Source organism: Mycoplasmopsis synoviae ATCC 25204 (assembly GCF_000969765.1).
GTDB classification, from domain to species: Bacteria; Bacillota_I; Bacilli_A; order Mycoplasmatales; family Metamycoplasmataceae; genus Mycoplasmopsis; species Mycoplasmopsis synoviae.
This window is the reverse complement of record NZ_CP011096.1, coordinates 346029-461371: the sequence shown is the minus strand read 5'-3', so window position 1 is coordinate 461371 and position 115343 is coordinate 346029. Positions and strand designations below refer to the sequence as shown.

96 protein-coding genes, 2 tRNA genes and 1 pseudogene (1 of these 99 only partly in view) are annotated in these 115343 nt (G+C 27.3%); 45 read left to right on the top strand and 54 right to left on the bottom strand.

Translation table 4 applies throughout. The features are described from left to right. From ruvX to VY93_RS02030, 4 genes are all read right to left on the bottom strand, one after another. A protein-coding gene (gene ruvX, locus VY93_RS02045) for a Holliday junction resolvase RuvX (protein ID WP_020003222.1) crosses the window boundary here: on the bottom strand, positions 1-22 show its beginning. The gene continues 392 nt to the left of window position 1, outside the view; the window shows 22 of its 414 coding nt (coding positions 1-22); the start codon lies at positions 20-22; the stop codon falls past the left edge of the window. Next, entirely contained in the window at positions 10-2646 is a 2637-nt protein-coding gene (gene alaS / locus VY93_RS02040; protein ID WP_020003221.1) for an alanine--tRNA ligase, read from the bottom strand. The genes ruvX and alaS overlap by 13 nt, the downstream gene beginning before the upstream one ends. A gap of 8 nt (positions 2647-2654) precedes the next feature. Then, positions 2655-3773 (bottom strand): tRNA 2-thiouridine(34) synthase MnmA, encoded by a 1119-nt coding sequence (mnmA, locus tag VY93_RS02035; protein ID WP_020003220.1) that lies wholly within the window; start codon positions 3771-3773, stop codon positions 2655-2657. An 80-nt stretch (positions 3774-3853) separates the two neighbouring features. Beyond that, a complete protein-coding gene (locus VY93_RS02030) occupies positions 3854-5662 on the bottom strand; it encodes an MIP family Ig-specific serine endopeptidase (protein ID WP_020003219.1) in 1809 nt (602 codons plus the stop codon). A gap of 261 nt (positions 5663-5923) precedes the next feature. Here VY93_RS02030 and VY93_RS02025 point away from each other — a divergent pair, with 261 nt between their 5' ends. Next, complete coding sequence (locus VY93_RS02025) at positions 5924-6646, top strand: YebC/PmpR family DNA-binding transcriptional regulator (RefSeq protein ID WP_020003218.1); 723 nt, start codon at positions 5924-5926, stop codon at positions 6644-6646. Positions 6647-6655: 9 nt separating this feature from the next. Beyond that, positions 6656-7681 carry a ZIP family metal transporter gene (locus tag VY93_RS02020; protein WP_020003217.1) on the top strand — a complete coding sequence of 342 codons (1026 nt, stop codon included), beginning with the start codon at positions 6656-6658 and terminating at the stop codon, positions 7679-7681. A gap of 48 nt (positions 7682-7729) precedes the next feature. On the opposite strand, the gene VY93_RS02015 is transcribed toward VY93_RS02020, so the two are convergent. Then, positions 7730-7820, bottom strand: a tRNA-Ser gene (locus VY93_RS02015). 43 nt (positions 7821-7863) lie between these two features. Then, the gene (locus VY93_RS02010) at positions 7864-12120 is read right to left on the bottom strand and encodes an SGNH/GDSL hydrolase family protein (protein WP_020003216.1); all 4257 of its coding nucleotides are present in this window, start codon (positions 12118-12120) and stop codon (positions 7864-7866) included. 44 nt (positions 12121-12164) lie between these two features. On the opposite strand from VY93_RS02010, the gene VY93_RS02005 reads away from it, so the two are divergent. The 7 genes from VY93_RS02005 (at position 12165) to VY93_RS01980 (ending at position 15548) form a co-directional block, all read left to right on the top strand. Further along, positions 12165-12986: a GNAT family N-acetyltransferase gene (locus VY93_RS02005; protein WP_020003215.1), complete on the top strand. Its 822-nt coding sequence runs from the start codon at positions 12165-12167 to the stop codon at positions 12984-12986. Positions 12987-12995: 9 nt separating this feature from the next. Next, positions 12996-13223: a hypothetical protein gene (locus VY93_RS02000; protein WP_020003214.1), complete on the top strand. Its 228-nt coding sequence runs from the start codon at positions 12996-12998 to the stop codon at positions 13221-13223. Between the two features lie 120 nt (positions 13224-13343). Beyond that, a complete protein-coding gene (locus VY93_RS04205) occupies positions 13344-13514 on the top strand; it encodes a hypothetical protein (RefSeq protein ID WP_020003213.1) in 171 nt (56 codons plus the stop codon). 14 nt (positions 13515-13528) lie between these two features. Then, complete coding sequence (locus VY93_RS01995) at positions 13529-14020, top strand: redoxin family protein (RefSeq protein WP_011283511.1); 492 nt, start codon at positions 13529-13531, stop codon at positions 14018-14020. 4 nt (positions 14021-14024) lie between these two features. After that, positions 14025-14495: a hypothetical protein gene (locus VY93_RS01990; RefSeq protein WP_011283510.1), complete on the top strand. Its 471-nt coding sequence runs from the start codon at positions 14025-14027 to the stop codon at positions 14493-14495. Next, complete coding sequence (locus VY93_RS01985; RefSeq protein WP_020003212.1) at positions 14495-15094, top strand: DUF4231 domain-containing protein; 600 nt, start codon at positions 14495-14497, stop codon at positions 15092-15094. Before VY93_RS01990 ends, VY93_RS01985 begins: the two co-directional genes overlap by 1 nt. Next, the gene (locus VY93_RS01980; RefSeq protein ID WP_020003211.1) at positions 15078-15548 is read left to right on the top strand and encodes a hypothetical protein; all 471 of its coding nucleotides are present in this window, start codon (positions 15078-15080) and stop codon (positions 15546-15548) included. Before VY93_RS01985 ends, VY93_RS01980 begins: the two co-directional genes overlap by 17 nt. Here the strand turns inward: VY93_RS01980 and rsmA are convergent. The 9 genes from rsmA to VY93_RS01940 are packed head-to-tail and all read right to left on the bottom strand — an operon-like array spanning position 15532 to position 22081. Then, positions 15532-16311 carry a 16S rRNA (adenine(1518)-N(6)/adenine(1519)-N(6))-dimethyltransferase RsmA gene (rsmA, locus tag VY93_RS01975; RefSeq protein ID WP_011283507.1) on the bottom strand — a complete coding sequence of 260 codons (780 nt, stop codon included), beginning with the start codon at positions 16309-16311 and terminating at the stop codon, positions 15532-15534. The genes VY93_RS01980 and rsmA overlap by 17 nt on opposite strands. Beyond that, complete coding sequence (locus VY93_RS01970; RefSeq protein ID WP_020003210.1) at positions 16311-17117, bottom strand: TatD family hydrolase; 807 nt, start codon at positions 17115-17117, stop codon at positions 16311-16313. Before VY93_RS01970 ends, rsmA begins: the two co-directional genes overlap by 1 nt. Beyond that, positions 17117-18508 carry a tRNA uridine-5-carboxymethylaminomethyl(34) synthesis GTPase MnmE gene (mnmE, locus tag VY93_RS01965; protein WP_020003209.1) on the bottom strand — a complete coding sequence of 464 codons (1392 nt, stop codon included), beginning with the start codon at positions 18506-18508 and terminating at the stop codon, positions 17117-17119. Before mnmE ends, VY93_RS01970 begins: the two co-directional genes overlap by 1 nt. 31 nt (positions 18509-18539) lie before the next feature. Then, positions 18540-19148 carry a transcription termination/antitermination protein NusG gene (gene nusG / locus VY93_RS01960; RefSeq protein WP_011283504.1) on the bottom strand — a complete coding sequence of 203 codons (609 nt, stop codon included), beginning with the start codon at positions 19146-19148 and terminating at the stop codon, positions 18540-18542. A 1-nt stretch (position 19149) separates the two neighbouring features. Next, positions 19150-19371 (bottom strand): preprotein translocase subunit SecE, encoded by a 222-nt coding sequence (secE, locus tag VY93_RS01955; RefSeq protein WP_020003208.1) that lies wholly within the window; start codon positions 19369-19371, stop codon positions 19150-19152. A gap of 3 nt (positions 19372-19374) precedes the next feature. Next, positions 19375-19527 carry a 50S ribosomal protein L33 gene (gene rpmG / locus VY93_RS04005; protein WP_020003207.1) on the bottom strand — a complete coding sequence of 51 codons (153 nt, stop codon included), beginning with the start codon at positions 19525-19527 and terminating at the stop codon, positions 19375-19377. 31 nt (positions 19528-19558) lie between these two features. Further along, a complete protein-coding gene (locus tag VY93_RS01950; protein WP_011283502.1) occupies positions 19559-20146 on the bottom strand; it encodes a hypothetical protein in 588 nt (195 codons plus the stop codon). Then, positions 20139-20840 carry a 23S rRNA (guanosine(2251)-2'-O)-methyltransferase RlmB gene (gene rlmB / locus VY93_RS01945; RefSeq protein ID WP_011283501.1) on the bottom strand — a complete coding sequence of 234 codons (702 nt, stop codon included), beginning with the start codon at positions 20838-20840 and terminating at the stop codon, positions 20139-20141. Before rlmB ends, VY93_RS01950 begins: the two co-directional genes overlap by 8 nt. A gap of 20 nt (positions 20841-20860) precedes the next feature. After that, positions 20861-22081, bottom strand: a complete 1221-nt coding sequence (locus VY93_RS01940; RefSeq protein WP_026365205.1) for a class I tRNA ligase family protein — start codon at positions 22079-22081, stop codon at positions 20861-20863. Between the two features lie 97 nt (positions 22082-22178). On the opposite strand from VY93_RS01940, the gene argS reads away from it, so the two are divergent. From argS to ftsZ, 18 genes are all read left to right on the top strand, one after another. Beyond that, the gene (argS, locus tag VY93_RS01935) at positions 22179-23834 is read left to right on the top strand and encodes an arginine--tRNA ligase (protein ID WP_020003205.1); all 1656 of its coding nucleotides are present in this window, start codon (positions 22179-22181) and stop codon (positions 23832-23834) included. A gap of 44 nt (positions 23835-23878) precedes the next feature. Beyond that, positions 23879-24130 (top strand): DNA-directed RNA polymerase subunit delta, encoded by a 252-nt coding sequence (gene rpoE / locus VY93_RS01930; RefSeq protein WP_258454389.1) that lies wholly within the window; start codon positions 23879-23881, stop codon positions 24128-24130. 7 nt (positions 24131-24137) lie between these two features. Then, the gene (fba, locus tag VY93_RS01925; RefSeq protein WP_020003203.1) at positions 24138-25004 is read left to right on the top strand and encodes a class II fructose-1,6-bisphosphate aldolase; all 867 of its coding nucleotides are present in this window, start codon (positions 24138-24140) and stop codon (positions 25002-25004) included. Between the two features lie 78 nt (positions 25005-25082). Beyond that, complete coding sequence (locus tag VY93_RS01920; RefSeq protein WP_020003202.1) at positions 25083-26105, top strand: heat-inducible transcriptional repressor HrcA; 1023 nt, start codon at positions 25083-25085, stop codon at positions 26103-26105. Continuing rightward, complete coding sequence (gene grpE, locus VY93_RS01915; RefSeq protein ID WP_020003201.1) at positions 26086-26976, top strand: nucleotide exchange factor GrpE; 891 nt, start codon at positions 26086-26088, stop codon at positions 26974-26976. The genes VY93_RS01920 and grpE overlap by 20 nt, the downstream gene beginning before the upstream one ends. A 101-nt stretch (positions 26977-27077) precedes the next feature. Next, positions 27078-28868 carry a molecular chaperone DnaK gene (gene dnaK / locus VY93_RS01910; protein WP_020003200.1) on the top strand — a complete coding sequence of 597 codons (1791 nt, stop codon included), beginning with the start codon at positions 27078-27080 and terminating at the stop codon, positions 28866-28868. Positions 28869-29045: 177 nt separating this feature from the next. Then, positions 29046-30881, top strand: coding sequence for an oligoendopeptidase F (gene pepF, locus VY93_RS01905; protein WP_020003199.1), 1836 nt, complete (start codon positions 29046-29048; stop codon positions 30879-30881). A gap of 34 nt (positions 30882-30915) precedes the next feature. Further along, positions 30916-33192, top strand: a complete 2277-nt coding sequence (locus tag VY93_RS01900) for an OppA family ABC transporter substrate-binding lipoprotein (RefSeq protein WP_020003198.1) — start codon at positions 30916-30918, stop codon at positions 33190-33192. Further along, the gene (locus VY93_RS01895; RefSeq protein ID WP_020003197.1) at positions 33132-33890 is read left to right on the top strand and encodes a hypothetical protein; all 759 of its coding nucleotides are present in this window, start codon (positions 33132-33134) and stop codon (positions 33888-33890) included. Before VY93_RS01900 ends, VY93_RS01895 begins: the two co-directional genes overlap by 61 nt. Positions 33891-33898: 8 nt before the next feature. Then, positions 33899-35023: an ABC transporter permease gene (locus tag VY93_RS01890; RefSeq protein ID WP_020003196.1), complete on the top strand. Its 1125-nt coding sequence runs from the start codon at positions 33899-33901 to the stop codon at positions 35021-35023. A gap of 11 nt (positions 35024-35034) precedes the next feature. Further along, a complete protein-coding gene (locus tag VY93_RS01885; RefSeq protein WP_011283490.1) occupies positions 35035-36378 on the top strand; it encodes an ABC transporter permease in 1344 nt (447 codons plus the stop codon). A 2-nt stretch (positions 36379-36380) separates the two neighbouring features. Continuing rightward, positions 36381-37454 carry an ABC transporter ATP-binding protein gene (locus tag VY93_RS01880; protein WP_026365203.1) on the top strand — a complete coding sequence of 358 codons (1074 nt, stop codon included), beginning with the start codon at positions 36381-36383 and terminating at the stop codon, positions 37452-37454. Beyond that, complete coding sequence (locus tag VY93_RS01875; RefSeq protein WP_020003195.1) at positions 37429-39819, top strand: ATP-binding cassette domain-containing protein; 2391 nt, start codon at positions 37429-37431, stop codon at positions 39817-39819. Before VY93_RS01880 ends, VY93_RS01875 begins: the two co-directional genes overlap by 26 nt. Then, positions 39803-40261, top strand: coding sequence for a DUF3899 domain-containing protein (locus VY93_RS01870; protein WP_020003194.1), 459 nt, complete (start codon positions 39803-39805; stop codon positions 40259-40261). Before VY93_RS01875 ends, VY93_RS01870 begins: the two co-directional genes overlap by 17 nt. 126 nt (positions 40262-40387) lie before the next feature. Then, positions 40388-40831 (top strand): division/cell wall cluster transcriptional repressor MraZ, encoded by a 444-nt coding sequence (locus VY93_RS01865; protein WP_026365202.1) that lies wholly within the window; start codon positions 40388-40390, stop codon positions 40829-40831. Next, complete coding sequence (rsmH, locus tag VY93_RS01860) at positions 40821-41726, top strand: 16S rRNA (cytosine(1402)-N(4))-methyltransferase RsmH (RefSeq protein WP_020003192.1); 906 nt, start codon at positions 40821-40823, stop codon at positions 41724-41726. The genes VY93_RS01865 and rsmH overlap by 11 nt, the downstream gene beginning before the upstream one ends. 2 nt (positions 41727-41728) lie before the next feature. Further along, a complete protein-coding gene (locus VY93_RS01855) occupies positions 41729-42898 on the top strand; it encodes a hypothetical protein (RefSeq protein WP_020003191.1) in 1170 nt (389 codons plus the stop codon). Positions 42899-42974: 76 nt separating this feature from the next. Further along, positions 42975-44696, top strand: coding sequence for a cell division protein FtsZ (ftsZ, locus tag VY93_RS01850; protein ID WP_020003190.1), 1722 nt, complete (start codon positions 42975-42977; stop codon positions 44694-44696). 107 nt (positions 44697-44803) lie between these two features. Here the strand turns inward: ftsZ and VY93_RS01845 are convergent, their stop codons facing one another. From VY93_RS01845 to VY93_RS01790, 12 genes are all read right to left on the bottom strand, one after another. Continuing rightward, entirely contained in the window at positions 44804-45550 is a 747-nt protein-coding gene (locus VY93_RS01845) for a phosphotransferase (RefSeq protein ID WP_020003189.1), read from the bottom strand. Further along, positions 45540-46421 (bottom strand): class-II aminoacyl-tRNA synthetase family protein, encoded by an 882-nt coding sequence (locus VY93_RS01840; RefSeq protein WP_020003188.1) that lies wholly within the window; start codon positions 46419-46421, stop codon positions 45540-45542. Before VY93_RS01840 ends, VY93_RS01845 begins: the two co-directional genes overlap by 11 nt. A gap of 90 nt (positions 46422-46511) precedes the next feature. Further along, positions 46512-47474, bottom strand: a complete 963-nt coding sequence (locus VY93_RS01835; RefSeq protein ID WP_026365201.1) for a DHH family phosphoesterase — start codon at positions 47472-47474, stop codon at positions 46512-46514. Beyond that, positions 47464-48432: a DHH family phosphoesterase gene (locus VY93_RS01830; protein ID WP_020003186.1), complete on the bottom strand. Its 969-nt coding sequence runs from the start codon at positions 48430-48432 to the stop codon at positions 47464-47466. Before VY93_RS01830 ends, VY93_RS01835 begins: the two co-directional genes overlap by 11 nt. Further along, entirely contained in the window at positions 48432-49181 is a 750-nt protein-coding gene (locus VY93_RS01825; protein ID WP_020003185.1) for a hypothetical protein, read from the bottom strand. Before VY93_RS01825 ends, VY93_RS01830 begins: the two co-directional genes overlap by 1 nt. 83 nt (positions 49182-49264) lie before the next feature. Continuing rightward, positions 49265-51577 carry a P68 family surface lipoprotein gene (locus VY93_RS01820; RefSeq protein ID WP_020003184.1) on the bottom strand — a complete coding sequence of 771 codons (2313 nt, stop codon included), beginning with the start codon at positions 51575-51577 and terminating at the stop codon, positions 49265-49267. Positions 51578-51596: 19 nt separating this feature from the next. Continuing rightward, on the bottom strand, positions 51597-53147 hold the full coding sequence (locus tag VY93_RS01815; protein WP_020003183.1) for a coiled-coil domain-containing protein: 1551 nt from the start codon (positions 53145-53147) through the stop codon (positions 51597-51599). Beyond that, positions 53147-53422 (bottom strand): hypothetical protein, encoded by a 276-nt coding sequence (locus VY93_RS01810; RefSeq protein ID WP_020003182.1) that lies wholly within the window; start codon positions 53420-53422, stop codon positions 53147-53149. Before VY93_RS01810 ends, VY93_RS01815 begins: the two co-directional genes overlap by 1 nt. Positions 53423-53424: 2 nt before the next feature. After that, positions 53425-54447 (bottom strand): carbohydrate ABC transporter permease, encoded by a 1023-nt coding sequence (locus VY93_RS01805; RefSeq protein ID WP_020003181.1) that lies wholly within the window; start codon positions 54445-54447, stop codon positions 53425-53427. Then, a complete protein-coding gene (locus tag VY93_RS01800; RefSeq protein WP_020003180.1) occupies positions 54389-55441 on the bottom strand; it encodes a carbohydrate ABC transporter permease in 1053 nt (350 codons plus the stop codon). The genes VY93_RS01805 and VY93_RS01800 overlap by 59 nt, the downstream gene beginning before the upstream one ends. Next, a complete protein-coding gene (locus VY93_RS01795) occupies positions 55425-57500 on the bottom strand; it encodes an ATP-binding cassette domain-containing protein (protein ID WP_020003179.1) in 2076 nt (691 codons plus the stop codon). Before VY93_RS01795 ends, VY93_RS01800 begins: the two co-directional genes overlap by 17 nt. Before the next feature lie 42 nt (positions 57501-57542). Continuing rightward, positions 57543-59906 carry a P68 family surface lipoprotein gene (locus VY93_RS01790; RefSeq protein WP_020003178.1) on the bottom strand — a complete coding sequence of 788 codons (2364 nt, stop codon included), beginning with the start codon at positions 59904-59906 and terminating at the stop codon, positions 57543-57545. A 419-nt stretch (positions 59907-60325) separates the two neighbouring features. On the opposite strand from VY93_RS01790, the gene VY93_RS01785 reads away from it, so the two are divergent. Then, a complete protein-coding gene (locus VY93_RS01785) occupies positions 60326-64927 on the top strand; it encodes an SGNH/GDSL hydrolase family protein (RefSeq protein WP_020003177.1) in 4602 nt (1533 codons plus the stop codon). An 816-nt stretch (positions 64928-65743) separates the two neighbouring features. Here VY93_RS01785 and VY93_RS03865 read toward each other — a convergent pair. From VY93_RS03865 to VY93_RS01770, 3 genes are all read right to left on the bottom strand, one after another. Further along, positions 65744-66076 (bottom strand): hypothetical protein, encoded by a 333-nt coding sequence (locus VY93_RS03865; protein ID WP_027332489.1) that lies wholly within the window; start codon positions 66074-66076, stop codon positions 65744-65746. A gap of 346 nt (positions 66077-66422) precedes the next feature. After that, a tRNA-Gly gene (locus VY93_RS01775) sits at positions 66423-66496 on the bottom strand. 212 nt (positions 66497-66708) lie between these two features. Beyond that, positions 66709-67560, bottom strand: a complete 852-nt coding sequence (locus tag VY93_RS01770) for a DegV family protein (protein WP_020002934.1) — start codon at positions 67558-67560, stop codon at positions 66709-66711. An 83-nt stretch (positions 67561-67643) separates the two neighbouring features. On the opposite strand from VY93_RS01770, the gene VY93_RS01765 reads away from it, so the two are divergent. The 9 genes from VY93_RS01765 to gyrA all read left to right on the top strand — a co-directional run bounded on the left by VY93_RS01765 (position 67644) and on the right by gyrA (position 77348). Continuing rightward, positions 67644-69086 carry a hypothetical protein gene (locus tag VY93_RS01765; RefSeq protein WP_020002935.1) on the top strand — a complete coding sequence of 481 codons (1443 nt, stop codon included), beginning with the start codon at positions 67644-67646 and terminating at the stop codon, positions 69084-69086. A gap of 8 nt (positions 69087-69094) precedes the next feature. Next, the gene (locus VY93_RS01760; RefSeq protein ID WP_020002936.1) at positions 69095-69565 is read left to right on the top strand and encodes a transcription antitermination factor NusB; all 471 of its coding nucleotides are present in this window, start codon (positions 69095-69097) and stop codon (positions 69563-69565) included. Then, positions 69537-70037 carry a hypothetical protein gene (locus tag VY93_RS01755; RefSeq protein WP_020002937.1) on the top strand — a complete coding sequence of 167 codons (501 nt, stop codon included), beginning with the start codon at positions 69537-69539 and terminating at the stop codon, positions 70035-70037. The genes VY93_RS01760 and VY93_RS01755 overlap by 29 nt, the downstream gene beginning before the upstream one ends. Positions 70038-70040: 3 nt before the next feature. Then, positions 70041-71204, top strand: coding sequence for an aminotransferase class V-fold PLP-dependent enzyme (locus VY93_RS01750; RefSeq protein WP_020002938.1), 1164 nt, complete (start codon positions 70041-70043; stop codon positions 71202-71204). Next, positions 71191-71619 (top strand): iron-sulfur cluster assembly scaffold protein, encoded by a 429-nt coding sequence (locus VY93_RS01745; protein ID WP_020002939.1) that lies wholly within the window; start codon positions 71191-71193, stop codon positions 71617-71619. Before VY93_RS01750 ends, VY93_RS01745 begins: the two co-directional genes overlap by 14 nt. After that, positions 71606-72847 (top strand): Y-family DNA polymerase, encoded by a 1242-nt coding sequence (locus tag VY93_RS01740; protein ID WP_020002940.1) that lies wholly within the window; start codon positions 71606-71608, stop codon positions 72845-72847. Before VY93_RS01745 ends, VY93_RS01740 begins: the two co-directional genes overlap by 14 nt. A 1-nt stretch (position 72848) precedes the next feature. After that, the gene (locus VY93_RS01735; protein WP_020002941.1) at positions 72849-73934 is read left to right on the top strand and encodes a nicotinate-nucleotide adenylyltransferase; all 1086 of its coding nucleotides are present in this window, start codon (positions 72849-72851) and stop codon (positions 73932-73934) included. After that, positions 73934-74641, top strand: a complete 708-nt coding sequence (locus VY93_RS01730; protein WP_020002942.1) for a pseudouridine synthase — start codon at positions 73934-73936, stop codon at positions 74639-74641. The genes VY93_RS01735 and VY93_RS01730 overlap by 1 nt, the downstream gene beginning before the upstream one ends. Positions 74642-74750: 109 nt before the next feature. Further along, complete coding sequence (gyrA, locus tag VY93_RS01725) at positions 74751-77348, top strand: DNA gyrase subunit A (RefSeq protein ID WP_020002943.1); 2598 nt, start codon at positions 74751-74753, stop codon at positions 77346-77348. A gap of 52 nt (positions 77349-77400) precedes the next feature. Here gyrA and VY93_RS01720 read toward each other — a convergent pair whose 3' ends face one another. The 8 genes from VY93_RS01720 to upp all read right to left on the bottom strand — a co-directional run bounded on the left by VY93_RS01720 (position 77401) and on the right by upp (position 88515). Next, on the bottom strand, positions 77401-79584 hold the full coding sequence (locus VY93_RS01720) for a hypothetical protein (RefSeq protein ID WP_020002944.1): 2184 nt from the start codon (positions 79582-79584) through the stop codon (positions 77401-77403). A gap of 141 nt (positions 79585-79725) precedes the next feature. Continuing rightward, positions 79726-80583: a hypothetical protein gene (locus VY93_RS01715; RefSeq protein WP_020002945.1), complete on the bottom strand. Its 858-nt coding sequence runs from the start codon at positions 80581-80583 to the stop codon at positions 79726-79728. A 308-nt stretch (positions 80584-80891) separates the two neighbouring features. Continuing rightward, entirely contained in the window at positions 80892-81404 is a 513-nt protein-coding gene (locus VY93_RS01710; RefSeq protein ID WP_020002946.1) for a hypothetical protein, read from the bottom strand. A gap of 451 nt (positions 81405-81855) precedes the next feature. Continuing rightward, positions 81856-82068 carry a hypothetical protein gene (locus VY93_RS01705; protein WP_020002947.1) on the bottom strand — a complete coding sequence of 71 codons (213 nt, stop codon included), beginning with the start codon at positions 82066-82068 and terminating at the stop codon, positions 81856-81858. 37 nt (positions 82069-82105) lie between these two features. Next, positions 82106-84085: an endopeptidase La gene (lon, locus tag VY93_RS01700; RefSeq protein WP_456298985.1), complete on the bottom strand. Its 1980-nt coding sequence runs from the start codon at positions 84083-84085 to the stop codon at positions 82106-82108. A gap of 733 nt (positions 84086-84818) precedes the next feature. Next, positions 84819-87116, bottom strand: coding sequence for a class I tRNA ligase family protein (locus VY93_RS01695; protein WP_020002949.1), 2298 nt, complete (start codon positions 87114-87116; stop codon positions 84819-84821). A gap of 8 nt (positions 87117-87124) precedes the next feature. Beyond that, positions 87125-87895, bottom strand: a complete 771-nt coding sequence (locus VY93_RS01690) for an MPN527 family putative ECF transporter permease subunit (RefSeq protein WP_020002950.1) — start codon at positions 87893-87895, stop codon at positions 87125-87127. Next, positions 87895-88515 (bottom strand): uracil phosphoribosyltransferase, encoded by a 621-nt coding sequence (upp, locus tag VY93_RS01685; RefSeq protein ID WP_020002951.1) that lies wholly within the window; start codon positions 88513-88515, stop codon positions 87895-87897. Before upp ends, VY93_RS01690 begins: the two co-directional genes overlap by 1 nt. Before the next feature lie 158 nt (positions 88516-88673). On the opposite strand from upp, the gene pheS reads away from it, so the two are divergent. The 4 genes from pheS to glyA are packed head-to-tail and all read left to right on the top strand — an operon-like array spanning position 88674 to position 93725. Further along, a complete protein-coding gene (gene pheS / locus VY93_RS01680; RefSeq protein WP_020002952.1) occupies positions 88674-89615 on the top strand; it encodes a phenylalanine--tRNA ligase subunit alpha in 942 nt (313 codons plus the stop codon). A 3-nt stretch (positions 89616-89618) separates the two neighbouring features. Then, positions 89619-90293, top strand: a complete 675-nt coding sequence (locus tag VY93_RS01675) for a uracil-DNA glycosylase (RefSeq protein ID WP_020002953.1) — start codon at positions 89619-89621, stop codon at positions 90291-90293. Then, complete coding sequence (locus tag VY93_RS01670; protein WP_020002954.1) at positions 90277-92457, top strand: phenylalanine--tRNA ligase subunit beta; 2181 nt, start codon at positions 90277-90279, stop codon at positions 92455-92457. Before VY93_RS01675 ends, VY93_RS01670 begins: the two co-directional genes overlap by 17 nt. A gap of 2 nt (positions 92458-92459) precedes the next feature. Beyond that, on the top strand, positions 92460-93725 hold the full coding sequence (gene glyA / locus VY93_RS01665; protein ID WP_020002955.1) for a serine hydroxymethyltransferase: 1266 nt from the start codon (positions 92460-92462) through the stop codon (positions 93723-93725). Positions 93726-93752: 27 nt separating this feature from the next. Here glyA and VY93_RS01660 read toward each other — a convergent pair whose 3' ends face one another. The 6 genes from VY93_RS01660 to VY93_RS01635 form a co-directional block, all read right to left on the bottom strand. Further along, positions 93753-94049, bottom strand: coding sequence for an antibiotic biosynthesis monooxygenase family protein (locus VY93_RS01660; RefSeq protein ID WP_020002956.1), 297 nt, complete (start codon positions 94047-94049; stop codon positions 93753-93755). A 1-nt stretch (position 94050) separates the two neighbouring features. Beyond that, the gene (metG, locus tag VY93_RS01655) at positions 94051-95607 is read right to left on the bottom strand and encodes a methionine--tRNA ligase (RefSeq protein WP_020002957.1); all 1557 of its coding nucleotides are present in this window, start codon (positions 95605-95607) and stop codon (positions 94051-94053) included. 1 nt (position 95608) lies between these two features. Beyond that, positions 95609-96400, bottom strand: coding sequence for a tRNA1(Val) (adenine(37)-N6)-methyltransferase (locus VY93_RS01650; RefSeq protein WP_020002958.1), 792 nt, complete (start codon positions 96398-96400; stop codon positions 95609-95611). Beyond that, positions 96375-98582, bottom strand: coding sequence for a ribonuclease R (gene rnr, locus VY93_RS01645; protein WP_020002959.1), 2208 nt, complete (start codon positions 98580-98582; stop codon positions 96375-96377). The genes VY93_RS01650 and rnr overlap by 26 nt, the downstream gene beginning before the upstream one ends. An 87-nt stretch (positions 98583-98669) precedes the next feature. Beyond that, the gene (locus VY93_RS01640) at positions 98670-99089 is read right to left on the bottom strand and encodes a Dps family protein (protein ID WP_020002960.1); all 420 of its coding nucleotides are present in this window, start codon (positions 99087-99089) and stop codon (positions 98670-98672) included. Positions 99090-99112: 23 nt separating this feature from the next. Next, positions 99113-100195, bottom strand: coding sequence for a M42 family metallopeptidase (locus VY93_RS01635; protein ID WP_020002961.1), 1083 nt, complete (start codon positions 100193-100195; stop codon positions 99113-99115). 126 nt (positions 100196-100321) lie between these two features. Between VY93_RS01635 and VY93_RS01630 the strand changes: the two genes are divergently transcribed. The 3 genes from VY93_RS01630 to pfkA are packed head-to-tail and all read left to right on the top strand — an operon-like array spanning position 100322 to position 104621. Then, a complete protein-coding gene (locus VY93_RS01630) occupies positions 100322-102820 on the top strand; it encodes a valine--tRNA ligase (protein WP_020002962.1) in 2499 nt (832 codons plus the stop codon). Then, the gene (locus VY93_RS01625) at positions 102808-103644 is read left to right on the top strand and encodes a bifunctional 5,10-methylenetetrahydrofolate dehydrogenase/5,10-methenyltetrahydrofolate cyclohydrolase (RefSeq protein ID WP_020002963.1); all 837 of its coding nucleotides are present in this window, start codon (positions 102808-102810) and stop codon (positions 103642-103644) included. Before VY93_RS01630 ends, VY93_RS01625 begins: the two co-directional genes overlap by 13 nt. Next, the gene (gene pfkA / locus VY93_RS01620; RefSeq protein ID WP_020002964.1) at positions 103644-104621 is read left to right on the top strand and encodes a 6-phosphofructokinase; all 978 of its coding nucleotides are present in this window, start codon (positions 103644-103646) and stop codon (positions 104619-104621) included. Before VY93_RS01625 ends, pfkA begins: the two co-directional genes overlap by 1 nt. A gap of 166 nt (positions 104622-104787) precedes the next feature. Here the strand turns inward: pfkA and VY93_RS04000 are convergent. The 6 genes and pseudogenes from VY93_RS04000 to VY93_RS04375 form a co-directional block, all read right to left on the bottom strand. Further along, a pseudogene (locus VY93_RS04000) lies at positions 104788-106477 on the bottom strand (IS1634 family transposase). A 345-nt stretch (positions 106478-106822) separates the two neighbouring features. Then, positions 106823-108754, bottom strand: a complete 1932-nt coding sequence (locus VY93_RS01600) for a methyltransferase domain-containing protein (protein ID WP_020002760.1) — start codon at positions 108752-108754, stop codon at positions 106823-106825. Next, on the bottom strand, positions 108738-109073 hold the full coding sequence (locus VY93_RS04390) for a hypothetical protein (protein WP_026365138.1): 336 nt from the start codon (positions 109071-109073) through the stop codon (positions 108738-108740). Before VY93_RS04390 ends, VY93_RS01600 begins: the two co-directional genes overlap by 17 nt. A 941-nt stretch (positions 109074-110014) precedes the next feature. Then, the gene (locus tag VY93_RS04385; protein WP_026365136.1) at positions 110015-110362 is read right to left on the bottom strand and encodes a hypothetical protein; all 348 of its coding nucleotides are present in this window, start codon (positions 110360-110362) and stop codon (positions 110015-110017) included. A gap of 3 nt (positions 110363-110365) precedes the next feature. Continuing rightward, positions 110366-110611, bottom strand: a complete 246-nt coding sequence (locus VY93_RS04380) for an amino acid--tRNA ligase-related protein (RefSeq protein WP_408633534.1) — start codon at positions 110609-110611, stop codon at positions 110366-110368. Positions 110612-110874: 263 nt separating this feature from the next. Then, positions 110875-111405 carry an amino acid--tRNA ligase-related protein gene (locus VY93_RS04375; protein ID WP_223211484.1) on the bottom strand — a complete coding sequence of 177 codons (531 nt, stop codon included), beginning with the start codon at positions 111403-111405 and terminating at the stop codon, positions 110875-110877. A 434-nt stretch (positions 111406-111839) separates the two neighbouring features. On the opposite strand from VY93_RS04375, the gene VY93_RS03860 reads away from it, so the two are divergent. Beyond that, positions 111840-112172, top strand: a complete 333-nt coding sequence (locus VY93_RS03860) for a hypothetical protein (RefSeq protein ID WP_027332489.1) — start codon at positions 111840-111842, stop codon at positions 112170-112172. 837 nt (positions 112173-113009) lie between these two features. On the opposite strand, the gene VY93_RS04330 is transcribed toward VY93_RS03860, so the two are convergent. The 4 genes from VY93_RS04330 to VY93_RS01565 all read right to left on the bottom strand — a co-directional run bounded on the left by VY93_RS04330 (position 113010) and on the right by VY93_RS01565 (position 114695). Beyond that, positions 113010-113318, bottom strand: coding sequence for an SGNH/GDSL hydrolase family protein (locus VY93_RS04330; protein WP_223211488.1), 309 nt, complete (start codon positions 113316-113318; stop codon positions 113010-113012). A 54-nt stretch (positions 113319-113372) separates the two neighbouring features. Next, the gene (locus VY93_RS04200) at positions 113373-113522 is read right to left on the bottom strand and encodes a hypothetical protein (protein ID WP_020002768.1); all 150 of its coding nucleotides are present in this window, start codon (positions 113520-113522) and stop codon (positions 113373-113375) included. Positions 113523-114060: 538 nt separating this feature from the next. Further along, positions 114061-114390 (bottom strand): hypothetical protein, encoded by a 330-nt coding sequence (locus VY93_RS01570; protein WP_020002770.1) that lies wholly within the window; start codon positions 114388-114390, stop codon positions 114061-114063. Positions 114391-114416: 26 nt separating this feature from the next. Beyond that, a complete protein-coding gene (locus VY93_RS01565) occupies positions 114417-114695 on the bottom strand; it encodes a hypothetical protein (RefSeq protein WP_144406205.1) in 279 nt (92 codons plus the stop codon). Positions 114696-115343: the final 648 nt, after the last annotated feature.

The window sequence follows — 115343 nt, the reverse complement described above, 5'->3', positions numbered from 1 at the left end:
AGTCAATTCCTAATTTTCTCATTTATATTTTTCTTTTAAAAATGTTTTTAATTTTGAATAATCTTTAATTGAACCCATTGCAAGAATTGCATTTCCACCACCTCTAAGTTCAAAATGATTTGCAAGTTCTTTTAACACGTTAATTGAATTATATTTTTTTGAAGCAAATGAAATTGCGCTTTGAGTTTCGCCTTTAGAAATTAAAATAACTAAAGCATTTGGAAATTTTTCTCTAATAACTCCTGATAGGTTTTTAATTTCTTCTTTTGAAATTTCATCATTTAAATATAAATAATTACCATTTATATTTTCAAGCTTAATTTCATTTAAATCAATACTTATTTTTTTAGAGTTTTCTTTGATTTTATTTTTAATAGCTTCACTAGCTAAATTAGTTAAGTTTTTAATTTCTTGGATTTGGTTGCTTAATTCTAAAGATTCATCTAATGAAACCTTAAAATCAAATTGCATGTCTTTTAGTTTTTTAACTAAAACAAGAAGCTCCTGCATTAATTCTTGCTTTTGATTTTCTAAATATTTTTCAATTGTTTCTTTTGAAGATATAGCTCTAATTCTATATACTCCTGCGGCTTTTTTTTCTACTGAAGTAATTTTAAAATCTTCTAAAAGTTTTGTGTTTTCAAGGTGAGTCCCACCACATAAATCAGCAGTAATTCCATTGAAATTAACTATTCTAAGTTTAGAAGAATCCATGTATTCGGCTTCTTCTAAAGTCATAATAGCGTTTATTTCTTTTGCCTGATCAATATCCATTATTAAATATTGACGATCTACTTTTTTTTGAATATAACTTTTTACTAAATTTTCTACTTTTAAAATTTCTTCGTTAGTAGGTTTGGCATCAAAAGGTGCGTCAAAGGTTAATCTATCTTCGTTATTATCTGAACCTAGTTGTTTTATTTGATTTCCAAATACGTTTCTAAGCGCACAAAACATCAAGTGAGTTCCTGAGTGATTTCTTTCAAGACCTCTTCTAATTTTTAAATCAACTTGGCAAGTTACTGGATAATTTTTAGAAAGTTTTCCAACTACCTTATGAACATGGTTTCCAAATTTATCTTTAAATACATTTAATATTTCAAGCTTTACTCCATTTTGTTCTATGTAACCTCTGTCGTGTTTTTGTCCACCACTGGTTGCATAAAATGGAGTTTTATCAAGAATTAAATATGAAGTTCCATCGTTTTCACTTAGCTCATTTTCTTCATTTAGTAAATGAAGAATTTTGCTCACTGAATTAGTGTGTTCATAACCGATAAATTCATCTTCTTTAGCTTTAATTAAAGCTAGTGAATTTATGACTTTATCCATTCCAGCTTCTTTTTGATTTCTAGAAGCTTCAATGTGTTTTTCTTTAGCTAAATTAAATTCTTCTTTGTTGATTTTAATATCTTTTTGAAGCAGAATTTCTTCTGTTAATTCAAAAGGAAATCCATAAGTTTCATGAAGCTTGTAAGCTAGATCACCTGGAAATAAATCTTTAGAAGAATTTTCTGAGATAAATTTTTCTAAAATTTCTTTTCCTTTTGAAATAGTTTGACTAAATAAAACTTCTTCTTCTTTAATTACTTTAGCTACCTTTTTTGAATCGTATTCGAAAGGTAGTGATGCTTTAATTACATCAACTAATTTATATAAAAAAGGACTTTTAGTAATTTTAAGTTGAATGGCTTTATAATAGCTTCTTCTAATTAATCTTCTAAGAATATATCCTCTTGATAAATTAGATGGTTTTTCTCCGTCAGCAATAGCATTAACTACTGTACGCATATGATCAGCTATTATTTTAAAATATGAATTAATTTCTTCTTGAGCTATATCTTTTATAAAGTAGTTTTCTATTTTATATCTATAGCTTGTATATTTTTCAATTTCATGAATTATTGGAAGGAATAAATCGGTATCGAAATTAGTAGGAGCGTCTTGTAAAATCGAAACAATTCTTTCTAGTCCTGCACCGGTGTCGATATTTTTTTGATTAAGCTCGGTATAGTTACCTTCGCCATCTGAATTATAGGTAGAAAAAACAATGTTTCAAATTTCAATATAACGATCATTTTCGATATCGTTTTTTAAAAGCTCAATTCCTCTTTGATCGTATTTTTCACCACGATCGTAAAAGATTTCAGTGTTAGGTCCAGATGGTCCTTTTCCTACTTCTCAAAAGTTAGTTTTTCTATCACCTGGAATTAACTGCTCTTCTTTAAAACCTTGTGAAATTCATAAATTTTTTGTTTCTAAATCATCATGAAAATATGTAAAGTAGAGTCTAGATCTGTCAAGCTTTAATACATCTAAAACAAACTCGGTGGCAAATTCAATGGCTTCTTTTTTAAAGTAATCTCCAATAGAAAAATTTCCAAGCATTTCAAAAAATGTATGGTGCCTTGCGGTTATTCCTACATTTTCAATATCGTTGGTTCTAATTGATTTTTGAGAGTTAGCCATTCTCTTTGATGGCGGATTTTTTTTACCAGAAAAATAATCCTTTAGCGTTGCTACTCCTGAATTAATTCAAAGAAGTGAATTATCATTAACAGGAATTAGCGATTTTGGGGGAACAATAAAATGATTTTTTGATTCAAAAAAATCAAGTCATGCTTTTCTAATTTCTTTTGAATTCATATTTGCCTTTATAGATAAGTTAGTTTTTGGTCGTTTAAATATATTTCTTCAATAACGGCGCCACCGATGCATTTTTCGCCATCATAAAATACAACTTGCTGTCCGGGTGTTATAGCTTGAGCTTTATCGTAGTAAACTTTTACAAAATTATTTTCTAGAAATTCAACTTTTACTTTTGAATCTTCTTGACGATATCTAAATTTAGCGCTTAAATTTTTTTTATTAAAGTTATTTGTATTTAAATTTAAATTAGAAGCTAACAGTGAATTTGATTCTAGAAATTCTGGCCGCGAAGATGGTGCTACGTAGATGATATTTTCAGCAACATTTTTACCGCAAACATAATAAGATTCTTTATTGCCGCCAAGATTTAATCCTTTACGTTGTCCGATTGTATAATAAAAACATCCAGAGTGTTCGCCTACTATTTTTTGATTTGTAATATCTAAAACATTACCTTTTTTTGCTGGTATATAGTTTTGAAGAAATTCAGCAAATTTGCGCTCTCCAATAAAACAAATTCCAGTTGAATCTTTTTTAGCAGCAGTTATTAAATTTTGCTCTCTAGCTATTTTTCTTATTTCATCTTTGGTTAGATTTTCTAGTGGAAATAAAACTTTTTTAAGTTGCTCTTTAGAAAGCTGACTTAAAAAATAACTTTGATCTTTGTTTTTATCGCTGGCTCTATAAAGCTCGCCATTTTTCATTTTGGCGTAGTGTCCTGTGGCTATATAGTCAGTTTTTAATTCGTTAAAGGCATGCTTGGCAAAGAGATCAAATTTAATGTATTTGTTACATAAAATATCAGGATTTGGAGTTCTACCTTTTTTATATTCACTTATAAAATTTTCAAAAACATAATCCCAGTATTCTTTGACAAAGTCTACTCTATATAGCGGTATATCAAGTTGTCTTGCGATTTCTTGCGCGTCCTTGTAGTCTAGCTCTTGCGGACAGATATCGTTATTTATTTCTCTATTGCCTAAATAATCATTATTAATTAAGCTATCTCAATTACGCATAAATAAGCCAATAACGTTGTAGTTTTTTTTAAGTAAATAAGCTGCAACGGAAGAGTCAACTCCTCCGCTAAGGCCTACAACTACCGTTTTTTTGTTATTTTGCATAAATGTCCTTATATTATATATTTATTATTATGATTAAAAATTAAAAAACCATCTAAAAAATAGAGGTTTTTTAATTTTTCTTATCCTTTAAATTTTTCGGAATTAATATCGTGATTACTTGGTCCATCAAAGACTCCAACACCATTAGGGAAAAGCTTGGTTTTATAATTTGGGCCATAAACTTCAATTAATTTTTCTCTAAATGAATCTATTTGATGAGGGAATTTGGCTTTATCGGTTCCATCGACTAAATTGTAGGCATAAATGGTATGACTTTGTCCATCAAAGGTTGTATAGGTTATATCTTTTTGTTGCGCAAATGGAATCATTAATGCGTTATTTAGCGTTAGTGTGCTTCCGTCTTTTCTGGTTATTTTTTCGGTATCGTTAACAAAGCTTCCGTATAATACTCCAGCCGGAATTCCTTGTTCGTTTAATACTAACGATCCTGAAATTCCACCATGAATTTTTATCTTTTGGAAAGTCTCATAAGCTGTTCCATAAAAGGCATAAGTAGGTTCGTTATTAAAGCTAATTTTTTGATCAGTATTTTTGGTGTTATTTAAAGTGTAAATAATTTTAAAATCAGGATTGTAGTCGTTTTTATTAAATCCTAAATTGGTTAAATTATCGTAGTCAATATTAAATGTTGGAACAAATCCATCGTTAGGAATTAATGGATATCCACCAAAAAATCAATACTCTGGACGGAATGCATAAATGTAATTGGTAAAGGTATTATTTACATTTTTTTGGAATTCTAAAATCTCGTTAACTGTTTGAGGATATCTAACTTCATTGGTTATAGTTTTTGACAGATCGCTATAGTAAGTTGATTGGATTGTAGTGTAATCTAGCGAAGTATAACCTTCATGAGCTTTGGTATTTAAATACCCGCCATCAATACCTAAGTTTTTATCAACTGCGGCTTTAACTTCACCGGCAGCTGATTCAATTTTTTTAACTCATAAATCTAGTGAAGGATCTACGGTGTTTATAAAAAAGGTTGAATTTGAATAGAAATCTGAAATTTTAAATTTTCATTCGATTACTGAAAAATCAGCGTAGTATCCTCCACCATCGTTATAACTTGAACTAACTTCTTGGTCCATGAAATTCTTAGCTAGAAAGATATTTCTAGGCATGTTTCTGCCGGTATATCTTTTGGTTATATAGCTAGTATCTGGATTTCTTCAATCTTGGGCAAATCTTAAATCAACGCTTCTAACTCTTTCAAGATTTGGACTATTTTGCACATAAAATTCATAGTCATTAGCAGTTCTTAAATTGGTAGCTACGTGAAAATTAGTAGCTAAATATAAGGTAATTTCTTTAGGGTTATTTTTATCGTAGTGATAATCTAAAACTCAAGCAGTTCCTGCTATGGTTTGAGTTGAATAATTAAAATTAATTGAAAATGTTCTTTTGAAAATGCTTTCTAGATATTCCTCGTTGCTTGAAAACTTAGTGTTTTCTGGCGCTTTGGTAAAGTTAAATCTAGATAGCTGAGGGTTGTTATTATATATGCTTTGCAGCTGAACATTTGATAGCTTTTGATCTCAGTTTTTAATATCTGTATTTATATTGAAATTATTTTCAGCGCTCGGCGCCTCTGGCGCGTCTGGCTCTTGTGGTTTTTCTGAAATAGGATCCTTAGAAGGATTTTCTGGCTTAAAAGTAACAGGCGGAGTAACTACAGGCTTTTTACTTTGGTCATCTTGATCTTCAGGATCACCATTTTTATTTAAATATAATTTATCGTCCTTTTTTTCGTCTTTTTTCTGCCTTGATGAAAGAGTGTCAAAAATATTACATGATGAAGCTAAAATTGATACAGATAAAAAAGCTGTAACCATTAGAATTTTTTTTAATTTTGATCTTACTTTCATAATGCTTATATTTTAGCACTTTATATTTTGAAATTTTAAAATTAAAAACTAAATAATTTTAGCCAAAACGTGCTAAAATTAGGCTAATTAAAATATAACTTTATAGTAATAAGTGCTAAAATTTATTTGCATTTTTTATTTTCTTAGCATAAATAAAATAGTTAATTTTAGTATTTTAAAAACAAAATTTTTTAATTTTTAGAATACGTAAATGGTATAATAAAAAAATTAAAAATTAGCAATTAATAATAAAAGGAAAAAATGGCAGGACATTCACATTCGGCAAATATTGCACATAGAAAAAATGCACAGGATGCAGCAAGAGGAAAAATTTTCCAAAAATTATCAAAAGAAATTTTTGTAGCTGCTCAAAAAGGTTTTGATCCTGAAATGAATCCAGCATTAAAGCTTGCAATTTCAAAGGCTAAAGCTAAAAATATGCCAAAGGATAATATCGAAAGAGCTATTTCAAAGGCAAAAGGTGATAAAAATTCAAATAACTTTACTGAAACTATTTTTAATGCAACTTTAAGTGGAGGAGTGAGCTTTATAGTAACTACTCTTAGTGATAATTTAAATCGTACTCGTTCTAATATGACAGCTTTATTTAATAAGCAAAACGCAAGTCTTGGAAAAACCGGACAAATTCCATTTGTCTTTGACCACAAAGGAATTATAGAGTTTAGCAAAGGCGAATTATCTGAAGACGATTTAATGATGGTAGCTTTAGAAAATGGAGCTCAAGAAGTAGAAACCACAGATGAAACTTTTGTGCTTATATCAAATCCAGAAGATTTCTCTCAACTTAAAAAAGCTTTAGAAGATAGTTTTAAAATTGAAGAATTTCTACAATGCGAGATTTTATATCTACCTAATACTTATGCTGAAGTTTCAGAAGAAAAACAACAAAAACTTCTTGAATTCATAGACAAGTTAAAAGATGACGATGACGTTCAAGATGTATATCATAACCTTGATATATAAGAAAGAATAATGAATACTATTAATTTAAGATCAATATTTCCAGAAAATACTGATGTAAATATTGTGAAATTTGCTGGCGTGCTTATTTTTGCGGCAATTCTACTTGTAGTTCCGCTAATAATTGCGCTGGTTTTCCCTTTAATAAAGAAAAAACTAAATAGCGATAAAAAAATATATCTATACGCTTTTTCATCTGGTTTTTTTATAATGCTAGCTACCATTGGTTTTATCAAGGAAGGCTTGGAAAACGCAATCGATGGTGCTGATAGATATATTGAAATCAATAGAATAAATAACCACAACGTTTCATTTGGGATTGTGATTCCTATAATGACTGGCGGTATTATTTTAGGAATTGCAATTTCATATCTTGTTAAATATGTTTTTATTTCAAGATTTAACAAAGTTTTGTCAAAAGATAAAAAGACAAGCATTTTAGTTCATGATCATGGACATGGTGATCATAAACATAAAGACAAGCATCCTGATTTTATTTTTAATCAAAGCGATAATATCGAAGTGGCTTCTAAGGTAATTAATAGCGAAAAAACTTCACAAAAAGTAAAAATAGTAGCGCTAGTGCTGCTACTTACTCATAGAGTTTTTGTAGGGCTATTATTTGGTTGAAGTATTAACCAACTTATAGAAGGAAGTACTAGTAATTTAACTTGAGCTTTTATAATTTCATTTTGACTGCACCTTATTCCTGAAGAACTTGTTTTTTATTATCGATTAAGAGAAGCAGGATATTCAAGATGAAAATCATTTACTTTTTCAGTTCTAGGACTTTCAATTTTAATTCCATTTATGATCATTGGAGTTTATGGAGCTAATTTTATAGAAAGTCTTTGATGACTCAGATCGCTATTATACACAGCAATCGGTGGAATATTTTTATTTAATTCTTTAGTTGAATTTTTTCCTGAGTTTTATCATGTTCATTTTATAAAACAAAAAAAATGACACTATACACTTCTATTTTTATTCGCAGGAATAATTCTAGGTGTGTTTATATTGTCATTTCACATGCACTAAATAGCTAAGGCTATTTTTTATTTTAATTTAAAAAAAGAAATAAAAAAATGGCGGAACAGAGAGGATTTGAACCTCCGCGGGTGTTGCCACCCCTACAGTCTTAGCAGGACCGCCTCTTCAGCCTCTTGAGTACTGTTCCACAATTTTTGCTTTGTTATTATACCAAAAGAGGCGGTAAAAAATTAGTATTTTTTTATTAATTTATCTAAATGTTTAAATGCTTCTTTTTTATTTAAGCTTCCTTCAAAAAGCAAGTTTCAAAGTTGTTTTTCATTTTTATTTGTTTTTAAAAAGTTTTTATTTTCATCGAAGGCTTTATATAAAAGACTGAAAAGATTTTTGTTTTTAAAATATTTTTTCTTAATTAAATCTATATTAGTATCTCCGATTAAAAAATCTAAAGAAAATATTCCATTTTCATATCCTAAAAGTAGCTCTTGCTTTTTATTGAAATTAGCAAAAGTATAATTATTTTTTGGACTAGAAATTAACTTTGAAAAAGCTTTGTTATATAAATTAGAAAACTCGCTTAAAAGCTTAATTACATCATCGTGATTTTTTGCAAAGTTTTTTATTACATATCATAAGAAAAGCACAATTATTCTAAAAAAGCTTTTATAGTAATTAACTCATTTTTCATCATCTAAATCTAAATTCTTTTTAAATACTTCTTGGAAATAATTTTCAAAAATATTTTTAAATACGCCATTAAATAATTTTTGATAATTATTAGATTCAAATACATTTAAATCTATTTTTGATTTTAAGAATTCACTTACTTGTTCGTATATTCCACTGAAGTCATTTTCATTGTTAAAATATGAATTTTCAAAAGTTAAATTTAAAAATTCAAATATAGATTTAATGTTTTTCTTATTTACAAATTTACTAAAGTTAAAAAATAAATTAAAGAAATTTAATTTTCCATTAAGCATTATTTCTTTAAAGAGATTTTCAAGGAAAGTAAATTTATTTTTTAAATTTTTAGAATTAAAAAGTTCTTTTAAATTAAGCTTATTTTCTGATAATAAATAATCTAAATATTTACTTAAAAATTTAGAAATTACATTAAAGTTATTTTCAATATTTTTAATGTTAATTTTTATATGTTTTAAATATTCAAAAAAGAACAATGAAATTAATTTACTAAAGTCTTTAGAATTATTTTTAAATCATAAAATTAATTTATTTAATACTTTATTATCTTCAGAGTTTTCATTTGCAAACTTTTTAAATAAGTTGTAAAAATCATTAAATTCTTTATATTTATTTTCATTTTTTTTGAAATCTTTTGTAAATGATTTAAATAACTCTGCAAATCCATCTTTATCAAAATATCAAAGCATTTGTTCTACTTTTTTATCATCTAAATTTAAATTACTTAATGCTCAGTTTCTTATTTCATCAGCATCTAAGCTTGAAACATTTTCTAAGCTTTTAAGAAGAAAATCAACATCGAATTCATTTTTTGAAATACCTTCTTTAAATTTTTTGAAATTTGAATTAAAGTTAGCAATTTCTTCTTTAACTTTTCGTAATTGTTCTTCTACTTTAGATTGATTTTTTTCTAATTTATCATTTATAGATTTTTGTAAATCTTTTAACTCATTAAAGTCTTCAGAGTCATTATTTTTATTTAATTTTGATAAATCAAAATATAAAAGAGCTTTAACTTTTTCTTCTACAAATGAATATAAATATTCTAAAAATTTTCTGTCAAATTTAAAAATTGTATCTTTATGATTTTTAAAGAATTCAAATAAATTATCTTTTAATTCTTTTATTCAACTATTAAAGTCAAAGATTTTTTCAGAAATATTTTTAATTTTTAGTAAATCTATTTCAGCTTTATTTGTACTCGCTTTAGCTATGGTTTCAAATGTTTTGAAAAATATATTTTTTAGTTTTTCAACGCTAATTTCATTAGATATAAGATCTAATATTTTTTTATTATATTTTTTATAAAAATCACTATAAATTGATTTTAAAATTTGCTTATTGGTTGCTTTGTTATTTTCTTTAATTTTTTGAACTAAAACTTCAAAATTACTTTTAGCAATTTCGCTGAATAATTTATTTTTATAAATAAATCCAAAGTTATTTTTAAGTTCTTTTTTATCACTTAAAATATCTGAAAAACCATAAATTAATTTTTTAAATCTGAAGATACTTTCAGTTAAATCTTTTTCAGTTAATTTATTTAAAAAATTATTTTTTAGCTTAACAATATTTGATGCAAAAAATTCATCTTCTTTTAAAAGAGTTTTTAAATTATTTATATTTTCATTTCAATCTCAGCTTTCAAAATTAAGCGATATAAAATTTAAAAATTCTTCTTCTAAATAATTAAATGAATTTGGCAGATTAAATTCAGATTTTTTTAATACAAAATCTAATAAATAGAAAAATCTAGAATCAACGTCTTCTTTGTTTTTAAAAAATGCTGTAACAAATAATCTATAAATATTTTGATAACTTTTTAAAAATTCTTTTTTAGATAAATTATTTTTACTTACAAATTCAATTGCGCTTTCTTTGATTTTGTCATAGAAATTATTGCTGTATACAAACTTTTCAAAAAGCTTTTCAAAATCATTTAAAAGATTTTTATTTGTCACAAAATCATCAAACATTCATATTTCAAAAAGAAGTTTTTTGAAACTTGAAAAATCTTGAAATTTATCTCTATTGTTAAAAATTAAATTAGCAAGCTGGTCAGATATACTTTCAAAAACACCTTGTTTTTTAAGTTTATTTTTCTCGTCTATATGAAGATTTAATCCAAAACTAGAATCTAGCTGATCGGCTAAAAAATTGCTTATAAATAAACTTAAAGAAATTAAAAATTGTTCTTTTTCTTTAAGATTAAATTTATTATTTGTAAAGTGATCCAGTAGTAATAAAATATTTTTTTCATTAAAGAAATTGCTTCTTACAATTTGCAGTATTTTGAAGAATGAAAAATCTTTTGGTTTTTTTGACAATACGCTTTCAAGCTCAAGCTGAACATTTTCAAATATTTCAGGAAGCAGATTCATTTTAATTAGAATTTTAATTACTTTTTCATTTTTTTGACGATATGACTGAAGCAGATAACTAAAAGTTTGTGTTAAATGTGAAACAAAACCTTCGGCGCTTAAATTTTTAACTGAAATTTGAGGAATTTTGCTTAAAAATAAATTAAAAAGTGGAGAAAATTCATTTATTCTTCTTCCAAAGTTTTTAAAGTCAATATGACTTGCTATTTCTTTTTCGTTATCACCAAATTTTTGTAAGTAGCTATTAGTTGATGTTCCAAATAAATATTTATCATCTGCTACTTTTTCTATTTGGTATTGTACTTTATCTGAATCACTAAGTAAAAACTTTTTGGTAAATTCATAATCATAGTTTTGATAATCTTTAAGCTCAAAACTAGGATTAGTTATTTTAAGATAAAGATCCATGGCCATTTTTTTATAACCATTTAAATTAGGGTGAATATCTACAAAAAATGTTGAAACATTTTTTAAATTATTTTCCCAGTATTCTTCGTTGTAAATATTTACAAAATTTACTTCTTTAAATTTTAAAGTAGCTGATTTTATAATGTTATTTAAATAATCTAAAAAATCATTTGAAGGCTTTTGACCAATTCTATCCATAAATAATTTAGCTCAGAATTTATTGGTGTATTCTAGCAACCTAATTTGTGGCATTGGATATGAAACCACGTTAATATTGGCTTTAGGATTAATTTCTAAAACCTTTTCAAGTAGAGTCTCTAACCTGGATTTAATTGTTGGAAAAATATCTTCAGTTAATGAATTAACTATTTCTCCAAAGTTTTTTTCAGTAAATAATTTATAAATAAATTTAGGTCCTAAAGCAATATCTTCTTTATTGATTTTTTTAGTTATTAAAAAGAAAAAATCATTAGCTCCTAGAGTTAATGTAATTAAATTTGCGTTTTTTAATTTTGCTAAAAATAAATTTCTTTTAGCATCAAAATTTTCTTTTAATTCATTTTGCATTCTTTCAGATGAATAATTTTTATTTTCTAAAAATTCAAGTCAATCTTGGATTGTGCTTCCTGAAATTGCAAAATTTTCAAAATCTTTTAGCTTATTATTAAAATTTAGCAGCCTCGCTAAATTAGCTGGATATGAAATTCCTGTTATTTGGCCTGCTTCATCTAACTTACTTTCAAAGTCATAAGGCAAGCTGGCATCAAAGCCGGCGGTAATTGAATCACCAAAGGCTAGATATCTAATTTCACTATCTTTAGAGATAAAGTTTTTAGATTTTTGTTTTTTAATATTTTTTAAATCTAAAACTTTTTCATTAGATTCGCTATTTTTTGATTCACTATTTTTATAGTTTTTAATTAAGTTTTTAGTAAGTTTAATGCCTTCTTGTAAAAACTTAATTTTATTTAATTCTTTATTTGAATTTTTCATAATTTCCCTACAATATAAATATACTTATATATTATAATTTTTTCGTGCTCACTTTTACAAAGTATAATGATAAAAATAAAAATAAAATTATTAATTATTTATACGATAAATCAGATGAGCTTAATAATACATTTTTAATTTCTGATCTTGAAAACTTTAAACTAGATGACCAAAATATTATTTTATATGTTGGAAAGCAAAATAAGCAAATATATCAAATATTTTTGGTCTTCTATGATAATTTAGTTTTATATTCACAAAATCAGTTTTTAAATTTAAAAATGCTACGCAAGCTACATTTAAATCATAAAATAAAAAATTTTATTTATGGACAAAATTTAATTGATCCAATAGATAAATATTTTTTAGAGCATAAAATTTCAAATTCTATTTTGAAGCAAGAATTATATAAATTAGATCAAAATTACTTCGAGCAAAAATACAAAGATTTTATAACTACCTCTCAGCAATTTGTTTTAGATGATATCAAAGCAATAATTAATTCTCGGAAACAAATTAAAGAATTTAGCGAGCTTGCTGAAAGTAATTTTAATTTAGAACTTCAAAAAGAAAACTTTTTAAATCACAGTTATTATGGTTTTATAATCAAAGAAGCAAACACTGTAATTGCACATGCTGGAACTTCAGCAATAACTAATAACACCTGCACTATAGGGGGCGTTTATACATTGGAAAATCATCGACAAAAAGGATTGGCCCTTGACTGTCTAGTTAATTTAATTAGAAAATCAATTCAAGATCAAAAACTGCCAATTTTATTTTTTTCAAGCTCCGATGCTAAAAAGTTATATATAAAGCTTGGCTTTGTTCCACATTCTAATATATTCGTTGCAATTATCAAATAAAGGATAATAATGGAATTTAAACAAGCCATAATCGATGAGCTACTCAAAAGCGAATTATATATTTATCAAAATGATTCAATTGTTTCAGAGGCTAAAACAATTATCTTTGACTTTATTTCTTCAGCTAAAAATATCGAGATAGTATCTAGAAAAAACAAAGAAAAAAATCTGCTTAGCTCAATGAAAAAAGAAATCAAAGATTATGTTTCCAGAAAATCTTTTGGCGAAAAAGAATAAAAATTTTTAGAAAAAAATATTCCAAATATCGCTGTTAGATTAATTTTAAATTATGCTGTTTGCGTAATTCAAAAGCTGCAAAACGAGAAAATTAATGTAAAATTTACAAATGAAAATAAATTGCTAATTTCAAGAAAAATTCTTGAAAAAATCAACAATATTGCCTATAATTTAGAAAAAAATAAATACAATCAAGTAACTTCATCAATTATTAGAAAACTAAAGATGAATTTATATTGAGCACTAAAAGTTGATATTAGCGTTTTATTTCAGCTTTTATTTTTAAGATAAATGGAGAAAAAATTATGAAAGTAAAATTTGGTGACAAAGAATTAACCTTAAACGGTTTAGCTCCTAAACACGGAGATAAAGTTGAAGCAAAAGGAGCGCTAGCTGGAAGCTTTGATCAAGTGAAATTTGATAACAAAGGAAAAATGACTGTGCTATCAACTTTTCCTTCAATTGATACAAAAGTTTGCGACCTTCAAGTAGGAAAACTAGCTCATCTTTCAGAAAAATATACAGACTTTAACTTTGTTAGTTTTTCATTAGATTTACCACCTGCACTAGCAGATTATAAAGCAAATCATCCAACAGGAAGAGTTGAAATGTATTCAGATTATTTTGACAAAAAAACAGTTTCATCACTTGGAATGTTAATCAACGAGCTTCAACTAGCAACAAGAGCGGTTTTTGTTTTAGATAAAGAAAATAAATTAGTATATTCTGAAGTTAAAGATCAAGTTAAAGATCAAGTAGACTTTGATGCTTTAGAAGAAGTTCTTAAAAAATACTAATTAAATGGATTTAATTTTAGAAACTTTACAAAAAAGACTAAATAGCGATAAAAGAAAATTAAAATTTTATGAATTTTTAGATCGTTTTATTGGTCTTTTTATTACATTTATTAACATTGTAATTTTAATAATTGCATCACTTGCGCTTGACAAATTAACAAGCGATTCAGAATTTAATAAAAATAATTTATTTTCACAAAATACTTCATTACTACTTTTAATTGCCTTTACTATTGTTTTAATAGTTTCATTTTTTTTAAACATAGTAATTGAAATTTATAAAATCAATCAAAGATATGATGAATACAAAAAAGTATCGAATACTTTTTCGTATTTAATAGTTAAATATAGAACTAAATTTATCAATGAAAAAGACTTAATAGCTCAAACCAATAAGCTTTGAGAAAAAGCTAGCAAGAAAACTAAAATTCAAATTAAAAGATATTTAATTAATATGGTGAAAGGAACTAACTAATGTTTCAAAAACACTGATTCGTTAAATTTTTAAAGTTTTTTAGAATCATTGATATTGAGAAAAAGCCAATAAGCGAAAGAGAATATTATTCAATTTTAATTAAAGTGAAATTTGATGTATATTTTCTAGGTCTTTTATATTGAGTTTTAAATATTATGTCAGTGGTTTCGGCATTTGTGCTTAGCGTTCTTGCTACTATTTTCTTAGCTGGAACTGTTAAATATAATAATGGCGAAAATCCATTTACCTCATATTTAAATGAAAATAGAAGTAGTAACTATATTTTGCTAACCGCTTTTATAAACACTATTATTACCTTTGTTAGTGGTACGCTTTCGTTTTTTGTAATAAACGCTAAATACGTTAATTCCAAAGATCAATATCAAAAACTTGAGCTAGAAAAAATGCTTTTCGATAGCAACATTGACGTATATAAAAACAAAGACCAAAAAGAAAAAGAATACATTTTATACAAACGTAGCATTCAGATAATTAATTACAATCGTTACCGTAAAGATACTTTGATTTCGATGGTAAAAGTAGATAAAAAACCAGAAGTAAAAACAAAGGAAAGCAAAACTAATGACTCAGAAAAATAAAGAATTAAAGCCTAAAAAATCTCAACAAGATTTATCTCAAGAGACAAATTTTGAGCTTCTTAGAGAAATTACTGAAAAACAACAAATAATTCTAAAAAAACATAGAGTTAGTTATGGTGTTTGAGTATTTTTAAATTTTTTATCTGTTTTTATTACTTCTGTAATTATTATTCTTAACTTATACGCTATTAGATATAATCCTCGTCCTGATGAAACTATGTCATTCTTTGTAGCCATTGCTATACTTTCAGCTACCATTACATTCCTTGTTTCTATTAGAACCTTTTTTGCAATTAGTGACAAAAAAGAAAAACTTAATTATATAATCGCTGAAAACCAAAACTATATAGAACAACTTAAAAAATCTATAAAACGTAAAAAAAATAAAACTTTTGGAGAACCAGAAGAAAACCAAAATAATACAATTGAAATTAAATTTAATTTAGATAAGTAAATAGCAGCACGATTTGAGATACGTCAAGTTCTTGAATTCTTGCATTATCACTTAGATTTAATTTTTCATAAGCTAACTTTACTTTAGTGGAATTAAAATTTCTATTTAAAGTAAAAGTTAGTTTTTTTCTTCTATTAGCAAAGCAAACTAAGAAAAACTTAAGCATTTTTTCTAAATTTTCTTTATCAATATTATCTTTAAACTTTAAAGAAATTACGGCTGAATCTACTTTTGGTGCAGGAATGAAGCTATTTTTATTAACTATAAATTCAATTTTTACATCAGCTAAATATTGGCTAGATATCGATAGCTTCGAATAATTTTTTGAATTTTTTTGAGCTACTATTCTTTGCGCTACTTCTTTTTGAACCATTAAAACGATTCCTTTAAAGTTTCAAAAAGATCTATAAATTTTTAAAAGAATATCGCTAGTTATATAGTAGGGAATATTAGCAACTACGTAATAATCTTTAAATTCATCATCATTTAAATTCACATTTAAAAAATCTTGATCTCTTAGTTCAAAATGCAAATCTTTAATTTCATTTTTTAAATGTTCTATTAAAGATTTATCAATTTCAAAAGCTAAAACTTTTTTAGCTTTTTTTAACAACTCTTTAGTTAAATCACCTTGCCCGGGACCGATTTCTAAAACTTTTTCATTTTCGATATTAAAAACATTAACAATTTTGTTAATGATATTTTTATCGCGTAAAAAGTTTTGCCCAAGACTTTTTTTAGCGTTTTTATCTAAATGATTCATTATTTTAAATTAAAAAGTTTTCTTAAATTTGAATTTATTTTATTTACAAAAGCATCCATTCCAAGCTTTTTAATTCCAGCAATATAATAATGCGTAAAAACTACATTTTGTGGAACATTTTTTAAATCTTTATATGGATGAGGTCTTAAATAAGGCGAGTCTGTTTCTACTAATAGTTTATCCATTGGGAGAAATTCAATTACTTCTTTAGCTATTTTTGATGATCCAAAAGTGACAACTCCTGAAAATGAAAAATAGCTATTCAAATTTAGAAACATTTTCGCAATATCAAGTGACCCTGCAAAAGAATGCAGCATAAAATTTAACTTTGGATATTTTTTGACAATATTGTAACAATCAATATATGCGTTATATTGATCATCTTTATCTCTTAAATGAACTATTGCGGGTAAATTATATTCAAGAGCAATTTGAATTTGTTTTTCAAAGAAAACTAATTGGTCTTTTTTAGAAGCTGCATTTTCATAATAGTAATCTAGTCCGATTTCACCAATTGCTACTATTTGATCTTTATGTTTTTCAAGAAGATCTTTTAATTGATTAATATCATTTTTATCAAAGTAGGCATTTTCAGGATGAAAGCCAATTGCAGGTTTAAAGATATCGTATTCTTTAGAAAGCTCTAAAACTTCTAAATTACCTTTAGCTTCTCCGCCGTTGTTAATGATAAATTCGATGTTTAATTTTTTTGAATTATTTACTATTTCTAAAACTTTTGCTTTTGAATAAAAATCATATGAAATATGAGCATGAGCGTCAACGAAATTTGATCTTTTTTTAGCCATTATTTTCCTAAGCAGAAGTTTTTAAACATTTCATCAAGTAAGTCTTCTCTATTTGAATTTCCAATTATAAGTTGCAAAGTATCGAATAAATTATTTAAGTCAACTATTGCTGTTATATAAGTTAATTGGTTTTTAATTTCTTCTCTTGCAGCGTAGGCATATTCAAGCGATTCTTTAAATAATTTTATCTGCCTAGCTGTTGCGAAAATATCTTCACTATTAAAATCAAAGCCAGAATATATCTTTAGTAAATGATCTTCTAAATTTTTAATGTCATTATTTTTTGCTGATATTTTAATAAAATCATCGCTTCATTTAATATCAGATTTTAAATCGCTTTTATTAACTACTTTTATGTAGTTTTTATTGTTTTCTTGAACTATTTTCTTAATATCTAAATCAAATTCATCTTCTGAATTTAAATTATCAAATAAATGCAGAACTATATCAGCATCTAGTATTGCTTTATAAGATCTTTCGATACCTATTTTTTCTATTTCTTGCCTAGTTTTTCTAATTCCGGCAGTATCTATTATTTTGAAAATAAAATTATCTAAATAATAAATCCCTTCAACGATATCTCTAGTTGTTCCGGCTACATTAGTTACTATGGCTTTATCTTCTTTAAGCATGGCATTAAGCAGCGAAGATTTGCCGACATTGGGCTTTCCAACTATCGCAAGCTTAATTCCTTCAAAATAATTAAGCGCAGTTTCAGAGCTTTTAACTATTTTTTCTAGCCTAGCAATTAATTTATTAATTCTAGTTAAATTTATATCTTCTTTTGAATTAGCTTTTAGATCTTCTTCGTAGTCATCGATATATTCCGGATAGTCAATTCCGACTTCTATGCTTCCTATCAATAAAGAAAGCTCTTTTAAAAGATCTTTTATAACTTTACTTGCTGAGCCTTTAAGTTTTGATGCTTCGTTTCTAGCTTGAAGTCTAGTTTTTGACATTATCAAATTATGAATAGCATCAGCTTTTGAAAGATCAAGCTTTCCATTTAAAAAAGCTCTTCGGGTAAATTCGCCAGGCTCAGCTAGCCTTGCGCCATTGCTAATTAATAGCTCTAAGATTTTATTAGTAACTACCATTCCGCCGTGAGCGTTTATTTCAATTAAAGGCTCTCCGACGTAATTGTTATATACGGTGATATCACCTTGGGGCTCACCTAAAAATCAGCTTACTAAAACTTCATCGACTATTTCGGAATTTTCTTTAATAAAACCATATGTAATAGTTTTATTTTCTCCAACTTTTCCGCTAAAGATCTTTGAGACTATGCTTTGGGCATTTTTTCCGGAAATTCTAATTATAGATATCGGCTGGTTGATATTATTTCCTGAAGATATAGCGCAGATTGTGTCCGAATATGATTGATAGTTCATTTTAACTCAAAAAAATAAAAAATAACATAATTTAATTACGTTCTATACGTGTTAGTCAGTCTAAATTAATTTTGAATTCAACTTTTTTATTGAAATCTTCAAATGAAATTTCAGCCATATTATCTTCTACGATTATTTTTTCAATAACGGCTTCATTTCCAACTCAGTTACCATCGGTTATAAGCACTAAATCACCAACTTTTAAATTAAGAAGGTTTTTATTTTCTTCAAATAATTTTTTAGCTTCTTCTTCTTTTTCAAGTGATTTTCTAATTTGATTTTGTGAAACAGGAGTTGGTTTTTCTCCCCCACCACCAGAACCGATAATTCCAGTAACTTGCAAGGTATTACGGATAATATATCACACTAAATCTTGCATGTCAGCTTTAACAAAAATATATCCAGGAAACATATTTTTTCATTTTACTTTATATGCTAGCCCTTTTTGTTTTTTATTTAGCTCAGTTTTGGTTATGCTAGGAACTTTAAAGACTTTAAAAGGTCCATCTTCAGTTGCGCTAAAATCAAAAAATTGCTCTATGTTTTCTGATTTAATTCTATTTTTTAAAGCTTCTACTATCACGGCTTCTTTTCCGGTAATAGTTGAAATTAAATATCAACGAAATTTTGAATTTTGCATACTAAATATTTAAGCCCCCTGCTCTTCAAATTGCGGTAAAAATTAATGTAACAACAAATACAAATGTTGAAAATAAAATTGTAAATACAATTATTTGAAAAAAAGTAGTTCAATTAGTTTTTGCAGTAGGTCATTTTACTCTTTTGACTTCTTTTGCAACTTTTCTAAGATAGTATTTTTTTTGTCTATTTTTTATTTTTTCAAATAAAGGAAATTTTTTCATTATTTATAGTTCTTCTTTATGTAAATTGTGTTTTTTACACTTCGGACAATACTTATTAATTGCAACTCTTTTTTCTACATTTAGAGTTTTATTTGTTGTGTAGTTTTTAACTCTACATTCACTGCAAGCCAAGAAAATTTTCTTGTCATTTTTCATTTTTTATATTATATATTAAAAGTTAATAATTCTAGCTAGATTCTAGTTTTGCTTTTAGCTGCGATATTAAGCGATTTTGCATAAAGCCCGAATAATATAAATGTGCTTTATTTTGTTTATATAGCGTTAAAAACCTAGTTTCATTTTCGGTTAACGTTGGCCTAATTTTTTCTAGTTTTTGACTAATTTGCGAATCTAAAAACACTTCGCTATTAGCTAGCGTTATTTTTGATTTTAAGTTTTTGAGATTAACTTGCGAATTTGAAATTTTATATTCAAATTTTTGTTGCGAGTTTGCAAATTTATTAAGCTTTGTTAGCGTTTTAAATTTTAAATCAGTTCAAAAAAATGCTTCAAATTTATAACTAATATTTTGTTTTATGTAGTTATTAACGCTATCAATAACACAAGATAAAATAATATTATAAATTTCATCAGCGCTATGAATTTTATTACCGATTAAATTTATAATTTGAATTTTTAGTCCATGAATGCGATTTAAATTTTTATTTAAAAATAAATTTATTATTTTGTTTTTTCTAATTGTTGTTGCGCCTAAATTAATATTAAAAAATGATTTTATTTCACTATTTCATTTTTTGATATTTATTTTATTCATTAACTTTATGTTTTATATCAAAAAGCAGTATTCCAGCAGCTACGGAAACATTAAGTGACTCAACGCTTCCGCTTTGAGGAATGTGAATTTTTTCATCAACTTCTACAAGAGCGCTTTTTGATATTCCTTTTTCTTCATTACCAAGTATAAAAGCCATTGGAAAATTGTATTTAGCACTGTAGTAACTAGTTGAATTTTTATCAAGCATGCTTCCGTAAATTCAATAGCTATGTTTTTTCAGTTTATTTAAAAAAGCATTTAAAGAAGAAACTTTATAAAAATTAATACCAATAAAGCCGCCGCTTGATACCTTTAATACATTAGAGGTAATATCGGCACAATTTTCTTTTGGCATAACGATATCTTTAATTCCAGCAGCGTTTGCACTTCTAATAATAGCTCCTAGATTATAAGTGTCCATGATATGATCTAAAACTAAAACTATTTTAGGTTTAGATTCATAGATTTTATTAATATCGCTATAGGTGAAATCAAGCTCAGCTACAAAGCCTTGATGGTTAGCGTTATTAGTTAACTTTGAAAGCTCTAAATTTGAAAGAATTTCAACTTTAAAATTAGTATTTTTAAAATACTTTAAATTTTCTTTTTTAGAAAGGTAAATTCTTTTTAAATTTAATTTACTTTCAATCGCATCAAGGGTTGAATTTTTTCCACCTATAAATAATTTTGCCATGATAGTTAAGCTTATTTTTCCTAAATTAAGTTCTTTTTAAGTAGATCTTCTCTAAGTAAATCAGCGCTTTTATAGTCTTTTAACTCTAGCGCTGCTTTTCATTTTTTATACGTTTGTATTTCACTTGAAAAATCTAATTTATCGTAACTAAATCCTAGCGTGTTAAATAAAAATAAAAGTTTATTTAATGCCTCTAGATCATTTTTGTTTGCGTTCTTTAAAAGCGCATTTACTTCAAACATAAATTTTGAAAATGATAATTCAAAAAGAAATTTCATTTCTTTTGAAACATCGTAAGGCTTTATTTCTAAATTATTAACTTTAGCTAAAAATGAAAGTTTTGTTAATTTTTTATCTAAATTTGAAGCATCTGAAATTAAGTTTTCATTTAAGTTAATATTTGCTGTTAGCGAAGACATTAAAAAAATAAATTTCAAAGTATTACCTGAATTATTTTCTAGAAACGCATCAACTGAAATTATATTTTGAAGCGATTTTGACATCTTTTCATTATTTAAATTAATCTGTCCGCTTCTTAGTCATTTTTTGGTTATATCTTTTTGATAAAGCGCTTGATATTGAATATTTTCATTTTCGTGATGAGGAAAAATTAAATCAACTCCACCACCATGAATATCAAGTTGAGAATCACCAAAATTTTTTTCAATTAACGCTACACATTCTGTGTGTCATCCAGGACGGCCTTGACCAAATTTAGAATCAAATTTAATTCCCTCTGATGTATTTTTTCAAAGTGCAAAATCAGCTTTATTATATTTTTGCAGTTTTGAATTTAAATCAAAATCAAAATGCATATCATCAAGATTTTGATTTGAAATTTTTCCGTAATTATTTAAATTTTTTTCAACGTTAAAATATAAGCCGCTATTTTCTATTAAATAAGCGTTATCTCTTTTGTAAAGCTTATCTAAAAACGATTCAATATACTCTAAATTTTTAGTTACGTATTCAAGCTTTGTAATAGTATCTACGCTAAAAGTTTTTAAGTGATTTAAATATTTTTGCGAATACTTTTGTGCAAGCTCTTTTTCTGAAATATTTTGCTCTTTAGCTTTAAAAATTATCTTGTCATCGATATCGGTTATATTATGAATAAAGATGAAATCTTTTTTTAGATATCTAGCGGCTTTTAGCATTAAATCAAAAGTTAAAATTGGCCGCATATTTCCAATATGAAGCTCATCATAAACTGTAGGGCCGCAGACATAAATTTTAAGCATAATATTATTTAGAAAAGTGTTTTAATATTTAAAACATTTTTATATAATCATACAACATATAATTATTTATTATTTTATCAAGGATCAATTTATCTAAATGACTCTTTATTCACAGATTAAAAACTCAATTTTAAATTCACTAACCAAACTTCAAGCAAAAGAAATTCTGCCAGAATTTGATCTTGATGAAATTAATTTTAATATTAGCCAACCTAATATTCCAGAAAAATTTAATCCTAATAATATCTTTTATCACTATTCAACAAATATAGCTTTTACTCTAGCTAAAAGCTTAAAAACTAATCCTATAGAACTAGCTAAAAATATCCAAAGTGAGCTTCTACAAGAAGATCTATACGAAAGAGTAGATTTTATGGCTCCAGGTTTTATTAATTTAGTAGTTAAAGATATTTATTTTAATAATGCGATTTACGAAATTATTAAGCTCAAAAATAATTTCGGTAAATTTAAAGCAAATAACCAAAAAATAAATATTGAATATGTTTCTGCGAACCCTACTGGATTCCTGCACGTAGGTCACGTAAGAGGCGCTGTTGTTGGAAAAGTAATTTATAACGTTTTAAAATTCGCAGGATATTCAGTAGAAGGCGAATACTACGTTAATAACGCTGGAAACCAAATAAATCTTTTAGCTAGAAGCGTTTTATATTGATATTTAAAGCTACATAAAATATCTTCACCAAAAGTAGAGGATGGCTACAATGGAAAAGATATTCTTTTATGCGCAAAGAAAATAAAAAAAGTATTTGGCAATAAATTTATTAAGCTAAAGGAAAGCCATAAGCTATTTGCAGATTTTAAAAAGTTTTCTTACGAGATTTTATTTGAAGAAATTTTAAAAGATTTATGAAAGCTAAAAATTAGCTTTGATTCAGTATTTTATGAAAGCTCTTTATATGAAAATAGTGATATAGAAAAAGTTTTAGAAAAGCTAAAAAATAAAACTTATCAAGATGGAAATTCACTAGTTTTAAAAACAAGTGAATATGGCGATGATAAAGATAGAGTTTTAGTTAAAAGCGATAAAAGCTTTACTTACTTTTTACCGGACATTGCTTACCATTATTTAAAATTTAAAAAAGCAGATAAATTAATTAATATCTGAGGGGCTGACCATCTTGGATATATTCAAAGAATTAAAGCTGCAATGCATTTTTTAAATTTAAATGATTCAAATTTAGATATATTAACTCTTCAGCTAGTGCGTCTTATTAAAAACGGACAAGAATTTAAAATGTCAAAGCGTAAGGGAACTTCCGTAACGCTTAAAGATCTTTTAAAAGTATCAAATAAAGATTCAATCTTTTTTGGAATGCTTTTAAGAGATAGTAACTCTAAATATGACTTTGATATCGATAAAAATAATGCCAGCGATATTAATAACCCTGTTTATATCGTTAAATACAGTTATTCAAGGGCGTATTCATTAAGCCAAAACTTAGCAAAGCATCAAAAAACAAAAGAGACTTTTTTAAGCGATAAAGCTAAAAAGTTAGTGCTAGAATTAGATTTCTTCCAAGAATTAATTTCGGTAATTACTAAAACGCTAAAACCAAATTTATTAACTCAATATTTAATAAATTTAGCGAATTTATTTAATAGTTTTTATTCAGAGAAAAAAATAAAAGACACCAGCGAAGAAAAACACTACAGCGGGCTGATTCAAGCTTATAAAATAGTGCTATCAAATGCGCTTAAGCTTCTTAATATAAAACCGCCTAAAAAAATGTAGTTTTTATTATAATAATAAATTAGAAAGGAGATATCATGAGAACAATGTTAGAAATTGCAATCGAAGTAATTTCAAAAGATACTACCAGACACTTTACTTTTGAAGAAATCTTTCAAAGAGTTGAAAGTGAACTCGCAGAAGTTTGAGCCACAAAATTTGTAGATGAAAAAAATAGCTACAATGACGTAAGAGTTAGAAAAATGGGTGAATTATATAGAATTCTAACCGTTGATCGTCACTTTAAACACTTGCAAGATGAAACTTGAAAAAGTTCAACATACAAAATTAAAAACTAGGAGTAAAATGCCATTAACAAACGCAAAGGAAATGCTTATTAAAGCCAAAGAAGGTAGATACGCGGTTCCACATATTAATATTAACAATTTAGAATGAGCTAAAGCTGTGCTTCTTGCAGCTCAAGAAGTAAATTCGCCATTAATTTTAGCAACCAGCGAAGGTGCAGTTAAATACATGGGTGGATTTAAAACCGTAGCTAATATGGTTAAAGGGCTAGTAAATGATTTAAATATTAGCATTCCAGTAGCGCTTCATTTAGATCATGGATCATATGAAGGAGTGAAAAAAGCTCTAGAAACCGATGGATATTCATCTGTTATGTTTGATGGAAGCCATTATAAATTTGCAGAAAACTACGAAAAAACCAAAGAATTATTAGAGCTAGCTAAAACTGCTAATTGTTCATTTGAAGCCGAGGTTGGAACCATCGGTGGTGAAGAAGATGGAATTATCGGTTCAGGAGAGCTAGCCGATGCTGGTGAAGCAAAACAAATGGCAGAGCTAGGAATTGACGTTCTTGCAGCCGGAATCGGAAATGTTCACGGGCCATATCCAGAAAATTGAAAATCTCTTGATTTTGACAAATTAAAAGAAATAGTATCAAGCGCTAAAATTGGAATTGTTCTTCATGGTGGTAGTGGTATCCCTCAAAAACAAATTCAAAAAGCTATATCTCTAGGAGTTACTAAAATTAACGTAAACACCGAACTCCAACAAGCAAATCATAAAGCTTTAAGAGAATTTATTCTTTCAAATAAAGACCTTGAAGGAAAAAATTTTGATCCAAGAAAATTATATAAACCAGGTTTTGATGCAATGCAAAAAACCGTAAAAGAAAAAATTCACGAATTTGGATCACAAAATAAAGCTTAATAATACTTAAAAACTTAAATTTAGCAATAACTTTATTTATTTGCTAATTTTTTTTATTTTTTTGCTATTATTATAGGCATGAAACAGCTAAAAAAGCAACATGAAGAAATTCTAAAAGCAGTAGTTGGGGCATATTTAACTCAAAAAAATGAAATTTCTTCTGCGCTTCTTGTTAAAAACTATGGCATAAAATTCTCTCCAGCTAAAGTTAGGTATTTAATGACGGCTTTAGAAGATGAAGGCCTGCTTGTTAAAGAAACTAAATCTAGCGGTAGAAAGCCAACTAATAAAGGTCTTGAATATTATGCAAAGTTTTTATCAAATGCATTTGATTTAAAACTTATTAATAATTTAGAAAAAATCTTTCTAAATCGTAAAGATAATATCTATAGCACAATAGAAGAAGTCACCAAAGAATTAGCGAGCCTTACCGGAGCTACCTTTGTTACTAAATTTAAAGATCCGAATTTAATACTTAAATCTATAAATTTATTTGAAGTTAGCGAGAGCCTTGCAACTATTATTTTGGTGGTGTCTAACGGCGAAGTTTTATCAAGAAAAATTGATATTCCTGAAAATAAAACTATTAAAATTAGCGATTTAAAAATAGCCATGAATATCTTCCAAGATAATTTAATAGACTGCAAACTCATCGATTTAGAAAAAAGGATACTGCTACTTAAAGACATATTAGCTGAAAAAATAATTCAATACGAAGACGTTATTGAATCTTATGTAAAAAGCATACTTGGAATTGGAATTAAAAGCCAAATCTATGGAAGAGAAAATATTATTCTTTCTAGAAAAATAGCTAGAGAAGATGTTAATGAAATATTAAATATCTTAGAAAAAAATTCAATCTGAGATGCTTTAGAGAAAAATTCCAATGACTTTGAAGAAATTAGAATTTCTATTAATTCTAAGGGGGCATTTTTTTCAAAAAGAATTGACGAAAATAATAATTTAACTGAAATTTCAGTAGTAGCTCCCAATGAAAGTGATTCTAATTCAATTAAATCTGGAATTATGCTACTAACTAAAATAATAACCAATAATATAAACGAGAAAGAAAAGGATAAAAATGAAAGAAAACATTCTTAAAAGACATAAATTTAACCTAAAAAATGGTGATGTTGTAACTTCATCTTTAAAATGTTATGCAAGTGATAATCTCCTAGAAAAATATTCAAAAGATATAAAACTAGAAATTGGAAAAGATGAATTTTTAAAAGGCTTTGACAATTTATTAATTAACCATTTAAAAAAATTTGGCTTAAAAAAAGATTTCTACATTTTAGTTAAGCCTAATGGCGCTAATTTAGAAGATGATAGCTTGCAAAATCAAAGCTTAAAATTTGAATTTAGTAACTTCAAAGTTGAATCTAAAGATAAGCAGCCTGAAGAAGCTAAAAAAACTTGTAAAAACGAAGAAAAGCTTAAAGAATTAACTGAAAAAATTGCAAAGCTAGAACAAAACTTAGCCATGGAGCAATACAAAAATATAACCGAGCAAATGACTTTTAAAAATAAAGTCAAAGAACTAGAAGCTTCGCTAAGTGAAAAACTTCAAAGCGCATTAGAAGAAAAAACTAAGCATTTAGAATCTCAATTTGAAGATAGCAAAAAATTTGTGCTTCAAAAATTCTTAGATGCTTTAATGGATCCATTTAATAATTTTGTAATGGCAACTAATGCCGGTAAAAATTCAGATAATGAAATTGTTAAAAATTACTGCTATGGATTTGATATTGTTAAAAAACAATTCATCGACGCTTTAGAGAGAAATTCAGCAAATATAATTGATCCTGAATTAAATTCAAAATTTGATGCAAATTGAATGCAAATAATTGATACTCAAGAAGATGCATCAAAAGAAAACGAAACAATTTTAAGAGTGGCTAGGCTAGGAATAAGCCTAAATAACAGGCTTATAACTCCAGCGCAAGTAGTTGTTGTTAAGAATAAAAAATAAGTTTTAAAAAATTTAGCAAATAATATACTTAACTGCTAAATTTGTGTTATAATTCTTATCGTTAAGAAATAAAAAATTTTTGAAAAAAGGATAAATAAAGTATGGCAAAAGAAATAGTATTAGGAATTGACTTAGGAACAACAAACTCAGTTGTTTCTATCGTAGAAGGTAAAAACCCAACCGTTTTAGAAAACCCAAACGGAAAAAGAACAACTCCTTCAGTTGTGGCTTTTAAAAACGGAGAAATAATTGTAGGAGATGCTGCAAAGCGTCAAGTTGAAACCAACCCAGATACAATTATTTCTATTAAAAGATTAATGGGAACCAATAAAACCGTTAAAGCTAATAATAAAGAATATAAACCAGAAGAAATTTCAGCAATGATTCTTTCATATATGAAAGACTATGCTGAAAAAAAACTAGGACAAAAAGTATCTAAAGCAGTTATTACTGTACCAGCATATTTTGATAACGCTGAAAGAGAAGCAACCAAAAATGCCGGTAGAATTGCAGGACTAGAAGTTTTAAGAATAATAAACGAGCCTACCGCAGCAGCGCTTGCATTTGGACTAGATAAAAATAAAGCAATGAAAGTGCTAGTTTACGATTTAGGAGGAGGAACTTTTGACGTTTCTGTTCTAGATTTAGAAGATGGAACTTTCGAAGTGCTTTCAACTTCTGGAGATAATCACCTTGGTGGAGATGATTGAGATAACGAAATAGTTAAATGATTAACTAAAGAAATAAATACAAAATACAGCTACGATGTATCTAAAGATAAATACGCTTTAGCTCGTTTAAAAGAAAACGCTGAAAAAGCTAAAATTGATCTATCAAATCAATCAGTTGTGCAAATTAATATTCCATTTTTAGCAATGTCAGCTAATGGGCCAATCAACGTTGAGCTTTCTCTAAAAAGAAGTGAATTTGAAGCAATGACTTCACATTTATTAGATAGAACCAGAAAACCTATCGAAGACGCTCTTAAAGAAGCAAAACTAAGTGCTAATGACATTCACGAAGTGCTTTTAGTAGGTGGATCTACTAGAATGCCAGCGGTGCAAGATATGGTTAAAAGAACTTTAGGAAAAGAACCTAACCGTTCAATTAACCCTGACGAAGTTGTATCTATAGGAGCTGCTATCCAAGGAGGAGTGCTAGCCGGACATATCGACGATATATTACTGCTAGATGTAACTCCGCTTACTTTAGGAATTGAAACTCTTGGAGGAGTAGCTACTCCTTTAATTCCAAGAAACACAACCATTCCTGCAACTAAATCTCAAGTGTTTTCTACCGCAGCCGACAACCAAACCGAAGTTACAATTAGCGTAATTCAAGGTGAAAGACAAATGGCAAGCGATAATAAAATGCTAGGAAGATTTAATCTAACAGGAATAGAAGCCGCTCCTAGAGGAGTTCCTCAAATTGAAGTTACATTTTCAATTGACGTTAATGGTATTACTAAAGTTTCAGCGAAAGACATGAAAACTCAAAAAGAGCAAACCATTACTATAGAAAATTCTTCAAAACTTTCAGAAGAAGAAATTCAAAAATTCATCAAAGACGCAGAAGCCAATAAAGAAGCTGATGCTAAAAGAAAAGAAGAAGCTGAAACCATCGTTAGAGCAGAGTCATTAATTGACCAAGTCAAAAAAGCGCTTGAAGCTCAAGGCGATAAAGCTGACGCTAAAACCAAAGAAGAATCAGAAAAGCTAATCAAAGAATTGCAAAATTTAATCGATAAAAAAGATATTCCTACTTTAAAAGCTAAGTTAGAAGAAGTAGAAAATATGATGAAAAACTTTGCAAACTTCGCTCAACAAGCAAATGCTACTAAAGATCAAAGCTCTAAAGACCAAGAAGAAGTAGCTACAGTTGTAGAAGAATAATTAATTTAACTAATTTCGCGATTAAATAAATTTATAAAAGACGCTTTTTGTAACAAAAAAGAGCGTTTTTTATTATTTTTATAAAAATTAAAAAATCTTTGTTTTTGCTATAATTTGTAAATCTTGTAAATTTTTGATTTTAAAAAAGCATATTTGCATTTACACATAGGAGAAATAGTGAAAACTAAAAGGTTTGAAAATAGAAGTTCAATTCCTAAAAAATACAAATGGGATTTAGATTCTATTTTAGATGGCAAAAGCCTGCGAAAGCACATTGATGACTATCAAAAGCTTTTTAGTCGCAGAATTAAAGCTAAAGATCTAAAATTTGAAAACCTTGAAGCGTTTATTGAGGATTTAAAGACTTTAGAAAAACTTTTAATTGTAACTAATAAGATTTCCAATTATATTTCTAATAATTTAAATGCAAATTTAGTTTCAGAAGAAATTAAAAAAGCAGCTAATGAATTTGATTTTTTAAGCAAAAAATTAGAAAGTGAATTTGGAAGCGAATATAACCGTCTTTACAAACACAAAGCAAAGCTAAAGAAATGATATTTAGATCCTAAATTAAGTTTTTATAGACATTCGCTTGATGTGCTGCTAGAAAGCTTTAAATATAAACTTCACGATGAGGTTGAAGAATATATTGTAAAGTCATCACATGGAACTATTTCTTTAGAATCAATTTTTACCACTATTACTGATAGTGAAGTTGTCTTTGAGCCAGCTTTGGACTCTAAGCATAAAAAACATGTGTTAAATACTGCAAATAAAAATGAATTATTAAAATCTAACGATAGCGCTTTAAGAAAAGATGTATATCACAAATATCTTAAAGGCTATCTAAAGCATAAAGAATCTTTAGCGCTTATTTTATTTGATCATTTTAAAGCTATTACAGTTGAAGCTAAAACGAGAAATTATAAGAACACCATTTCAATGCTTTTATCAGAAGATAAAGTAGATGAAAAACTATTAGAGCTTTTATTTGAAAAAACTCAAAAAGCTACTAAAGGCAGCTTTGTTAAATACAAGCAAAATCTTAAAAAGTTTTATTTAGCTAAGTTTAACTCTAAAATGCAGCCATGAGACAGCCAAAGAGAGCTGCTTAAACTTAAAAATAAATACTCAATAGAAGAGGCTCAAAAATTAGCTCTAAGCTCGCTGAAGCCATTTGGTAAAGAATACACAGAAAAAATCAAAGAAGCTTTTAGAGAAAAATGAATTGACTACATGCCTTGTAAAAATAAAATTACAGGAGCTTATTCAATTGGAGCTAGCTTTGGTTTAGATAAAAAATATATTTTAATGAATTATAACTATAGTCTTGATTCAGTTTTTACACTGGTTCACGAACTTGGGCATTCAATGCATTCATACTATAGTGATAAAAAGCAAAATATCTTTAACGCATCTTATCCAATTATTTTGGCAGAAATTGCCTCAATTTACAATGAATTAATGCTCTTTGACTATTTATATGAAAACTCAAAAAGCAAAAAAGAAAAATTTTATTTACTCCAAAAATTTATCGATAACTTTATCGGCACTGTAATAAAACAAACAATGTGAGCTAACTACGAATTTGATTTATATTCAAAAATCGAAAGCGGAGTTGCTGTTAATTCCTTTGAATATTTATCAGAAATTTACTATCAAAACCTAATTAAATATTCAATGAGTAAATCTAAGCCTAAAAAAGATGAAAAATTAAATATCAGTAGCGTAACTGTCCCTCATTTTTATTACTACTTTTACGTATATAAATATGCAATTGGACAACTAGTTGGAATTAATTTTTATCTTCAATATAAAAAAGGCAAATCAAGTGTAATTAAAAATTACATTGAAAACTTTCTATCAATGGGAGGAAGTGATTTCCCATTAGAAATTCTTCAAAAAGTAGGCCTAAATCTCTACAGCGAAGAATTTTACAAAAACGGATTTGATTTTATCGATTCTTTAATTCAAAAATGAATTAAATTAGGTAATTCAATCTTTAAAAAATAATCAAACAAAAAAACAATTTAAAAGGAAAATAATCATGAAAAGATTAACTAAAAAATTAATAATACCTTTAGTAGCTGTTTCAACTCTTCCTACACTTGCTTTAGTTTCATGTGGTAGAAGCGATTCAGAAAATTCTACAGTGAGTAGATTATCATTATCAAGTGATGTAAAAGATAACCAAACTATAACAATAAGACAAAAAGCTTATACAGCAAGCTCTAATAGTGTATATACACCTGTTGCTTTCTTAACTACAGGAGTAAATGGATTTGGTGTTCTTGACTCTGATGCATCATCTAAAAAGCTAAAACCATTAGAAGTTAGAGTTTTTTCATCTCCTACCTTTGAAACAAAAGTTGTACGCGGAGAAAACAATACTTTTACAAGAAGTGTAAAACGTTCAAGCTTTGGTACATTCGCATATAAATTAGGAAGTGCTAAGAAATTTATAGTTACAGTATTTGAAGACGGACAAAAAGTTGACAAAGTTTTTGATAAAGATGATTACAACGTTTATAATTCAGCAAGAGATGATGAAAGAGAACAACAAGGATATGTTCACTTACTTTCAGATGATGTTAGATCAGTTAACTCACCAGAATTTGAAAAAGCTTTAAAAAATGCTGTTCACTTAAAAATCCAAGTTAACACCGACATAAGCTATGTTGATAATAAAGGTGAAATCGCAAAAGATAAAAATGGAAATGCTTACAAATTGCAAGCTAAAGATTTCTTTTTAGGTTATCAACATACATTTTTAGATGTAAATACAACTTATAGATATAGAAATGGTGGAAGTTCTGCACTTGATAAGGCTATATTTGGTACATTTAATACAGCAACTGCTGGTAGTATAAATTCTTTCAACGAACATTTAAGTAATGATGTTAATAGATATCTATGAGATCTTTACAATATAGATGCAAATAAAATTCTAGACGAAGAAAGTTTTCTTACAACTGATTCAGATGGTAATCAATATTTAAACTTATATGAAAAAGATTCTGAAGAAAATGCGACATCAAAAAAAGATGCAACAGATTTTTTAACATTTTTCCAATATTTAAATCAAAGTTATGATTTACAACCAATTCCTACTAAATATATAGAAGATCATTCAAGTGACGAAAAATTATTTACACCTCTTACAGCTGATAAATATCAAGCTTTTAAATCTGAATACGATAAATTAAATAAAGATTCTCTTGTTTACAAAACTGGTCAATACTGATATGGATACGAATCAAAAAACACATTGTTCTTAGGTCAATATTTACCAGAAGGATTCGATTCTACTTCAAACCAATATATAACTATAAAAAATAAAAACTACTATGATCAGTCATGAGTTAATAACCCACAAACATTTAATTACTTTGTAGTTAAATACCAAAACAATCCTTTAGATCCTCAAGTTTATAGTGACAACTCATATAACGAACTAACTGCAGGATATTTATCATCAACAAGTTGACATTCTTTACAATCAAATCAACAAAGTAATATTCTAAGAAATTTAGACAGATATAACTTAAGCTATTTACTTAACTATAATCCTTTAACTTTAGTTACAACTACTTGATGAAATTTAAATCCAACTAAATTTTCAAATGATTCTTCTGGTGTAAACCCATGAGCAAACGAAACTGCTTCTAAACTTTTATACAACGTAACTAATGTAGAAGTAAAAGGCGGAGACGCAGTTAACCTAGTTAAAAACTCAACATCAAATTACTCTAACTCATTTAGAAGTATTTTACAAGCTTCAGTTAACTGAAACGAATGAGTTAATACAGCTTGAAATACAGCAAGCTTACCTTGAATAGCAACATATGGAATGGATGCTAGATTAGACGGAAAAGATGCTGATTTACAACATCCAAAAACTGTAAGAAACGAATACTACAAAAATAACTCAATATTTGTTGTTGACAAAGATGGTAACAAAGTTAATTTTACAAATCTACCTCAAAATAGAAAAGGATTTTCTGAAGATAATACATATTTAGGACCTCTTGATTCTATTCAATTTTCACTTACAACTGATCAAAGATTAAAAAGTGTTGTTTTCGATCAATTAAAAGGCGAAATGAAAAAACTTCTTGACGCTTTCTTCCAAGATAATCCTACATTAGAGCAAAAAGTTAAAATAACAATTCCAGAACCTAGAGCTTGAACCGCTTTAGTTAAAAATAGAATACCTGATTTAAAGAAAGTATTAAACGAATTAGATCCAAGACTTGATATTTCATGAACAGAAGTCCAAACCCTCAATATGTTTCAAATTGATATTCAAATCCAAATAGTTTAGCAGAACATATAGGATGAATCTATGACTATGATGGTGTTACTTCAGGACTAAATGGTTTCACAACATCACGTTTAGGTGTTGATTCTATGTTATTTAATTTAGTAGCAGATGATCAATACAAAACAAGAATGCAAAAATCATTCCCTATGCTTGTTAAGGTATCAGAAGATTTCTTAAAATACTTAACAGATAACAAAATCGTATTTAGAGTTAAAAAAGATAAAAATTACGAACAAAAATCTCTAAATGAAGCAAGAGCTAAAGAAGGTTTTGACGATTTATTCCTAGAAACTTCAGATACAGTTACACATAAACAAGTATTAACAGAATACTTAAAATTACCTCAAAAATACTTAGGAATCGCAAGAGATTATTTAGTAAAACCATCAGCTAAATCTCCTGATCTTACTTTCGAAGTTTTAAGTTCACTTTTCTGATTAAGTGAAGGTAGAACTTTAACCATGGAAGAACTTACTAAATTAGGAGTAGAATTAACCACTTTACTAGGAACAATTCCTGCTTTCGCGCTTTTCCCAGTTGCACAAAGATTTACAGCTCCAGAATCAGGATTACCAACAGAATTTGCATTTGTACCTAATTTATACGGTAGAGGCGTTGAAAATGCAACATTTAAAAACGGTTGATCTATAAAAGGAAACAACGCTGACTTTTTAATCAAAAAAGAAGCATTAAAATAATTTAAAAAATGATTAAATATTTAACTCAAAGAGTTTTATTAGCTATTTTTACAATATTTGCAATCGCAATTATTGTTTTTTTCTTAGTGGCTTATTTTGCGGAAAATCCATTTGTTAAAGAATGGGAAAATTCAGGTTTTAAGGCCGAACAAGCTGAAAGTGTTTTTCAAAGATCAAAAGACACTTATTTAATTAAGCCAGATACTGAATTTTCAAGATTTGAACCTCTTGCATGAATAGATAAAAAAGAGAGTGTTTTTGTTAGATTTGGTTATTGAGTGAAAAGTGTTTTTGATTCAAATCAACCTTTTGGATTTGTTTTTAATCAGAATATTTTATCTAATGCTGATGTTAAAACAATTCCTGCTTATTTCTTTAGATTTCTTCCATATTCTTTAATAATTACTCTTCCTAGTTTTTTAATAAGCGCTAGTTTAGGAATTTTCTTAGGGATAATCGCAGGATATAAAAGAGGAAAATTCTTCGATTGAATAGTTAACCTGCTTTCGCAATTTTTTGTAGCACTACCTATTTTTGTTACAGCTTCTGTAGTTATATTGGTGCTACTATCTGTATTTGGAACTCCGCCACTGTTTTTACTTCCAAGAGATATCGAAATAAACGGACTTTCAAATACTATTGCATCATGAGCTTCTCCAATATTTGTTGTTGTTATAGGTTCGCTAGCTGGTTACATCACTTTCGTTAGAAACCAAGTTGTTACCGTTTTAACATCAAATTATGTTTTAATTGCAAAATCTAAAGGATTAAATCAAAGACAGATATTTTTTAAATACGTTTTAAGAAATATTTCAATTCCTTTAGCAGCTACACTTATTCCATCATATATTGGACTATTATCAGGAGGAGTTGTAATCGAAACCTACTGAAGAGTTCCAGGAGTAAGTAACGTTATAGTTAACGCCTTCCCTAATGGAGAGATTAACATCATAATGTTTAGTACTGTATTTTTTACTACTCTTTCAGTATTTACCACCATTATAGTTGATATTTCTTTTGTCTTTTTAGACCCAAGAATTAGATACTATAGTTCTTCTACATCATTATTATTTTTATTCAAACAATATCTTGTTAGAAATAAAGAAAAAAAGTTTGCACAAGCTAAAAATTAAGAAAGGAACATGTGAAATTATCATCAAAAGAATTTAATAAAAAATACAATCTTAATGAAAAAATGCTTCAAAATTCATTAGTAAGACATGTTCCTAAGGCTAACCTTCAGTTTAATAACGCTGCTGGAAAACCTAAAAAACTTCTTAATGAAATTTTAAAAAGATATTTTTCTACCTGATTTTTTTCACTAGCTTTAGTTGTATTTTTAGCGGTTTTAATATTTTCAATAGTAATATCGCTAACTTCAAAATATTCTTCTAGTACTTCAATTAATAACACATCAGGACTTACTTATACTTTACTAGATGGAAAAACTCAAATCGGAACATCTAATAGAACTGCATCGCTGCCTCCTGTGTTTAACCCATTTGTAAACCTTACATTAGGTTCTTCTGGGATTAGTCAGCAAGTTTATAATAATTCTGTAACTCTTTGAAATAGTGATTCATATTTCCATGGTCTTGTTTATAAAACTGTATTTAATCCTGACAATACCTCTGTTCGCTTAGAAGATGGAAATTTATATGTAAATGCTTATAGCTTTTATAAAGCAGATTCAATTAGCATTATTTTGGCTCAATCTCAACAAAGAGGCTTAATTGCAAAAGATTTAACTCAAGATCAAGTATTAAGCTACATCGAAGAAATTAAAAGACTAAATCCACAAATTAATTTAAGCACTTATTTAGGAACTAATTCTGCTGGTGTTGATGTTTGAACTTCATCATGAGTTGGAACATGAAATGCAATTAGACTTGCAGTTATAGTGTCTTTCATCCAAACAATGATTGGTGTATTTATTGGAGCTTATTTAGGTTTTCATGCTGGATCACTTTTAGATACTATTGCTATGAGAATAATAAGTATTATTACTTCTCCACCAACACTTATTTGACTTTTAATAGCCTCATCTATATTTGGAACTTCTGATCTAACTTTAGCTATTACTTTAATAGTAGTAGGATGACCAGGTAGCGTTGGAATTACTAGGCTATATATAATAACCGTTAAAGATTCAGATTTTATCCAAGCTTCAAGATTAGTAGGGGCTTCTAAAATAAGACTTATTTTAAGACACGCTCTTCCTGCAATTGTAGGAAAAATAGCAAATAGCTTCGTAGCTTCTATTCCTTCAATTATTTTATCTGTATCAGCTTTAGCATTCCTAGGATTTTTCAAGGGAAATACCGCTAATCTTGGTTCAATACTTTCAAGTGCGCCATCAGAAGCTGGTACAAATATTTGAATTTTAGTTCTACCAGTCGGAATTCTTTTAAGTATTTCACTATCACTACAATTTATAGCGTTAGGAGTTCACGATTCACTTGATCCTAAAGTAATTCGTGGGAAATAGTTATGAACACTAAAAAACAACTTCTTAAAGCTAGAAATTTAAAAGTAAGTTTTAAACTTAAAAAGAAAAATTTCTTAAACATCGTTAGAGGTGTTGATTTAGATATCTACCCTGGTGAAATAGTAGGACTAGTAGGTGAATCTGGTTCAGGAAAATCTGTTACTTCAAAAGCTCTTCTTTCAATTAACGAAAACGCTTTCATGAGCGCTAAAGAGCTTTGAATTGATGATATTAATTTACTTGATCTAAACAAAGAAAGCAAGTGAGTAAAAATTAGAGGACAAAAAATCGGTTACATCCCACAAGATCCTCTAACTTCACTTAATCCTACTCGTAAAATCGGTAAGCAACTTCTTGATTCTCTAAATCAAAATAGCGAATGAAAAACAAAACCGCTTGCAGAAAAAAAAGAGTATCTAATAGGTCTTCTGAAAAAATTTGGAATTAGAAATGCTGAGCAAGTATTTGAAATGTATCCACATCTTCTTTCAGGAGGAATGAAACAAAGAATAGTAATCACTATGGTAGTAGCTTTAAAGCCTCTACTTATAGTAGCCGACGAGCCAACTACTGCGTTAGATCCTACCGTTCAAGCATCGGTTTTAAAACTATTTGAAGATATATGTCGTGAAATGAAAATTTCTATAATTTTAATTTCTCATAACATTTCAGTTATTGCTAAAGTCTGCGATTATATCTATGTAATGTACGCTGGAAAAATTGTTGAAAAAGGACTTAAAGAAGAAATTTTTACCGATCCAAAACATCCATATACATGAGCGCTTATTTCTGCAATTCCTGAAAATAAAGAGCAAAGGCTATATTCAATAAAAGGAACTCCACCAGATATGTCTAATCTTCCGGTTGGAGATGCATTTGCGCCTCGCAATGAATATGCTTTAGAAATAGATTTCTTAAAAGAACCGCCTTTATTTGAAGTTACTAAAACTCATTATGCTGCATCATGACTACTTCACCCTGATTCACCAAAAGTAGAACTTTCAAAAGAATTAGCAGCCAGACTTAAAAATTTTAGAAAGGTATTTAAAAATGAAAGCCAAAACACAAGAAAATAGTAAAAAAATTCTTGAGATTTCAAATTTAAAAAAATATTTTCTAAATAAAAACTCAGTCAATAAAGCTGTTGATAACGTTTCTTTTAGTGTATCTGAAGGTGAAATAGTAGGACTAATCGGTGAATCTGGTTCAGGAAAAACTTCCGTAGCTAGAACCATAACAAGGTTTTACGAAAACTATAATGGTTTTGTTACCCTAGATTCAAAAATTATTTCCGGAAATAAAATCTCTAAAAAACGTCTTAAACACATGCGTAGAAACATGCAAATGATCTTTCAAGATCCAATGGCATCAGTTAACGGGCAAAATAACGTTTATAGTATTTTAAAAGAGCCGCTAGTAGTTAATGGCGTTATCCAAGAAAAAGTTAAAAGAGTTTTAAAATCTTGAAAACAAGTAAAAAAGAATTACTTTTATACTTTTTTAGAACTAGCTAAAAAACTAGAACTAGAAGATAAAGCTTTAATTAATTCACTTTTTGAACCGTTTTATACAAAATGAAGTAATAAATTTCAAGAGCTAACCGATGAAGATTTAAATTTAGAAGATTTATATAACTCATTTGTTGCTTATCTTGAAGAAAAAAATAAAATCTATTCAGAGCTTATTAATAACTTATATTCACTTTCAAATCAATTAATTGAAAAATTTGAAGAAAAAGTTAAAGCCTTCGAAGAAGATAAAATGGATACCGATAAAACTAGGCTAAAGCTAGCGCTAGATAATTACAATAAAGAAAAAAAACTAAATAGAAAAAATAAAGCTTACTTTGCTTCTTTAGATACATTCAAAAATACTTTTAAAGAATTTAAAGATTCTTTTAATAACAAAAAAGAAACTAAAGCAATTGGAAAAAGCATACTTGATTCACTTTTATCAGAGGTCAAAAACGAAGCAAAGCTTGCTAAAAACTCAGCGCTGTCAAGTGCTAATTTAAAAGAATATGACTTTTATATTCACTTAAACCAAGTTTATAAATTCTTATATAAATTAGTTAAAAGCAATTACGCTAAGTTAATGTATTTTGACTTTGAAACTGGTAAAACTTTTAGAGACAATCTTTTAAATTATGCAACTACTTATTTTGTTTCTAAATTTAGCGATTCTTCATCATGAACAAATGAAAAATTTAAAGAAAACTTCAAATTTAGTTTAGATGAGTATTTAAATAATTCACAAAAAAATAAAAAGCAAATCGATAAAGACTTTGCACAAAACGTAAAAACTTTTAAATCAAGCCTTAAAAAAACTTTTAAAAACTTCTTTTTAAAACCTGATAAAAATCCAGAAAAACTTGCAAAAGCAAAGAAAAACTACGAAGAAGCTCAACAAAACTTTGACAAAGAACTTGCTAAATACATTGAAAAATTTGAATTAAAAATTCAAAGAATTAAAGAAAAAATCAAACACCAAGACTCTCTTAGTGATTCGCTTAAAAAAGTAGAAAAAGACCTAGACTCTAAATTTAAAGAGTTAAATGCAAAATACGTAGAGTTATACAAAAAACAAAGAATTTTACCACTTGAAACTAAAAAAAATAAAACCCCAAGCGAAGCTAGAAGTCTTAAAAACGCAAAAGTAGAACTTAGCGCTCAAGAGTCTTTAGTTAAAGAAAGACTAAAATCATCTAAAGCCTTTAACTTAGAGCAAAAATATCTAAATATAGATATCGATAATATAAACCTTCTTCTTGGAATTTCAAAGCTTGATGTATTTATCAAAAAACATCCTTATCTAGAAGCGTTAAATTGACTTTTATATCCATATAAAGTACTTAAAATTAGAGCGCTTTACATTAAATCAACAATTTATAAAGCACTAGAAGACGTAGGATTATTAAAACAATTCGCTTATAGATATCCACATGAATTTTCAGGCGGGCAGCTTCAAAGAATAGTAATCGCTCGTGCTTTAATTATTAATCCTAAAATAATAGTAGCCGATGAGCCTATCGCATCTTTAGATATTTCAATTCAAGCCCAAATAGTTAATCTTTTAAAAGATTTATGTAAAAAGAAAAATATCGGAATAATTTTTATTGCCCACGATTTATCAATGGTTGAATATATTGCCGATAAAGTGCAAATAATGCACCTTGGGAAAATTGTAGAAAGCGGAAAAACCGAAAAAGTTTATACGTCTCCGCTGCATCCATATACCAATACTTTATTTCAATCTATTCCTAAAATATCAAATGCTAATGAAAAATTTCAAGAAATATCATTTGATACTAAATACTTAGAGGAACAAAAATTCCCTAATGCTACATTTTTAAAAGAAGTTGAAGATAATCACTATTTATTTGGAACAGAATCACAAATAAATAAATGAAGTAAAAAACTTAAAAATGTGAAAAAAACTTAGCCTTTATTTAAAAAGAGAAATAAAATCAAAATATTTTATTTTAGTTTTTTTAACGTATTTAATCTGCTACGCGCTAGCACTTGGATTTTTTCTTTTAATTAATGAATTTTCGCTAAAGCAAAAAAATTCATTAATAGATGTATTTACTACCGTTAGCGTTATATTTACGGCCGTTTTGCTTTTAATACTAATATTTAGATTTGGTTTTTTAAAAAATTTATTTACTTTTTTTAAGAAAAACCATGAAAATACCAAAAAGCTTCGCCAAGAATATAAAAGCAAAAAGCTTTCATACGAAGAAAAACAAGCTTATAAATATTTAAACCAGCAAAAAGAGGCTAAAAAACCTAAAGTAAAAACAAGTAATTTCCCATTTGTTTTTATCGCACTTCTTTCGCTAATTATTACCATTATAGTGGCTATAATTAGCTTTAACTTATAAAATTTACCATTGCTGAAAACTAGAAACTTTTGTTTCTGGTTTTTTTATTTTTATTTTGAAAAAAATTTTAAAAATTATGATACAAAAAATATTTATGTGGTAAAATTTGTTTATAAGTGGGAGGAAATGGTGTTCGGACAACAACTTAGAAATTTAGATGAAAAAAACAGAATAGCCCTGCCTCCTGCTTTTAAAAGCAAGCTTGTAGAGCCTCTGTATCTAACAATCGGTTTCGATGGGCAAGCAGATTTAAGAAGTGAAAAAGAATTTGAAAAATTTTCAGCCTTCTTAGATCAAAAAAATCCATTTGACGCAAAAATTCGTCAAATTAAGCGTCAAATAAACTCAAATACTTTTGAGATAACTCTTGATAAACAAGGAAGAATTACAATTCCAGCTAGAATCATGCAATGAATTTTTGCAGGAGAAGAGCTAGGAAAAGAAATATATTTCGTAGGTGCTAAAGACTACGTTGAAATTTGATCGAAATCAAAATTTGAAGCATTAAATGAAAAAGTAACTCCAGTTGGACTAGAAAAACTAGTAGAACAGGCCTACAATGAAAAATAATCACATTCCTGTGCTGCTAAATGAAGTTTTAGATAACCTAACTTTAAAAGAAAATGGAGTTTATATAGATTTAACTTTAGGAATGGGAGGGCATTCCAAAGAAATTCTAAAAAGAATTCCTAAAGGAAAATTAATAGCCTTCGATAAAGATGACTTTGCTATTAAAAACGCTTCTAAAACATTAAGTGAAGTGGCTAATAACTTTGAAATCATTAAAAGCGATTTTAAAGATTTTAAAGAAGAACTATCAAATCTTGGAATTTATAAAGTAGATGGGATTTTAGCTGATTTAGGAATTTCATCACCGCAAATAGATAATGCTGAAAGAGGATTTTCATATCTAAAAAATAGCACATTAGATATGAGAATGGACCAAAGTCAAAAGCTATCAGCTTATGATGTTGTTAATTTATATCCAGTTGAAAAACTTGAATATATATTAAAAACCTATGGTGAAGTTAAAAATTATAAATACATAGCTTCTAAAATTATTGAAGCTAGGCCAATAAATACTACCTTAGAGCTAGCAAATTTAATTAAAAGCGTTACGCCTCAAAAACTTTTAAAGCTAAAAAACCCAGCTAAAAATGTTTTTCAAGCCATAAGAATTGAAGTTAATAACGAGCTAGATTCAATTCATCAAATGCTTAGCAGTATTGAAGACTTATTAAAAGTAAATGCATCGTTATTAATTATTAGCTTTCATTCTTTAGAAGATAAAATCGTTAAAAATTATTTTCAAGAATTAACAAAGCCAAAACTTCCTTCTAAGATGCCAATTCAAGAGGATAAATTCTTTGCCACTAGAAGAATTTATCCGTCAAAGCAAGAGCTGAATTTAAATTCAAGATCAAAAAGCGCAAAGCTTAGAATACTAACTAAAATAAAGGACTAAAAATGAAAAAACTATTTCTATGAGAAATACATTCTGATAAAGTTTCTTTATCAGAATCAATATATATAGATAATTTAAATTATTCTAATATTGCTAATTATATGTATAACTTATATGGGCAAGAAATGCATAATAATTTAGCAAAAATGTCACAAAAAGTTAGTGAAATTAAAGCTGAAGAAAATCAAAAAATTAATTTTGTAGTTTTTGATTCTTCATTTTTTGGTCAAAATTTAAATTCAAAAAAATTTCAAGTATCTTTATCTAAAAGAGAAGTATTAAATTCATACCAAGAATTTAGTAGTGAAAACATCCTAGATTTAGTAGACAAAAAAATATATGCATTTTTAGAAGAAAATAAAATTAACTATGTGGGGAAAGCTAATATATTTTCTTATGTAACACTAGGACATAGCCAAGAAGATTCGCTGTTTCAAGTTGAAAAATCTTACGATAATTTTCCAAAAAATACAGATTTTGAAACCATTAACATATTTTTTAGCGTAGCAATATGTGAGGATCAAGTCTTTTACAACAAATACAAAAAAATATTAGAGTTTTTATCTTTTGATAATAATTTTGTATTTTACAAAGAAAGCCTTTTAGCTAGCTATAAAGCTGGTCAAAAAAGCAAAAAGCAAAATTATTTTTTACTTAAATTAAATCAAAATAGTAGCGAAATAGTTTTAAGAAATAAAAACCATGTTATAAGACATAAAAACTTATTTTCAAAGCTTTCTAGCGAAGTTAATTTAAAAACAAAAAGCCAACAATTAAAATTTTTAAATAACAATTTAAACTTAGATTTAAATTCTAGTGATTTAACTTTTTTAAAAAATAATCTTAGCGATTTAGCAAAAAATCTAGTCGATGAACTTAGCTATCTGCCAATAGAAAATCTAGAAATATCTTCTGAAAATGTGCATCTAGCCAACATCATGGCTACGCTGCTAAAAGCTCAAAAAACTAGTTATAGCGTTGAATCTATTTTTAATTTAAATCAAGAAAATAGCTTTGAAAAATTTCTGCTAAATCAAGCTATTTTAAATTCTAGCATTATAAATTCAAGCGAATTAAAAGTAGAAAATCAAACCGTTACAACTAATATAAAACCTAATTTAAATAAAAGATGATTTAGTTTTAATTTATTTAAATATTTTTCAAATAAATAGGCTTAAAATCGCAAAAAAAGTATAAAATATAAATAATATTTAGTATTAACTTAAATTTACATAGAGGATTCATAAAATGAAAAACATATTACATAGCGATAGTTATTCAGAAAAACCAGTTTTTGATGATTTAACTTCATCTGAGAATTTATATGACAATGAAGCTGCTAACGTTTCTAAAATTAAACTATGCGTAATTGGAGTTGGAGGTGGAGGAAATAACGCTGTTAAAATGATCCAAGCAGCTGGTTTTAGCAACGTTAATTTCATTATCGCAAACACCGACGATCAAGCGCTTTCACTAAATCCATGTGAAAATAAAATTTCTCTAGGAAAAGACACTAGAGGTCTTGGAGCAGGATCTGATCCTGAAATCGGAGAAAAATCAGCTAGAGAATCTGTTGACGAAATTGAAGAAGCCTTAAAAGGTGCGGATGTTGTTTTAGTTACTGCAGGACTAGGAGGAGGAACCGGAACCGGAGCCGCTCCTGTTATTGCCGAAGCTGCTAAAAAAATGGGAGCGCTAACTATTGGTATTGTTACAACTCCATTTAGCTACGAAGGGCCAAAGAGAAAAAGAATTGCTAAAAATGGAATTCAAGAACTTTCTAAAGTAGTTGATTCATATATCGTGTTATCAAATGATAAACTTGCTGAAAACTTTGGAGATCTTCCAATTGAAGATTCATTCCAACTAGCTAATATTACTTTAAAAAATATTATTTTGGCATTCCACGATATTTTATATAGAATCGGAACTATTAATATCGACTACGCTGACGTGGTTAAAATTTTAGGCGGATCAGGACTAGCTGTTGTAGGAATAGGACAAGCTACCGGTAAAGATAGAGCTACTAAAGCAGTTGAAAAAGCTTTCGAGCAAAACTTATATGAATATCCAATTAAATCTGCTAATAAAATTTTAGTTAATATTCAACATGATAAAAAAGCTACACTTCACGAAATTAATACTGCAATTAAAAAAGTGCATGAAATTCTTTCACAAAATAGAAGTGATGACCAAGAAGAATACGATTGCATCATCGGTCAAGAAGCAGTTGAAACCAAAGACAACGCTGAAGTATTTAAAGTATCAGTTATCGCCGGTGAAGCAATTATTTACACCGAAGAAGAAGTTAGAAGAAATCCAAGTTTATTAAATATGGATACTTCTCGTGAAGCTGCAAAAAGTTTTATAGGCGACTCTATAGATCGTGATAAAATAGTAGAGGCTCAAGATTTTCTTGAAAATGAAGATTTTGATAAAGACTTTTCACAGTCTTTTGAAGAAGAATCACCAGTAAGAAACTCTTCAGCCGAAGCTCAAGCTTTCCATCAAAACAAAGACGAATTTGATATGTGACTAATGTCATCTACTCAAGAAGTAGCTCTAGAAGAATCGCAAGAAGAAATTAGAGAAACCTTTAGTAAGCCTGAAGAATTCTATCAAGATTATTCTCAAGAAAGTTTTGATAATTCACAAGAATTAGTTGGGGATGATTCTGGTGAATTTGAAGCCTTTCAAACAGAAGAAGTCAAGACCGAAGACTCTGGCAAATATTCATTTAGCAAATCATATTCAGATTTTAGCAGTGATTCACAAAATCAAAGCCAAACTCAAACAAGTACTCAAGAAAGTAATTTCGCATGAGACTTAGATGAAAGCTTACAAGAAAAGACTTCTACAAATGAATTTCCTTTTGGGCGTAATACCCATGAAGCTTCTGCTTCAACAAAGGAAGACGAAGCTGAAGAATCTCAAGAAGAAGACGAAGAAGATAAATATAGTTGATTTTAATTTAGTTGATGTCTGATGAAAACTTAGGATTTTAATCAACACTTTAAATTCTAAAATCTAATAATTGAAATTTAAAAGCTCCCTTTGTTGGAGCTTTTTTTGTTTTTTTATTGAAATTTTTCTTTTTTACGTTTTTGGAAAAACTCTTCAGCTTTTAGCATTTTTTGAATGTAGGGCTTATCATCAAAATGCTTAATAGGTTGCGCGTTTACTCATAAAATTATCAAGTAATAAACCACGATTTTATGTTGCAAAATATATTCTTCTTGGTAATCTTCATAGGTTTCTAACAGCAGCTTTTCTCTTTCAGGTGATAAATGCCCGGCGCAAATAAAATAAGCTAGATCAAAATGCTTATCTCCCATTGAAGCGTATTCTCAATCGACAAAATACATCTTATCATCAACGCCTCATAATAGATTGCTTTGATAGATATCATTATGCAACGGAGCATTTCCTTTCATGTTAGATAGAATCAAATTTACCTTAGAATAAAAATTATTAATTTCATCGATTTTAATATTTTTTGAATTAATAATTTTTAGATATTTTTTAATGCGCTCTGATAAATTATTTTTAGGAAAATTACATCCAGAATTATGCAACTTTTTAAAATTATGCGCTATCTTTTTAATATTTTCATCGCTAAGCTCTAACTGCTGAGTTTCGATTCATTTTCAGGTAACTTCTTTTTCACTATCAGAGATAAGCTCTGGCACAAAATCTAGCTTTTTAAGCTCGCTTAAATCTAACCGGTGATTAAATCCATTATAGGTTTTTTCTTGTATAAATAAATCACCTTTTTTATAAGAAATATTAGTATAACCTACTTCTATTTTTTCTTTACTTTCCATTATTACTTTCTTGTTTTGTTCCTAAAAAAAGCTCTATTAATTGATCTTGAAAAATTTCTCCTGAAATTGAATATGGCAAGCTTCGCGCCAATACTTCATGATGATATCTATCTAAAGTAGTATCGCTAAGTTTTAGATAAACTTTTTGCTTTAATAAATTTATTTCATCAACGCTTATTCCAAGATTTGCAAGCTTAACAGCCTTTTTATTTTCCTCATCATAGAAAAATAAATCACCATTTAATTTTCAATCATGATCGTCAAAGACTTTTTCTGAGTGAGGCTTTTTATCTGGAAGGTTATATCCTATTTTATAAACAAAAACTACTTTATGTTCTTTGGTTATTTCATCTTCTCTTTGTGATGCATCTAAATTAGGATATTGCTTATAAAGCATATCGGTAGTAATTAAAAAAACCTTTTCACCTAGCTTTTTAGAAAGACTATACTTTTTAACAAAAAACTTTTCAGTAGCTTTAAGCGCTAAAAATACTTTATTTGCGCTCTTTTTTAAAAAGACAAGGTTTCTATCGCTATAATCTATAACTTGCGCTCATGACAATAATTTAGCGTTGTAGCTATATTGACCAGATTCATTTAAATAATATGGTCCTGGCATATTATATAAACCTTCATATTTATCAAAGTTTTTAAGCGAAATTTTATTTCACTTATATAGCTGGCTTGTATATTGAGAAAAGTCTTTGACAAAAAACTCAACGTAGTTATTTTCGTTGCCAAAATTTCCACTAAGTTTTACCGGTGGAGTTTTTTTAACTAAATTTAGTTTTTTAACTAAATTAGTTTCAAGTTCAAGTAAAAGATCTTGTCTTTGGTGTTTGTAGGTATTAAAATTTAATTCTTTATCCATAAATAAATGTAAATAAAAAACTTATTAGCTTTTTATATTTCCTAATTAAGTTATATAAAAAATAAAATTTATTAAGCAAATAATACTAAATTATTGTGTTTTTATTTCTTGCTGGCATCTAGCTAAAAAGCCCTTAATATCGCTAAAGCTATCTAAAACGCAGCCACTAGCTCTTTCGTGGCCTCCGCCATTATATTCTTGGCAGATATTTCTAACGCTAGGACCATTTGATCTGGCTTTAACTTTAATTTTGCCATCTTCCATTTCAATAAATTGAACTCAAATTGGATGTCCATTAATATTAGCTATTAAATTAACGTTAACCGCATCATCGGAACACTTGTTAAATCTTTTAAGATCTGTTTGCTTAGTTACTATATAAGCTACGTTTTGATATGTTTTTAAGCTATTAATTAAAAATGCGTTATATTGAAAGTCATCTTTAGAAACTAGTGACATATTAAGAAGAAGCTTATTGGCGTCAAAACCGGTTTCGTAGAGCTTTCATAAAATATGAAAAGTTCTAGCGCTGGTATTTGAAAATAAAAATCTTCCTGAATCAGTATTAATTCCTAGATATAAAAATTCAGCTGCTTTTTTAGATATTTTTCAGTTTTCTAAAAGGGCCATGTGAGCGATCATTTCATCGCAAGCCACATAGCTTGAATCTACTCATTTAAGCTTGGTATTTAGATTATCTTCATCGTTAGGATGATGATCTATTCTTAAAACTTCTAAAAATAAGTTTTTATCTAATAGATACGAATTTTCAACTCATTTTTTATCGCTGGTGTCTACCACGATAGCAAGTGAGTTTTTCATAACTTCTTCAGTTACTAGATTGTTATCCATTTTAATATCTAAAAATTGGAAGTTATTTTTAGAATCACCTACGCAATAAATTTTTTTATCAGGAAAATTATCTTGAAGTAAATTCTTAAGACCAAATTGAGATCCAAGGCAGTCTCCATCAGGAATTACGTGATGAAAAATAACAATTGAATTGTGCTGCTTTATTTTTTCTACTGCTAATTTATGTGAATTAATTACCATTTTCATATTTTAAAATCTCTGCATTTAATTTTGCTAATACTTTAGGAATTTCATCAATGCTATCTAAAGTAATTCCTGAGGCATTTTCATGGCCTCCGCCATTGAATTCTTTAGCTATTAAATTAACTTGAGGGCCGCTAGATCTTAGACGACCTCTAACTTTTTTATCTTCAAGTTCGATAAATAAAACTCAAATTAAATTATTTTCAATGTTTGCAAGTTCATTAACAAACATTGCAATTTCATATGAATTTAAATCAAATTGTTTTTGAGTTTCTTGGCTAGCATAGTAATATAAAACTCTTCCATCTTTTTGAAAATTAGATAGTAAATGTCCGGTGAATTTTAGCCCTTTTAAACTTCTTTTTGAAAGGTTTTTTAAAATAAAACTAGGATGAAATTTATTTTTCATTAAAAAGCTAACTAGATTATAAGTTCTTCTACTAGTAGCTGGATATAAAAATCTTCCAGAATCGGTATTTATTCCTAAGTATATAAAACTAGAAGCTCTTTGGCTTACTTTTCATTTTGAATCATAGGCAAGCTTAGCGATCATTTCAGCGGCAGCCACGTAGCTTGAATCTACTCATAGATAATCGTATTTAATATCTGAATCATTAGGATGGTGATCTATTCTAAGCTTAGCTGTTGTTTTATTTTCGTATAAAAGCTGCGCTTCTTCGATTCTATCACCGCTTGACGCATCGTTAACTATAGCTAGTGAATTTGAAAAGTCTATGTCTTCGAATTTATCAAATTTAAAATCCATAAATTCAAATGAATTGTAGTTATTTCCAACGCAATATACTTTTTTATCTGGATAGTTATCTCTTATTAATTCTGCTAGTCCAAATTGAGATCCAAGGCAGTCTCCATCAGGACGAATATGATGAAAGATAATAATATTTTGATATTTTTCAATTGCCTCTCTTGCAATTTTTGATGAATTAATTTTCATTAGTCTCCTAAAATTGTTATTTTAAAATCATTTTCATTTTCTATATAGTTATAATTTGGATTTGTCATTATTTCATTTACATAATTTGTATATAAAAGAAATTTAGAATTTATATCATTTATAATTTCAACGCTTTTTTTATCGTCAAAGCTTTGAGAAAATTTTAGCGTTTCATAAAAGTTAGATTTATGCGTTTTAATTATTTGATAATAATAAGATATATAGTTATTAAAACTATCACTAACTTTTTTTAATTTATCTAAAGTTTCTTGTGACAAATTAGTTGAAGTTATATTTGACGCAATTGAATTCAAAGAATTAATGATTAAAGTCTCTAACTGACTTTGATGTTCGGAAATTTTTCCTCATATAAGCTCGTAGATTTCCAGAAATTCTGGCGAATTTGGCTGTCTTCCGCGTAAAACATCTTTTTCTATAATTTCAACTGATTTTAAAATTGCGTTAATTGAAGCACCAAGTTGGATGTAGATATTATCATTAAAATGATCTGGGTTATCTATAGAGTCTTGGTTTATTTTTTTAGCATTTTCATAATAATTATCAAAAGCGGCTTTTAAATATTTATTAGATGAATTTTCTAGTTTATTATGTTTAGCTTCAACTTTAGAAAAAGCTTCGTTATATGTGTTTTTATAAGGATAAAAACTAAAAGAACTACATGAACTTGCCGCTAAAGCAGCAGGCAAAGAAAGCGATAAAATAAATAGTTTTTTAAAAGGCTTTTTCATTATTATTTATTATATTAAATTAAAAAAATAAATATCTCTACTAAAAGCTATTTACTTTTATTATTAATTAGGAAATTTAGTTATTAGTTGTTAGTAGCTCTAACGGTTGATACAACACTTTCTGCAAATTGATCAAATGTTGGGGCATTTGTACCATTTTGAGAAGAATTTTGAACTGTACTAAATTGTGAGTTAATTCCTGATCTAAATTCGTTTTGAAGTGTTGTTCCAGGTGAGTAATATGCAATATTTTTATCTGGATCTGCTGAAACTAGAAGGAATTGGTTATATGCTGATAATGCGTAAGGGTTTTTTAATCCTTCAAAAATTTGTTTTGTTGCTGGTTTTGAAAATTCTGTTGTAGGAGTTACGTATCCAACTTTTCTTTGGAAGTATTCAATTGCAGTTTCCATTTTTGTTGCATCAGTAGCATCAAAGTTTAATTTTTTATTTGATAGAAGTCATTTTAGGAATAATCTTGTAGCGTTATTTCCTGCTTCATTTGAGTGAATTCCAATTAAGCTTGGCCCTTGAACGTATACAACGTTTTTAGGGTTTTCATTTTTTCATTTTCCAGGAACATTTAACGCAATAATTTCATTTTCATTTAATTGGTTTGCGGTTGTTATTGATTTAACTGTATATCCAAGTGAAGATAAAGCAGTTCCGTCAGTCATTCCATCTTTAACTAATACAAATACTGCGCTTACGCCTCTAGAGCTTTTTCCAGTACCCATATAAACAAAGTTACTATTTGAAGCAGAAGCAGCTGATTGTACTTTTTTCACCATTTTATCTAAATCAACTTTAGAATCTTGACCTGTATTTTGAAATAATACTAAAACTTTTGAGGTTTCTGTTTTTACTGCAACTCCAGCTTTAAATGCTGTGTCGTCTGCTTTTTTATCTAATTTATATCCGTTTCTTCCTAAAGCGCTTTCTTGAACATCGCTTGTGCTTAGGTAAACTTCATATGAAGGTTTTTTATCGGTTGCACCTTTTTTAAGAGTGTAATCTACTTTATAATTAGCTGTTTTTGTAGCAGCTTCAACTACACCTGAGTTAAGAGTTGAAGTTGAATATGAAGGAACTTCTGAGTTTACATATTCCTTTGAATTAGTTACTTTTGTAGAGTCGATATATGATCTTCCTCAGTGTGATGTTGAAACAATTCCCATTGCGAATCTATGTGTAATCATTAAAGTTGTTGTACGAACGCTTCCGGCATTGTTTTGGAAAACAAGTCCACCATTTTTTGAGGTTTCAACAAATTTATCATAAATTTCTTTACCTTTATCTTGAGTTGGTGATCCCTTTGTTGTAAGACCTGTATATGATGCACCAGGAACTCCATTTGTTTTTGTTGGAGCTTCAACTCCTAAGCTATCATCTCCACCATTGGCTGCAAGAACTTGTGATTGATATGTTCCAGCAGGATCATCAATCCCAATAATGTGAAGTTGTCCTGATGGATTATTTCTTGTTTTAGTAAATAAATCTTGAGCTTTTTTAGCAAAGTCAGTTAATGGTGAAAAAGCTCTGAAAGTATCCATGCTAACTTCATATCCACTTAAAGCTGCTTTACCATCATTGCTTACTTCACCTCACAGTTCTTTAACTGCTTCTCTATCGGCTGCACCTTTAGCTTTTAAGTCATCATAGAATGATTTAAAGTCAGAATCGCTCATTTTTAATGTTGCACCATTTTCTTGCATTTTATCTAAAATGTAAGATAAAACAGGAGCGTTAACTGCTAGTGTTGTTCCAGATTTTAAAAATGGAAGAATATATGAACCAGCATTAACAACAAATGAGGTTCTTGTGTTTTCACCGGTAAATTGTGGTGAAAAGCTGCTTAAGTCAACATTTAATCTTCTATCTAAAGAGTTAAAGTTTAAAAGCATGTTGTATTCTGCTAATCTAGCAGCTACGTTTGAATAATTAAGCGTTAGGTTATAAAATGAAGAGGTATTTCCAGCTCTTAAATAGTTAGCAACTTGTTTGTTACCATCTGAATAACCATTTCCAGCATTTTGAACAACAAGTTGTTTGTAAAACGGTGAAGCTTTTACTTCTGCATCAGCATTATAAACTTCTGCAAATCTTTGAAGAACTCTAAATCTTTCTTCTCCTTCGCTTCATGGAGCACCAAGAACGATTCTATCGCTTGCATCTTGATCGAATTTTTTATTTCTAGCAGAAGGATTTACTCCAGCGCTTGAGTTATTAATTCTTTTTCATTCTTCAGGAGAAACTTCGTTCTGCTTAATATTGAATTCTGAACCGGTATTACCACCAGATCCACCATCAGTTTTATCTCCACAAGAAATAACTGAAGATAAAGCGAAAACAGATAGCGCACCACTAGCCGCTAGAACTATTTTTTTATTTTTCATTATATGTCTAAAATTTCCTTTATTGTATGTTTGATTTTATATGGGCTATATCTTTAAACTCTGAGTCAATTTTATAATTGCTAGGTAAAGATATATATAATTGTACTTTATAATTTAAATTATTCAATACATTATTTGAAGAATTTTCTTCACCTAATTTATCGACCATTAAATAGTCTTTATATACATCAATAATTTTTCATTTTGAGTCTTTGTAGTCAAAGACTTCAAGTCATCAAATTGTTTGTTTTTTAGTCTCTCCTGGGTTTGCAGGATCAGCCTCTTGATAGCTTCCACGAATGATTTGAGTTTTATATGCACCAAAGGTAAATAAAATTTTGGCAAATAATTCATTTAAATGGTAAATATCAGTAAATGAATTTCTGCTATTTCTTGCAAATTTAGATTTGATTTTATCGATATCTTCTTGATAAAAAGCTACTAATTTATCTAATTCGTCTTGCTTTTGTTTTTTGAGATTTTCATCAGCATTTGTAGAATTATTTAAAGCTACTAATTCATCTGATAGATTTTTCATTTCTTGTCTATCTGAGTTAAATTTTTCAATTTCTTTTTCAGCGGTATCTTTAATATCTTGAAAGCTTTTAAGACTTTGTGATAGTGATTGTCTTTGTGCTGAATTACTTGTAGATGAAATAGTTTTTTCGATAGCTTCAATGCTAGCTTGCGCTGAAGTTATTCTATTTCTAACAGAAGTTATGCTTTCAAAGAAAAGTAAATGTGGATATAAAGATACAAATCTCTGATAGTCTGATAAAAATAGTTTTTGCAGCTCTGGATCGTCAAGTGTGTCGCTATCTAAAACTTTAAATCCATCATCTTTTCCTCTAGTACTTGGGTTAACTCCATCGATTAGATATGTAGCTCCAAAACCAGAATTAATTCCTAAAACGCTTTGGAATTTTTCAGGTTCAGCGGCTACTTTATTATCTTCTTCTTTGTTTATGAAAAATGAAAATTCTCTAAAAATTGATCTAGCCATTTGGTAGGCTTTTTCAATGTTGTTTTGGAAGTCTGATAAAGTTAAAAATTCACTTTTATATTTTTCTTCGATTGGGTTAAATATAAAAGTAGGGATGGTATTAAATATTCCTTGAGGAACTGAAAAATTAACTCTTTTAACAGTGTCGTTACTGAATTTTAGATAGTCATTTTTTGTGTTTTTATTCACTAAATAAGACGCGTAAAATGGAGTATCTTTTAAAAACTCTTCAAGAGCTTTTCTAATTTCATCTTCAGTGGCACTAACGCTAGATCCATTGATTTTTTGAGTTAGAGAAAATCCTGAAATATTGGCTTTAATACGATAGTCAAAATCACTAAAAGTATATGTTAATAAATTTGAACTATATAAAGCATCTAAAAATTTTTGAACAACTAAATTTTGATGCTTTGGCATTGATTTTTGTTTTTCTAAAATGGCATTTTCATTTAAAAATGTTCTAGCAAATTTAATGGTTTTATCATTTTCATATAAACATGAAACGCTAATAGCAGGAAGAGTCAGCACTGCAGCTCCAGCTAGGAAAAATTTAAGTTTTTTTCTCATTATCCAAACATCTCCGCGTATTTTCATGATTTAAATCCAGCATAAGAAATCGCGCTTCCCATTAAAGTAATAATTGAAAAAAAGGCAATAGCTCCAATAGCGTAAGCTTTGATAAATCCATAGCTATTGGTAATGGTGGTATCTAGCTCTACCTGGCGAGCTAAAGCTAGAGTATTTTCAATAGTAACAATCATTGATGAAAGCACTATTATCATAATAAGTGAAAAGATGGCAGTTAATAATCAAAGAGTAACTTTTAATTTGTATTTTTTCATAACTACCCTTTAATTGTGCTTCCTTGTCTTGAGATAGCTGCCATAATTCTTTTTCTAAATAATAGATAAACTAAAAACATTGGAAGAATTGCAATAATTGATGCTGCCATTTTTACGTTTTGTTGAATGTTTGCCGATGAATCTTGAACATCAGGATCTATTCCGGCTTTAAATAATCAAACTGATAGAACTTGGAAATCTTTTGTGCTTCCAGTTGAAGTTAGCGAAGGTCATAGGTAGGCATTTCACGCCGCTAGAGCTGTTAGTATTACCACGGTTAATGTGGTAGGTAAAACCATAGGAGCGGCAATTTTTAAAAAGTATTTGTGTCCTACAGCTCCATCTACTAGTGCTACTTCTTTAATTCTATCTGGAATAGCTTCAAAGGCAGTTTTATACATTATCGCGTTAAATATGCTAGCAACAAAAGGAAGTGCTATTGTTAAAACAAATCCAAAGTATGTAGCGTTAAGTTTTAATCTAAATACCACTTGTAGCTGTCCAGAAAGAAGTGCTATTTCTGGAAGAACTAAAAGCGCTAAAACAAAGAATCAAATAACGTTTTTTCCTCTTCAGTTTTTAAGGCTAAATGCATATCCCATAAGCATGGTTACTATAACTTTTAGCACCACTGAAACTAAAACGTTTAAAAAGGTAATAATTAGCGAGTTTCAATACCCAGTTGAAAATGCTCTTGTATAGGTATTTTGAACTACTTCTTTTCAAGGAAGATCTTGAAGAGCTCCATTTTTAAAGCTAGGCCCTTTAGAAAATGAAGGAATAAGTTTAAATTCGTTGGCTAGATTTTGTGATTCAATATCGTTAAAAAGCGAAAGGCTTATCATTAAGAAAAACGGAAATAAAATAATTACACCAAAAAAACAAAGTGAAATTAATTTTAAAACGCTAGAAAATAAAACGCCAGTAAAACTCGAATCTTTAACTATTGATGAAGATTTTTCAGCACTAGCTTTTAATTTTCTTTGATTGAAGTAAATCAGTGTTTTTAACTTTAACCCAAACATTTCTCTCCCCTAAGAATGTAAATGATAATTGAATCGTGAAAAATCCTCCACGAATCACAGATGAATAGATAATTCCGATTATAAATAATGAAAGCGATGCAGCTCCGGCTAGTTGGAAGTTTCCAATTTGAGTAACTATATAAACATAAATCATTATAGTTGAAGCACCATTGGCTACCGCGTCAGTTGGACTATTTTGAAATAATGCAAGTGGGAAAACTTTAATTCCACCGATTATTCCCAGCGTAATTAAAAAGTTTATAGTTCCTTTAATAGAAGGAATTGTAATTGTAAAAAAGGTTTTAATTCCACCACAACCATCAATTGCAGCTGATTTGTACAAGTTTTTGTCAATTCCAAGCATTGCGGTTGTAAATATTAAAATGTTAAAGGCAAGCCCTCCTCAAACTCCGTTAATAATTAGCGCTACTAATGCATTAAAAGTTTGAGTATTTCCAGTTTGAAGTCATGGAGTATTTCCGCCTATTATTTGATTTAATATCCCATTTGAGGCAAATATTTGTACAAAAGCAAGTGAAATTGCTACTGAATTTGTTATATATGGCATAAAGAAAACAGATTGTCATATACCTTTAGCGTATTTTCGATATAAAGATGCAATTAAACTTGATATAACAAGTGAAATAATCATTACAAATGGAAGAACTAATATTCCATAAATAAATGAGTTTCTAAAACCGATTGCAAATCTAATGTCAGTAAATGTAGTTACGTAGTTTTGAAGCGTAAATCTATTTGCCCGATCAGTAAATGAGGTTTGAATGTTAAAAATTAAAGGTATAACGGTAAATAAAATAAGTAAAAATATCGCAGGAGAAAGAATTAAAAGTGTCTTTCAAGCTGGAATTTTTTTATCTAAAACTGTTGATGAAATAGTTTTTTTACCTTGCGATTGTTTTTTAATTAAAAACTGTTGCGCGAAAAGCTTGGTTTTTAAAAATTCTTTAACAGGATTTTTAGCTTGCAACTTCATATTCAAGCCTTTCAGAAGTTAAGCTATCAAAAACGTGAAGTTTATTAACTGGCAAGCTAAAGTGAATTTCATCATATAGCTTGTAGTTAGCGTCGTTTGATACTAAAAAGTTAACATTACCCACATTTTCAATTTCAACTACTAATTTAGATTCTTTACCGAAGTTTTCTTTTACGATAATTCTTCCGCTAAAGTCGGCATCTTTTTTATATCTATGTAAAACAAAATCTTCAGCTCTAACTCCAATTTGAAGATCAGCAAAGTCTTTATTTGCTACTTTAAATTTATTTTTTAGAGTTAAATTATTAACTTTGATTTTATTTTTTTCAAAAGTTGCAGGGAAGAGTCCCATTTCAGGCATTCCAAGGAATTTGGCCACAAATAAGTTATTTGGTTTGTTATATAGCTCGATAGGAGAACCAATTTGTTTTACTTTACCAAAATCCATACAAATAACGATGTCAGAGATGCTCATTGCCTCTTCTTGGTCGTGAGTAACAAAAACGGTTGTTATTTTAAGAGATTGTTGAATCTGTCTAATTCATTGACGAGTTGAAATTCTAAGTTTAGCATCTAAGTTTGATAGCGGCTCGTCCATTAATAAAATATCTGGTTTTTTAACAATAGCTCTAGCGATAGATACCCTTTGTTGTTGACCACCTGAAAGTCTTGTTGGTTTCTTTTGAAGAATTTTGGTAATTTCAACTCTTTTAGCAACTTCCATAACTTCGTTGTGGATTGCTTTTTTAAGTGAAACGTTATCTTTTGAGTATTCTTTTAGTTTTTCATGTTTTTCTTCTGATCATGAATTTTGAAACTCTTTAAGATTTTTACCTTCAAGGTGTTTTCTAAGCTCTCTTCATTTATCGAAGAAAACTTTTTCAGCTACTAGTGGAAGTCTTTTTAGATGAGTTTTAAGAGTTTTATATTCTTGGTTTTCATCTAAGATTTTTTTGAAGTCTTCTTTAGCTTTTTTATAAGCTTCTAGTTTTAGGGCTAAGTTTTGTTTGTCAACGGTAGAAAGCTGCTGATTTTCTAAAGCAAAGTTTAGTTTTAATAAGTCTTGGGTTAGCTTTAAAACTAGTTTAAGAAGTTTTTCTCTATCTCAGTAGCTGTATTCTTTTAGCTCTTTTGATCTTAGCTCTTTTAAAAGATCTTTAAGCTCTTTAACTTGAGTTTTTTTAGTTTCTAGATCTGTTTTTAAATCAAGCTTGAAGTCAAATTTTGAATCTGATAAAAAGCTAGCGTCTTTTCATGAAGTTTCTACGATATTATTTTGCTTAGCAAGCTTATAGTCATCGGCTACTTTTTTAGAAGCAAAGTTGTATTCTTCTTTTGCCTTTTTTTGCTCTTCTAGTGTTTTTTTAGCGCTTAGTGTTTTTTTGGCATTATATTTAACTGATTCTAGTTTATATTCAGAGTGAGCTTTTTCGAGATCATCGCTAAGCTTAGCATAAAGAACTGAATTTTGGTATTCAAGTTCGTTTTTGATAAATCTTCATCTTAAAAATGAATTTTTAAGCTCTTCTAGCTCGGCTTTAGGAACGTTCATATCTTCTAGATATAAAAGATCAATATCCATTCTTGCCTTAATTCTTTTCATGAAAGTTTTATTTTTTCAGTTTTCATCATTTTTAAGCGGGAAGGTTATATTTGAATAAACGCTTAAATGAGGATATAAAGCATAGTTTTGGAAAACGAACCCTAGCTTTCTTTTTTGAGGAGTAAAATGAGTTACGTCTTTTCCTCTAAAAAGAATTTTTCCACTAGTAGGAGTTAGCAGCCCTGCGATGGCATTTAGTGTTGTAGTTTTTCCACAACCTGAAGGCCCTAGCAGAGTAATAAGCTTTCCTTCTGGGATTTTAAATGAAACGTTATCAACGGCTAGCGTTTCACCAAAGTCAATGTTAAGGTTTTTAAGTTCGATAGATGAGATATCTTTTTCGTGCTGCTTATCGTAGATTTCACGATATTTTTTAAGCGCAGCCATATCTTCATCGGTAACTTGAAGCTTATTTAGATTAACTTGTTTTAAAAGTTTTTTAATGGTATTTAACATTTTTTGTTTATTTAATCCTTAAAGTTAATATAAAAGATTTTTTTAGTTTGAAGATCCAAAGATTTCAGTAAATGAATTTACAAATGCTTCAAAGCTTTGTAGCTTATCAGCTGAAGTATTTACTAAAGCTTGGTTACCTAGATTTCTAAAGGCTGAATCTAAGGCTTGATCAAATAAATCACCAAGTTCTGATCCAGGAGGCTCGTATGTTGTTCAGTTTTGTGGATCTTTAGCTGCACTTGAAAATACTTCAAGAGCATTATCTAGAAAGCCATTGTTGAATTTAGTTGTTGAAGTTTCAAAACTAGCAATAGGCATTAAATATGACATTTGTCTTTGGAAAAATTCTGAAGGACTAGCGCTAACTTCATTGTTTTTTCCACTAAAGAAAGTGTAAGTTTTTTTGTTTGTTACTAGCCAGTGAACAAAAGCTTTTGTAGCGTTATCGTCTTCTTCATTGGCTTTAATTCCAATTAGACTTGGCCCTCTTAAAAAGGCCACATTTTTAGTTGAATTTTTATTTCATTTTCCAGGAGCATTCATTACCACTAATTCAGATTTATTTAGTGAATTAGCAGAAGTTAGCTGGCTAACACTAGCTCCTAGCTGTTTTCCGTATTTTTCTAAGTCAGTTTTTACAAAATTATTATTTGAAGTTTTAACAAATACAAGAACTGCATTTCTAGGTCTAGATGACGATCCACCTTTAGCAACTCCAGCATATACAAGTTCTTTTTTAGTATCTTTTGATGCTAGATTCATAACTTTAGCTTTCATGGTTGCTAGTTGATTATCATCATTACTTGATTGTCTTAAAATTAGAAGTTTGTAATTTTCTTGATTGTCATCTTTAGTAACTTCAGCTAAAGCGGTTTTAAGTGCTTGATCTGATTCAACATCTACCATGTGGAAATCTGATCCTGAAGCAGTTTTGCCACCTGAGGCTATTAAAGCGTTATTGTTTTTACCAAAGCTTAGTAGCACTTCATTGGTTTTATTTTTATCTTTAGCACTTGCGCTAAGATATTCACTACCTTGCTTAAAGCTTACAAAATATCTATTATTATAATTAGAAGCCGCTGGGTTATCGTTATCATCAAAGCTAAATTTATCTAGCGAGCTATCAAAGGTAAATCTTAAAGCTGATGCTGCGATATCGTCAATAAAGTTATATAAATAACCAGCAGTTGATCCTATAGAAAGCGCAAAGTTATGATAAATTTGCTTCCCTGATGAATATTGCCCTAAAGGCTGAAGTACTACTGCGCCAGAACCGGCTGCGTCTTTTAGCTTGTTATAAACTGTTCTAGCTGCAACTTGAGCAGGAGAACCAGTAGTTGAAAGTGAATTGTAGCTTACTTTATTAGTTCCTGCTACCTTGCTAGGAGCTTCTAGTGATTTAGAGTAGTCATTTCCTACAATTGGAAAAACACTAGTTTTTAAAGTAACGGTAGAAAAGTCCATTCCAACAATATGTAAATCGTTTTGATTATTTGCAGAGTTGGTAAATAATTTTTGAGCCACTATTGCAAAGTTTAATAAATCTTCATATTTATTAAACATATCTTTAGATATTGTTAAATTCGCTGATGTAACTAAAGTTCTAGCGTTATCAACTGGATTTCCTCATTTTTGTTTGATAAATTCCAAATCTGATGAAGAAGTTTTCATTAATGCGTTATAAAAGTCTTGGGTATCTTTATCTTGCGATAATGTAGCGCCATTATCTACCATGGTTTTAAGAATGTAATATAAAACCGGTCCGTTTACTGATGAAACCATAGTTGATTTCATCGCTGGCAAAATATATGTGGATGGGTTTTTAATGTTTTCGGTGTTTGTATTAGCATCGGTAAATAAGCTGCTAAAAAGCGAAACATCGGTATCTAGATTTTCTCTTCCAAGAGAGTCATTAAAGCTTAGTAGCATATTGCTTTTTGCAAGCTCGGCTGCCACGCTTGGGTGATTAAGCACTAGATTGTAAAATGCGCTTTTATTTTTAGCTTTTAAATACTGGGCTACTTTTTTAGCTCCATCTGAATAAGTTGATCCGATTTGTTCAACTTCAACAGGCTTGAAAAATCCAGCATATTTAGTCTTAACATCAGGATCTGAGTTATATGCGTTGGCTAGCTCAACAAGTGCGTTAGCTTGTGCGGTAGATCCTAAAAAGTTAGCCGCTAGCACGATTTTTTCTTTTTTATCCTGCTGGAAGGCGTTATTTCGCCCTTCGGGATTGGCTCCTAAAAGTGAATTAGCTCTTCTTTCTTGCAACTCGCCTTGGCCATTAACTGGATTATTACTTCCAGGATTGCCGCTTTGATTTGCTCCAGAGCAAGCTATTGCACTAAGGCCTAAACCTATAGAAGCTATAGCTGATAAAGAAATAAAAATTTTCTGTTTCATTTTTTATAAAAAATAAAATAAAGTCCTTACAAATAATAAAAATTTTCTAACTAAGAAAAACAAAAAAGAAATAAAGCAATCTAAAATTCAACAAAAATAAGTTCAATGTAGTTGTTTATTCCTTGGAATAATTATATAGCAAATTAATAAAATTTTTCCTATTTTTTTAGCGCTATTTTTCGGTTAAATAATTAAATTTTGCAAAATTTCTAAATTTAAAATTAGCAAAAATTTTTAGTTAATTTTCTTAAAAATTTTGTAGATTTTATTACTTAAAATCAATAGGTTTTATATAATTATAGAATATGAAAAAATTCATTTATTTTGCATAGAATTGTTTGCTGTGAAAATTTTCATTTAATATTTGTTTTATCAATTTTATTTTGATGAAAGATGACTATAAAATTTACTAAAAAAATATGAAAAAGAAAAAACTTTTAATTTTATCTTCTTTAGTTTTAGGAAGCTTAATTTTAACCACTTCTTGTGGCATTAAGCTAGCTTTAGATAAAGATAATCAAAAAACTCAAGTAGCTTCAGCTTTAGATAAATCAAGTAAATTCATTGATTTAAATACTAAAGTTAAATACGTAGCGATTGGAGATTCAATTACCGCTGGTTTTGATGGAACATTGCCGCAAGACTATCCTGGGGAGTTAAAAAATAATGAAGTAACCGGGAGCAGTTATGCTGCCTTTTTGGCTAAGATCTTACAAGATCAAAACCGTCTTGATGATTTTAAAAACTACGCCATTAGCGGAGCTACTACATTTCAGTTTATGCGTCTTCTTGGCGTTATATACTCAAAGCCTAATGATTCAAATCTAAATATTTTTGGAAAAACTCAAGCAGAGCAAAAAAGTCTAGCAAGCGAATTAAAAAATAAATTAAAAGATGCAAACCTAGTTACTTTAACACTAGGAGCTAATGACTTTTTTGATTTGTTATTTTTTGAAATTCAAAATAGCAATTTAAATGAAAATAGCATAAAGCAAGCAATTCTTGATTCTAAAGGTAATAATAATTTAATCTTTACGAATTTATTTAAAAACATAATAATAGAGATCAAGGCAAGATTAAATGCGTTTTTAGCGGCGCTTAAAACGCTAGCACCAAGAGCTAATATTAATTTAGTTTCATATCCAATGCCGCTTTTAAGACTAAAAGAGACTTTAGATGCTTATTTAAAACAATACTTTGGAAATTTAGATTTTTCAGTATTAGAATCGCTAACTACAAGTATTAATAGTCTTTTAAAAAGCCTAGCAACTCCTGAAAAAGAAATTTATTACGTTGATGTTTTTAATAGCGATTATTGAATTAAAAACGCCGACGAGCTTTCAACTATATTTTTCGATATTCATCCAAACTATAAAGGCTATAAAAAAATGGCAATGGATATTTATCTAAAAATAACTAGAAGCGCCAAAGTTAATTTAGATGATCTTTCTAAATACGACTTTAACTTTGATTATTTAAATGATGATTCAAAAACCTTAAAATATCAACTTGAAGTAAGCCAAGATAGCGCAGAGATTTTTGGAGAATCTAGCGAAGAGTTTTTAAATAAAAATGATGACTTAACATCATTTGTAAAATCAAAAGTAGATACTAGCAATTTTGGAAAAAGAATAGTAGCTCTTTCACAAATATTTAGCTTTATAACTAATAAAGCTCTTGACGTATTTTTAACCAGCGATATATATAAAAATTTAGATCCACAAGGTAAATTAAAAGCATTATTAAATAAAGCGCCAGAGTCAGCTAGTGATAAATCTAATAAAGAAAAATTCTTAGAGTTTTTATATGATTCGAATTTAATCCCAAATTCAATTTCTAATCTACAAAATAATTTAGAAAAAGCTAGAAGTGAAAAATTAAAAATCGATTTTCCATTTTTAATTAGCCAAGTATCTAAATCACTATTTAGTCAAAATAATTTATTTTCTTTACTTAAATCGCTTTTAACTAGTGAATTTTTAAATGATAATTTAAACGAATTAAAAGATATATTTTTAACTATTGCAGGTAATTTAACAAAAGGTGAATTAACTGCTAATTTAGCTTCTTTTGTCTTTGATACAAAAGATAAAACTGTTACTAATTTAATTAATGCTAATTTAAAAATCGCGCTAGAAACTAAAGGAATGGCAGATGCTATTAAATTAATCTTAGATAGATTATTTAACAACACTGAGTTATTTAAAACAAGCACTGACTTTAAAGATCTGCTACAAAAAATGTTTGCAGATGAAACTTTTAAAGATGAATTTACAAAAGCTGTAGTTTCTATTACTAAATCATTAGTTGGTAATAGCGATTTAATCCAGCTAGACGCTAACGCTTTAATTAAATTATTAAATACAAATCCAGAGCAAAATCTACTTAAAGGAATAGACTCTGCAAAACAAGTTTTACTTGTAATAAATTTAATTAGATTTATAGCACTGGATTCTAATTTTGAAGAATTAGTAAAATCGTCATTTGAAATATTTTTAAATAACGATTTAGAATTAAAATTTGATTCTAATTTTATTCTTAAATTCTTTAAATACTATCTTCAAGATACAACTAAAATCTTTGAATTAATTAAAAATCTATTCAAAAGCAATTTATACACTCAAAGTAAAACTGAGTTAAAACAAGTTCTAATAAACGTTTTTGATTTACTAAAAAATAATGATAAATTCTTTGAAAGCGTTTTTGATAGTACAAATCTAAAAGAAAAACTTTTTGGAAAAGAAAATCTGCTTAAAGATTTATTTAAAATAGTGCTAAATAGCGATGAATTTGAATCACTAAAAACTGATTTAATTGAAAATCTATTTGAAACAAATGGTGATGATTCTAGATTTGATTCTTGAAATGATTTTCTTAAATCACTATTTAATCTTGATAAAAAAGATAACAACTTAACAGCTAAACTTAATAATCTTCAAAAGTTTTTAACAAATAATGAAGCCTTTAAATCTAAACTTGGTGAATTAATTTATGCAATATTATCTAACGATGCTGATACCAAAGATTTATTTAAAGGAATTAATAATCCTCAAGAATTTTTAACTAAAGTGCTTTCTATTTTCTTAGAAACTCTTCAGCCAGACTTTTTCAAAAATACATTAAATAATTTATTTAATTCTAATTTCTGAAATGATCTTCTTGCTGGAAATAATTTAAAGAGAATTTTTTCAAGCGTTGTTAGAGTTCAGGGTAATTCAAATGTAATTAGATTGTTTGCAACAATCGCATCTGATTCTAAATTCAGTGAAATTAAATCTGATCTAAAAACCTTTACAATCAATTTATTAAATGTATACAAAACTTCAATTAGTAAATTTGTTGTTGAGGTATTTACAAATAACGAAGAAGAAGCTAAAACTTTAGAAACTTCAGAAAATCAACAAGATCAAATAACTCAAGAAAACCAAGAAGAAAGCCCAAGCGTTCTTGGTAGGTTCTTTGACGATAAAGTTTTATCATCACTATTAAATCAAGAAAGTTTTAAGTTTGTAGCTAGCGATTTATTTGACTTCTTTGTAGATAATGCAGAAAGCCTTAAAAACGCTAATGGATTTTCAGATTTATTAGTAGCTTACTTTAAAGCATTGTCAGTAGCTAAAGCCAAAGCTGAATTATTAAATACACAAGTATCAACTGCGCTTTCTACTTTTAGCATCACTAGTGAAGATAAAATTAAATCTGTTGCAAAACTTTTAAATTCAACTAGTGAAAATAATTCAGAAAATTCACAAACTCCAAGCGTTGCAGATAAAGATGCAGCTAAGCTATATCAAAACTTATTAACTTGATTTAATGATGCCTTTAGCAGCACAAATGTTGATCTAGTTGAATTTGTAGCTAAGTCATTTTTCGATTTACTTAAAGAACAAAACATAAACTTTGAAGATAATCAAGAAAACAAAGACTTATTTAAAAACCTTTCAACTAGCTTATTAAAATCATTGGTTTCAAATCAATTAATTAAACAAATTCTTGATTCATTAATTGATAATGTTACAAGCGAATTTGCAACTAAGGCACAAGATAAAACTAGCGAAGCTCAAAGCAGTTCAAAAAATAATTTAGTTTTATTTGTCGATGATTCTGAAGCTGTTGGAAAAGCTAGAGAAACTCAAAGACTAGCTAAATTCCAGGAAGTATTTAAAAAATCATTATTTGCAATTGTTAAAAATGACCAAGGTCAATTCTCATTTGCAAAAATGATTTCTCTAACTGGATTTATACAAAGTTTTATCTCTGATTTTGGAGCATTAAATTTTGCTAAATTTGTAAATCTACTCTTTGATTCATCTGACTTTGCAAAAACACAAGGAGTTTATGAATATATAGCTCCATACTTTAGAAAATATAATCCAAGTGCGACCGAAAATGCAACTACAGCTGCTGCAACAAGCTCTTCGTTAAGTGATTTTGCTTTTGATATAAGTATTTTCAATTTGAAGAAAATTGAAGATTCAATTAAAGCTTTATTTAAAAGTCTAAATTCAACTTTATTAAGCGAATATATAAAACAAGTTCAAGATGGATCTATAACAGCTGAAAATCAAAAACAAAATCCTGTATTTAGAGCAATGTTTAGAATCAATACTTTAATAGTTTGATTAATTGCAAGAAAAGCTCCATTTGCCAGCCTTTGATGATATGGTCTTCTTCCTTCTATTAGAAAATCATTTAATGAACTTATAAATGAAGAAGAAAATAGAAAAAATATAGATTCTTTAGGTGAAACTGAAGAAAATAAAAAACTTAAATTACTAGGTTTAGATTCATCAAAAACTCAAACGGATTTAAACTTTATTTTTGGAAATACAGGATCAGTTTACGACTGAAATATGCCTTCAGATGCTATAGTTGCTTATATGTACTATGAAACTGATTCAAAAGTTGATCCTCATAATTCAGAGAAAAAAATATATCAAACAATTTGAGATGCAATTGTTAAAGGTTATGCCGGAGAATTAAATCAATATCAAGGACAAAATCTAAAAATAAGAAGATAAATTTTTTTAAAATTTTTTTCTAAAAAATCAAAATATAGAAATTCTTTTTTAATTAGTTTTTCTATATTTTTTTAATAACCTTCGAGTTATAATTTTATTTCCTGAGTTTCCAAGTTGGAATGAAGAAAAAACGAATACACCTATAAATAAGGCGTATTCGTCCCATATTGTAAAGTGCAAGTTACCACTTACAATTTAATAAAATTGCCGACTTTAAAAATCGGCTTTTATTTTTCATTAGTTATTATTTTTTCTTTTTTGAGTATTTGTGAATTTTGTTTCTTGGTACAAATCCTTTAGCTCTGGTATATAGTGGCATATCTTTAGGAATTAGATTTCATAAATATTTGTTTTAATTATATTCATGAAACATTTCGTTTGGATGCTTTTAATTTTTTAGGAATTTTCTTCAAGTTAGATTTAATATGTTTTAAACTTTTCAAATTTCAAGGTCATCAATTTTTTCAAAGTTAGTGCTTTTTTTGAAATATCTTCGAATGTATTTATTGATATTTTAGGTAGTTATTTTTTGATGTGAAGCATAAGGATGAGCTTTATAAATATAAATTTTTAATCTATATCTTATATAAAAAATTAAGTTAAATTTTAAGCCTTGATCTATGGTAATGGATTTGACATTAAATTCAATAGCCTTTAACTAAATTTCAAAGTTCTAAATTTAGATTTCATGGATTTTTAGTCATTATTTTTTTAATTAAAACAAATCTGATGAGTCTTTCTTGGAAAAGCAGTAAATGAGCCTTAGCTTCTCTTTTACCTTTGATTAAATTTGCTTCCCAGTGGCCAATTTTTTTCTTAATCCGATTTTAAAAGGACTAGTTCAAAAAGGCCTAACTCAGCGTTTTCAAGCAAGCCACTCTTGGAGAGATTTTTGCCTTTTGCCGCAAATACATAATTGCTTCTAAGTAAATTTTTGCGATTTATTTTTCAATTTTTTGAATTAATTCAATTGTAAATCGTTTTAATTGAAGGACATTTAATGTTATAGTTACGCTTGATAAATTCCAGAGTGCTTTCAACTGTCATTTCTTTGGCGTTATAAATTTTTAAGAATTTTTCTTTAAATTCTTTAAATTTATAAATTTCAGATTTAAGTTTAAAGTGGTTTTTAGCGAATTCTAATGTCATGATTTTCTAGCAAGCTTTGCATCATATCCATATTCACTTGAGTTTTTTAATTTCTTTAATCAATGAAGAATGACAAATTTCGAGATCTTTAGCCATTTTTCTAAGAGAAAAGTTAAAGTTTTGTAATAAAAATTTTATTTTTTGCGAATATCATAAGAAATTCGTCTATAATTTTTAATGGTTATATATGAATGCTCTCTTGAGAGCATTTTTCTTTCTTTTTGTAGTAAGTTTTTAATAAAAAAACTCCCAAAAAAATTTTAATATTTTTTTGAGAGTGATAACTTGGAAGTTACAATGTGGGAATAACCCAAGCAAAGGTTATTTTTTGGTCAATTTCTTGAAATGGAGCGAGTGAAGGGAATCGAACCCTCACAGTCAGCTTGGAAGGCTGAAGTTCTACCATTAAACTACACTCGCAAGTTGAGTAGTTTTACAGGAATTAAACTACTCAAAATTATATTTTACAGAGAAATTATTATAGAGGAGATTATAAAAATGAAAGAAGTTTTTAATCACCTTTATATATGCGTTTGTTTTTATTCTATTTACTATCTATTTACAGTGAATCTAATATGAGGCAACAACTCGCCTCAAGTAGAATTGTAGCATAAAATTTTTAAAATATACAATTATTTTTTAAATTCTTCAATTGATGGCATAAATGCTATAGCAACGGCATTTGGGCCGGTATGAGCCACTGTTACAGATGAAGCAATGCAAACCTTAGAAACAATAACATTAAATTCTTTTGCAAGCTCTAAAACTTCTGAATTTAGTTTTTCACTAAGTCCACTTATTAAATGAACTTCTAAGTTTTTGAATGTTTCTTTTAATTCTAAAACTTTATTAAATACTTTCTTTAAAGCACCAGTAACGGTTTTATTTAATTTAGCAACCATTACGTGTCCGCTTAATTTATATTCAATTAAAGGAATTAATCTTCCAGTTTTTAAAATGAACTTTTTAAATCCTTTTAGTCTTCCGCCTTTAATTAGATAATCTAAACTTTCAGGAAGAATATATGTTTGAGAGTTTTCATTTAAAAAGTTTAATTTTTCTAAAACTAAATCAAAGTTTTGATGTTTTTCATATTCTTCTTGTGCAAGAAGAGCAGCATAAACTAATTGATATCCACTAAAGTGGTTATCAAAAACATAAACATTTTCAAAGTCTTGAGAAAAAGTTTTCATATATTTACCAGTTGAAGAAATCTCGTGGTTAATTCCTAGATATAAAACTTTTTCGTATTTTTCAGATTGAGTTTTAATTGCATTTTCCATGCTTTCTAAAGTGGGTAGCGAAGTTGCTACCACTTTAGCGTCTCTAACGGTTTCTAGCATTTCCTTTGCATCTAAAATTCCATCTTGATATAATTTCCCATCAGCTTCTAGTTGAAGTGAGAGAAATTCAAACCCTAAATCTTGTGCTTCTTTTTTACTAAGACTAGAAAAAGAATCAATGATAATTCCTAATTTTTTCATGTTGTAATTATACTTTTAATATTTAAAAAAATTAAAGTTTTGTTTAGTATAATAATATAAAATCTATAAAATAGGAAAAAACAATGGCATTTTTCACAAAATCACTTAAAAATACATCGAATAGATGATCTTATTCTTGAAATATTTTCAAAAACAAAAGAATTTACTTTTCTTTAAAGGAAGGTTTGGTTTTTAATTTATTTAGCTTTCTAGTTTTACTAGTAGGAATAGCTTTAGTTATAACTACTCTTCCTGGCTTTTTCCATCTAACTGGAAATATTCCAGCTAATGCTAGTGAGGAGCAAATTGCAGCCCTTAAAGCGCTTTGAGAGAAAAATATGTTTACCTACATTTGAAGCGTTAGAGGAATTGCTATATTTTTATTTGCCCTTTCATTTGGACTTAATTTATTTAACTTAAATCAAATTAATAAAAAGGTTAAAAAATCTTTAATTTGATTTGACGTTGAAAATAATGAAAGATACGGACTTTTTGTATTTGTAAGTTTTCTTTTAAGCTTTTTTGCTCCACTTCAATATTTTTGAAACTTGTATCACTTTCAAAAGAAGATGCACTTTAGAAGTTTTTATGATTTTGAAAATAATTTAATATCTTTAGAAGACCAAAAACTGAGCTTGTTTGAAAAATTTAGTTTTTATTTAAAGTCGCCATATTTTAAAAGCCTATTTAGATTTTCAGTTTTCGATATTTCAATAGCGGCAGTGCTTTTAGGTACTTTTTTAATAGTTTCATTTATCACTAGCTTTAGCGCTTTAAAACTAACTGGAATAAATTTAGAATATATTTTCTATATAACTTTTGCTTTTGTTTTAAGATGATTTAAAGGTTCAATTCTTGCGCTTCTTGCTGACTTTTTAAATCTATTAATTAAAGGAGCTATTGGAACATACCACTGAGTGTATGCGATAGTTCCGGTATTTGTAGTATTAATATCAAGTGCGTTTTTCTACTTTTTAGAAAAATGAAAAAAAACTACTATAGTTGTAGGAAATGTGATTCTTTTAGGAGCGCTAATTGCTGTTATTGCCGTTTTTTCTTACCAAGTAGGAATTAAGCAAGTTAGCGAGATAAGAATTTCTACATTATTTGGAATTAGAAATGTATCAATTACCATAATAATTGTCTTTATAGTTCTTTCAGGAATTGTGTTTTTAACATCGCTAGGAATAAGCATTTACTACTTATACATAAGCGTTAAAAAAGATGAAGACTTTAAGCTAGATCGTAAAAAAGATTTTGCTTTTAGATTAATAATTTCATTTATCATCGTTACTATAATAGTGGTAGTTGCTAGATGGCTATGAGGACCATATGCCTACATTCGTTGATTTAGTTGAATCAATGGTAAACCTCCTAGAAATCCATATGAACTAGCTATTATTCCTATTCTTTTAAGATCTGTATTTATAATCCCTTTTTATACATTTTTAGTAGTAGCACTTATGGCACCGTTTTTTGTTTTAAAGAAAAAATATTTAGACGCTAAAATGCATCATTTATATTAGTAGGAAAAATGACTCAAAACAAACCTAAAACACAAAGGCAAAAAAGAATTGAAAAAATTCAAATTCTATATCAAGTAGAGCTATTAAACTTACAAAAAGACTTTGATTTTGTATTAAATATGGAACCATATTTAGATGCAAAGCAAACTAAAGAGGTTTTTGTAGTTTTAAAAAATTATGACTATTTTAAAAACTTTTTAGAAAGCCTTTTAGATCCAAGCTGAAATTGACAAAGACTAAGTTATATGCTTAGAGCAATTCTACTTAACGCATGTGCTGAATTTGAATTCATCGACGCTAGAATAGTAATCAACGAAGCGGTAGAAATTACTAAAATATTTTTCCAATTAACAAGCGATACATCTGCAAAAGAATATAATTCTATTGATTATAATTTATTTAAATTTACAAATGCACTTTTAGAAACTTACTACAAAACAAAGGTAAAAATTGAAGCTTTTAAATCAAACGTTAAATAAAATTCAAAAATTATTCATCGATAGCAAAACAGAGCTAGAAATTTTTTTAATTCAGTACCATAAAAAAATTATTAGCTGCTCTAATATTTTTCTTCATTTAGAAAACCTTTCAAAAAAAGAATTTTCTAAAAAAATAATTAAAGGCGGACTAAAGCTAAATGATTATAAGCATAATGAAATTATTAATTATTTAACTTTTAATAAAGTTCACAATAAAATTTCAAAAGAAGTCTTTGTTGAAATTATTGAAAACTTTTTCCAGTTTTTACATTGACACACTTTAGAGCTTGCTGCTAATCACAAGCTAGAAAAATTTGTCAATATGTTTTTCGAAAATAATATTCCAAGTAATTTTTCAAAACAAAGTTGCATTGATAATAAGCTGAAATATTATTATAATTTTTTAGAAAAATTTCAAGAAGTTGAAAATTATAATTACCTACTAATTAAAATTTTAAAAATTGTTTTATAAATTATGAAAAAAAATCTCAGAGCTAATTTTCCAATACTAAAAGATATTATCTATTTTGATAATTCCGCACTTGTATTAAAGCCACTTAGCGCCATTAATGCTCTTAGAGATTTTTATTTAAAATATTCAATTTCATCTCGAACTAGTGATACTCCTATTGGAGTTTTAGTTAACTCACAAATTCAAAGCGTTAGAGAAAAAGTTGCCAGCCTTTTAGATGCAAAAGTTAGCGAGATAATTTTTACCAGCGGAACTACCGAATCGATAAATTATTTTGTCGATATGTATGGTCATAATTTTTCTGAAAAAGATTTAATTATAGTTTCAGGATACAACCACGCTGCGAACTTACTTCCTTGAATTAATTTATCTAAAAAAAATAAATTCAAATTAATAATTACCGAAAATATAACCAGAGAAATACTAAAGCATCAAGATAAAATATCCTTGATTTCTTTAAGCGTTGAAAATAATAATTTTCAATCAAAAGAAGATTATGAATTTATAGTAAATTACTGCAAAAAATATAATGTCATTTTAGTCAATGACGCCGCGCAATCTATATCACACCAAAAAACATCACTTAATGAGTATGACGTCATTGCTTTTAGTTTTAATAAGTTTTACGGTCCTACTGGAATGGGAGTTTTAGCTTTAAAAGAAAAGCTAATTAAAAAACTTTCTCTTTCAAAATTTGGTGGAGGGAGTTTAGCTGAAGTTAAAAAAAATAAAGACTTTAATTTTAAAAATAATTTAACTTTATTCGAACCTGGAACTCCAAATATTGCTAACTTTTTCATGGCTGATAAATCGTTAGATTTCTTTAACGAAATAGGCTACGAGCAAACTCAAGAAATACTCAATGATTTAAGTTTATATTTACATGAAAAATTAACTGAAGTTAAAAATTTGGTTATTTATTCATCACCTGGTGATAACATCGCTCTTATTAATTTTAAAAACATTCCAGCACAAGATGTATCTGATTATTTAGGTTCAAAAAATATATATACAATTGCCGGAATATTTTGTTCACAATATTTAAGAAATATTCAAAGTCAATATTCTTTTGTAAGAATTTCACTTGGAATTTATAATAATAAAAAAGATATTGATAAATTAATATCAGAGCTAAAAAATGTTGAAGGTAATTATGGAATTTGATAAAGATAAAGCCAGAAAAATAATTATGGATCATTATGTAAATCCTAGGCATTTTGATAAAAACATTTTAGAAAAAAATGTTTTTTATAATAACACTTGCTCCGATAAATTAGTAGTCAATGCCACAATAGAAGATAAGAAATTAAAAGATATAAAACACTACACTCAAGGGTGCTTGATTTGCGCGTCGAGCGCTAGTATTTTTATTGATCAAATTCAAAATAAAAATTTAAGTGAAGTTTTTGAAATAAATAACTTATACAAAAAACTTTTAGATAAAAATTTATTAAGCGATAGCGAGCTTGAAAAACTTGGAAATCTATGAGTATTTTTTAATACTAAAAATCATTTCAATCGCCTTCAATGCGCTTTAATGATTTCAAAATACATAGAAAAATTAGAAGATGAATCCAAATAAAAAAAGCTTTATATTTCATATTGATTTTGATTCTTATTTTGTATCAGCTGTTAGAACTATAAAGCCATATTTAAAAAATAAACCAGTAGCTATTGCTAGAAGTTCTTATAAATCACTTGCGGTTTCAGTTTCTTATGAATTAAAAGCCAAAGGCGCTAAAGCTGGAATGACTAGAGGCGATATTTTAAAAATAGAGCCTAACACCATTTTTGTTAGCGAAGATTTTTCACTTTATACAAATTTATCAAGAAAAATATTTGCTTATTTACAAGAAAAAATTAGCCATAAAATTTTAATTGCATCAGTTGATGAATGTTATTTAGATGTCAATCATTTAGTCAATGACGAACAAAAAGCACTTAATTTAGCTAAATACACCCAAAGAAAAATTTTGGAAGTTTTTGACATTCCTATTACCATTGGAATTTCAACTACAAAATGATATGCCAAAATGACAACCAATTTAAATAAGCCATTTGGAATTGGTCTGACAAATAAAATGAATTTAATAAATATTTTAAATTTACCAATTATTGATTTTTATGGAATTGGTAAAAGCCTGGCTGAAAAACTTAAAACTTTAAATATTTATTACATTAAAGATTTATATGCTAGAAATATTGAGGATTTAAGCTTAGTTGAAGTTTTTGGCACAACTGCTTATAAATATTTAGACGCATTAAAATTTGATAAATACGAAGAAATAATTCCTGAAATAAAAAAATCAAAAGTAATCGGTCATGAATCTTCGTTTGAAAATATAAATATTCCTCAAGAAGAAGTTTTGAAAAGGTTAAAAGAAATAGTAGCACTAGTTTCTAATCGGTTAAGGTATTCTTCGCTAGTATCAAATACTATTAACGTTAAAGCTCGAATTCAATCTAAAAAGTGAATTAATAAAAACAAAAAAATACCGCAATATTGTCAAGAATTCAAATGTTTTTGAAAATATGCTTATGAAATTTATCAAAAAAATTATGAAAATAAAAAGCTAAATTCTATTGGATTTTCGGTTTCTAATTTAAAAAGTGAATACGATTTGGAAATAAATTTAAATCTCTTTGAAAAACCGATAGAAAATAGCAAAGCAATTGAAATTGCAAACCAGATTAATAGTATAATTAAAATTAATAAAGTTACAACTCTTGGTAGATATAAAAAAGAGCTTGAAAACAAAAAAGAGAAAGAAAAAATTGAATCAACTTTCAATTCATTTTTAGGAAAATAATATGAAAATAGGCATTTTTGGCGGAACTTTTAATCCAGTACATAAAGGCCACATGAAATTAGCCCAATATGCAATCGAGGAATTAAAACTAGATAAACTGCTTTTAGTTCCAAATCACATTTCACCATATAAGCTAAAACAAAAAACCATTTCAGGAAAAGATAAATTAAACATGCTTTCACTTGTTTTAGAAGACAAAATGGAAGTATGTGATTTTGAAATTAAAAGAAAAAACATCAGCTATACAATCGATACTATTAAGTATCTAAAAAATAAATATAAAAACGATGAACTTTTCTTTTTATTAGGTAGCGATAATCTTCCAAAACTGCACAAATGAGAAGGAATCGATGAAATTGCTTCATCGGTTAAAATTGCAGTTTTTAAAAGAGAAAAAGCTATTAACAAAAAAAACATTAAAAAGTTTAATTGTCTTTTACTTGATAATAATTTATTTTATGAATCATCGACTAAATATAGAAAAGGTAATTTAGAAGAAGTCGATCCTAGAGTTGCAAAATATATTGCTCAAAATTATCTATATCTAGATCAATTAATTTTCCAAGTTCAAAGTGCAAGGCTATCAAAACATTCAGTTTTTACTGCTCAAATGGCAGCCGAACTTGCTAGAAACTTAAAGCTTAATCCTAAAGATGCATATTATGCCGGACTAATGCATGATTTCGCAAAAGAATGAAGCGAAGAAAAATCAAGAGAATATATTAAAAAATACGATCCTAGTGCAGAGCTAGAATTTCATGAGCTTCATGAATACTGCGCTTATTTATGACTAAAACATGAATATCATTTAGATAATGATGATATTTTGCATGCAGTTAGAATTCATACCAATTTAGACGATAGAAGCAAGCAAAAAATTTCACTATTTGATAAGGTAATTTTTGTTAGCGATAAAATCTGTCAAGGAAGAAAATTTGCTGGTGTTCAAAAATTAAGAAAAATTGTTTTTGAAAACTTTGAAGAAGGCTTTAAAGAAGTAATTAAACACGTTATTAAATTCAATGAAGACAAAGGCGTAGTATTTTCTGATAGACAAATAAAAATCTACGAAGGTTTATTAAAATAATGCAAGAAAGATTGCAAAAAATTCTCTCTCAAGCAGGAGTTTGCTCTAGAAGAGAAGCAGAAAAATTAATTTTAGAAAAAAAAGTAAAAGTTAATGGGCAAATAGCGACTTTAGGAACTAAGGCTAGCTTTGAAGATGAAATTTTAGTTAATAATAAACCAATAACTCAAAGAGAAGAGCTAGTTTATTTTGTTTTAAATAAACCTAAAAATACTGTTTGTACTTTAAAAGATAATTTCAATAGAGTTAAAGTTACTGATTTAATTGATACCGACAAAAAAATCTTTCCAGTAGGTAGGTTAGACTACGATACTACTGGAGTATTGCTATTAACTAACGACGGAAAACTATCAAATTTATTAACTCATCCATCAAGTGAAATTAAAAGAATTTATCGTGCTAGAATTTCTGCTCCTTTAACAGATAAAGAAATGGAAATTTTATCAAAGCCAGTAATTATAAATAACCAAAGAAGTACGCAAGAAATTTATCCAGCTGATACCAAAAGTTATTACGTTGTTCTTCATCAGGGAAGCTATCATCATGTTAAAAAACTCTTTGAACTTGTTGATAAAAAAGTGCTAGATTTAAATCGAGTTGAATTTGCAAATATAACTGTTAAAAATATGCAAAAAGGTCAATATCGAAGACTAACTTTACATGAATTAAAAATTTTAAAAATGCTAGTTAACTACAAAGAAAATTAGCGTTTTTTTGTTGCAAATTTTGCTTCGAAAATGCCCGAAATTTAGTATAATTTAAATAATTAACTTGTTAATTATTAAAATTAACAAATTAGCAGAATAGGAATTTAATATGATCGATAACAACAAAGAAAATAGCGAATACATTTTAGACGAGGGTGAATTTGAAGAAGATCAGCCTGAATTAGTTTTCAAGCAGGAAATTAAAAAAGATGAAGAAGAAGACGATACTGAAATTCCACCACAGGAAGAAGAATCATATCGTGCCCAATCTAAATTAATTGATGAACCAACCGAAGGGTTAACTCCAGTTGCAATTCATGATGAAGTTGAAACTTCATTTCTTGATTATGCAATGAGCGTTTTAGTTTCAAGAGCAATCCCAGATGCTCGTGATGGACTAAAGCCAGTTCATAGAAGAATTTTATATGACATGTCAGAACTTGGAATGACTCCAGGAACTCAATATAAAAAGTCAGCTAGAATTGTCGGAGACGTTTTAGGTAAGTATCACCCACATGGTGATTCATCTGTTTATAACGCAATGGTTCGTCTTGCGCAAGATTTTTCAATGCGTTATCCACTTGTTGATGGACATGGCAACTTTGGATCAATCGATGGTGATGAACCTGCTTCAATGCGTTATACCGAAGCTAGAATGGCTAAAATTTCAACAGAGCTATTAGAAGGAATTAAGAAAAATACTGTTGACTTTGTCGATAACTATGATTCAACCGAAAAAGAACCTGCGGTTTTACCTTCAAGGTTTCCTAACTTGCTGGTTTCAGGATCTATAGGTATTGCAGTTGGAATGGCAACTTCGATTCCTCCTCACAACTTAAAAGAAACAATCGATGCAGTAATAGCCTACGCTAGAAATAAAGATATTACCGTTGAAGAACTTCTTCAATACATTAAAGGGCCAGATTTTCCAACTGGTGGAGTAATTTTAGGTACTAAAGGAATTCTAGAAGCTTACAAAACTGGTAGAGGACAAATTCCTCTTAGATCTGAATATGAAATTGTTCAACTCAAAAATGAAAAATTCAGAATTATAATTACCAAAATTCCTTATAACATTAGAAAAAGCGCAATTGTCGAATCGATTTCAAAACTTGATAAAGAAAATGCTGTTGAAGGAATTTCTGATTTAAGAGACGAATCAAACCGTGATGGAATTAGAATAGTAATTGACATCAAAAAAGGATTTAATCCTGAAGTTGTATTAAATAAACTATTTAAAAAATCAAGTCTTTTAACTAAATTTAGCGTTAACATGGTTGCTTTAGTTAATACCCAACCAAAATTACTTACCTTAAAAGACGTGCTAGATGTTTATCTAGAACACCAAAAAGAAGTTTTAACTAGAGAGCTTAATTTTGACTTAAAGAAAGCTCAAGATAGCATTCATATCTTAGAAGGTCTTTTAGCAGCAACTAACAACATCGATGATGTCGTAGCTTTAATTAAATCCTCATCTAGTGATGAAGTTGCATCAAAGAAATTAATTGAAAAATATTCTCTATCAGAAGAGCAAGCTAAGGCAATATTAAATATGCGTCTTGGTAGGCTAACTGGCCTTAGTTATTCAAAAATGACAAATGAAATTGAAGACCTAAGAAAAGAAATTCAAAGAATTACTTCGATATTAGATAGCGAGCAAGAGCTGGTTAATAACGTAATTGCAGATCTAGAAAAAATTAAAGAAAAATACGGTGATAGCAGAAAAACTTCAATTGATGCTAGTGCATCGAGTTCTATCGATGAAGAACAGTTAATTCCTAGAAAAGACATCGTAATTACCGCTACAGTTGATGGATTTGTAAAAAGAGTTAATCTAGAAGAATACAACCTTCAAAATCGTGGTGGAATGGGATCAACTGGAATGAAAACCTGATCTGGTGATGCGATTTTATCTATAATTCAAACTAATACTCACGTTGATTTATTTTTATTTTCAAATCTTGGAAAAGTTTATAAGCTAAGAGCTTATAAAATTCAAGAAGCCGATAAGAAAAGCAAAGGTAATTCATTTGCAAATTTAGTTGAATTAAATAAAGAATTAAACGAAAAAATTATTAGAATTCTCCCAGTAGATAGCTATGAATCTAATCTTCATTTATTAACCGTTACCAAAAAAGGAATTGTCAAAAAAACAGCCTTAGATAACTTTAAAAAAGTTAGATCAAATGGAATTAAAGCCTTTAAACTAAAAGACGAAGAAGATGAATTAAAAGATGTAATTTTAGTTACAGATTCAGATTTAGTTTTAGTTGCAAATAACCATAAAAATGTAGTTAAATTCGAAGCTTCAAAAATTAGAAGCCAAGCAAGAAATTCAATTGGTGTTCAAGGAATGAAGCTTGATGGAAAATATGAAGTTCAATCAATTTCATCATCTAAAGAAGGAGAATTTGTTCTTACCATTGGTGAATTTGGTTTTGGTAAGCTAACCGATCATAAAGAATATTCACTTACAAATAGAAATGCTAAAGGCAAAACTTCAATTAATCCAGCTAAAGCCGGTAATTTAGTATTTGCTAAATTTGTAAATCCTACTGATGAATTATTAATTATAACCGCGCAAGGAAATACCATTAGAACTCAGCTTGATCAAGTTTCAGTGTTTTCTAGAAATTCTAAAGGAGTTAGAATTATTAAGCTAAACGAAGGCGATAAAATAATTTCTGTCGAAGTTATTAAAAACTAAACAAGCAAAATAAGCAAAAAAAAAGCCAAAATTAGCTTTTTTTGTTTTATTTTTATCTTGAACTGCTGCTACTGTTTGAACTTGAGCTTGTTGAAAGTTGATTAACAAACTGGAAACTTTTGGTAAATTCGTATTTATCATCACCTGCAAATAGTGTAACTTTTAAATTAACATTTAATGTGAATTTAACTGTTGTATTTTCAAGAGAGTAATTTGAAAATGAAATTGGTTCTACTTCTATTTTGTATGGGGCAAATAATTCGTTTCCATTTTGTTTTAATAGTTTTGTTTCACTATCATATGCGCTTTGTAAATCAACATTGTTGAATTTTAGATCTCAGAAACTACTATTTTGTCTTGCTTCATCAGCTTCGCTTAATAAGAATGTGAAACTTAAGGCTTTAAATAATGAACCAGTGTTTTTGTTAGTGAAGTTTGTATCCGTAGAATTACTTTTTACTAAGTTAGCTATTATTGATTTATTTCCACTACTTTTTACAGATAAATCAAATTTGCTAAGAACTGGATCTGTAAGACTCATTTCAGTATTAAGTTTATTTAGTCCGCGAACTGTAAATCTTCTTCTTGAAGATTGAACATTGCCATCATTAGCAGTGCTATCAAGAGCTACTAGATATGCGTCAAATGTTAATTCTCCAGTTAAGTCATTTGGAACTAAATTTTCATATTTAACTTGGATAACTTTGTCATTTGTAGTTTTTACTTGTTGGCTATTAAAAAATGTTGGGTCAAATTGTAATAAAGTATTAGTTAATTCAATTCCTTTTTTAATTCTTCCTCAGTAATATGAAGGATATTCTTTTTGAACGCTAGAACCAGTTAAAGAAGCAACTGAAACTTTATTGTTTAAAATGTAACTTAATTCACCACCTAGTGAGTATCCAGTATTAAAGTCAATTTCTTTATCAATTAATCTAACTTTGGTTTCTGTCACTTCACCATTTTCAAGTCTTTTGCTTAATAAATCTAGATTTAAGTTAAGCTTTGTTCCATTATCTTGAATTTGCATTGTGTTAACAAAAACTCTATTTTTACGTATTAAATCTAATAAGTCATAGTTAACTGTAAATTCTTGATCTACACCAGTAAAACTTTTTAAACCAGAAAGAATTTCTTCTTTGCTTAGTTGATCTGCAGTTGCATTTGTTAATTTTTTACTATATAAAGAATTTTCATTAAAATCTGTTCCAACTGAGAAAATTCTTTTTGTTTGTTGTAATCCGCTTAAGTTAAAATCAAATTCTCCAGTTACTGAAGGATTGCTGCTGTTAACTACAGTTGAACTAAATGATAATGTACCTAAAGCGTCATCGTAAGATTTAACAACAACATTAAGGAATGTATATCCATTTACACTAAAACTTGAGTTAAACACAACATCTGAAGGGAAGGTTGTTCTAGATAAGTTTAATGTATCTAAAATATATGCTGGACCATTTATTGTAATTGAGTTTCTTGTGTTGTTACTTTGATCAAGAACAACTTTATCTTGATTTATAACATCAGATTTTCTTGGAGTACTTTGAGAAGCTTCTACTTTTTTAACAACAAAATCATTTGATTGGTTAAATGTAATTCTTTGACTTTTATCAACTAATTCATATCCAGCTGGAACATAATTACTTAATGATAAAAGAGAATTCTTATCTAAGTTTAATGTAATTGTTTTAACTACTGTATTGTCTTGTAGTTTAAAGTTTAAAGTAGTTGTGTAATTAGTTGTTGATTTTGAAAGAAATACTGTATTGTCTTCAAATAAATGAACTCCATCTAAAGTAAATCTTGAATCTAATTGATAGTTTGCTGGAAGATTCACTTGTAAAAATGCAGTTAGTTTTTCATCTCTATCAGTAAAAAAACCTTCAACTTTAGCAAGTTCTTGTCTTGTAGCTCTATCAACTAAAGAAAATTTAGTTAATTTTTGTTGTACTTGAACTGTAACTGAAGTATTTTGCTTAACGTCATAAAGTAAAGTTTGATTTTCCTTAAAATCATAACCAAAAGGAACATGATTTTCTAAATTAATACTAAACTCTTCTCTACCTTTAAATGTTGTTTTTGAAACTTCTGTTTCGCCATCTTTAAAAGTAACTTCTGCTGCAATTTCTTGTCCTTGATTACTTCCGCCAGTACATGAAATTGCTATTAAACTAGTCGAAGTAATAATTAATGGGGCTGTTATTAAGTGATTTAAAAATTTTTTTCTTTTTTTCATAATTACACATTATATATATTATTTTATGAAAAAGCCGAATTTTTGCATAAAAAAAGCAAGTTTTATTAACTTACAATTTTTAATGAAATTATAATCATTTTAATTTGCTAAATATAAAATCAAAAATTAATTTTTAATTTATTATTCGCTATTTTCAGTTGATAGTATTATGTTATTTATTTGAATATTTTTTATATATTCAAAGCTTACATACAATCCATTTCCATCCGATAATTTAATTACTAAATTAACATTTAAATCAAAATTAACATTATTTTCTTGAAGAGAATAATTCGAAATTGATACTGGTTTTATTTCAATTGAAAATGGTGAAAATATTTCAGTGCCGTTTAATTTTAATAATTTTTTGTCATTATCATATGTATCTTCAATTGATACATTATTGAATTTTAAATTATAAAAATCAGAAATTTTTAAATAATCATAATAAGGATCTCTAAAAAACTGAAAACTTAAAGCATTAAATAATGAATCTTCACTTGTTTTATCTTCAAATCAACTTTGATCATTTGATTTTTCTTTAATTAAATTAGCGATCAATGAGTGATTTACATTTTCTTTGATGCTTAAATTAAATTTTTCAAGAAGATTGTTTTTAGAATCTTCCACATTTATTTTATTTAAACCTGTTATTTTGAATTCTACTCACTTTGATGAGTTAGATTCATTATAAGGACCTTGAGTAGGTTGATATAAATCTTGATTATTATTGTATCTATCTGCTATTAAATAAAAACCAATTTCTAATTCGCCAGTTAAATCATTTGCTTTTAATACAGAATATCTAATTTTAATTGGTATGTTTTCAGTTGTTTTTAATCCGTATTTTTTCCCATATTCTTTGTCAAACGTTATCATTTTTTCAAAATTTTTTCATTCTTTTAGATTGAATGAATAATAAGATGGAAAATGTTTTTTAATCTCGCTAACATTATCAGAAGAATTAACTAAAATGTAATTATCTAAAATATAGTTCAATTCTTCTTTATGTGAATATTTTGAAACATCAATACTAGCTATTGTTTTTGCTAATTTTCTCGTATTTTCTGTAATTTTATTATTTTCAAATTTTTTGCTAACAATATCTAAATCTATATTTAAAAAATATCATCAGCAAAATATAAAATCCCTTTCAATTGAAAGTTTATTAACTATTACTTTTTTATTTTTTATAAGCTTTAATAATTCAAGTTGATATATGCTAATTCCCTTATTTTTATAACCAATAAAACTTGTAAGAGCTTCAAGTATTTTTTCTTTGGGTAATTTTGTTATTTCATCTCTATTTATTCTTTCACGATATAAAAATTTGGGTCAAAACTATAATTAAAATCTTTTAGTTGATATATTTTTCGTAAACCTTTTAAATTAAATTCAAATTCTTTTTTCGCCTTGGAATTGTTATTTTTAGTCACAATTGCTTTAAAAGTTAATGTGTCTAAATCATCATCATAAGATTTTATACTTGTTAAAAAATTATATCCATTGGATGAAAAATTAGATATTAACTTAAAATCAGAGGCAAATGGGTCAGCATTTAAATTCGAATACAATAATAAATTTTCAAAAATATATGCAGGATCATTTATTGTGAATTTGCCTAATTGGGTTTCGCTTTGATCAATTTCTATTTCGTTTTCATTAGCAATATCTGAGTTATCATTTTCTCTGGTTTTTATTTTTTGAACAATAAAATCATTTGTCCAATTAAATAAAATTAATGATCTTTTGTTAACTAATTCATATCCATCTAGAATATAATATCCTAAAGGTAAAATAAAACTATAATCTAAATTCAAAGTATTTTTTTTGACTAAGCCATAATTGTCTTGTCTAAAATTTAAAGTAGTTACATAATTATTTTTTGATTTTGAAACTTTTGATGTATTTTCTTCAAATAGATTAATTTCATCTAAATTAGGGTCTGAATCTAATTGATAACCTTGTGGAATATTAACTTGTAAAAATACATATATTTTGTGGTCTTTATAAGTGAAGAAATTTTCAATTTTTGCTATTTCTTGATTTGTGTCTTTATCTATTAAAGAAAATATTGTTAATCTTTTTCAATTTCAACTGTTAAAGTAGTATTTTTTTAAGATTGTATATTGATTTTTGATTTTCTTTTATTTTGTAGCCAAAAGGAACATGATCTTCTAAGTTAATATTTAATTCATTTTTATTATTAAAAATTTTTCAGAAATGAATTTTTGATCTTCTAAAAAATTACTTCTGCCCTAATAACTTTTTTTATTGTCTTCCGTTTTTTTTATTCAAAACATCATTTTTCTGATCATTTTTTTGATCAGGATTGGAATTTTCATTGTCGTTTGTTTCATTACATGAAACACCAGTTAAACTAGTTGAAGTAATAATTATCGGCGCAGTTATTAAATTAGCTAAAAATTTTTTTTGATTTTCATAGATGACAATTATATATTTATATTTAGTGAAAAGCCTCATTTTTCGGACAAAAAAACAAGCATGGTAACTTGTCTTTTTAATTAAATGTTATTGTGTTTTCTGGTTTTTGATCTCTAAATAAAATTTGAAAAATTTCATTATATCTTTTTACTGGAATATATGTTATTTCTCTTTTTATTTCATCAGGAATTTTTTGTAGATTATCAATGTTTGCATGTGGAATGAAAACGTATTTTATTTTCTTTCAGTAAGCGGCAAATGATTTTTCTTTAAGTCCACCAATTGGGAGAACTTTTCCTTGAAGAGTAATTTCACCAGTCATTGCATAATTATTAGGAACTGGAAGTCTAGTTAAAGCTGAAATAATTGCGGTTGTAAATGTAACTCCAGCAGAAGGCCCATCTTTAGGTGTGGCTCCTTCAGGAACGTGAATGTGAATTGTGTGTTTATCAAAATCAAATGAATGAATTCCAAAATATTTTGCATTTGATCTAACGTATGTTAAAGCAATTTGCGCAGATTCTTTCATTACGTCTTTTAATGAACCTGTTAATTGGATTCCGCCTTTTTCAGATTTAAAGACATTAACTTCAATTTCCAAATCAGATCCACCGTGTGTTGAATATGCTAAACCTGTTGCAATTCCTGGAATTTCATCGTGTTTGTCTTCATCGGTTTTATATGGAGCAGCGCCAAGAAGTTCTTCTAAATTATTTAAACTAATATCAAAAGATTTTAAATCAGGCTCTAAAACTCTTTTAATAACTATTTTTCTAGCTATTTTATCTAGAATTCTCTTTAGTCCTCTAACACCAGCTTCTCTAGTGTAACGATTAATTATAAATCTTAGAGTTTCTTCAGAAATGTTAAATAGTTTTTCATCTAAATAAACTTCATTTATTACTTTAGGAATTAAATGTTTTTGTGCAATTTGCACTTTTTCATTTAATGTATAAGGATCTAATTCTATAACCTCAACTCTATCGATTAAAGCTTCAGGAATATTTTGGAAATAGTTAGCAGTAGCTATAAAAATTATTTTTGACAAATCATATTCTTGTTCTAGATAGTGATCTTGGAATTGTGCGTTTTGTTCAGGATCTAAAACCTCAAGCATAGCACTAGCAGGATCACCTTTATGATCTGATGCCATTTTATCGATTTCATCAAGTAAAAACACAGCATTAGAAACGCCAGCTTTAGCAACACCTTTTACAATTTTTCCAGGCATTGCACCAACATAGGTTCTTCTATGTCCTCTAATTTCACTTTCGTCTTTAACACCACCTAAAGAAATTTTTACGTATTTTTTATTTAGTGCTTCTGAAATAGCTTTGGCTAAGGTAGTTTTTCCGGTTCCAGGAGGACCTACTAAAGCTATAATTGGAACGTTATTAAATACAGCTTTTTCACTAGGTTTATCTTTAAATAAATTTAAGTCAATTTCATAATTTTCATCTATAGAAACAACTTCGTTTTTATAGTTTTTATTATAAGTTTGAGCGTTAATTAAAACTCCAAGGTGTTCTAGAATTCTTTCTTTAACTTCTTTAATTCCGTAGTGATATTTTTCTAAAACTTCTCTTGCGTATTTAATATCTAGTCTATCTTTTGAAACTTTTCTTCATGGAAGTTTTTTAAGATATTCAACATAGTTTTTAACTAAGTTAGCTTCAGGAGAAGCTTGCATCATTTCTGAATATCTTTTAGTTTCATCACGAATAATTTCTTTAATAGAATCCGGATACATTTTCTTTAAGGTTTTATTTTTAAGTCTTTTAACGTATTCATCTTTATCGTCTTGAAGAATATCTTTTCCAAGTTTAGCAAGCTCGTCATCGATTACTTTACGCTTTTCTCTAAGCATGAATTCTTTTTGTTGATTATTTAGCTTTTTAGAAATTTCGCTGGTGATATTTTCTTCTAGTTTAAGAGCGGTTTGAATAAAGTTTCCAACCTCGTTAATTAGACGAGTAAAGTTACCATAGTCAAAGCTATTGTATAAATGTCATTTGTGTGGAAATTTATTTAAATCTAAAAATCCAAAATAAGTCATTAGACTTTCAAAATTATTAAGTAAAAATTCAGATGGATCATTATCTTGAGTTATTTTAGAATCAATTAAAGCTTTAATTTCTTCAATGTCATAAGGTTTAACTTCATCTTTAGCGCCATAATTTTGCTTGAAAAGCATAGCAGTTCCTGCTTGGTTATTGGTGCTAATTCCAAATGAATTTGAATTATTTACAAGAGTTTCAAAAATACTAAAGAAATTCATTTTGTTTTGATCTTGTCTAAATTCATTCATTAAATTTTCTTTAACATCTTCGACATTATTAATATGTCCACTAAGAACCATTTCATAACCTACTGTACCTTTAGCGTTACCATCAACTAAAAAGTTAGCAGACATAATTTCATCTTGATTCATTTCATATGAAAAATTTTGGATATCAAAAAAATGCAATGCTTTAAAAGTTAGTATCAATGCTTTTTCACCTTGATACATAACTTCTTTAGCATCAAGAGGTTTTATATAAAGACCTCTTTGAAGAAATTTAACTTCTTCTGTGTATACATCTTCTGCATATACAATTACAAGACGATCTTCATTTTTAAATTTAAATTTAGTAGTTTCTAATAACTCGATGCTATCTTGTTCTAAAATTAAAACTTCGCTATATCCAAATGGAAAGGAAATTTCGTCAGTTTTTACTATTACATAGTTTAAAGTTTGTTTTTTTTGCATATTTTTTTCTCCAAAATTCTGCTAGTAGGTAAATACTAGATTATTTTATTACAAAATTAATTAATTTACTTGGAATATAAATTTCTTTTATAACTTCCTTATTTTCTAGTCATTTTGCAACTTTTTCTCTAGCTAAAAGAAAAAGATTTTCTTTGGTTATATTTTTTTCAACTTGTAATTCGCCTCTTAATTTACCATTAATTGTAATTCCAATTGACATGGTATTTAATTCAAGAGCAGCTAAGTCTATTTTTTGGTTTTTAAAGTTTTTTAAATTGAAATATTTTTGTGAAATATCTCAAGCAAGATGAGGAATGAAAGGTTCTAGCACATAAGTTAGTACGTAAAACATTTCTGTTATTAAATTAGAATCTTCTTCATTTGAATATTCATTTAAAGTTTCCATTGATCATGAAATTAAAGTATTAAATGCATATTCATTTTCCTTAACTTCAAAAATTTCTTTATTTTTTACAAGTGATAAATAAAGTTTATATCTTGCAAGTTTTTGCTCTTTTGTTAAATTTTCAGGAACCTCAAATTTTCCGCTCTTATTAATAAATTTAACTTTATCGGTTAGTCTTGTTAGAAATTTAAAGCATCCTATAAGACCTAAATCGCTTCATTCTAATTCTTTTGAAGGAGTAGTTGCAAATAAAATAAATAATCTAGTTGCATCTGCTCCATATTTTTCAATCATATCAGTAGGAGCTACTACATTTCCTTTAGATTTAGACATTTTAAAACCATCTTTTAACACCATTCCCTGGGTTAAAAGAGATGAAAAAGGTTCTTTAAAATCTATTAGTTTTAAATCAGCTAAAGCCTTAGTGAAAAACCTTGCATATAAAAGGTGCAAAATAGCATGTTCAATTCCACCAATATATTCATCAACTGAATTTCAGTATTTTAATTGCGCCTGATCAAAGATTTGATTTCATCTTAAATCTTTAGGTGTTGTATATCTTAAAAAATATCAACTTGATTCAAAGAATGTATCTAAAGTATCAGTTTCTCTTTGAGCGTCTAAGTTACAGTTAGGGCATTTGGTTTGAATTCATTTTTGATTTGATTCAAGTGGATTTCCGCTGGCGTTAAATACAACGTCATCAGGAAGTAAAACTGGAAGGTTTTCTAGCTTTTCTGGAACAATTCCACATTTTTGACATTTAACAATTGGAATTGGTGTTCCTCAATATCTTTGTCTTGAAATTCCTCAATCTTTTAAATTGAATTTAACTTCTTTTGTGAAATTATTTTCATCAAAAGAATTATTTGCTAAAGATTTATCTAAATTAAATAAATCAAAATATGATTTATGTTTTTCGTTTTCTAAATTAAATAGTTGAGAATCAACATTTGAATTGTTACTTAAAAAATCAACTACAACTAAATCAAGATTTAAATTTTGATTAGGTAGATTTGCTTTTAAATTTAAATTAATTAAATATTTTTTTGAAAAGTCTTTATTGTTATAAGCTTTATCGATTAAATTTATTTGTTCTAAATCGCTTTCGCTTAATTTTGCTTCTTTAATTAAATCTAAAACTAGATCATGTTTTGATGATAAAGCTAAATATTTTGCAGATTTTAGTTCGCTAAAATTTTCAAAATATAAATCATAAGTTTTACCATTAAAACTAAATTGAGTTTTGAAAAATTTTTTTTTACCAATTCAGTTTTTTTGCATCTTTAAAACTTCGCTTGGTCATTTATTTTCAAGAAGTTTTAAATCAGCTAAAAGTTCATTTGCATACTTGGTTATTTTTAAATAATAAGTTTCAAGTTCTTTTTTTTGGATTTCATTATCACATCTTCAGCATTTATTATCGATGACTTGTTCGTTAGCTAAAACGGTATTATCTTGTTCACAGAAATTTAAAAGACTTTTTTTACGGTAAATTAAATTATTTTCTAAAAACTTTAAGAAAATATATTGTTCTCATTTTGTATAGTCATTATCACATGTTGCTAGCTCTCTATTTCAAGAAAAAGAAATTCCTAGCTCTTTGATAACTTTATTCATTGTCTCTATATTTTCATAAGTTCATTTTTTAGGATGAATATTATTTTTAATAGCAGCGTTTTCTGCAGGAAGACCAAAAGAATCTCAACCAAAAGGATGAAGCACATTGAAATTATTTTTACGGTAGTACCTTGCGATAGCATCACCTATTGTATAGTTTCTAACGTGTCCCATATGTAGCTGTCCGCTTGGATAAGGAAACATACTTAAAACGTATTTTTTTGGCATTGAAAAATCATTCTTTGGTTCAAAAGAATTATTTTCAATTCAATATTTTTGTCATTTTTTTTCAATTTCTTTAAAGTTATACATATGTTTCCTTAATATCTATTTTTTTCTTTTTGTTTTCTTACTCTTGAAAATAATTTTATTTTTACTTCTAAAGAAAATAAAATTGCAATTGGCACTAAATTAATTGAGTAATTTATTAGATTGAATATTATATATAAAGTATATGAACCGCCATAATAATTATTCATTCCAAGAAAGAATGCCTTAAAGCTAACGTCATATTTAGATACTAATTCACTTAAAGTGAAAGTATCTAAAGTTCTAAAAAGTTTGAAATATAAAACATTAAATAAAAAAGTATTTAGTGTTGATAGTAAAAATGTAGAAATAATTATTGAAATAATGGCAGCAGAAAAAAATGAATAAAATTCATTTTTATGAAGTCTTTTAAGATTTAATTCTGCGATTTCAGATTTTGTTAAATTTTCTAAATTTAAATTGTTGCTATTGAATTTAGATTTAAAAAATTTAATAAACAAATGATAAAAGAGAATATAAATGCCAATGAAAAAAAAATTGCTAAGTAGCACTATTAAATTACCAAGATAGCTAATTGCAAGATCATTTTGACTTCAAATTAAAGGAACTATTAAAAAATATAAAAGCAAAATTGTTATGCTTCATTTATATCCAAGAGTATATAAACAAACAAATGAGACAATTAATAAAAAGTGAAAACTCAAAAATGGTGCGATTGGAAATTTGACAAATGATGATAAATAATTCATCATAATTCCAAGCGATAAAAAAATCGAAGCTAAAGCTATTTCAAAAATTATATTTTTATTTTTTGTCTTCATTATGTTCCAAAAAATTTATCACCAGCATCACCTAGGCCTGGCGAGATAAATCCGTTAGAAGTTAATTTTCTATCGATTGAAGCGGTGTAAATATCAATATCTGGATGACGAGCTTGCAGTTTATCTAGAGTCTCTTGAACGGTAAGTAGTGATGCAAATGAAATATTTTTATATCCCATTTTTTTCATTTCATCAATTACATAAATTGCGGAATTTCCAGTAGCTAGCATTGGATCAATAATTACTACAAAAGTTTCAGGATCTAAGGTTGGTACTTTATTTAAATAGCAAACTGGTTTTAGAGTTTTTTCATCTCGCGATAGTCCATAAAAACCAACTCTAGCTTCGCTTGCGATTTCTAAAAATCCATCAAGCATACCAAGACCAGCTCTTAGAATGGGAACAAATAAAATATCTTTATTTAATTTTTTACCTTTAAATTTTTCATCTAATACAGATTTTGATTGATATCTTTTAGCTTTGTATTTTTTTAAAACCTCATAAGCCATCAGGCTTGAGATTTGATTTAAATTTTTTCTAAATTCGTCAATTTTTGTCTTTTTTTCACGTAATTTTGAAAGTTTTATTTCTATTAATGGATGTTTTACTAACTTTAACATTTGCCCTCAATTAAAATTTTTTAAATTATATTACATTATAGATAAGAATCTATTCCCTTTATATAAATTAAAAAATTTGAAAATAAACAAAAATAAGACATTTTATAGCTTATAAGTATGTATATAATATAAAAAATAATATTTTAAAGTAGACTAAAATGAAATTAGATTTAAATGAAATTAACAATCTAGAAGATTTAAAAAAATTAAAAGCAAAATTAAATGCTGCCGATTCTGAAATGAGTCTTTTAAAAGAAGAAATCAAAAAAGCTTCTTATCAACAAAAGGCCCTTTTAGGTCAAAAAATCTCAAAGCTTAAAAATAAGTATCAAGACTTTTTTGAAAAATGTGAAGAAAAAATTCAAAAGCTAAAAATTCAAGAAAAAATCAATAACGAATTTTTCGATTTTTCTAAGCTAGTTAATAAACCTGCAAAACTTCACGTGATAACTGAAATTGAAAATCGTTTTAGAACTTGATTTTTAGCTCATGGTTACTATGAAAGTTTTTCGGGAGAAATTACAGATGATTTTGAAAATTTTGAAATTTTAAATATTCCGCAAAGCCATCCAGCGCGGGCAACGCATGATTCGCTTTATTTTAATAAAACCAAACTTCTTAGAACTCATAATACTGGAATTTCAATTAATGAAATTTTAAAAAGTGATAAAAAAGAAATTTCAACTTTTGCAATCGGTAAAGTTTATAGAAACGATGAAGACGATGCGACCCATTCGCACCAATTTACTCAGCTTGATTTTGTTTGCGTTGGAAAAGTTGGTTTTTCAAATTTAATATGAACTTTAAAAAGTCTTCTTAGCTACGTATTAGAAGAAGATATTAAAATCAAACTTAGACCGAGCTATTTTCCATTTACCGAGCCTAGTGTTGAAGTTGATGTGTTTTATAAAAACAGATGAATTGAAATACTAGGAGCAGGAATGTTGCATCCTAATATTTTAAAAAACAAGAAAAACTGAAGTAATGAATCAGCTTTTGCTGCTGGAATTGGTCTTGAAAGAATTGCCATGATTAAATATGGCTTTAATGACATTAGAGAGCTATATTCAAATGATTTGAGAATCATTGAAAAGTTTTAATAAATGAAAAATTCTTTTTTAATGGTTTTACAATCAGAAGGTAAAAAACCATATTTTAAAAATATTCTTAGTGAGCTTGAAAGAATCGGAAAAGATGAAGTAATTTATCCAGCTCCGCCTGATATTTTTGCAGCCTTTAGTGATTTTGAATTATATGAAACAAATCTTATTTTCTTAGGTCAGGATCCATATCCTAATGGACATGCTAATGGTTATGCGTTTTCATCTAATTCAGAAAAAACTCCAATGAGTTTAAGAAATATTTTTAAAGAATTAAAAAAAGACTATCCTGAAGTTTTAATTCAAAGTAATAATTTAAAAAACTGAAGCAGGCAAAAAGTTTTATTGCTAAATACCGTGCTAACTGTTTCTAAAAATAAACCTGATTCACATAAAAATATTGGTTGAGAAAGTTTTACTTTAAAAGTTGTTGATCTGATACTAGGATTTAATAAAGACTGCATCATAGTAGCTCTTGGCAATAAAGCCAGAGACTTTGTTTCAAAGCTTGAAAATCCAGTTAAAAATTTAATATTTCTATCGCATCCTTCACCGCTTTCATATAATAAAAGCTTCAAAGATTCAAAACTATTTTTAAAAATAAATAATTTATTAAAAGAGCAAAACAAGCCAGAAATCTCTTGAGATATTAAAGGAGAATATGATTTATTCACTTAAACATTTAAATAAATATTTGCCAGAAATTAAATTAGATCAAAGCGTTACAAAAGCGCTTGAATCTTTAGGTTTTGAAGTTGAATTTTTTGAAAAATTTTCAAGCAGCAAAGGACTTTTATTTGCCAAAGTTTTAAATGTTTTTGATAATCCTAATTCAACTAAATTACAAGTAGTTGAATTAGATACAAAACTTGGGAAACTAACAATTCAAACCACTAATAAAGTTTTATCTAAAGGTGATTTAACAATTTGTTATCCAGTTGGTTCTAGCTATCAAGGAAAAGAATTCCAAGAAGTTACAATGCAAGGATATAAATCTCAAGGAATGCTTGCTTCTTTTAGTGAAATCGGCTACGATAATTCGCTACTTACCGATAAAGATCAAATTTTAGTTTTACCAAAAAATTTTGCTTCTTTAAATGATGATGCTAGTGAAAAGTTAGAGTTAAATGATTATATTTTCGAGCTTTCTATTACTACCAATAGAAACGAAATTAATTCATATTATTTTTTAGCTAAAGAATTAGCGGCATATTACAATACAAAATTTAGCTGCGAATTTTTAGATGCAAAATTAAAGCAAAGCTTTGAATCAAGCTTTAAATTTGAAGGTAATTTTTTAGATAAAAATTACTCTTTTACTCTTCTTGAAGCTAAAGGAAAAGTTAGCACTTCTTTTGAAGAAAAACTTTTACTAGCAAAGCATAAAATTGATTCTAAATTTAATCCTGCAGTTAATTTGACTAATCTAGTTTTAATTAATTTAGGAATTCCAATTCACGTTTATGACAAAGCTAAATTAAAAAATACAAAGTTTAGCGTTGATTTATATAATGGCAAAGTTAATCTTTTAGGAAATAAACAAGTTGAAGTTAGTGACGCGCTAGCTGTATTTAATGGTGATAAAGTAGTATCTGTAGCTGCTACTATGGGACTTGAAGAATCTAAAGTAGATTTACAAACAAGTGAATTTGTATTCGAGATGGCTAGCTTTCCATCAAAACTTATTAGAAACAATGCAAAAGAAATAAAAATGAATAGCAATGCTTCTAATTTAGCGTCAAAAACTATTACTAAATATCAAGTTAAATTAGCTCATAAATTCTTATTTAATTACTTAAAAGATTTAAAGCTATCAAATGTAGTTAATGATTTTGAATTAGATAAAAAAGTTGAAATTAATTTTGATGAAGAAAAACTTCAAAGATATTCAAATGGACTTCCATCTAGTGAATTTATTAAAGCTTTTGATAAATTAAAATTGCTAGAATTTGAATTTGAAAATCAAAAAATTAAAGTTCCTCTTTATAGATATGATGTAAGTATTTTCGAAGATATAATCGAAGAGCTTTTTAGATTTTATAACTATGATAATTTCAAAGAAATTCCATATATTCAAATTCCTGGTGAGTTAAAAGCTGATAATAAAAACTTTAAAGAAAAATTAAAAGCATTAGGTTATAGCGAAGCTAGAACTTTTACACTAGTAAATGAAAAAGATTCTAAATTTGATCCTTTAGATTTAAGTGATGCAATTAAGCTTGAAACTTTTGTATCAAAAGAAAGAGAATTTGTTAGAAATTCGCTTGCGATATCTTTAGCAGAAGCCGTCAACAATAACAAAAAGAAAAAGATAAATAATGTTAATTTATTTGAAGTTGGAATGGTTAATGCTAATTTATTTTATGCCTGCCTTGCAACTACAGATAAAAGCTTTTTAGAATTAAAACAAGACTTTGTTAGCTTTTTTGATAACTTAAATTTAGAATTCAAAAAACCAAAAAACCAATTCTTACATCCTAATTATTCAGCTGAAATTTATTTAAATGACCAAAAACTAGGTTGAATTGGAAAAATAAATCCAAGCTTTTTGGATCTTGATTGTCTTTTTGTTGAATTTAAATACGATTTATATTTTGATGATAAATTCAAAAAATATGAAGCTCCAAATTTAGATGTATTAAAATCAATAGATTTAACTTTTGAACTTAATAATAATGAACATTTACAAAAATATTTAGATAAAATTAATTCTGTTGCAAAAGTTTTTGAAATCAAAGAAATTGATGATTTCAAAAAAGAAACCTCACATAATGTTTCACTAAGAATTACAGCTCCTAGCGCAGAAATTGATAAATTAAATTCACATTTCAATAAGGATTAATAATGTATAAAAATTTGAAATTAAATGATAAATATGTTCAAAAAGCTATTAATTCAGAATTTAAAAGACAAAGAAATTTCATCGAATTAATTGCAAGTGAAAATTATGTATCCGATGATGTTTTAAAAGCTCAAGGAAGCGTTTTAACTAATAAATATGGAGAAGGATATCCATATAGAAGATACTACGGAAGCTGTGAAAATGTCGATATGGTCGAGCAAGTTGCAATTGATCGTTTGAAAGAAATTTTTAAAGTAAATTATGCAAATGTTCAGCCTTATTCAGGAAGCGTAGCTAACGCAGCAGCTATCGCTAGCGTAGTTCCTAATGGCGGAAAAATAATGGGGCTATCTCTAAAAAGCGGAGGACATTTAACTCACGGATATAAAATTTCATTTAGTGGTATATTTTACAATTCAATTACTTATGAAGTAGGTAAAAACGGAATGCTAGACTATGAAGAAATTAAAAAAATAGCACTAGTAGAAAAACCTGATTTAATCATCTGCGGATATTCAGCTTATCCTAGATTAATTGACTTTAAAAAATTTAGAGAAATAGCTGATTTATGTGGTGCTAAATTAATGGCTGACGTAGCTCATATTGCAGGTCTTATTGCCGGCGGAGTTCATCCAAGTCCAGTAGGATATGCGCACGTGATAACTTCTACAACTCATAAAACTTTTAGAGGTGCAAGAGGTGGCGTGATAATGACCAATGACGAAGAAATTGCTAAAAAAGTTGATCGTTGAGTTTTTCCTGGATATCAAGGTGGGCCGCTATTTCACGCCATTGCTGGAAAGGCAATAGCCTTCTATGAAGCTCTTCAACCTAGCTTTAAAACATATGCAGAAAATATTGTCAAAAACGCTAAAGTTTTCTCTGAGGCATTTATTAAAAAAGGTGTTGAAGTAGTATCTGGCGGAACTGATAATCACTTGCTTTTAATTAACGTTAAATCTTCATATAATATCACCGGAAAAGAAGCAGAAAACTTCTTAGAAAAAATTAATATTACTATCAATAAAAATTCAATTCCTTTTGACGAACTTCCTCCGCTGGTTACTTCTGGAATTAGGCTAGGAACAGCGGCTATGACTTCAAGGAATTTTACAAAGTGAGAAGAGCTAGCTGAAATAATTGATTATTCACTAAGAAATTTAGAATTTTTAAATTCTAAATCTAAAGCTGCAAGAGACAAAGTCAAAGAACTTAAAAATAGAGTTTTATCATTTAATAAAGAATTTCCAATACTAAAAAAATACTAAATAAAAATGTCAAACATCTTGACATTTTTATTTCGCGGTTGTTACTTCAAAAACAAGAGAAGTTTCCTTGGCAAAAGATTTTAGCGTAAAAAATTCTTTTTTAAATTCTTCTTTTGTTACAAAAGCTTCATAAGCTTGTTTATTTGTTCATCTTTGAACTAAAAGCACGCTAACTACTTCTTGATCTTTTTTGGTAATTGCATATTCAAAGCTTAAATTTAATTCTTGCATTTGAGCTTTTTTAACAAAAACATATAAATAGTCAATAAAACCTTTAATTTTTTCTGATGCTACTTTGTAAAGAGTTGCTTTTATAAAAATCATATTAATCCTTTTTTAAACGGTTATATAAAATATATTTATCAGGGAAAATAGTTTCATTAAATTTAGAAAAATCATCAATTTTTTCTAAATCAAAATGAGTTACTTTTAAAACTTCTGCTACTTCTTTTGTTTTATTTTTAAAGACAATTGAATAATAACATGATAGCGCATAAATTCCATTAAATAAAACAATAAGTATTTTTTCAAGTTCTTTTAAATTATCTTTAAGAGTTCAAGGCATTTTAATGTCGATAAATTTATTTAAATCAGATGCCAGTTCTCTTGCTACTTCAAAAGCTTTATCAACAAAATATAAATCCATATGCTTTTTAAAATCAACTTTTGATTTTAAAATTTTTTCTTCGATTTCTAAGAAATCTTTTTCTGTATTTTTGCTGTATTTTAATGGAACGCTAAAACTATTTGCATACATTTTAAGGCTTCTAGAAATTAAATTTCCATAGTTATTAATAATATTTGCATTAATTGAATCAACTAATAGCTTTTCATCAAAAACTCCATCGTTACCCATTGGAATTTGACTAGCTAAAAAGTATTTTATTTGTTCTTTGTCAAATTTTAAAAGAAGTTCATTAGGATCTACAACATTACCTTTAGATTTTGACATTTTTCCATCGCTAGCTAAGATTCAACCATGGGCTACTATATTTGTAGGCTGCTTTAAATTAAGTGCTTTTAAAAATATAGGTCAGTAAATCATGTGAAATCTTGCAATTTCTTTTCCGATTAAATGAACCACTTTTGAATTAGGATTTTCTCAAAAGTTTTTGAAGTCTTCACTTTGAGAATCGTAGTCTAATTCTGGATTATATCCCAATGCACTTATGTAATTTGAAAGCGCATCAACTCAAACGTAGAGAGTATGATTTAAATCTTCTTTAATAGGAATAGCTCAAGATACATTTGTTCTAGTTACCGATAAATCTTGAAGCCCATTTTTAATGAAATTATTTAGAATTTCATTTTCTATTTTTTTAGGAAATAAAAAATTAGAATTTTCTGCAAAATATTTTTTTAGTCACGGAGAAAACTCGCTCATTTTAAAAAAGTAGCTTTCTTCTGAAACTTCAATTAATTCATCATGTGATACTGGATGGTAATACTTACCATTTTTTTCTAGCGCTTGCGATTTGGTAAAAAATTCTTCAGCAGAAACTGAATATAACCCGGTGTAATTATTTTTATAAATATAGTTATTTTTATAAAAATAAGAAAAGATTTTTTGAGCTGTTTTTTTGTGATTTTCAGAAGTAGTTCTTATAAAAATATCATAGTTAATATCGTAGCTATTTCAAAGCTCTTTGAATTTAGCAGCTACGCTATTTACAAATTCAATTTCACTTAAATTATTTTCTTTAGCTTTTTGTGCGATTTTACTTCCGTGCTCATCGCTACCGGTTAAAAACTTAGTTTCATTACCTAAAAGTTTTTGGTAATTTCTAATAACTCAAGCTAGTGTGGTTGTATATAAATGACCAATATGCAAATTACCAGATGCATAATAAATTGGAGTTGTAATATAAAAGTTTTTTTTCATTTTAATTATCAATTTTAATGGGTTTATATATTTGCTTTATTTCAGGAAGATATTCATGGTTTTGCTCGTCGTCAGCATGTAAAAATAATGCTGGTAGAAATTCTGTGAAGTACGGCGAATTAAATTTAGCATTGCATAGCACGAATTTAGCACGGGCCGATTTTCTAGTATATACAAATTGTACCTTTTTAGGTTCAAAATTATATTTTCTTAAAGTAGTAAATAAATCAACTAAGCGCTCGATAGGTAGCACTATTGAAAGCTCGCCTTTTTGCTGAATTATTTTAGCTGATCCTGCAATTATTTGCTCTAAATTTAATTTTACTTCGTAGTTTGCAATTAATTTCTCCTTTGTGATTTCTTTTTTTACTTTTTGTTTTTCGTAAATATAAAAAGGAGGATTGCAAAAAATTACATCATATTTTGGAAGAGTTTTATTGCAATGATTTTTATAAAAATCATTAAAGTTACCATGAATTAAATTTATTTGATTTTCTAAATTATTTAACTTAACATTAATTTCTGCTAGTTCTAGCGCTTTTGCTTGAATTTCTAAAGCATCTATTTTCAATTTTTTACTTCTAGAAGCTACAAAAATAGAAAGCGCACCGTTATTGGTTCCGATCTCTAATGCCGACTTTGTTTTATTAGTTAAATTAATAAAGTTACCAAGCAATATTGTATCAACTGAATAATTAAACATAGTTTTATCTTGGTAGACATATAAATTAGAGTCAAAACCTAGTGAATTTTTTTTAACTTCAGGTTTATTTAGAATTTCTTGGTTTTTCATGTTTTCTAGTTAAATTTAATTTATAAGCATCATATTGACTCTCTAACACGCAGTCAATTTTACCTTCAAGTAAATCAGTTGCAATTATTACCACATCAACATATTCGCCGATTTTATAGCTTTTAGTTTCACTCGCAAAAACGGTAAGCATTTCATTGGATTCATAGCTTCCATCAAAGAAATTGCTTTTGTGAATTAGTCCTGATCCACCAAATTCAAATTCAACAAAAATTCCAAAATTTAAAACCGATACAATTTGAGCTTTGAATTTTTGTCCTGTTTGGAATTTTAAAAATTCAGCAAATTTTAAATCATTAACTTTTCTTTCGATTTCTACTGCTTTTTGCTCAGAATTTGAATTCAGCTGAGCATAGCTACCAAGCTTAGAATCAAAGTGATTTAAAATCTCTTGGCTAGATTTTCCTTCAAGATGCATAGTTAAAATTCTATGCACTAAAAGATCTGGATATCTTCTAATCGGAGAAGTAAAATGACAATAAAATTCAGAAGCTAGACCAAAGTGACCGATATTATTTAAAGAATAAATTGCTTTTTGCATTGTTCTTAAAAATAATAAATTTATAAAGTAATCATTTCTTTGGTTTCTTGTTTGATGAACAAACTTTGAAAAATCATTAGCTGAGCTTGTAATAGAATTAATATTTTTAATATTAATTCCTAAAGCCGTTAAATTAGTTTTAAGGCTTTGAAGTTTTTCTTCTGATGGATTTTCATGAATTCTATATAAAACCGGCATTTTTAAATCACTAAGATATTTAGCGACAACTTCATTGGTTCTAACCATGAAATCTTCTATTAAAATTTCGCTATAAACTCTTTTGTGAATTTTAATTTCCTTTACAGTTCCATCTTCATTTAGGAAAATTTTAGGTTCTGGAATTTCAAAGTCAACATAACCTTGAGCTTCTTTATATTTATGAAGAATAAGGCTTAACTCATAAGCATTAGTTAGCATTGTTTCTAACTCTTTAACATAAGAAGATTTTTTTTGTTCTAAAGATAAAAAGTTATTATCTTTATCAAAAAAAGCTTGTACTTGTTTATAAGTTAATCTAAACTTAGAATTAATAACTGATTTATAAATTTTATAATTTACGTTATTTCCGTGCTGATCGATTTCAATGTCACAGCTTAATGCAAATCTATCGACATTTGGATTAATAGAACATATTCCATTAGAAAGTTCGCTAGGAAGCATTGGAATAACGCCATTGGCGATATAAATGCTAGTTCCTCTTTTGAGCGCTTCTGAATCTAGATTTGTTTTTTCTTTAACGTAATGGGCCACATCGGCAATATGAACAGATAATAAAAAGTTTCCGTTTTCTAGTTTTTTAACATTAATAGCATCATCAAAGTCTTTGGTGCTTTCACCGTCGATTGTAACTATTAGTTCACTAGTTAAATTTTTTCTTTGAAATTTTTCTTTAATATTTAAATCAACTTCTTGCGGAATTAATTTTGATTCAGCTAAAGTTTCAGCGCTAAATTCTAAATCGATATTAGTAGATTCTAAATAAGCTTTAACAAATACATTCGGATCACTGGTATTGGTGATTACTTTTTTAATTTCAAGTGATACTAGGTTTTTGTCATATTTTTTAATTTCACATAATACGCAGTCATTGATTTTAACTTTAGATGATAAATTTAAAAGTTCAAATTTTACTTTATCAAAGCAACCATCTGCTGGCGCAAAAAAGATGGTGTTTTTATCTTTTTTGATAAAGCCAATTATTTTTTGATTATTTCTTTGAACTATTTCATCAACTACTGCAAGCAGCTGCCTTGTTGGATTTTTTTCGTTATGGTCTTTGTAAATTGAAGCAATTACTTCATCGTTATTAAGCGCTGAATTTAAATCTTGGAATTTAACAAAAACACTTTCTTTTTCTTGGGCCTCGTTTTCAAATTCTAAAAAGGCAAATTGTTTTTTAGAAGCTACTTTGATAATTCCACTTTGTTTTCTTAAAAACTCTGGAACGTAATAATTAGAATCAAAGGTTTTAAAAATTTCATTTCTTTTAATTAGGCTTACTAAGTAAGCACTAAATTCTTTATTGTCCTTGCGATTTATTTTTAAATAATTTGCAAGTTCAATAAAAGAGACATTTTTTCTAGCTTTGATGTAATTTATTAATTTAATTTTATCTATGTTCATAATTTATATTTAATTATATATACATTAAGCAAAAAGCAAATAAAAAAAGTCCATTTAAAATAAAACAGACTTTTTCTCTTATTTTGCTTATTTAGAAGCTTTTTTGAATTTTCAAGCTCATTCATGACAAAATAAAACTACTTCATCAAGAACAGGTTGAACTCTAAAGTCAACGCTTTTTAATTTAGATACAAAATCTAAAAGTTTTTCTAAGTCTTTTGAAAGTTCTACAAAAGCATCTTTAGAAGTAAAGTTTTTAGCTTTAACTTCTTTAATTAGTGATGCTTTGCTAGCTTCACTGTATGATCCTAAAGCTAGGCCGTCAAACATAACAACTTTTTCAGCTACCGCATCCATTTGCTCTTGGCAACCATCGAAGAAGGTGTCAAGCTCTTCATGGGTTTCAAAGAAGTGTTCTCCTGAAACATTTCAGTGGTAGTTTTTAGCTTTAAGTGCAAGTAGCATAAAGCTAGCTTGCAAAGTTAATAAATATTCAAGTTTTTTCATTTGCTATATTTTATAATATATTATTATTTAAATTTAAATTCTTTTAAGTGCTTATCAGAAAAACTTTCCGCGTATTTAACTAATAGATCAACGGTGTGTTTGATATCAACTAGAGATGCCATTCCTAGAGGTGAATGCAAGTATCTTTGAGGAATAGAGGTAGTAATAGTTGCCGCCCCTCCTTGAGCGTATTGAAGCTCGGCAGCGTCAGTTCCTCCACCTTCTGCGATGTATTTATAAGCAAGCAGTTTATGTTTTTTAGCAACTTGCATTAGTTGTCTTAGTAAATTTGTATCAGGGAGAGTTCCACCATCTTGAACTAGTAGCGCTACTCCTTTTCCTAGTGATGGAGTTCCTTTAGGAGCTCCAAAGCTATCGTGAGCCGCTCCGGTATCAAGAGCTATAGCCACGTCTGGATTAATTAAAGTAACTGAAGTTTTAGCTCCTCTAGTTCCGACTTCTTCTTGAGCGGTTCCTACTAAATATAAATCACAATTTAAATTAGCTTTAGCTAGCGCTTTTCCAACAAGTTCTAGAGCGGTAACTCCTGCTCTATTATCCATAGCTTTTCCAGCTACTAAATCATTTGGAAATTCTAGATATTCTCCTGATAGATAAATTGGATCTCCAATTTCTATTCCGGCTTCTTCTACTTGTTTTTTAGAAGTAAAACCAAAGTCTACAAAAAGCTCTTTTTCTAAAATAGCTTTTGTGAATTTTTCTCTTTCTAAAATATGAATGCTAGTGTGACCGAAAATTCCAGTATAAACTTTTCCATTTGAATTAGCTTTAAGCTTAGCTTTGGTTCCGATCACTACGTTAGGTCATACTCCACCTACAGTTTTAACTAAAACATTTCCGTTTTCTTCAACGCTTCTAACAAGGTATCCGACTTCATCCATATGCGCTGCGATCATTAATTTTGGAGCGTTTTTAACTTTAGATTTTTTATAAAAAATAACAGAACCTAAATTATCTCTAGATACTTTAAATTCTTTTGGCATATTTTTCTTTAATTCAGTAACTACTTCTTCTTCATAACGAGAAATAGCTTCAAGTGACATGTATTTTTTGAGTCTTTGTGAAATTTCTTTTAAACTTGACATTTTGCCTTCCTTTTTAAGTTAACTAAAGTATATATTAAAATAAATTTTGCAGATTAAAAATTTAATTTTAACAGCATTATTAGGCGGAATTGTGGTATAATTTAAGACTAAGTAAGGCGGCTAAATATGCAAAAAATTTACAACCACCAAAATGTAGAAGATGGCATTGAATCTAAATGAAGAGAAAAAAAATATTTCATAGATCATAATTTAGATAAAAAACCATTTTCAATACTACTTCCGCCCCCTAATGTAACTGGTAAGTTGCACTTGGGGCACGCATTAGATTCTTATATTCCCGATACTATAATTAGATTTAAAAAACTTTCAGGATATGACGTTTTATGACTTCCTGGAATGGATCATGCCGGAATTGCAACGCAATCAAAAGTCGAAAGCGAACTTTACAAGCAAAGCAAATTAACTCGCCACGATCTAGGAAAAGAAAAATTTTTAGCTGAAGTTTGAAAATGAAAAGAAATTCATGAAAAGCTTTTCAGGCAGCAATGACAAACTTTGGGGTTAGCTTTAGATTATTCAAATGAAGCCTTTACTCTTTCTAAAGAAGTAAATGAAAAAGTTATTAAAATTTTTGTAGAGCTATACAATCGCGGATATATCTACAAAAAAAATAGAGCAGTTTCTTGAGATATTAATCTTCAAACTGCAATATCAAACATTGAAGTAATTAACAAAGAAACTCCTCAAAAAATGTATTACATTAAATACTTTTTTGAAAATTCAAGCGAATATTTAACTATAGCAACCACTAGAGTTGAAACCATGCTTAGTGACGTTGCAGTAGTTGCTAATCCAAAAGATAAGCGTTATAAAAATTTAAAGAATAAATTTTTAATTCATCCTATTACTAAAAAAAGGCTGCCATTGATTTTTGACGAATACGTTAAAATTAAATTTGGTTCAGGCCTTATGAAGCTTTCAGCTCACGCTGAAGCCGACATTGAAATCATTGAAAAACTAGGCCTAGAAGTAATTGAAACCATTGATAAAAATGGTTATATCAACGCTCCTGATTATCAGTGACATAAAATGGAACGTTTTGAAGCTAGAGAAAAAATGGCTCAGTTTTTAGAGGAGAATAATTATCTGATAAAAGCTGAAGATAGTATTTCAAATGTTTCATATTCAGATAGAAGCAATAGCGTTATAGAAACTTTAATGCTGCCACAGTGATTTATTAAAATGGATCACTTTAGAGATTTAATTTTAAAAAATCTATCATCAAAGGAAAAAATTAAATTCCTTCCTAATAGATATAAAAATAATCTAAAAAGATGAATGAATAATGTCTATGATTGAAACATTTCAAGACAACTTTGATGAGGACATCAAATTCCAGCTTGATATAAAGATGGAAAGATGAAAGTTCAAGCAGAAAGCCCTGGGCAGGGCTGAGTTCAAGATAGCGATGTTTTAGATACTTGATTTTCTAGCGGAATTGCAGCTTTTAGCTTTTTTAAATGAGAAAACGATGATGCATTTTTTAAAAGATATTATCCATCATCGCTTATGGTTTCAGGATATGATTTAATTTTCTTTTGAATTTCTAGAATGATATTTTTATCACTAGAATTCACAAATCAAAGACCATTTAAAGAAGTCTTCATGCATGGGCTTATTAGAGATAAAGACGGAAGAAAAATGTCAAAATCTCTTAATAACGGAATTGATCCAATTGAAGTTGTAGAAAAATATGGATCAGACGCGCTAAGATGATTTTTAATAACTAATACTGCTCCAGGAATGGATATTAGATATAACCAAGAAAAAATTAAAAGCGCTTGAAAGATATCTAACAAGCTTTATAACGTTGCTTTATATATATCATCAATGCCTGATAATAATTTAGAAGCTAAATATTCTAAATTAAGCGAGCAAAGCAAATGAATTTTAAATAAGCTTTCTGCTTTAAATAAACAAATTCAAAAAGTATTTAAAACTTATGACTTTAGCATTATCGGCGTAGAGATATATCAATTTATATTTACTGATTTATCATCTTGATATATTGAATTAATTAAAAGCTTAAATATTAAAAACGAAGCAATGTATGTTTTTAAAAAGATTTTAATTATGCTTCATCCGTTTCTACCTTTCACCAGTGATTATTTATTCAATAAACTTTACAACGAAGAGCTACTAGAACAATCTTGGCCTAAGTTTAAAAGATTTAAAGATAGCAGCGAGATTAATTTATTAATTGATGCTATTACTAAAATTAGAAAATATCGTGATGATAATAATATTTCTAAAAAAGAAAAGCTTTATCTTTGTTTAAAAGAAAAAATTTCAAAGAAAAATCTAAATATTCTTTTATCGCTAACTAATAGTGAATATAAAAAAAATAAAGACTTTTTAATAGTTTTGGATAATAATTCAATTTTTATTGAAATATCTCAAGAGCAAAAACAAAAACAAAAGCAAGAGCTTGAGAAAAAAATAGCATTCTGTCAAAGTGAAATTACAAGAGCGCAAAATATTTTAAGCAATCAAAACTTTATAGCTAAAGCTCCTAAAGAAAAAATTAAATTAGAAGAAGATAAATTACAAAGATATAAACAAGAGTTGCAAATTTATCTAGAGGAATTAAAATGAAAATATTAAGTGGAAGAGAAAAAGCCGAACAAGATTTAAAACAATTAAAAAAAGAACTTGACGAGCTTAATTTAAATCGCCCTATTAAACTAGCTATTATTCAAGTTGGCGATAAAATGGAATCAAATCGCTATGTTGAGCAAAAGCTTAAAAAAGCTAAAGAAATTGGAATAGAAGCTAAATGTTTTAAATTCGATGAAAACATAACTCAAAAAAGACTTCTTCTAGCAATGGATGAAATCAATGAAAACTGAGATGGAATTTTAATTCAACTTCCACTTCCTAAGCATCTTCCTAAAGAAGTAATTTTAGATGCCGTGCCATATGAAAAAGATATCGATGGGCTATCACATCGTAATGAATTTATTTTATATAACGAAAAAAATTCAGATGATAAATTCTTTGTGCCAGCTGCTGCTAGAGCGGTTTTAGAATTAATCGAGCATCACGAAATTAACTACAAAAAGAAAAAAGTAGCAGTAGTTGGAAGAAGCCATTTAGTAGGTAAGCCAGTGGCTCATATTCTTAAAAGAAGAGGAGCTAGCGTTTCTACTTTTGATGAAAATACACCAATTAAACTTGTAGCTAGCGCTGATATAGTTATAGTTGCAATTGGAGTTCCAAAATACATCAAAGCCGAAAACATCAAGCAAGGCGCAATTATAATTGATGTAGGAACTAACTATGATCAAAATGATCCAAGTGTAATCTTTGGTGATGTCGATCACGAAAGCGTTAAAACTAAGGTCAGCGCTATAACTCCAGTTCCTGGAGGAGTAGGGCCTTTAACAGTGGTTTGTTTACTTAAAAACTTAGTGGAGATATACAAATAATGAAAAATATTGCTATTTTAACATCAGGAGGAGATTCTCCTGGAATGAATCCAGCTGTGGTTGCTATTGTAAAAGCAGCTAAAGCTAATAATATTAATTCTTATGTAGTTTATGAAGGATATAAAGGTCTTGTAGAAAATAATATCCAAAGCGCTAGTGAATTAAATATTAATGATTATATTTCTAGAGGTGGAACTTTTATTTATTCAGCTAGATATCCAGAATTTAAAGACAAAGAAGTAAGAGCTAAAGCTATTGAAAATTTAAAAACTAAAAACATTGAAGCTTTAATAGTAATCGGTGGTGATGGTTCATATATGGGAGCACAAAAACTTCATGAAGAAGGAGTTAAAACAATAGGTCTTCCTGGAACTATCGATAACGATATTAAAAGCTCAGATTTTACCATAGGCTATGACACCGCTCTTAATACAATCGTTTCAGCGGTTGATAAAATTAGAGACACCGCTAATAGTCATCAAAGAATTATGATTGTTGAAGTTATGGGAAATCAATGTGGTGATTTAGCGCTTTATTCAGGAATTGCAACAGGAGCTGAAATTATTGCAACTAGTTCATATACCCCAACACCAGAAGAAATCGCAAATCAAGCCTTAGAGCTAACTAAGCAAAAAAATCGTCGTAGCGTTATTATTATGGTTTCTGAAAAAAGATATAACATTACCGAGCTTGCTAAGCTAGTTGAAGAAAAAACCAAATGAGCTACAAGAGCTAATTCATTAAATCACATTCAAAGAGGTGGAAGCCCTACAGCACAAGAAAGAATATTAGCTTCACTTCTTGGTTTTAAAGCAGTTGAATTTTTATTAGATAACAAAAGCGGATATGCGCTTGGAATTCAAAATAACGATATTGTCGGAGTTCCTATTTTAGAAGCTCTAAACATGGAGCCAGTTGCTGCTAAAAAAACTCTAGAAAAAACAGTAAAAATCAATAAAATTAACAAAATAATATAACAAAATTCAAAACAAAAATGCGCCTAAATTAGTGCATTTTTTGTTTGAAATTTTTATTCTCAAAATAATAAAGGGTTTATTTTTTTTATCCTGCGTTTCCAAGTTGTAATGAAGAAAAAACGAATACACCTATAAATAAGGCGTATTCGTTTTTTGCGCTTTTAAATTACAATGATAGACCATCAACGGCATATTGAAAATCACTATATATTTTGTTTAATTCCTTATATTCTGAGTCTAAATTATTCTTGATTTCACTTACAACCTTAACATTGACAGTCTTTGTTGTGATTGTTATAAGTTTCAATGTATCTATAAACATATTCATTGTCAGTTTTTGGATCTCTGCATTATCTTTATAAAATTTCTTTAATTTATAAATGCAATATTTCAAAACAATTAGAGACAAAAAGCATAAAAATACATGAGATTGAATATGCTCGTTTTTATAAACGCATATCGGTCTAACTTCGATTGCTGATTTTAAGCTTCTAAAACTTTCTTCCACTTTTCATTGTCTATTATATATTTCATTGGCTTTTTTTGAATTTAAATTTGTTATGTTCGTTTCAATTATATAAAAGCCATTTTCATTAACCACTTTTTTAATTTTTTCAATATTTAATCTTGCTACTGTTTTACCATCTACATCCATATACTTTTTCTTATATTCAGAAGCCAAAGCACTTAATGGCAATTCACCTTTAATAGACTTTTTTTTCAATTTATTAATAAGATTTTGTCTTTTTATTTTGTCTAAAGTTTGTTTTGAAGGGCTAAAATAGACAAATTGTTTTCTAAATGTATCGCTATCTCTTTTTTTATTTTTGTTTTTAGCTCAAATAGATTAAACGAATCTAGATTTAGTAAAATACTCATTTTCTTGAACAAAGCCTTGTTTATTTACTATAAATGCTTTATCTTCTTTTCCAAGAATATCAATACGTTTCTGAAGTATATATTTATATCCTTTTTGTTCTAAATATCTTAAATTCGCATTTTGACTAATAGTTTTATCAGCAACAATTATTATGTCTTTTGTTTTGTAAATTCTTTGCATTTCGATTAAAAATTTCACAAGAGTTTTAGAATCTGTAGTATTTCCTTTTAAAACTTTATAGTGAAAAGCAATGCCATTATTATCAACTGCCATAACCACAACAATTTGATCTTCATCATGCTTTCCATCTTTAGAAAAAACCTCTTTGTCTCAAAGCATCTCTTGAAAAACTTTGAAAATAAATAGTTGTATTATCAAAATGCATTAATTTTGCGTTTCTAGTTGTCAATTCTTGCATTTTGTTATAAATATTGACTAAAATTGCATTTTTATATTCTAAAAAAGTATCGAAATAGTTATAAATTGAAGATTTTTTTATATCTATCTTATGTAAAAAGTCATTTTTGTTTTTGTATTGACAAATATAACTTCTTGGTTGAATTATTCTTGTTGCAACAATAAATTCCAATACTTCTTCTAAAGATTTGTGTTTAGTTTTCGGTAATTCTTTAAATAAATCTAGTTCTTTAATTACTTTATAAATCAATTCAATACCAACGTTTTTTACATTTGTTTCGACAGATGTCGGGTTAAGCAATTGAAAAAATTTGGTTTTAACTTCAATTTTATTCTCTCCAACAGGGACCAATCTAGCAATTTGTTTTAAATCATCGATATTTTGTAGAGAATATTTTTCTTTAATTTCTTCTCAATAACCTAATCCAACTAAATTACCAATCCCTTTACCGTATTCTTTTGATATTTCTAATGCAATGTAAATTTCTTTTGGGTTTTTTCTTTTATACAAAATGTAATTACTCATATTTATATTATACATTATTATCATTGTAATCATTGTAAAAAATTAAAATAATTAAAAAATGTACTTATATACTATGTATATAAGTAATAAGGTAAAAGGTATAAAAAAGAGCTTCAAACTTGGAAATTCAGGTTTTTCTAAGAGAAAAGTTAAAGTTTTGTAACAAGAATTCTATTTTTCGCGAATATCATAAGAAATTCGTCTATAATTTTTAATGGTTATATATGAATGCTCTCTTGAGAGCATTTTTCTTTCTTTTTGTAGTAAGTTTTTAATAAAAAAACTCCCAAAAAAATTTTAATATTTTTTTGGGAGTGATAACTTGGAAGTTACAATGTGGGAATAGTTAATTCTAAAATTATATATTTATAGAATTAACTATTTTTGTGTAACATAAAATAATAAAGGTTTGGATAATTTTTTAACTCATTCTTCTTCTAATTTTTCATCTCTTTTTGATACTTCCAAAATTTTAAAATTAAATTCATCCGATAATATTTTTTTCATATCTTCTTGTGTGTAAAATCTGTTTTTTACTCATATATCATTTTCTTTATTTGATAGAACTTTTTTTTCAGAAAATAACTCTAAGTCATAAACTTTTACTTTTTCTAATCAATAATTTTTGTATTCTTCAGTAGAAAACATATCATGTATAGTAAAAATGAATTTTCCACCCTTTTTTAACAAGTTATAAATATTATTTAAAGCCATTCTAACTTCTTTTTCTTCAAGAATATTTGTCAAACCATTAAAAGAAAACAAAATAAGATCATATTTTTCTTTTTCGTTAATTTTCTCTATTATATTTTTATGCTTAAATAATATAGAATTATCAGAATTTCTTTTTTTGCAATTATTAATAAATATTTTATTTATGTCAATTGCTTCAATTTTAGAATTAGGGAACATTTTTTTTAATTCAAAAGTAGTTCTCCCCAGTCCGCATCCAATATCGTATATTTTTAATTCTTTTGTATTATCGAAAAAATATTTTTCGATTATATTTTTTTCTGAATTTCAAAGACCATTTTTTGTATATTCTTCATAATCTTTAAAAGTTTTTTTAGAAGAATAAAATTTATTAATATTATTTGTTTTAAAAATAATTAATGAAGTTGTAATTATAAGTGTAGACAATATTAATATAATAAGCGAATAACTTAAATATGCTCAATAATAACTAAATTTATTGTTAAAAAATGTAAATAGAATTATAAGTAAATTAGAAACTATAACTCTAGTGGCCAATGATCAACCATTTTGCTTATGAAAATCTTTTTTATTAAATAACTTGTATGATTCAGAATAAAAGGTTGGTAATGTGATACTAAAAATAAACTGTTGAATAGTGTTGATCAAAAAATAATATATGAAAATAACATAAGAAGAAGTTGTTAATTTTTCTATGAAAATTCATGAAGTAGCTAAAATGAGCATTACTAGCATTAGTATATGTAATTTTATTTTAGATTTATTAAAATGATTTAATATCATCAATAAAATGGTAGCTATTAAACCGCTTATTGACATAGTTAATGTGAATCAAAAAGATCATTCATTATAACTATAATCTTTAATATATGCGAAAAATTGTATCAATCCCGCTTGTCTAGGATAAAGTAATATACCAATTAAAATAGAGAAAGAAAAAATAAATATTCAGCTTGATAATTTAGTTTTTTTAATATCTTGTGAAATAGTTTTTTTAGAAAATTCAATTGAATTTATATTAAGTTTTAAACTCCAATACAATATACCAGATATTAAATAAGTAATAATATTAAAAACTATCAATCAATAAAATTGTAAATAATTATATAAATAAAATGACATTAAAGGTGAAAGAACAAAACCTATTGATATAGCAAGAGAATTGCCAATATTAAAGGACTTTAAGGTTTTTTCATCTGTAGCTAAATAATATAACACATTTTTTAAATGAATAAAGCGATAAGAATGTATAGTACCCAATATAGTTGATAAAACAATTAATATAATGGAAAAGATGTTAGAAGTTAAAAATCAAATAGAAATAATAAATACTATCAAGAGAAAAAAAGCACTTAAAATATCAGTTAATAGTAATGCGGTTTTATCTTTAAGAATTTTTACTAATTTATTTGAAAAAATATAAATAATTATTGATGGCAATTGAATTAATAAATATAATAAAGTAACCAATCAAAAATCACCAGATATTTTATATATATAAATTGCTGAAGAAATTTTAAATGCTTCAGAACCGATTAATGATATTCCTACTGCTGAAACATATTTAAAAAGATTAAAATTAAAGGATTTCTTCATTTATAAGCTCCATAAAAATTAACATATAATACATGTTTTTACTTAAAACATTAGATTCATAACTATGAATTTTATCAGCAGGTAAAGCTATTGTAATTGAGTTTTCATATTGCAGTTCTGTAATATCAGTTGATCCAGATCCAAAATATAAATGATATGGAAGTGAATATTTATTACATAATTTCTTTAGTTTTTCTAGCAATGATAAATTAACGGCTGTAAAAGTATCAGAAACTCTTATTAATATACCTTCAATATCCCACTGATCACTTTCTGAAGATTCAATATTAATAATTGATTTAATTTTTTTTGTATTCAATTTTTATTTTCTTTAGAAGATTGTAATAATATTTCTTCTCTTGTTGTAAATATATAATTAATTGATGAAAAACTATTTAAACTTAAAATACAAGCAACCGGCATTCTATTGTCAGAATTTCTACTTTTAATAAATACTTTATCAACAATAGTTTTTGTAGAAGGAAATATTTGATATATATCATTTTTATTTAATGAATTAGATTTTTTATCAGAAAAAAATAAAGTAGGTCTATTTATTTTTCTATTTTTTTCGGCTGAAAAAAAGTTGTTATCTTTTTTGTTGCAATTTATATCGAAAATAAAATTAGATTTTTTATCATATACATTATAAATTCCATCTATTCAATTCATAGTACCTAAGTTATAAATATTACCATTTACAATTATTCCTCCAACTTCATCTAAATGAGAAATAAAAACTGCTTTTTTATTATTTAAAATATTAAAAAAAATACTGTTTTTTTATCTTTTCTAACATCAATATCATTTGTTAAAAAATTAATTTCAAATCCAGGCAAAGTAGGTTTTTCATAAGAACTAATAATTTTTTTTATTATTAAAGAATTATTTTTTAATAATAAATCTAAAAAATAATTATTTTTTTAGATTCCTTATTCATAAATTTATATATTTTTTTAATATCAGAATATATATAAGTATTTAAATATTTTTCTATGCTTTTAAATTTAAAATATCTAATATGATATTTATCGTAATTATAATGTTTATAAATAAAGAAAGTATTAAATAAATTTAAATTTATTGCGTTTCTTAATAGTGCTCATGATGTTATTTCTTTAATTAAATTACCATTAAATTTATATACTGATTCTAAATCATTTACTAATTCCGAAATTTTTCGGTTCCTGTCATGTTTAAAATCATCAGAAAATAGATAAGCAAAAGATAAAATTTTTTGTAAAATGGCATAATTAACACTTATATCATATATATTTTTAAATAATTATTTTTATTAACAAAAGATAAATTTATAGTTTCTAAACTTACAATTTCTATTTTAAAATCAAATATATAGGTAATTAATAAGTTATCGTCAAATTTACTATTAGGCAATCTATTAGCTATTCACTGTAAAAACTTTTGTTTATCAGTTTCCCTTATATCTGATATGAAACAAAAATCTAAATCATTTATAGATCTTTTTAAAATATTATTTTTAGCAAGTATATAACTTCCTTTTAAGATTAAAGAAATATTTGATGAAAATAAAAGATTAAATTCGGATATTAAGTCATCAATAAATTTTAAAATTTTTCTATATATCATAAATTAAGGCAATAATTCCCTATCTGTTTCTCTAGGTAATAGCTGAACATTTCTAATATCTTTTTCATCTATGATAAAAAGTACTAATCTTTCCAATCCTAAACCAAAACCAGATGTTTCTAATTCTGATTCTAACTTCATTTTTAAATATCAATCATAATGTTTGGGATTATTCTTGTGTTTTAGTATTGAATCATATGTCTCTTTATATGTTATACATCTTTGACTAGAACCAACAGTTTCGCCTATTCCAATTAATAAATCAGAGTTTATCGCATAATCTCCTTCTATTTTTTGATAAAAAGGAACTAATTGTCATGGAAAGTTGCTTAATCAAATAATATTATTTTTAAATTTATTTATTAAGTATTGTTCCCCCTTAGAATTAACACTTTCTATAAAATCATTTTTATTTAAATAAATTTTTTCTATACCAACTGGATATTCTAATTTTAATAATGAAATAACATGATCATGTTTTAAATCTATAACTTCATTAGATAATCATTTTTTTAATCTATTTGAATTATTAGTATTAAAAAATCAATTAAATTTTTATGTTTTTTTATTAATTCATTAACAATAAATTTAATGTAATCAATAATTTTTTCTTTACAATTATTTAAATTACCTAACATCTCAATTTCAAAATGATTAAACTGATATAAATGTCTATTATCAACTTGTTCTCCTCTAAAGGTATTTGTTATATATCCAGCACTAGAAATATCTTTAGCTCTTAACATTAATTCAAGGTGAAATTGCATACTATCTGCCAAATAGAATTCATAATTTAAATTACTTTTAGAAATAACTTTATAAGGTTTCGAGTCGCTACCTAATCCCATAGGACTAGTAACACTTTGCGTTGTAATTGGTAAATTAACTATTTCTACATTATTATTTTTCATTCAAATATAAGTTAATTTATTTATCACAGAAAATAATTTTAAAAGATTAGAATATCTTTCATTTTTTATTGTTTTTATAAAATTTTTTCTAAAATCTTCGTATATGTATACCTCTTTCTTTAAATCGAACAATTGATTTATACGATCATATAGTTTTACTATTTTTAGTTTATTAAAACAAAAAATAATTATTTTTAAAAAATAAAAGTGAAAATATTTAACTTTTTCATAATTTTATATAAAAAACGGCTTATGCCGTTTCCCACATTGTAACTTCCAAGTTATCACTCCCAAAAAAATATTAAAATTTTTTTGAGAGTTTTTTTATTAAAAACTTACTACAAAAAGAAAGAAAAATGCTCTCAAGAGAGCATTCATATATAACCATTAAAAATTATAGACGAATTTCTTATGATATTCGCGAAAAATAGAATTCTTGTTACAAAACTTTAACTTTTCTCTTAGAAAAATGGCTAAAGATCTTAAAATTTGTCATTCTTCATTGATTAAAGAAATTAGAAAAACTCAAGTGAATATGGATATGATGCAAAGCTTGCTAGAAAATCATGACATTAGAATTCGCTAAAAACCACTTTAAACTTAAATCTGAAATTTATAAATTTAAAGAATTTAAAGAAAAATTCTTAAAAATTTATAACGCCAAAGAAATGACAGTTGAAAGCACTCTGGAATTTATCAAGCGTAACTATAACATTAAATGTCCTTCAATTAAAACGATTTACAATTGAATTAATTCAAAAAATTGAAAAATAAATCGCAAAAATTTACTTAGAAGCAATTATGTATTTGCGGCAAAAGGCAAAAATCTCTCCAAGAGTGGCTTGCTTGAAAACGCTGAGTTAGGCCTTTTTGAACTAGTCCTTTTAAAATCGGATTAAGAAAAAAATTGGCCACTGGGAAGCAAATTTAATCAAAGGTAAAAGAGAAGCTAAGGCTCATTTACTGCTTTTCCAAGAAAGACTCATCAGATTTGTTTTAATTAAAAAAATAATGACTAAAAATCCATGAAATCTAAATTTAGAACTTTGAAATTTAGTTAAAGGCTATTGAATTTAATGTCAAATCCATTACCATAGATCAAGGCTTAAAATTTAACTTAATTTTTTATATAAGATATAGATTAAAAATTTATATTTATAAAGCTCATCCTTATGCTTCACATCAAAAAATAACTACCTAAAATATCAATAAATACATTCGAAGATATTTCAAAAAAAGCACTAACTTTGAAAAAATTGATGACCTTGAAATTTGAAAAGTTTAAAACATATTAAATCTAACTTGAAGAAAATTCCTAAAAAATTAAAAGCATCCAAACGAAATGTTTCATGAATATAATTAAAACAAATATTTATGAAATCTAATTCCTAAAGATATGCCACTATATACCAGAGCTAAAGGATTTGTACCAAGAAACAAAATTCACAAATACTCAAAAAAGAAAAAATAATAACTAATGAAAAATAAAAGCCGATTTTTAAAGTCGGCAATTTTATTAAATTGTAAGTGGTAACTTGCACTTTACAATATGGGAAGATATTGATATCTTCTTTTAATTTCACTAATAATATCTTTAAATAAGTAATTAAAAATTTCTTTAATATTACTTTTTGTTTCCTTTAGAGCTTCATTTACTGAATCTAGGTTTAATTTATTTTGTTGAAATTCATTAAAAATTAATTCAAAAAAATCATTCCCACCAAGGATTAGAGTTATTAAATTTGTTTTTTTAAATCACTTAATACTTTTGTTTGAAAATCCTTAATTTCCTGGGGAGAATTTCCAAAAATATTTAAACTAGCATCATTTTGTCCTGGATAATTAATATCAAAAAGTTTTAATCATTGTGAAATTGTTGCCCCTGATTTAGCATAATTATTAAATGAAGCAATTCTATTTTGCTTATTAAATATTTTTGCCAAAAATGCAGGATAACTGCTTCCTGTGATTTGGTTGTTTTCTAATTTACCAGGAAAATCATCAGGAAAAGTTCCGTCAAAACCAGCTGTAATACTATCTCCTAATGCTACAATTAATTTTTATATTTAAATCAATAAAATTATCAGATTTTTTTAAAGCTAAATTTTCATCATTTGCATTTTTTGTTTTTGTTTCTTGATTTTGATTTTTTTGTTTTGGTTTGTATTAATGCCACATGAAATTGCCAATGCTGGTGTCATAGTTGAAAAAACTAAACTTGACAAAATAATAATTTTTGTTTTCTTCATTTTTAATTCCTTATTATTAAGTGTTTAAATTTAATATTTTAAAGTCACTAGCTAATTTTAAACAAAATAAAATTTAATTACAAAAAATGTAAAATTTTTTTTGTTACACATTTTTTGATTATTTACTTTTTTATTTTTTTAAAAAAACCTGCTAGTTTTTTTGATTTTAACTATCAGGTTTTAATTTGAAAGGTTTTTTGTAATTTTTTGATTTTGTCTTTTATAATACTATTTGCATCAGTAAATGAAAATGTAATATATAAATAAATATAAATAAAAATATTTTTAATTTTAAAAATAAAAAACGAAATAATGACTCTTAAAATTAAAACAATTAATGTGTAAATATCAACTAAAAAAGAAACTATAAAAATAAAATATTCAAATTTTGTCGCTTTTTCGACATTTACTTTATCGAAATAAAAATTTCAAATAAAAGTACCAACTATATATGTTGTAACCATAATAACAAATAAAGCAAAAAAGAATCTTGTTAATGTATTTGAATTAAAAATATTGATTTTAATTTGGTTTGGTGTTAAAAATTTTTATAGCCATTATTTTTTTTATAATGTAACTTTTCCAAAAGATTGTTTAACAAAATAAATCTTAAATCAACATTTTTATAATTATTTGGAAACAAATCGTCATAAATTTCTTTGTATTCAATAGGAAGGTTTATATATTTATTTTCAAGAATGTAATTATTAAGTGTTTCTTGCGAATCAAATTCTTGTAATAAGTTTTCAATGTTCATTTTACTTTTTGAATTAAATTTATAATACTGATTTGTTAAATTGCTTCTATCATCTGATAAAAGTGTTGATTCTTTAATTAATTGAATTACCTCATTATTGTTATAATGCAAATCAAAATAGGTAATAATTTGATCACTTATTTTGGGTCACTAACTGTATTTTTTATTTTATTTTTATTTTTTTCTTTTTCATTAATTTCATTATTAATGAATTGTCAGAAATTATTTTGTTTAAAAAATAATTTAAGAGAATAATCGGAAACTAAATTTTGTTTTACTAAATATAAAAGTTCTAAATTCTGAAGTTTTAAGTTTTTTTGATTTATGTATTTAATAATAAATTCAATATCTAAAATTGTGTTTTCTATTTTTTGAACACTTTGCTGATTTGAAAACAAGAAAGGTAACTGTACCATTTTACTAATCAAAACATATTAAATATTAGCAACTTTTATACCTTTAATTTTTATTGTATTTCTTTTGTTTATGTATAATGAATTGATTATTTCTATTTTTTTATCTAAAATTTTTCCTTTTAAAAAATTTTGATCTAATGTATTTTTTCGAAATATGAAAATTCTTTTTCAAAAATTTTTCTAAAATTTATATTTTTGTTATCTGAAACTAAATCTATATCATTTGTTATTCTATAATTTGAATCTGTCAATAAATCTATCGCAAGAGATCCTCTTAAAAATGTATCAATTTTTTTATTTAACTTTTTTAAAATTTTTATAGTTATTGCATCTAAATTGTATTGTTTTTTGTTAATGTGTTTAATTTTTTAAATTTTAATGAAAAAATAAAATACATAATTAAAATTTCTTTTAGAAAAGTTTCGTTTAAAAATTTTCAAGAAGATTTTATTATCAATATTAAAATAGATCTAAAAACGCCAATAGCTAAAAATGCAATTGAAAATCCTGCTAATATTTCAAAGACAATATAAACATTACTGTCAAGCTTTTGCTTTAAATAATTAAATACAAAAACTAAACTTAATATAAAAATTGCTAGTAAATTAAACAAAATATAAATTACATATCTTATATTGCTTTATTTGA